The following is a 113,679-nucleotide window of genomic DNA, read 5'->3' as shown; positions in this document are numbered from 1 at the left end:
CAACAGCATGGGGCATGAGGCGGGGGATGCCTACATCAGGCGGTTCGCCGTCTGCCTGCGCGCGTCCATGCCTGCGGAACAGTTCGTAGGGCGGGACGGCGGCGATGAATTTATTGCCGTTACGCATGGTCTGGATGAGGAGGCCATGCGGGAATGCCTCACCCATGTGCGGGAGGCGATGACAGAGGAGTCAAAGGGATATCCGGATATGCCGCTCAGCTATGCGGTCGGGTATGCACTTGCCAGTGATTTTCCGGGCAGCACGATGCGGGAGCTTTTCAGTTTTGCCGATAAAAATATGTATATCAACAAAAACCATGTAAAGCGCGAGGAAGCGGCAGCGGAAAAACGGCTGGATTTCCACCTGCTCAAGCTTTTAAACCGGTACGGGAGAAACTTTTCGGATTGTCTCTACTGCGACGCGCACATGGATACCTACCGGGCACTCCGTGCCAGTGCTGATTTCTTTCTGGCGTCAGACGGAAGCTATTCCGGTGCGGCGGAGCAGATAGTAGCGGAACGGGTGGCTCGTGCTGACCGCGCCAACATCCGCCAGAGCCTGCAGGTTTCAGAGCTTTCCGGGAAGCTGCAGGCGGAGGGAGATCTACTCGAATTGCAGTATGATACCAACGGTCAGGGACTCTACAGCCGCCTGACGCTGATCCCGGTAGATTGGGATGAGGAAGGAAAGCTGCATCATTTCCTGCTGGCATTTGAGACGATCCGGAAAAGTTCAGAAGGGCGGGCAGATGCGAAGGAACAGCTGACGCTTTATTATGAACAGCTCAAACAGTCGATTCTGGAAAATGACAGCTATGTGGATGCACTCCTGGATCTGTCGGATATGATATATACAGTTAATTTGACAAAGGATATTCTGGAGAAGAGTGTTGTCTTGAATGGAAAAGACGAGGAATGCCGGGAGCTATTTATGGACTATCCGCTGCCGTGTTCTTACCGTGATTATTGCAGTGAATATATGAAGATGGTCACCCAGGAGACCTTGGGAAGCTATCGCATAGCAGATGATCCGGCTAAGCTGTTGAAGCGGTTTGAGGCAGGGGAGAAACATATTTCCGTGGAATACTGTATCCAGGAGGAAGATGGCACGATCTGCTGGGTACAGAAAACAGTTCTGATGACGCAGACGATCGTGTTTGATACGGAGCTTTCTTGTGAGATGCCGGTGGTTCATGCGATCATTCTTCTGCAGGATACGTCGCAGATGCACGCGCGGGATGAACAGGAGCACGCGCGCCTGCAGGCGGCATTTGATGAAATGCGGACGGCAAACCGGGCGAAAACAGATTTCTTAAGCCGCATGAGTCACGATATCCGGACACCGCTCAATGGCATTATCGGGCTTTTGAAAATCGATGAGGCACATTTTGATGATAAGGAGATGCTGATGGAAAATCACCGGAAAATGCAGGTGGCGGCGGGGCATCTGCTGTCCCTCATCAATGATGTGCTGCAGATGAGCAAGCTGGAAGAAGGAAAGATCATTCTGGCACATGATTATATTTCATTGGCAGAGATGACGCACGATATCGTGAGCATCATCATCGAGCGCGCGGTAGATGCGGGCATTCAATGGGAGTATGATAAAAGAAAAGCGGAGATTCCGTATCCGTATATTTATGGCAGCCAGCTCCATCTGCGCCAGATTTTCCTGAATATTTATGGAAACTGCATCAAATACAATCATCCGGGCGGAAAAATCAGTACCAGGGTGGAGGCGCAGGATATACGGGACGGCTGGTGCGTCTATAGGTGGACGATCTCGGACACGGGAGTTGGCATGAGCCAGGAATTTCTGGACCACATCTTTGATCCGTTTGTACAGGAGAAAAATGATGCGCGCAGTGTTTATCAGGGAACTGGTCTTGGCATGACGATCGTCAAAGGGCTGATTGAACAGATGCACGGAACCATCGAAGTGACGAGTGAGGTCGGCATTGGAACGACGTTTGTGGTGGAAATTCCATTTGAGATTGCACCGCCGCCGGAGGAGCTTCCGGTTAAGGAAGCAGCGCCGTCAGGAGATATTCACGGTTTGAAGCTGCTTTTGGCGGAGGACAATGAGTTGAATGCAGACATCGCGGAGACACTTCTGACCGATGCGGGTGCCCATGTCACGATTGTGGAGAACGGGAAGAAGGCATTAGACTGCTTTGAGGCGGCACGTCCGGGGACGTTCGATGCGATTCTCATGGATGTGATGATGCCGGTGATGGATGGTCTGGCTGCGACACGCGCGATCCGGGCGATTCCGCGGGCGGATGCAAGGCAGATTCCGATTCTTGCCATGACGGCAAATGCCTTTGAAGAGGATGCCAGGCAGTGCCTGGCGGCTGGGATGAATGTGCATCTGGCAAAACCACTGCAGATGGATAAGGTGGTAGCGGCGCTCATGGAGTGCTGCGGCAAAAAGAGGGATCTATAAAGTTTGGAAAGGGCGAAAAGGAACGCAGGTGGTATGAAAGCAATCTCTATTTACACGATTACCCGAAATCAGAATACGGAATACCTTCAAAAGCTGGAACGACAGCTTTCGGGGCGGGATGTGTTTCTGAAAATACGGGAATGGGAGCTGGACAGCATGAAAGCGCTGGTTTCGGAGTTGGAGAGACATATACAGGCGGTGTACGCACTGCGTTTTTTCTATTCCTTTCAGATTCCGAGACTGGGAAAAGAGTTTGATCTGCTTCAGATCAAGGAAGAACAGATTTTAAATATTGAATTAAAGAGCGGACAGGTGTCGGATGAGGCGATCCGCAAGCAGCTCATACAGAACCGGTATTATCTGGCGGCGCTGGGAAAGCCGATTCGTTCGTACACTTATATTAGCAGTCAGAACCGCCTGGTGCGTCTGACGAATCATGACCGCATTGTGGAGGCGGACTGGGAACAGCTCTGCCGGGATTTGCAGCAGGAGAGTGCTGATTATCCAGGCGATATCGAAGACTTGTTTCAGGCGGAGCTGTACCTGATTTCGCCGCTTACAGAGCCGGGACGGTTCTTAAAGAAAGAATATTTCCTGACATACCAGCAGAGGGATATTGAACGCCAGATTTTAAAGAAAATCCGGGCAGACCGGACGGGATATTTCTGGTTTACCGGTCTTCCGGGGACGGGCAAAACGCTGCTTTTATATGATATTGCGATGAAACTCTCCGGGCGGCAGCGGGTGTGCATGATCCACTGCGGTGAAGCGGGAAAAGAGTGGAAGGTGCTGCATGAGCGGCTGCGGCGGGTGGAGTACCTGGCGGAGGATAGTGTTCAAACGGGAGCGGAAATCAGGTTTGAAGCATACAGCGCGATCTTAGTAGATGAGGCACACCTTCTGTCGCCCAATACATTGGAAATTTTGCTGGAGATCGGCAAAACGCGTCCGGTTATTTTTTCCAGTAACTGTGAGGATATGATTTCGCCGGAAGAATTGGATCTGGGTGCAATAAAGCTCTTGGGGGAGCAGCCGGGAATCCAGACATTCCACCTGACGAATCGGATCCGTGCGAATGCAGAACTTTCCTATTTTATACAAAATATGATGCACCTGCCGCACGGACGCGGAATGCGGCGCTATCCCCATGTCGCGGTGGTTTATGCCAACGATGAGTCAGAAGCAGCTAATTTGCTGAATGATTACATTCGTCAGGGATATGAGTGCCAGGAATCCGATTGGCAGGAAAAACCGGAAAAGCCATCCGATTCTGCCGTAGAAATACAATCTCGCCATACGCGAGAAGTCGATCGCATGGTGCATCGGCTGGATGGGCGCTATTATTATGATGAAATGGGATATCTGCGCTCGACAGAGCGCGATGTGAGACATCTTTTTTATCAGCTCAGCGAGGCAAAAGAAGAACTGGCGCTGGTGGTGATGGGAAATGAGAAGCTGTATGGAACGCTGCTGAACTTGTTTTAGGGTGTTTTGAAGGAAAGGTTTTATATAAAATGTTGGAATGTGCTCAAAAAGCATATTTCCAACATTTGTTGTCGTTCTTTATGCTAAGAACAAGAAAAAAGCCTCAGGCAGACACCTGAGGCCAGTTAAACTCGATTTAGGCTCTTTCAACTAAACCGGATCTTAAGCAAGAAGTACATACATACATCTTCTGAGCTCCGCCATTAGTTTTAACCTTAACAGACTTAACGTTAGCTTTCCACATTTTGTTAGATCTTCTATGTGAATGACTCACTGCATTACCAAAATGAGCAGCTTTCTCGCAGATTGCACACTTAGCCATCGTAGCACCTCCTTAACCGATCATTGGACTTCCTATTAAAATCCATAACAAAGGTATAATAGCAGAAAATAGGAAAATATGCAAGTGAAAAACCAAAAAAAATAAAAAAAGTTTTCGACAGATGTCTATTTTCTATTTCCTTTTTAATGTGGGTGGTGTATAATATACGCGTAAGCCATGAGTCATGCGGATAAAAAAGGCTGAAAAACGGTGTTGTGCTTGCACATAAGCCGTATTTCAGACATTTTTATCCATAGGGCGAAGCCCGTGAGCGAGATGGAGCGAAGCGGAATCGAGCTGCATGACGGGGTAGAGAGACGCATATATTTCATCCCACGCGCCGACACAGGAGCCGTCTCGGCTCCGCATGTCCAGCCCGTGAAGTACTCATCCCACGCGTCGACACAGGAGCCGTCCCGGCTCCGCATGTCCAGCCCGTGAAGTACTCATCCCACGCGCCGACACAGGAGCCGCCCCGGCTCCGCATGTCCAGCCCGTAAAAAATCATGGCATAAAATTCGAATCAAACAAAAACAAGTAAAGAAACGGAGGCTGTCAATATGAAAGGACGCATCGACAATAAAATGGGTTCGATCCAGATCGATCCGGAAGTAATTGCAATGTACGCCGGAACGACAGCAGTAGAATGCTTCGGTATCGTTGGCATGGCGGCTGTCAGTATGAAAGATGGTCTGGTAAGACTGCTTAAAAGAGAAAGCCTGACACACGGCATCAACGTAGCCATCAAGGACAATGCACTCAGCATCGATTTCCACGTAATCGTGGCATACGGGGTCAGCATCTCTACCGTTGCGGACAATCTGATCGAGAGTGTAAAATATAAAGTAGAAGAGTTTACTGGCATGAAGGTTGAGAAAATCAGCATTTATGTTGAAGGCGTAAGAGTGATAGATTAAGGAGGAACAAACCCTGTGGGCATGAATTATATAGATGCCGGGATGTTAAAGAATGCATTTCTGGCTGGAGCAAAGGGCCTGGAGGCCAACAAGGAATGGATCAATGAGCTGAACGTATTTCCTGTTCCAGATGGAGATACCGGTACGAACATGACGATGACGATTCTGTCAGCCGCCAAAGAAGTGGCAGCCGTTGAAAATCCGACGATGGAGGCGTTAGCAAGAGCGATTTCCTCCGGTTCCTTGCGCGGCGCACGAGGCAATTCCGGCGTTATCCTTTCACAGCTCTTCCGCGGATTTACGAAAGAGATTAAGACGGTAGATGTCATTACGACGAGTGTTCTCTCAGACGCATTTAACCGTGCGACGGAGACAGCTTATAAGGCAGTTATGAAGCCGAAGGAAGGTACGATTCTGACTGTTGCCAAGGGAATGGCGGATAAAGCGGCAGAACTGGCACCGCAGACCGAGGATGTACTTGAATTTTCAGAGAAAGTATTGGAGTACGGCGAATATGTTTTAAGCCAGACACCGGAGATGCTTCCGGTTCTGAAAGAGGCAGGTGTAGTGGATTCTGGCGGACAGGGTCTGATTCAGGTTATCAAGGGCTGTATTGAGGGCTTAAAAGGGAAAGTCGTGGATATCGACGCGGCAGTTACTCCGTCTGTATCGGGAAATGGAGTGGCAAAAACAGCAACAGGTGCCGGAAGCACGCAGGCAGCGGATATCCGTTTTGGTTATTGTACGGAATTTATTATCAATGCAGAAAAACCGGCGGATGAGACGACAGAGCAGGAACTGAAAGATTATCTGAGCACGATCGGCGACTCCCTGGTAGTTGTGGCAGATGATGATATTGTCAAGATTCACGTTCATACAAACGATCCAGGTCTGGCGATTCAGAAAGCACTGACCTACGGTTCCCTGTCCCGCATCAAGATTGACAATATGCGCGAGGAACATCAGGAGAAACTGATCAAAGATTCCGAACGTCTGGCGGCACAGCAGAAGGCAGAAGAGGAAGCCAAAGAGAAGAAGGAAGAACCACGCAAGAAATATGGATTTATCGCCGTATCGGTCGGAGAAGGTCTTTCTGAGATTTTCAAAGGCATCGGCGCTGACTATATCATCGAGGGCGGACAAACGATGAATCCGAGTACGGAGGATATGCTGGAAGCAATCGAAAAAGTCCATGCCGAGACAGTTTACATTCTGCCGAACAATAAAAATATTATTCTGGCGGCAGAGCAGGCAAAGAGCCTGTCAGAAGATACCAAGGTATATGTAGTTCCGTCCAAGACGGTTCCGCAGGGTATCACGGCGCTGATTAATTTTGCTCCGGATCTGACGGCGGAAGAAAATATGGAACAGATGACCGAGGAGATGAGCCACGTTAAGACCGGTCAGATTACCTACGCAGTCCGCAATACATCGATCGATGGTATGGAGATCGCAGAGGGCGATATCATGGGGATCGGCGACAGCGGCATGCTGGCAGTTGGCAAGAATATCGAGGAGACCGCGATGGAGTCACTTCGTAAGATGGTAGATGATGAGTCTGAGCTTGTGACGATCTATTATGGTGAGGATGTCACGGAAGAGGACGCAGAGGCATTCTGTGAGAAAGCCCGCAAAGAATTTACATCCTGCGAATTTGAATGCCAGAATGGCGGGCAGCCGATTTACTATTATATGATTTCGGTAGAGTAGATTTAGGTCGTTTAAAGTGATTGAAATGCGTTAAATGAATCTGCACTATTGGCTGAGAAAATGCAGATAACGAGAAAATGAATTTTCTATGTGATGGCGCAGATAAAACATTTGACGTATAAAACAAAATAATTCATAAGTATGAAATGAGGCAGGTCAGGGGAGAGATCCCTGCGTCCTGCCTCTCTTTCATTCCAATGTATTCCCGGATTTTTTGTCCGGTAACTGTCCGCGTGGCTGATTTTCCGGAGAATATTCTGAAAAGCAGGAGGAGATAAATGGAACAGCAGAATATAACCGCTGTCAAGGGCATCGGTGAAAAGACGGCAAAGCTATTTCAAAAAATAGGCGTGGAAACGGTGGAAGAACTGCTCCATTATTATCCGCGTGCTTATGATGAGTTTAAGGAACCGCAGCCGATCGCGGAACTGAAGGAAGATACGATCGCGGCAGTCGGCGGAATCCTGGCAAAAACGGCGGATGTGGTGCGGTATGGAGCGCGCCTGCAGGTTACGACGGCTGGATTGCGGGACAGCGGAGGCACACTGGCGCTGGCATGGTACAATATGCCCTATCTGCGCGGGACGCTCAAGGCGGGGGAACGCTTTATTTTCCGTGGCCGTGTGGTAAAAAAAAGGGGAAGACTTACGATGGAGCAGCCGGAGATCTACCGCCCGGAACAGTATGCGAAAGTCGTGTCGTCTATGCAGCCGGTTTACGGACAGACGAAGGGACTTGGCAATAAGACGATCGCAAAGGCAGTCACGGAAGCCCTCACGATGCACCAGATGGAACGGGAATATCTGCCGACTGGTCTGCGGGAAAAGTACGGATTGGCGGAAATCAACTATGCGCTGGAGCACATCCATTTTCCGGCAAACCGGGAAGAACTGATGTTTTCCCGGAAACGTCTTGTGTTTGATGAATTTTTCATGTTCCTGATGTCAGTGCGCCTGCTCAAAGACAAAAAAGAAGATAAAAAGAGCGCATATCCATTTACGATTTCTGGGGAAATGGCGTCGGTGGAAGAGCGCCTCCCATATGCTCTGACCGGGGCACAGAAAAAGGTAATCCGGGAGGTGTACGCCGATTTGTCCGGCGGGCATATCATGACCCGATTGATTCAGGGCGACGTTGGTTCGGGTAAGACGATTGTGGCGATTCTGGCGTTGCTGCAGGCGGCGGAAAATGGATATCAGGGGGCGCTGATGGTGCCGACGGAGGTACTGGCGCGCCAGCATTACGAGTCGATGATCGAATTGTTTGCGTCGCTGGGAATCACATATCGTCCGGTGCTTCTGACCGGTTCGATGACAGCGAAGGAAAAACGGCTTGCCAGAGAGTCGATTGAAAATCATGAGGCAGATATTGTGATTGGAACCCACGCGCTGATTCAGGAAAAAGTGGTGTACGACAATCTGGCATTGGTAATCACGGATGAACAGCACCGTTTTGGAGTGGCGCAGCGGGAAATGCTGAGCAAAAAAGGCGGCGAGCCGCATGTGCTTGTCATGAGTGCGACGCCGATCCCGCGGACGCTGGCGATTATTTTATATGGGGATCTTGATATTTCCATCATCGATGAACTTCCGGCAAACCGGCAGCCGATCAAGAACTGTGTCGTGAACCGTGAATTTCGCCCGAATGCCTACCGTTTCATCGAAAATGAAGTCCGCGCCGGCCGTCAGGCATACGTCATCTGCCCGATGGTCGAGCCGAGCGAGATGCTGGAGGCAGAGAACGTCATCGATTATACCGAAGAGCTACGCCGCGCCCTGTCCCCGTCGATCCGGGTGGAATATCTGCACGGAAAGATGAAGGGAAAAGAAAAAAATGCGATCATGGAAGCATTTGCGGCAAATGAGATTCATGTGCTGGTATCCACCACGGTCATCGAGGTCGGAATCAATGTCCCGAATGCCACCGTTATGATGATCGAAAATGCCGAGCGTTTCGGTCTGGCGCAGCTCCATCAGCTCCGCGGGCGCGTCGGTCGAGGAAAAGATCAGTCCTACTGCATCATGGTCAACGCCTCCGGCGAGGAAGACGCCGGAAAGCGGCTGGATATTCTCAATAAGTCAAATGACGGCTTCTACATCGCCTCCGAAGACTTAAAACTGCGCGGTCCCGGCGACCTATTTGGCGTCCGCCAGAGCGGTGATCTCGAATTCCATTTAGCAGATATATTTGCAGATGCAGATATATTGAAGGCAGTTTCGGATGAAGTGAAGAAATTAATGGATAAAGATCCGCTGTTGGAGGCGGAGGAGAATCAGGAACTGAAACGGAAGATGAATGGGTATTTGGAGAGAGGTTGGGAGAAGGTGAATTTGTGATGGGGATGGATTGAATTGCAAATCGCGGTTTGAGTAGATTAATTAGAAAAAGCTCCTGCATACACAGAATGAACATTCATCTGTGTATGCAGGAGTTTTTTGAAATTTCCAGCCGTTTATCAGCCGTCAATTCTCATTACATCTGTCCCTCGTTATACCGCTTAATCAGCTTCTGGATCTTCGCAGTCGGTGTCAGTGCGTTCTCCAGAGATACGTTATGGTTCAGGGAGTTGATGATTGCAGCGATAAACTTGCTCATATCAGCTTCTACATACCAGTCACGTTTAAGAAGTTCCGGCGTGTGGTAGTTTAAGTTGGTGGTTACGACGCAGTCGAGGTAACCTTTTGCGAAAAATTCGTCGAATTTCTCAAGCCCGTTGGTGAACAGACCGAAGGTAGCGCATACAACGACGCGTTTTGCCTTGCGCTCTTTGAGGGCGCGGCAGGTGTCCAGCATGCTCTCGCCGGAGGAGATCATGTCATCAATGATGAGAACGGTCTTTCCTTCAACGGAAGAACCTAAGAACTCATGGGCAACGATCGGGTTACGTCCATTGACAACACGGGAGTAATCGCGGCGTTTGTAGAACATACCCATGTCAACACCCAGGTTGTTTGCCAGATATACGGCGCGGGACATAGCGCCCTCGTCCGGGCTGATAACCATCAGGTTGTCCTTGTCGATCTTTAAGGTTTTGTCATGGTTCAGTAATGCCTTGATAAACTGGTAGGTCGGCATGAAATTATCAAAACCGCTTAACGGAATGGAGTTCTGTACACGCGGGTCATGTGCATCGAAGGTAATGATGTTGCTTACGCCCATCTGAATCAGTTCTTCGAGCATCATCGCGCAGTCAAGGGATTCACGACCGCTGCGCTTGTGCTGGCGTCCTTCATATAAGAACGGCATGATAACATTGACACGATGTGCGGTAGCAATGGATGCGCCGATGATACGTTTTAAATCCTGATAATGGTCGTCCGGGGACATATGATTGGTAAATCCGCTCATTTTGTAGGTCAGGCTGTAGTTGGTTACATCGACCATGGCGTAAATATCGGTACCACGGACAGACTCATTGACGATGCCTTTTGCTTCACCGCTTCCGAAACGCGGGCACGCGCAGTCAAGCATGTAGGAATCAGCATCATAGCCGCGGTACTGTAAATTTTCCTGACGTTTTTTCAGGACTTCAATATCGTTGCGGCGGAAATTGATAATGTGGGAGTTGACTTTCTCAGCCAGATCCCGGCAGCTCTCCAGTGCGGCAATTTTAAGCGGCGCAACCGGAAGCGTGTCATTAAACACGTAGTCATTCGACATGATTATACCTCCAAACAGTGTAGGTCCTTCGATGCATGCGGGCAGAGCGTACAAGTTTGTCTGCCATTTGCAGGACATAATACAACTATTTTATACCATTTTACGATAAGAAACGTCAATAGCAAATGAGAAAATTACAAAAAAAATCAAATATTTGGCTTGCTTTCATTTTTTATTTCATAGGACGCATTTTCTTGTGAAACAAAAAATCCGCATCTGCGAATCAGAAGCACAACTTTACAAAAAAGCTGATTACTGTTAATATAATACTGGATTCTTAGGGTTTAAAAATATTTGAAATGAGGATTTTATAAATGAAAAAAGGTCATCTGATAAAATCGGTCGATCCGGGCTCGATTGCGGAGGAAATGGAGCTGGAGCCGGGGGACGTCCTTCTGACGATCGATGGAGATGAGATAGAGGATATTTTTGATTATGAATATAAGATAAACAGTGAGGAGATTACGCTGCTGGTCCGCAAGAAGAACGGCGAGGAGTGGGAACTGGATATCGTAAATGAGTATCAGGATCTGGGGATTACCTTTGAAAATGGTCTGATGAGCGATTATCGTTCCTGCAGGAATAAGTGCATCTTCTGTTTCATCGACCAGATGCCGCCGGGCATGCGTGAGACACTGTATTTTAAGGACGATGATTCCAGACTTTCGTTCCTGCAGGGCAACTATATCACGCTGACGAATATGAAGGATAAGGATATTGAGCGGATTATCCGGTTTAAGCTGGCGCCGATCAATATTTCAGTGCAGACGACAAATCCGGAGCTGCGCTGCAAGATGCTTCATAACCGCTTTGCCGGTGAGGCGCTTCAGAAAATCGACCGCCTGTATGAGGCGGATATCCCGATGAATGGTCAGATCGTTTTATGCCGGGGCGTCAATGACGGGGCGGAGTTAGACCGTTCGATCCGTGATCTGACGAAATACATTCCGGCGATGCAGAGTGTTTCGGTCGTGCCGGTCGGTCTCTCGAAGTACCGCGATGGTCTGTATCCGCTTGAGCCGTTTACACCGGAGCAGTTGGGCGATACCATTGATTTGATAGAGAAATGGCAGAAGAAGATCTATGCGGAACACGGTATTCACTTCATTCACGCCAGCGATGAGTTTTACATGGGCGCCGGGCGCCCGCTTCCGGAAGCGGATCGCTATGATGGCTATATCCAGCTGGAAAATGGGGTCGGCATGATTCGCCTGATGGAGGAGGAGATAGCCGAGGCGCTGGAGCAGCTGCATCCGGGAGAGGCTGGCGAGGTGTGCCCGGAGGAGATTTCGATTGCAACGGGACGGCTGGCTGCCCCGTATATTGAGCAGTATGTAGAGCGCGTGTGCCACCAGTTCCCGGGGAAAAAGGTACATGTATATGCGATCCGCAATGACTTCTTTGGTGAGCGGATCACGGTGGCGGGGCTGATCACGGCAAAGGATCTGATTGCACAGTTAAAGGAACAGCCGCTTGGCAGCCGCCTGCTGCTTCCAAGCGCCATGTTCCGAAGCGGCGAGGAGACATTTCTGGATGATCTGACCCGCACGGATGTACAAAATGCTTTACAAGTTCCGGTGGATATTGTAAAATCAAGCGGACGTGATTTTGTGGAAGCAATTCTGGCTCCTGTGAAGGAGGAAAGCTCCAGGCATGGCGAGTATGAGCCGGATCCGGAGGAATTTGCCGCTCAGATGGATGATAACTGGCAGGAAGAAGATCTGGATGGCGTACAGGTGTACGCATATGAGCCGGAAGACCTGGATTAGGATGCCCCGGACGAAGTCGTTTGTTTTGAAGAGGAAGACTTAGATCGGGAGAATGAGAAAGAAACGTGATGGCTGGAAATACAGTGGAAAACGTGCTTTCGGACACACAGAAAGAAAGCGTCTGGATGTGAAATGCATCACAATGAATGAAACAAGTAACTGGACAATAAAAATAGCAGCTGTGGATTTACAAACCAGTTGCGGAGCATGAAAATAAATGGAGGCATAAATATGAAAAAGAAACCGGTGGTGGCGGTCGTTGGACGTCCAAACGTGGGAAAATCCACCCTTTTCAACGTCCTTGCGGGCGATATGATTTCGATTGTAAAAGATACTCCAGGTGTAACGCGTGACCGTATTTACGCGGACTGTACCTGGTTAGACCATTCTTTTACTCTGATCGATACTGGCGGTATCGAGCCGGATACGAAGGATATTATCCTGTCCCAGATGCGTGAGCAGGCGGAGATCGCGATCGCGACGGCGGATGTGATCCTGTTTATCGTAGATGTGCGTCAGGGCATGACCGATTCGGATTCCAAGGTGGCGGATATGCTGCGTAAATCGAGAAAACCGGTTGTTCTGGCGGTCAATAAAGTAGACAATCCGGCGAAATTTGGCAATGACGTCTATGAGTTTTACAACCTCGGTATCGGTGATCCGGTAGCGATCTCGGCAGCCTCCCGTCTGGGACTGGGCGATCTGCTGGATGAAGTCGTGGCACATTTCCCGGAGGGAAGCGGTGACGAGGAAGAGGATGACCGTCCGAGAGTGGCGATTGTCGGAAAACCAAACGTAGGTAAATCTTCTATTATAAATAAGCTTCTGGGCGAGAACCGCGTCATCGTATCGGATATCGCCGGTACGACCCGCGATGCAGTCGATACAGAGATTGTCCGCAACGGTACCGAGTATGTCTTTATCGATACGGCAGGTCTGCGCCGCAAGAGCAAGATCAAGGAGGAGCTGGAGCGCTACAGCATCATCCGTACCGTAACGGCGGTTGAGAGAGCGGATGTGGTTCTGATGGTCATCGACGCGAAAGAGGGAGTAACCGAGCAGGATGCAAAGATTGCCGGTATCGCACATGAGCGTGGAAAAGGTATTATCATCGTGGTAAATAAATGGGATGCGATCGATAAGACCGATAAGACTATTTATGAGTACACCAATAAGATTAAGACCGTTCTGTCCTTTATTCCGTATGCGGAGTTCGTGTTCGTATCCGCACTGACCGGACAGCGTATGAATAAGCTGTTTGAGATGATCGACATGGTGCGCGAAAATCAGACACTGCGTATTGCAACTGGCGTTCTCAATGAGATCCTGGCAGAGGCAGTGGCACTGCAGCAGCCGCCGTCTGACAAGGGCAAGCGTTTAAAGCTCTACTATATGACACAGGTAGCGGTCAAACCACCGACATTCGTTGTGTTTGTCAATGATAAGGAACTGATGCATTTCTCATATACACGGTATCTCGAGAACAAGATCCGTGACGCATTCGGATTCAAGGGAACTTCCTTAAAATTCCTGATCCGCGAGAGAAAGGGGAAGGATCAATAATGGAACGTCTCATCTGTATTGTGATTGGCTATATCTTTGGTCTGATCCAGTCCGGCTATCTGTATGGAAAGGCAAATCATATGGATATCCGCCAGTACGGCAGCGGAAATGCCGGTTCTACGAACGTCCTGCGTGTGATGGGAAAGAAAGCGGGCGCGATCGTATTTTTAGGGGACTTTTTCAAGGCGGTGTTTGCAATGGCAGTCTGCCGTCTGCTGTTTAAGGGAAATGCGGACGTGGATCTTCTTGCATTGTATGCGGGTCTGGGAGTCACACTCGGTCACAATTTCCCGTTTTACCTGAAATTCAAGGGCGGCAAGGGAATTGCCTGCATGGCGGGCATCATGACAGCGATGGATCTGCGGATTACGCTGACCTGTTTCGTGATTTTCTCCGTGACGGTGTTCCTGACCCGCTATGTATCGCTTGGTTCGATTCTTGTGTCGATCACCTTTTTTGCAGAGCTTGTGATCTTTGAGAGCATGGGTTCCTACCGGGTAAGCACGCCGAACCGCATCCAGTTTTATGCACTGGGCGCGATTCTGATGTGTATGGCGATCTGGCGCCATCGGAGCAATATTGGGCGTCTGTTGTCCGGCACAGAAAACAAACTGGGCGCGAAGAAATCATGAGAGAAGTTTAACAACACTTTACATAGTTGCCATAAGGTAATTGTTCACAGGTAGGCACTTTTGGAACCGAAAGTGCCGTAAGAAAACGTGGTGGCAGCAGGAATTTGCCGTATTTAAATGCGAAGCCACGGCAAATTCCGTTATTGGGCACGTATGCGTGAACCGTAACGTCATAAGTAGTGGGAATGTATAAAAATTTCCAAATAACATTGACCTGTAGAGAGAAGAAGAGAGAAAAGCAGGTCGGGAGGTATCAGGATGGCAGCAGTAGGAATTATCGGAGCCGGAACCTGGGGCACAGCCCTGGCGGTGCTTCTGAACAATAATGGGCAGGATGTGACAATCTGGTCCGCATTTGATACAGAGATCCAGGAAATGAGCCGCACCAGACGGCACAAAAATCTGCCGGAGGTTGTACTTCCGGATCCGATCCAGATGACAGCTGATCTGCGCACCGCGATGGCGGAGAAGGATATGCTGATTATGGCGGTTCCGTCCGTCTATGTCCGCAGTACGGCGGCGAAGATGAAGGAATACCTGCGTTACGGTCAGATTGTCGTGGATGTGGCGAAGGGAATCGAGGAGCAGAGTCTTATGACGATGTCACAGGTCATCGAGGAGGAACTTCCACTGGCGGAGGTAGCCGTCCTTTCCGGACCGAGCCATGCCGAGGAGGTGAGCCGGGGATTGCCGACCACCTGTGTGGCAGCGGCGCACCGCAAAAAGACTGCTGAGTTCATGCAGAGTGTGTTTATGAGCCCGGTGTTCCGTGTTTACACCAGCCCGGATATGCTGGGCGTCGAGATTGGTGCGGCTCTTAAAAATGTCATTGCGCTGGCAGCCGGTACAGCGGATGGGCTGGGATGCGGCGATAACACGAAGGCGGCGCTGATCACCCGCGGAATTGCGGAGATTGCCCGTTTGGGTATTGCAATGGGCGGAAAACAGCAGACCTTCTACGGATTATCCGGCATCGGTGATTTGATCGTAACCTGTGCGAGCATGCACAGCCGCAACCGCCGGGCGGGTATCCTGATTGGAAAGGGATACACGATGGATGAGGCGATGAAGGAAGTGCAGATGGTTGTCGAGGGCGTTTATTCTGCGAAAGCCGGTCTTCTGCTGGCACAGAAATACGGCTGCGATATGCCGATCGTTTCCCAGGTCAATCAGGTGCTGTTTGACGGAAAATCTCCGAAAGAGGCGCTGGCGGATCTGATGATGCGCGATCCGCGGATCGAATCGAGCGATCTTCCGTGGGAAGGATAATTCAGACGGCAGCCGTTTTTCTGAATTTGAGTGATAGAATTCGGAAAAATAGCAATGAGATCTACTATGTTTTTCTGGAAAATGCAGGTGTCTGTGTCAGGCGGACAAAACTTGTAAAAAGTGTTTACTATAACCCGTAAGAATATCTAATATAACTACAAGATCTGGAAAAGAGAGAATTTAGCGCAAAAAGTTGAAAATCTGCTAAATTCCCTCTTTTTTAGGTGGTTTTTGTATTGACAATTAGAGGGGTAAAATTTATAATTGCCTCATTCAAATAGTTGTTGTATTCCATTGCAGCATAGAATTGGAGGAGAATATTATGAAAAAAAGAGTAGTTAGTCTTGGGCTTGCAGCCATGATGGCGATGTCTATGACCGCTTGCGGCGGTTCTGGAAATGCGGGCACTTCTGAATCAGCAGCAGAAGATGCACAGGGCGCAGAGGGAGCTGACGGCGAAGTATTTAAAATCGGCGGCATCGGACCGATCACCGGCGCGGCTGGCGCTTACGGCGAGGCTGTAAAGAATGGTACTGAGCTGGCAATCAATGAGATCAACGAGGCTGGCGGTATCAATGGTTACCAGGTAGCGTTCAACTTCCAGGATGATGAGAATGATCCGGAGAAGGCGATCAACGCATACAATACCTTAAAAGACTGGAACATGCAGATGCTTCTTGGTACTGTTACTTCCAAGCCGTGTATCGCAGTTGTAGCAGAGACAGCAGCAGATAACCTGTTCCAGCTGACTCCGTCCGGATCTGCTGTTGAGAGTATTTCCGGCGACAACGCATTCCGCGTATGCTATTCTGACCCGGATCAGGGACGTGCATCCGCTCAGTACATCGGCGAGCACAAACTGGCAACCAAGATCGCTATCATCTACGACAGCTCCAGCGAATACTCCGATGGTATCCGCGAGTCCTTCGTAGCAGAGGCTCCGAATCAGGGTCTGGAGGTAGTAGCCAGCGAGGCATTTACATCTGATAACAATACCGATTTCTCCGTACAGCTTGATAAAGCAAAAGAGTCCGGCGCTGATCTGGTATTCCTGCCGATCTACTATCAGGAGGCATCTGTTATCCTGAAACAGGCAAACGATAAAGATTTCCACCCGCAGTTCTTCGGCTGTGATGGTATGGACGGTATCCTGAGCGTTGATGGCTTTGATAAGTCCTTAGCAGAAGGTCTGATGCTTCTGACTCCGTTCTCCGTAGACGAGGAGTCCAGCCAGGACTTCGTAACTGCTTATCGTGATGCTTACGGCATCGACCCGCTTCAGTTCGCAGCAGATGCTTACGACGGCGTATATGCAATTAAGGCAGCTGCAGAGAAGGCAGAGATCACACCGGATATGAGCACTTCCGATATCTGCGATGCACTGAAAACAGCTATGACTGAGATCCAGATCGATGGTCTGACCGGTACAGAGATGCACTGGACGGCAGAAGGCGAGCCGCAGAAAGCGCCGAAAGCTGTAGAGATCAAAGACGGCAAATATGAGATGATGCAGTAATTAAAAATTTAAAAACTTCAGAACCGTTGCGGCTATATGTATGTAGCTCTGATGGGACTGTTACTGGATGTCCGGCGGCACAGATGGCTGCCGGGCATTTAGTAACAGCTTTCTTTTTAAAACGGTTCACTGCACATGCTTGCCTGCGACGACGACTGGGTGTTTGCTTTCTGCGGACTGCGAGACGGTCATGTTTGTTCTGCTAAATTCGGTCACAGGTAAACATGTGCAGCGAAATGCGTGTACAGGGAAATGCGAAAACGTAGAAACAAAGAGGTAGGTGTATACATATGAGTTTTCTTTCTTATTTAATCAATGGCATCAGTCTGGGAAGTGTCTATGCGATCATTGCACTGGGCTACACCATGGTTTATGGCATCGCGCGTATGCTGAACTTCGCACACGGCGATATCATCATGGTAGGCGGTTTCACAGTGTTTACGATTGTCACAACGATGGGCGGTTCTCCGGTTGTGGGTATTCTGGCTTCGGTGGTTGTGTGTACAGTGCTGGGCGTTACCATCGAGCGAGTTGCATACAGACCGTTGCGTGACGCGTCCCCGCTGGCAGTTCTGATCACCGCGATCGGTGTCAGTTATCTGCTCCAGAACGTGGCGCTTCTGATTTTTGGTTCCAATGCGAGACAGTTTACATCAGTTATTACTGTACCGGCATTAAAGCTGGCTGGTGGCAAGCTTTCGATCTCCAGTGTCACGATCGTGACGATTTTAAGCTGTATCGTGATTATGGCTGCCCTGATGGCATTTATCAATAAGACGAAAATGGGACAGGCGATGCTGGCGGTTTCTGAGGATCGCGGTGCGGCAACCTTGATGGGTATCAATGTAAACCGCACGATCTCCGTAACCTTTGCGATTGGTTCCGCTCTGGCGGCAGTAGCAGGCGTGCTGCTCTGCTCGGCGTACCCGTCCCTGTCTCCGTACACCGGTTCCATGCCGGGTATCAAGGCATTCGTGGCAGCGGTATTTGGCGGTATCGGTTCGATCCCGGGCGCATTTATCGGCGGTATCCTGCTTGGTATCATTGAAAACCTTGCCAAGGCGTATATTTCCTCCCAGCTTTCTGACGCGATCGTATTCTCTGTCCTGATTATCGTGCTTCTGGTCCGCCCGACCGGTATTCTCGGCAAGAAGATGACGGAGAAAGTATAATAGAGAAAATTATACGATGGTTCATGACGGGGACTTTTGAAACGGAAAGTGCCGTGTGAAAACAAGATGGTGCATGAACTGCAATAAGCAAGAGAAAGTGCAGGTGTTTAAAATGAATGCATATAAAAATAAAATTCGGATTCAGAATGCGATCACATATGCGATTGTAATCGGCTGTTACATTCTGATTCAGATTATGATGGCAGGCGGCCATGTAAACAGTCTTTTAAAGGGTATTCTGGTTCCACTTTGTACCTATACGATTTTGGCGGTTTCCTTAAACCTCACGGTTGGTATCCTCGGTGAGCTGAGTCTGGGTCATGCCGGATTCATGTGTGCGGGTGCGTTTTCAGGTGCATTTTTTAATCATGCCATGAAAAATCTGATCGCAAGCAACCAGGTACGCTTCATTCTGGCGCTCTTTGTCGGTGCGGCGGTAGCAGCGGTATTTGGTATCCTCATCGGTATTCCGGTTCTGCGTCTGAAAGGAGACTATCTGGCGATTGTAACGCTGGCATTCGGTGAGATCGTTAAAAATATTATCAATGTTCTGTACGTCGGCATCGACGGAAACGGAATCCACGTTTCCATGAAAGATGTAGCTTCCTTAAAGCTGGCAGCGGACGGTCAGGTGATCATCAAGGGTGCACAGGGTATCACAGGTACACCGAAGACGGCGACCTTTACGATCGGCATTATCCTGGTACTCCTGACCCTGTTTATTGTATTGAATATCATCAATTCCCGGACAGGCCGTGCGATCATGGCGATCCGCGACAACCGTATTGCGGCAGAGTCTGTGGGTATCAATATCACGAAATACAAACTGATGGCATTTACCATCTCTGCTTCCTTAGCCGGTGTGGCAGGCGTTCTGTACGCACACAACCTGGCGACGCTGGCAGCGACCCCGAAAAGCTTCGGTTATAATATGTCCATTATGATCCTTGTATTTGTGGTTCTGGGCGGCATCGGAAATATCCGTGGTTCCATGATCGCGGCGGTTATCTTAACCCTGCTTCCGGAGATGCTTCGAAGCCTCAATAATTACCGTATGCTGATTTACGCGGTCGTCCTGATTGCAATGATGCTTTTGACCTCCAGCCCGAAGGCGATCGAGGTCCGCGAGCGCATCTTTTCATCATTCCGGAAAAAGAAGACAGAAGGGGAGGCGTAAATCATGGCAATGCTGGATGTAAAAAATTTAAGTATTTCTTTTGGCGGTCTGAAAGCGGTCGATGATTTCAGCATCACGATAGAAAAAGGACAGCTCTACGGTCTGATCGGACCGAACGGCGCTGGTAAAACGACTATTTTCAACCTTTTGACGGGCGTGTACAAGCCGGATGGCGGACGGATTCTGCTGGATGGAAAGGACATTACCGGTCACAAGGCAATCCAGATCAATCAGGCAGGCATCGCGAGAACCTTCCAGAATATCCGTCTGTTCAAGGAGCTGAGCGTGCTTGACAATGTAAAGGTTGGTCTTCACAACCATCATAAATATTCTACGCTGAGCGGCATTCTGCGTCTTCCGTCCTATTACAAGGTTGAGAAAGAGATGGATGAGCGCGCAATGGAGCTTTTGAAGGTGTTTGACCTCGACAAAGAGTTTGATTATAAGGCATCGAACCTCCCATACGGCAAGCAGAGAAAGCTGGAGATCGCCAGAGCGCTGGCGACCGAGCCGAAGCTTCTGCTTCTTGACGAGCCGGCAGCCGGCATGAACCCGAATGAGACGGCAGAGCTGATGAAGACGATCCGTTTCGTGCGCGATCATTTTGATATGACCGTACTTCTCATTGAGCATGATATGAAGCTGGTCTCCGGTATCTGCGAGCGCCTGACGGTCTTAAACTTCGGTCATATGCTGGCAGAGGGACCGACCAGCGAAGTACTCAGCAATCCAGAAGTTATCAAAGCATATCTGGGAGAATAGGGGGAAGTTTCGTATGTCAATGCTGGAAGTAAAAGATTTACAGGTATATTATGGTGTGATACAGGCACTCAAGGGAATTTCCTTTGAGGTAGAACAGGGCGATGTGGTAGCGCTGATCGGTGCCAACGGAGCCGGAAAGACGACGACGCTTCACACGATCACGGGTCTGCTGCCGTCCAAGGCAGGCAATATCACATTTGAGGGAACGGATATTACCCATGTACCGGGCTATAAGCTGGTATCAATGGGAATCGCCCACGTGCCGGAGGGGCGCCGTGTGTTCGCTTCCCTGACGGTTCTTCAGAACCTGAAAATGGGTGCGTATACAAGAAATGACAAGAAGGAAATTGAAGATACGATCGAAATGATTTACAAGCGTTTCCCGCGTCTGAAAGAGCGCAAGAACCAGCTTGCCGGAACTTTGTCCGGCGGCGAGCAGCAGATGCTTGCGATGGGACGCGCCCTCATGAGTCACCCGCGCCTGATCGTTCTCGACGAGCCGTCGATGGGTCTGTCCCCACTCTATGTTAATGAGATTTTCGATATTATCCAGGAAATCAACAAGGACGGCGTGACTGTTCTTCTGGTCGAGCAGAATGCGAAAAAAGCGCTCTCCATTTCCAACAAAGCATATGTGCTTGAGACGGGCAATATCGTTCTGAGCGGTGATGCGAAAGAACTGATGAATAATGAGAGAGTGAAGAAGGCTTATCTGAGCGAATAAAAATGTTCTGTGAGCCGGAGCTTTCCAAATGGGAATATTCATAACCCCCTTATGGTCTGAATACATTGTATCAGCAGACCAAGGGGGTATTTTTATGGATCATTTTAATGTATACAGCGATATCCAGGCGCGAACCGGCGGCGAGATCTATATTGGGGTGGTTGGTCCGGTTCGGACAGGGAAATCGACCTTTATTAAGCGCTTTATGGAACTTCTCGTCCTTCCGGGGCTGGAAGATGTCCATGCCCGCGAGCGCGCCCGGGATGAACTTCCCCAGTCTTCGGCGGGGAAAACGATCATGACAACGGAACCGAAATTTATCCCTAAAGAGGCGGCAAAGCTCTCGCTTGGGGACGGTGTGGAGGTGCGGGTTCGCCTGATCGACTGCGTCGGTTTCATGGTGGAGGGCGCTGCCGGTCATATTGAAAACGAGAAAGAACGCATGGTGCGGACGCCGTGGTATGAGGAGGAGATCCCATTTACAGCGGCAGCCGAGCTGGGAACGCGCAAGGTCATCACGGATCATTCGACGATCGGGCTTGTGGTTACGGCGGACGGCAGTTTCGGGGAGTTGAAACGGGAGAATTATGTTCCGGCGGAAGAGAAGACCGTGCAGGAACTGAAAAAACTGGGAAAGCCGTTTCTGGTGCTTTTAAACTCGCAGAAACCGTATTCGGAGGAGACGCGGGCGCTGGCAGCCCGGATGACCGAAAAATATGAGGTGCAGGTGCTCCCAGTCAACTGTGAGCAGCTGCGTGCCGAGGATATCCGGGAGATTCTGGGGCAGGTGCTTCTGGAATTCCCGGTCACGGAGATTGATTTTTCGATTCCGAAATGGCTGGAGATTCTGCCAAACAGTCATTGGCTTAAATCGGAGGTCATACAGGCAGTCCGGGGGATGATGGATCGGACGGTACATATGCGCGATGTGGCGTTGGCGCTGCCGGAGGAAACCGGGGAAGCGATCCGTCGGATCCGGATTGTATCAATGAAAATGGATGATGGCAGCGTTCAGGCGGTGGTCGAGCTGGACGACGGGCATTATTATCAGATCCTCAGCGAGTATGTGGGAATGCCGATCGAGGGCGAGTACCAGCTGATGCAGACCTTGAAGCGGTTGGCGTCGATGCAGAGCGAGTATGAAAAGGCATCCGTGGCGCTCACGCAGGCACGCAAGAAGGGCTATGGGGTTGTCACGCCGGAACGCGGGGAGATCGTTCTCGATGAGCCGCAGGTGGTGCGCCACGGCAATAAATATGGAGTCAAAATGAAAGCGCAGGCGCCGTCCATCAATCTCATCAAGGCGCAGATTGAGACTGAGATCGCGCCGATTGTGGGAAATGAACAGCAGGCAGAGGATTTGATCCGATACATCCGGGAGAATGCTGGAAAAGGTGAGGAAGGCATCTGGGAAACCAATATTTTTGGAAAATCAATCGCCCAGATCGTCGATGACGGGATTCAGGCGAAGATCTCCCAGCTCACTGAGGACTGCCAGGTGAAGCTGCAGGATACGCTGCAGAAAATCATCAATGACAGCAATGGGGGGATGATCTGTATTATTATATAATAGAATAGGTCTGGCTCTTGTTGGGAAAATGGTGCGTTGTCTGGAATGGGAATGTGGGACAGATAAGGTGATTTTATGAAAATTTTATCGAAACTTTATCGGGGAAATTGCAAAATTGTCAGAAATCAGTTATAATGAAGCTAATAGCAAAAACACTTTCCGCAAGGGGTATGCGGAAACATAAACGACAGAACAGGGGGCTGATTTTATGAGGCTTACATTTATCGGTGCGGATCATGAGGTTACAGGCAGCTGTCATTTCCTGGAGGCAAGCGGACTGAATATTCTGATTGACTGCGGTATGGAACAGGGGATCAACAAGTATGAAAATGCAGAACTTCCGATTCCGTATTCGGATGTGGACTATGTGCTGGTGACGCACGCCCATATTGATCATGTGGGATTGCTTCCGCTTATCTATGCGAGGGGATTCCGCGGACAGATTATGGCGACGCGCGCGACCTGCGATCTGTGTGATATCATGCTGAAAGACTGCGCCCATATCCAAGAGTCAGAAGCGGAGTGGAAAAACCGGAAGGCCATGCGTGCCGGAAAACCGGAGGTGACGCCGATTTACACGATGAACGATGCGGAAGGGGTACTGCATCACTTTGTCCCCTGCAATTACAATGAGATTATCCGTCTGAATGACAATCTGGAGATTCGGTTTGTCGATGTGGGGCATCTGCTTGGTTCGGCTTCGATCGAGATCTGGATGAAGGAAGACGATTGTTCCAAGAAGATTGTATTTTCAGGTGATATCGGTAACAAAAACAAGCCGCTCATCCGCAGCCCGCAGTACATCCGTCAGGCGGATTATGTTGTCATGGAGAGCACTTACGGCGGTAGGTTCCACAAGAATACAGGCGATCACGTGGAAGAATTTGCCCGCGTGATTCAGGAGACGCTGGATAAGGGCGGCAATGTCGTGATCCCGGCATTTGCGGTCGGCAGAACGCAGGAAGTGTTGAATTACATCCGTATTATCAAGGAGAAGAACCTTGTAACCGGGCACGGCGTATTTCCGGTTTACTTAGATAGCCCGATGGCGGTGGAAGCGACCGGCGTGTTCAAGGACAATATGATGGATTGCTACAATGAAGAGACGAAGGAGCTGGTAAAAAAGGGCATCAATCCGATTTCTTTCCCGGGTCTGCATCTCTCGATCACCAGCAGCGATTCCGTTGCAATCAACTTCAACGAGGAACCGAAGGTTATCATCTCGGCAGCCGGCATGTGTGATGCGGGCCGTATCCGCCATCATCTGAAACACAACCTCTGGAGACCGGAGTGTACGATTTTGTTTGCTGGCTATCAGGCAGTCGGCACACTGGGACGCAGCATTATTGAGGGACGCGAGGAAGTGAAGCTGTTCGGTGAGTCGATCGAGGTCAAAGCACGGATCGAGAAGATCGAGGGCATCAGCGGTCATGCGGACGAGACTGGGCTTTTGGAGTGGGTTGGCAGTTTTATGGAAAAACCGTCCCAGGTCTTCGTGGTACACGGCGATGACACAGTGTGCGATGCATTTGCAGAGACGGTCAAGGAGACTTACGGCATCAATGCGATGGCTCCGTTCTCCGGCAGTTCCTACGACCTGAAAGAGGGATGCTTCGTGACTGTTACGAAGGGTATTCCGATTCAGAAACCGGCAGTGAACGAAGCAACGAAGAAAGCGGCTGGTGTATTTGCCCGCCTGCTGGCAGCCTGCGACCGCCTGCGCCGTGTTGTTATGCATAACGAGGGCGGGGCGAACAAAGATTTGGCACGTTTTGCCGACCAGATCAACTCGCTCTGCGATAAGTGGGACCGCTAAGCTTCAATAATAGACATAAAGGAGATTTCTGACTTGAAAGTAACTATATACACAGACGGCGCCGCCCGCGGCAATCCAGATGGTCCGGGCGGATTTGGAACCGTCATTCACTATGTAGATCCGGCAGGAAAACTGCACACGAAAGAGATTTCCGGCGGCTACAAACGAACTACGAACAACCGTATGGAGCTGATGGCAGCTATCGCCGGTCTCGAGGCGCTCAACCGCCCCTGCGAGATCGAACTCTATTCAGATTCCCAATATCTCGTCAACGCTTTTAACCAGCACTGGATCGAGGGTTGGATCAAAAAGGGCTGGAAACGCGGCAAAAATGAGGAGGTTAAGAATGTAGATCTATGGAAGCGCCTGCTCGCTGCCAAGGAACCCCATCAGATTTCGTTTTTCTGGGTGAAGGGGCATAATGGGCATCCGGAGAATGAGAGATGTGACTTTTTGGCTACTTCGGCGGCGGATGGGGACGAGCTGATGGTGGATCCGGGGGTATAGCTCGTTACTGCTCACACATGTGTGCCCAGTAACAGGATTTTGCCGATGCTTCGCATTCCAAATCGGCAAAATCTGCATCCGGAACTGTATTGTACGGAATTTTCAGTTCAGAAAATTCCTACCTGTGAGCAGTTACTATAACAACCCTTACGATATGTTTACATCTTTCGATCATCTATTTTCAAACCGTCTTAAATGTGCTATTTTAAAATTATCAAGTGAACAGGAATAGCAAAGGCGGTTGAGAGTAATTTGAAAAATAAAGGAATGATCGCTGCCCTCGGTCTGATTCTGGTGCTGGGGATTGTGACGACGGCGGCAACGCGGCGTTATATCCGGGAGCAGGCGGGAAGTGAGAGAAGCCTGACGGTCGGACCGGAGGCGATGTATGAGGCGGAACCATTTGCGGCGGAAGCAGCGGAAAATGGTCTGGCGGAGGATGCGCCGGAGCCATCTTCTAAAAAAATGGCGCATGCGGAAAGCGTGGGGACAGAAGATAGAGCCTGTATGCAGGCGGAAGGAGATGTTTCTGTCCAGTCTTTAGGTGAACAAAAGGAAAAACGTGCAGATAATCGGGCGGCTGCTAAGGCGGCAGAGAAGCAGAGCGCGGGCGATGAGTCGGATCATTCTGTGAATACAGGGGCGGTTGTGTCCCCGGTTGAAAATGGAATTGTATCTCCTGCGCGAGGCGCGTCCTCCGGGACAAGTGCAGGCTCGGACCGGACAGCGGAAGATTACCGGAACCGGCTGGGCGAGATCGAGAATACGATTCAAAACCTGGAAAATTCGGGAAGTGCGAATACGACCGACGCGATGCGGGAGGCGGTCGCGTATGAGTACCGGCTCTGGGATGCCGAATTAAATCAGATTTATCAGGCAATCATGGCGGTGCTTCCAGACGAGGAGACAGACACGCTGCGTGGTCGGGAACGCAGATGGATCCGGGAACGTGATACGGCGGCGAAACAGGCGGCGGAGCGCTACAAGGGCGGCACGATGGAAAATGTCGAGTACACGGCGTCGCTGGCAAATTCGACGCGGGATCGGGCGTATGAGCTTTTGGATTTGTATGAATCGTATCTTCCGGCAGAGTAGTGAAAAAAATTAGAAAATGGGACTTTTGCGGCATATAGAATTGTGGTAAGGGTCCCATTTTTGCACACTTTTTGTACTGAAAATGTCAAGAAAAGTATGTAAAAAATTGATGAAATAGCAAAATGCACAAATGCAAGTTTTTATACGGATGATATGTGGTTTGCGTTTGTGCATTATTGCTAAATTGGGAGATTTTGTCCAGACGTTTGGACATTTTTGGAATGGCTGGAGATATTTTCGGGCATGGCAAACAGACGCACCGAAGATACGTGCGCCTAAAATGTCCAAACGTTTGGACATTTTTTTATGCCTGCTCTTTTTGTAGCATTTCACGCGCTGACAAACCGCCGAAGATAGCGCGGGGATAATCGTTCATCCAATCTTGGATGCGCTCTACATCCTTTTCGCTATATTCGGCTATGTCAGCACCTTTTGGAATATGCCGCCGGATCATCTTGTTTAAATTCTCATTACTGCCGCGCTCAAAACTACAATACGGGTGACAATAGTAGGCAACCGTGCGGCGGGCATCTGGACTACTCACAGAACGTTCTACACCTGCCATGTCCAGAAATTCAACACCATTATCCATTGTAATGGTTTTAAACGTCTGCCGGAAGCTTTCAGTCCCATAGGTGGATTCTAGGCGATCCAGAACCCGTATCACACTACGTTGAGACTTGTCCGGGATTTTGAAGATATATTCAAACCGGGTTTTCCGTTCTGTCAGCACCAGCAAGCAATCCTTGTTGCCGCCTTGACAGCCTACTACGGTATCCATCTCCCAATGTCCGTAATGCCTGCGCTTCATGATACTTTTAGCACGTTCTTCTATACTTCGTCCTTTTAGGTTGTTTCTGGCAACCGTGGAAATCTTACGCAAGTTTCGCTTCTTCCGGTTGCATTTCACAGGCAGATGCTTATTTGTAATATTTAAAAACAATCCCTTGTCTACATAGCTATATAAGGTATTCAAGCAGACGTTTGTCTTAAATTTTAGTTTATGCGTCTTAATATGCAAAAGGATCGCTTCCAGCGAATAGCGCTTTTCCAGCACCATCTGCTCTATAAAGCGAATGAAAATTAAATCATTTCCGATTTTCAGTTCGCGCCCCTTTTCTAATTTATTCCTGTCGGCGATTGCCTGCCCGGTATCGGCACAGTATTTGCTGTAGGTTCGCAGTTCGGAATCCAGCATTTCAACCGTTCCGCGTTTAATTTCCCGGTAAATCGTCTGATAATGACGCCCCAGCAGAACAGCGATTTCCTTAATGCTCTTTTTCTCGTTTCTGTATGCTTCGATTGCATACCGTTCTCGCTCAGTTAAATCTTTTCTTTTTCCCATACTCATACACCTTTCTTCCATATATCACACACTACGCCAAAAGCAGATGGCGTATCAAGAGTAAATTGCACGTTCCGCTCTTGACACGCCATCCACTTTTGGCGTGGTGCAGTCAGAATCCCACCTCAAGGTCGGTCACTAAAGCCCCGGAAGAAGTCCGCTTTTAGCTTTTAGCCTATAAACCATGTAAACACGATTTACAGACTAAAACGCTAATTCGGAACTTCTTTACCAACCAGACCAAGGAAAGATGCATTCTGCATCACTTATTCATGTTTTTTTCGTATCATTCGGCAAAGTGTTTCGATACATTCACGGTATTACTAGGCAAGCAACTTCTTCTTTGTTTCTAATGTCTATAGCTACCATTCTAGTTCAGTCTTTCTATTCTATGTATTCTCATTTTCTGTTTCTTCTTTGATATTCCTGTATTGACTCTATCAATGATGAATCATTACCAGATACCAGATATACTTCATATCCATTTATCCGGTACATTCCATTCATGTATATCGGTACAAGGAAAATTATTTCTTGATAGAGCAACACAGGCAATACAAAGAGAAAACAGGACATTAGTAATTGCGAAGAGGAAGCTGAACCGTAAGATAGAATATAGCATAGAAACTGTAAAAGTATCTATCTAAGTAAATCGTTTAGAAGAAACTTACACTTTGCTGAATGTAAAAAAGCATAAAGTTTGATTGTTCAAAGCAAAAGGGATATGCAAAAAAAATTAAAATGTCCAGACGTTTGGACATTTTTATTTATGCCGTGTAAGCGATGTCCGCCCCTACGGGGACGTACTAGGGTCAAAAGCAAGCGGGTCGCAACCACTCTGTATTTCCAGTATCTTTACAATTCCTCTTGCCACTTCTAAATATCTGTCCACATTTTCGCGTATCCCTTTCCGGCTTTCCTTTATTTGTTGTCATGCCTTGTTACTAGGGCATCATAGCAGACTGTTCGCTACAGAAAAGGGGTAAACTGTACTCCAAAAATATTTTTTGAATTTTTATATAAAGAGTTAAAAAGGAAGTAAGGTTATGTGAATAAAAATTAAAAAAATATTTTCTCCGCCCCTTTTCTTCCGTTCACAGCCTGCTAAAAACAGATGCCGTAACAAAGCACATTGACAACTAAATAAAGAAAATCCAGAAAGGGGTTCTGAAATGTTCCGAAACAGATACTTAGAAGAACAAAGAGAAACTTGCAGAAATACCGGAAGTACAGATTGGTTCAAACTTCAATCAATGAAGTACGAAACAATCCGTGAAACGGAAGAATCCGTCTACAAAGATGAAATCTTTGCAGACGTTGACGAAAAAATCTTCTGGTATTAGAAAAAATCCCTCCGGAAAACCCGGAGGGGATAAAGAAAGGATCTTCGCTATGAAAAAGAACAAAATCATTTTGAAAAAATTTAGAATTGATTACCTTGAAAATCTTGCTAGTGTTATTGAAAATACATTACAAAGTTATCAAGAAACCCTCGACAGGGAAAGAGAATATTTTAATACAGCCGTTGATGAAAATGACGAATACGATATTCAATACCATTCGGAACAAATCAAAAATTATGAAGCAAGAATCTCAGAGGGCGAAAACTGTTAGAAGAACTGGAAAAAATGGTGTAGGGCGAAAGCCTTACGCCTTTTTTAAATTATGAACTAACCTAAAGGAGGAATAGTTATGTACGACTACTATGAAGCAGTAAAAGAAGATGTACTCACATACATCAAAGAGGAAGTAGACATGAACGGCATGGATCTTGATGAGCTGAAAGAACGGCTCTACGAAGAGCTGATAAACGAAGATAGCATTACTGGAAATGCATCCGGATCGTACACATTCTGTCGAAGCAAAGCACAGAAATACGTTGAGGAAAATAAAGACCTCGTCCGGGAAATGTGTGATGAATTTGAAGACCATCAGAGGATAGCAAACCAGTGGCTCACAGATGATTATGAACTCATAGACGTATGTCTACGATGCTACGTTTTAGTAAACGCCATTGAAATGGCAGTAGAAGAACTGGAAACTGCGGCTGAATAAGCCGCTTTTCTCCTTTCTGGATATTTCAAGAAAGGATGGTAAATCATGAAATTATACAAAACAGAGGACGGTAAAAAGTTATATCCCGTATGTAAGTGGGAAGATAATCAGCATAAATTATATAATACACATGACCGTATCATGAATGCAATATATAATGCGCGCGAAAATGGAGAACCAGAGCCATACGAACAATTAGAACGCATTGAAAAAGCTATGGATGCATTTGAGAAATATGTAATAAATGGTATCGTATATGCCACTTATCAAGATGGTTTAATCATCAAAGATTATATATTTGCTTATGATTTAAGGCATAAATAAAAGAAAGTCCGGGGAGCAATCCTCGGACTTATTTTTTTGTCCAAACGTTTGGACATTTTTCAGAACTGGAAGAACTTAATAGTATTATACGGCGTATCAATCGTTTTCATGCTCTGGACTTCCCCGAAACTGTTAAGCAAAGTTTCTAAGTCTGACTTTGCGATCATCATGGTGGTGTGTGTGCCGGAATCTAAGTTTCTAGTACACCAGTATCTCTTTTTATTCTTAATACCTTTAAACATATCTTTCGTTATATATTTTGATATGTAATGAGATACCCGGACAGAACTTTGTACCTGCGTAGCGGTTGTAAATCCATATGGAAAACCAGCAATATTGTAAATTGGCAGACCGCCCTTTGTGGTGTGTCGAGAATACTTCATTTTCCAGAGTGACATATCCATGTTACTAAAAACACCGTGCAGATGGTAACGCCCCGATTTATGCCGTTCTGGAACAATCAAATACTTTGTTCGACAGGATGAATGATCGCCCATATAACGTAAGAAATCAGACATACATTTTACTACTTCATCATAGTTAAATGAATCAACCAGTTTTGGATCGAAAGTAAATGTAAGAAACCATTCCCAAATATTATCCCGCGCATAACTATAAATTTTATTTTTTGTGCGGTTAAATGAAACAAAAAACGAATGAAGCGCGTTTTCTTTTTTGCTTTTTTCTGATTTATTTATTCCAAAAGCCATAAAGGAATAAACTTCGAATAGTTCGTTATCACGTTCCACGATAAAAGAATCTTTTTCTTTTTCACGACCAGTAATAACGTTAGAATAATAAACTACCTCTGTAGATTCTAAATATTGTGAAATTTTAACATTGTACATTTTTTAACTCCTTTCATTTTGTCCAAACGTTTGGACAAAATAGAATTTTGAGAAAAAATTTGCATTTTTTCTCGGTTAAGTGTTGCCATAGTCAAGTAGGCAACACCCAGCCGGAAATTGATAGAGTAACAGCTTTACAATAACTTCTGCATTTGCTATAATGAATATAAGATATTCAAAGGAGAAGCAATCCTATGCAAAAGAGATTGAAAAGTTTGGATGAGGGTAAAGCGCCCCAAATAGTGAACAAAACATCACTGGATAAAGCAATTCGAAGAAATGCCTTAAAATCTAAAACATATACTCACAATAAAAAAATTATGCGAGATATGAAAAATCAAAATTCACAAAAAGCAGAACAAACCAATGGACTTAAAAAGTGTTTTGGTTTTTTCAGAATGATATTGAAATTTTTATTCGGTATAGCAATTATAATAATTGCCGTTATACTGTTGGTGGCAATATCAAATATAAATTAAGAAAAGAACCGTTCGACATAATCTTATATTCATAATATCTTTTCTGATTTTGTCCAAACGTTTGGACAAAATATAAAACCTTATTTAATAGTTCCCAAAAAAACAAAAGAATAAGAAAGGAATACCAATATGGATGTATTAACTCCCTTTTTCAAAGCAAGATTTATTAGCAACCTAATCACATTCTTTATTATCTGGAATTATGCCGAGTCACAATTAAAAAAATATTATGCACAAGAGCACCAACTTGATGAAAAACAAGTGGTTGATAATATAAAAAATGATAGGCGCTTCGACTGGGGAACAGGACAAGAAGATAATTGGAGACATACTTGGAATTCTGCAAACCCAATCGAGCGCAAAAAAATCACAAAAAGAAATATCATGCTAAAATGCTTTTTATTATATTTCTTTGGAGGGACAATTCTTGAAGTATTGACGAATGTATTTTTATCATAATGGTTATTTAAAAAGTTGAGATAAAAAAGACATAAGTCCGGCAGAAGTTTTTCCTTGCGATGTAATATTATTCTTCATTTCCTTAAATACCTTAACTAATAAAAGCGTTAATTTATATATAGTAAATAAACATCCAGTTACAACCATAATATAAGTCATATAAAAAACTGGATCGCCCATTAAATAACGATATGTCCCAACGCATTGTAAAACAGGAAGATCGCTTGCTACACCTGATTGTGCAGAATTTCCAAGCTGAACAACATAAGTATTTATTTCAACTAAGGTATCATAAAAATTTGTCAGTGCTGAAACAATATTGCTGATAAACGTAAAAATAAAATTAAAAAAATTGGAAACCGATGTTAATATAGAGCCACTGAAGAAACCGTCTATAGATGGTGGTGTTAGTGGCTCTACATTTATTGAAAGAAAATAAATCATTATATCATCCTTTCTTAAATGTGTATCTTATCAATCTTTTTACGAATTACTGCAATAACAGATAAAAAGATTACAAAGTAAGCACATGATAACAACAAATTATAAAGTGAAAGATTATCTCCCAACAATGGCAAATTCACTTCTTTTAAATAATTAATTCCACGAAGTATATTTTCGTTAAGAAGCCCATCAAACGCTGGAATATTAAAAACTAATACAATGAATCGTAGACAGTTAATAAATAATATTAACAGCATAACAATGATAAATAACACTATCATGAACAAATTCAAGAAGTTAGTAAATCCAGAATCGTTTTCTGTTTCGTTATTATCATTTTGTGTTTTATTTCCGTCAATAATGTCCTTGAATCTATCCGGAAGAGAATCAATAGCGGATTCTATCGATTTTAAAGGATGAATTAATGCATCTGGAAAAGAAGCCAAAGCCGCTTCAATGGAACTAAGAACAGATGGAAATGAAAATCCATTTGTTAAACCGAAAACACCTTGCAAAATATTAGGCAATGAGGTTGACAAAACACCCGGCATCAAATCAGCAATCGCATTCGGAAGAGAACCGACAAGAGAAGAGATACCTGTCAGAAAATCAGAAGAGATAAATCCATGTACTAATTTATCTGGTAAAAGCTCAATCAACCTACTAATATTGTTAATTGGTTCAGACAGAGATTCTGTAATAGAATCTGGTAAAGCCGTAATAGATTTAATTATCTTATTAAGTAATTCAGTAAGTTTACTTGAATCAATCCCGGAACTTGACGAACCACCCGGATTAGGACTTGGGTTCGGTTGAATTGTTGAAGCAGAAACAACTTCAATAGTAGGCGAAATAGCAGTACCATTATTAAAATCAAGGGCACTAGATATTAGACCCGCACCGAATAAAAAAACACCAAATGCTTCAGCAAGTTTTTTACTGATTTTATATTTATTTTTGTCTTTGTTATTATCATCTGGACTGCCATTATTTCCACCTTGGATAACAACAAATTTTGCTAAAATATCTTGTGATTGTTCTTCTTTCCTTGCGCTAGTGCCATCAACATAATTTCCATAATATTCACTAATAAAGGAATCTATCTGGCTTTGAGCAACACTTGTTCCGGCATAAGTCGCAATCGCTGATAAAAGGTAACTTAAATGCGAATATGCTTGCACCGTAGATAAAGAAGAACCTATTTTGTCGATTTTCCAATATGGAGCAATATTGGAAATTACCTCGGATTCATTATTAGAGGCATAAATTGATGATAATAATTTATCGGATGCCTCTGCGGTACTTGGAACTGTCATTGAATCAGAAACAGTATAATTTTTAGAAAAGTTTTCCTGTAAGCCGATCCATGTTTTTTTAACTTGAATTTTTTCTGTTGGAGACGTTACTCCATCAACAGTATACAAACCACCTATTGTGTCATATAAAAGATAAGACTTCAAAGCTTCTTGGTTTGCAAAAACAAGACCGAGATTTAAAGCTACAGATGCAGGAAACATTCGTTCAGATGGAAAATTTTCTGTCCATTCATAATACCCGTTTTCGCCATCCTCGTCATAATTAAACCTATTATAATAATATTTTATGCAATTACTTGTACTAAGAGCTACATGGAACTCGTTATTATTGTCTAAAATACCTTGTACCATTGCGAAATCATTATTATAACTAGTACCTTGATATTTCATATAAGCTGTTTTTTTATATGAACTAACAGGATAGTAACCGATAATATCAGCTTGTGTTTGATATAGTAATTTGCCATCACGATCATATGCTTTCCATGTGGCAGATTTTATATAACGATCTTTCATGCTAGCTGGAAACCAAGCATAGGTTGTATCTGTCATGTAAGAAGATTCAAACGTAGCTTCGTTTCCTTTCCATGTGGCAGAACCAAGACATTCTCCTACCATACTGGAAAGAACTTTCATTCCTACATATGTAGCGCCAGCCTTTGTAGCAAGACAGTCTTGCCATGTTTTCATTTTTGTTTCGTTGTTTCCGTATTTACGGCGAATCCAAGGTTCAAGAGTATTTGAAGCAAATTTTTTAATTGTCTTAATTCCAGCATAAACACCATAAGCCGCCATACACGTACCAATAACAATGTATGCGGCATCATCAATACCGACTATGTAAGTAGATATTTCTGGATCGCTCATTGTAGTTAAAGGGTAATCTTCAAATGTCCATTCAATATCAGAATAATCTGGTTGTTCTGGTTCAAATTCTATATTTTCTAAATTTAATTGGTCTGCAAGTTGTCTCCTTGATTCCTGTAGTTCTTCGTTTTCGGAATCGTAGACCCGATTTTCATTTTCATCAAAATAGAATGGTTCTCCCGTGTATGTATCTGGATCAAAGTTTTCTGGGGAATCATCGTCCACAACGGGTTTACTAATGTTGAATGATTCATTTGTAGTAGGACTTGCAAGAGCAGTAAGAGGATTTTCTACGAATACAACAAAAGCAAGCATGAAAGAGAGTATCTGCTTGCTGTTTCGCCTTAGAAGTTTAAATATATTATCCATAGCATTTTTCCTTTCGTTTAAAAATTAATAATGCCGTGTAAGCGTTGTCCGCCCCAAAGGGGACGTACGGGGGTCAATAGTTTGCGTGTTGAAACCGAAATGTATGGATGAAAGATAAAATGTCCAGATGTTTGTACATTTTGTTTAAATATCTGGATTTATTTCTGAAACACTGGCGCTTTTCTTTGCTGAAGCTAAAGAAAAGCGCCCATCTGTTCCCAAAAGAAAATGAAATCATAGATTTACAATCAATCCATAATTATCCCGGTAAAAATTTGATAACTTGTTGCGCCAGTCTTTCATTCCCCAGTCAAAATCAAGCGGTATGAACTGCGTATCATAATATACGTTCTCAAACAGCTTGGCATTGATGGGGACAGAATGAATAGAACTGGACATATCAGCTAAATTTATCAGCTTGTAATAAATGTTTCTATCGTTTTTAGATACAACCACTACAGTTTGTGTTTGATTTCGCAAGCGATTATATACCATTTCTGCCTCAATGGTAGTGTACACAAAAAGGCAATTCTGCTTACCGATTGTGTTGATAAAGATAGAAATTTCCTTTAGCTTCTTATAGTCCTGTGCATCCAAACCATTATATATCTCATCAATGAAAAGAATTTTCGGACTTAAATCAAGCGGAAAATCTTCTAATGAATTGATATAGTGAAAATCATCCCGCGGACTGTAAATATTAGTATAAACGGGAATATCATACGCTTCATGAATCGCTTTTACCAGTTTATAGGCGAACAGTGTTTTTCCAGAACGCTGTGCCCCAAGGCATCCAATGATTGTACCAGGCATTAATTACCACCGCCGTTCTCGTTAAGCGTATTAACCTTGATACCCCGGACAAGTTCGTTCTGCGTGTAAGCGGAAAGCAGAGCTTTAAGGTTCTGACTGCTAAAGAAATTGATATTCTTATTGTTTTGTAACTGTTTGTCAATATCCTCAAAGACCTTACGCCATTCCGAAAGATTGTACTTTTCGATGAAGTACATGAGCTGGAACTTGAGATGCATCTGCGTAGAATCCATGTAGGGGATAATACCGTAAATGGATTTAATCGGATCGCCCGTGTCAACCGGGGCAGAAAAACCGCTCATGAGTGACTGGAAATCAACCTGCATTTTTTACCCTCCAATCCGTACAAACATGATAAATGTCAGAATGATATTAGCAATCATAAGATTTCGGGGAACTACGTCTTTTTTGAAGAAGTTGCCGAACATGATGCTGGAAAGTTTGCGCTTGTCCTGCACGAAATCCAGATTGGCGGCAGATAGAACCACTACACTATCTGCACCTACCTGTTTAAACTCATCTTCTTCAAGCATCCCATTCATAGAACGGTTTAACATGGGTAACGTTTTTGCCGTGTAAACACGGGTATCTGTGATAGCAATATACATTTTTCTTTCTTCCTTTCTTACTATAAATTTGTCCAGACGTTTGGACATTTTTATTCATGGGCACAAAGATCGGCAACGTGGAGCATCTGTAATATTACATAAAGTCCAAGCATAATACCGAACACCTCGTTATAACAGGGATAGCTTATCATTTTCGCACCCCCCTACCATTATTGATTGACTTATAGACGCGTATTAGTCCAGAGACAATAAAGCCGCCTATATTTACAAAGGCACATATAATAATGAAATAAGTGAAATATTGTAATGTCTCCATAAGCATTACTCCCTTTTTAAAGTATGGAAGAGGATAAGAAGAGCACAACAAGCAGTAATGATGGCACACGTTAAAATGTTATCCAGACGATTTACTATAGTTGCTTCGTATGGCGGCAAATCGGATGCACTAGCAATCGTGTATACGCTTATTTCCTCGTCCTCTTCATCATCGAATGGATCGTAGGAATCATAGACTTTTACGCGGGTTTTACCTGTGTGTGTAACCTCTGAACTGTTCTCTTCGGTATCAGTTTTGTTATTTCCTGTTTCTGCCGCTTCGCTGTCGGTATCTGTTATGCCGCTGGTTTCGATATCTACGCTATCAGCTTCAGTTTCGGCTCTGCTATCTAATTCTTTCTTGATAGCATCAATTATTTCATCAACAGCAGAAACCGTATCAGACGAATCAGAGGTATCTGGTTTTTCAGAAGTCTCCGGCTTTTCGGAAACAGAATCTTCTGTATCGCGTTCAGAAACTTCCTTTTCATCCGCTTCACTACGTTCCGGCGGCGATGAGTCTTTCTGGCTATCGGAAGAATTTTCTTCTCGCACTTCGTTATCTTCATTCATGCATTACACCTCACTTTCTTCTACATCTGCGACTGCATCACGGACTAATACCAGCTCATTCCTTGCAAACTGCCACATTTCAACGTTATTTTTCTGTGACTCATTCTGTGAGCCAATCTTGATAAGTGCATCTAAATCGCTAATTCGTGTTTCGATAATTTTTAAGGTTTTCTCTTTATTCATGGTTCATTTTCTCCTTTCAAAATGGTTGTTTCCACAATTCAATGCCGCGTTCTTTGCATACAGATTCAAGAAGATCGCTTTTTTCTCTTAAAAACTTTTCATAATCTTCTCTATCACGAATGTCTGATATATCATAACCAAGATCATACATTCGTTCTGTCTGACTGCCTAAAGAATCAAGAACCGCATCGCAATACTCTTTTTCTAATTCTTCGTCAGTAAGCGTACACGCCCATTTGATAATGCTGTTGCGTTCTTTTCTTTTCATGTACATCTTCCTTTCTTTCAAAATGTCCAAACGTTTGGACATTTTTAGAGGGAATACCCGGATTCGAACCGGGGACGTATTCACGGCGCATTGAGGGTTTACGCCGCCGCTTTTCCAGTTAAGCTATACTCCCATATTTTTATATTTTCTATTTATCTATAATTGATGGTGCTATCTATACGGTAACAGGCAAACGTGTGGTAAATGGCTTGCCGTAGTGAGAGAATGAGCAACTAAGGCGGATAGCACAAAAGCGCTACCGCCTATAGCGCATTCTGGGGCGCGACCGTCCGCGTCAAGGGTAAAGGCACGCCCGGAATAGAACCGCCCTTGACACGCGGTCTGCGCCGTCATGCGGCTAAATAATAACCGCAAGGGAAGAAAATCCCCGGCGGCAGGAAACGCAAGCGAAATAAGTTAATGCTACGTTAATGAGTCGCAAGCCGGGAATGAATAAGGGGGCGGGGGAATAAATCCCTCGCCCCCGGAAGAGTGCCTATCCCATCGGGTAAGCAAACCGCATCAGCGGAACGCCGCTTTTAAGGAATTGATAATAAGGAAACCAATTCCTAAGCCTGCTGTAATGTAAACAACTGGCATCAGAGCTTCGATAATAATGTTAGCGAAGGTAAACATCTGGTTAATATCGAAGTTGATCGCGATACCAGAGCCAGAACCAGAAGCACCTGGTTCACCGGCAAAAGCCGGAACAGCACAAGTGGTAGACATAGCAACAGCCATCAGACCTGTTTTTGTTTTCATGCCAAGGTTAGCAACCTTGCCACGTACTTTTGTCAACATTTCACTCATAGTTTGTCCTTTCCGTCCTCAAAGGGACTAATTTTATTATTTCAACCGCATCCCAGAACAGGGAATCACAGACTTGCCGGGAGCGGGAGAAACCAAGTTAATGGTTTTTATCTCTGATTTTCTTCGACAGGTCGATACAACAATAGATGAAAGAAAACAGAATCATCAAAAGTAATACAACGCTCATTTTCACTTTTCTCCTTTCGTTTTGTCCAAACGTTTGGACAAGGGTTTATCATTGATTTGACAAAACAGCGCATAACAGCAAAAGCTGAACACACTGTATTCAATGAGTGAAACACCAAGAATTAAGATAATCAATGTAGATTTCATCGTCCATCCTTTCTTGGGGTTGCCCCGGCGGGAAAATGTACCAAAACCGCCGGGGGAAAATGTATGTCAAACGCGGTTAAGCGCTATGACCTATTTGTTTACAGGTGCTACTCCCGGTTTATTGAGAAGCTGTTTCACTCCTACGATACGGAAATCAGAACGATCGCCATATTCTGTGAACGTACACAGGAACAGTGCTACATCGCCGCGGTGAACGCCTGCATAGACTTCCTGCGGGCATCTGATAGTGGCAATGTCTACGCCATCATTCTGAGCCACATTCAGACGATAAGATTTCATTATCTGACCCTCGTTATTCTTCCAATCACGCGGCTCTGGTTTTCCTACTACTTCTAATTTTGCTTCGATATTTAACATGATATTTTTCTCCTTTTCTTATGTGCCCCCGGAACGCCGGGGCGGTAATAGCTAATTACTTAGGTTATATATGGTAACTGTACATTTTAAACGGATTTAAAGTTACATTGCAGACTCGTCCGGGTAAACAATGTTAATTTCAATCTTGTATGCCTTGCCATCTGCGGCGCGACGCTCATCGTTCAGAAACGGTTCACATACCTTTCGAATCGCATCGGTAACAACTGATTCCCAAGTTGCCCCGGTAGCCATGTTAAGACGCATAACAGGGATGTTCATGTCCCGGACATTCTTCTTTTCTTTCTTTTCGTTTTTGTCAGCATCCTCGTTTTCTTCAACCTCTTCGGACTCATCCAAAGAATTAGCTTCGGATGTTTTAGAAGCGGATAACTTCTTAATGTCTTTAATAGTTGCGTTCGGATCGACTTGGGCGATCGCTTCATCATTCAGTTTGAGCATTGCAACCAACTGGGAACTTGAAAACTTCGCATACTCTTTACTAAGCAATTTCGTAGGTTGTCCGGCATCATCTTTGACGGAATATTTCAAACATACGTTAATGAAGTTGTACGCCGAACTGCGACTGAATCCGTACTGCGTCTGCACAAAGTCCTCAAAAGTCTTGAAGTCCAATTCTTTATACAATTTCTTCTGGCGAATCAGAACCAACTCATAGCCGATTTTAACGAAATTTTTGGTAAGGTCTTTTACCAAAGTATCGAGAGTTTTAATTCGTTCTGAAAGTTCTTTCGAAAGCACATCCGGGGTGCTATCCTTTGATACTGGTGGATTCATAACATTCGGAGTGACGGAAGTTTTTGTATCTGTAGAAGCAGAAGCCGGACTATTTGTAGCTTCGGTTTCTTTCTTCTGTAATTCATTTGTATTCATATATACACGCCCTTTCTTGTTTGTCCAAACGTTTGGACATTTTGAGTTATACGGACTCTTCGAAGAATTTCTTTGCAAGTGCTTCGAAGTCGATTGATTCAAGCATTACTTTGTAAACATCCACATAAAGGGGATTTACCGATCCCGGCATGAAGCTAACAGCGATATAGTTCTTTAAGAGGTAAGCACCGCTTTTTAAGAACTCGTCTACACTGTGTCCAGTTTGTAAAGCAAGAGCGGCACTTTCACGGCTGAAAAGTTCACGCGCAACCATATTGAGGTTGAAATCATTGTTCAGATAGTACCAGAGGATTCTGGTTAATGAATCTTCCAGTGTTTCCTTTTTTACTGCAATCATAGCCATTTTCCTTTCTGTAAAATGTCCAAACGTTTGGACATTTTGCACAACCCATATAAAAAAATTAGTAGCATCAAGAACGCTCGTTCTTTATACTACTAATTATAAAACTTACAGCACACTTTTTGTACCGATAAACCTCTTGCGAAATGTAAATTCCTATGATAGGATATAAAGAATGAGGAAAATTTTACTTAAATAGAAGTAACTATAGGAGGAAGCAACGTGAAAAAATACGGTGTGAACGAACTTAGAAAGATGTTCTTAGACTTTTTTGAGAGCAAGGGACATCTGGCAATGAAGAGTTTCTCTCTGGTTCCGCATAATGATAACAGCCTTCTGCTTATCAACTCTGGTATGGCTCCGTTAAAGCCATATTTTACGGGTCAGGAGATTCCGCCGAGAACAAGAGTATGTACCTGTCAGAAATGTATTCGTACCGGCGATATCGAGAATATCGGTAAGACTGCCCGTCATGGTACCTTTTTTGAGATGCTTGGCAACTTCTCCTTCGGTGATTATTTCAAAGAGGAAGCGATTCACTGGTCCTGGGAATTTTTAACCGAGGTTGTCGGACTTGATCCGGATCGCCTCTATCCGTCTGTGTTCGAGAGCGATGACGAGGCATTTGATATCTGGAACAAAGAGATGGGTATTCCGGCAGAGCGTATTTTCCGCTTTGGCAGAGAGGATAACTTCTGGGAGCATGGCGCTGGTCCGTGCGGTCCGTGTTCTGAGATTTACTATGACCGCGGTGAGAAATACGGCTGCGGCAAACCGGGATGTACGGTAGGCTGTGAGTGTGACCGTTACATGGAGGTATGGAACAATGTATTCTCCCAGTTTAACAACGACGGTCACGGCAACTACACCGAGCTGGAGCACAAGAACATTGATACCGGAATGGGTCTGGAGCGTCTGGCAGTGATCGTACAGGATGTAGATTCCCTGTTTACGGTTGATACCAACAAAGCTCTGTTAGACCGTGTCTGCGAGCTGGCACATACCGAATATCAGAAAGATCATGAGACCGATATTTCTCTGCGTATTGTAGCGGATCATATCAAGTCCTGCACCTTCATGATTTCCGATGGCATTATGCCATCCAACGAGGGACGCGGATATGTTCTGCGCCGCCTTCTGCGCCGTGCAGCACGCCATGGCAAAAAACTTGGCATCGAGGGTGAGTTCTTAGCAGCTCTGTCCCGCACCGTTATCGACCTTTCCAAGGATGGTTATCCGGAACTGGAAGAGAAGAGCGCGATGATTTTCAAGGTTCTTTCGGAGGAAGAGGATAAGTTCAACAGGACCATTGATCAGGGTCTTGCGATCCTTGCTGATATGGAAGAAGATATGAACAAGAAGGGCGAAAAAGTGCTGTCCGGCGACAACGCATTCAAGCTCTACGATACCTATGGATTCCCGATCGACTTAACCCGTGAGATTCTCGAGGAGAAGAGCCTCGGTATCGATGAGGACGGCTTCAACGCAGCGATGAAACGCCAGAAAGAACAGGCGAGAGCGGCGAGAAAGACGACTAACTATATGGGCGCGGATGTTACGGTATACCAGTCCATCGATCCGGCTATTACAACTGAGTTTATCGGCTATGATCGTCTGACAGCGGAATCCGAGATTTCCGTTCTGACGACCGAGGATGAGATTGTAGAGGCACTGACTGACGGTCAGACTGGTACAATTATTACCAAGGAAACCCCGTTCTACGGAACCATGGGTGGCCAGGAGGGTGACTTCGGTCAGATTACCGCTCCGGACGGCTCTGTGTTTGAAGTAAAAGATACCATTCATTTACAGGGTGGCAAGATCGGTCATGTCGGTGTTGTAGTAAAGGGTATGTTCGAGGTGGGAGAAAAAGTAACCATGTCGGTTGACAAGGAAAACCGTGAACTGACTTCCCGCAACCATTCCGCAACCCATCTGCTTCATAAAGCGCTGCGTACCGTACTTGGTAGCCATGTAGAGCAGGCTGGTTCCCTGGTAACCCGTGACCGTCTGCGTTTCGACTTTACTCATTTCTCTGCGATGACTCCAGAGGAGATAGAGAAGGTTGAAAAGATTGTAAATGATGAGATTGCAGCATCCCTGCCGGTTGTAACCGATGTTATGTCCTTGGATGAGGCAAAGAAGACGGGCGCGATGGCACTGTTTGGCGAGAAGTACGGCGAGAAAGTCCGTGTTGTCAAGATGGGAGATTTCTCCACCGAGCTTTGCGGCGGTACACACGTATCCAACACAGGCACAATTGCATCCTTCAAGATTCTCTCTGAGGCTGGTATTGCAGCAGGCGTCCGCCGTATCGAGGCGCTGACCTCCACCGGTTTGATGAACCACTACAAAGAGGTAGAGAATGAGCTGCATGAGGCGGCGAAACTGGCAAAGACCACTCCGGCGGCACTGAGCAGCAAGATTGAGTCCATGTTAGAGGAGATCAAGACTCTGCACGCAGAGAACGAGAAGTTAAAAAGTAAGCTGGCGAACGACTCTCTGGGCGATGTTATGAACCAGGTACAGGATGTAAACGGCGTGAAGCTGCTGGCAGTTGAGGTTAAGGATGTAGACATGAACGGTCTGCGTAATCTGGGCGATCAGCTGAAAGAGAAGCTGGGCGACGGCGTTGTTCTGATTGCATCTACTCTGGATGGCAAGGTAAGCCTGATGGCTTCTGTAACTGACGGTGCGATGAAGAAGGGTGCACATGCTGGAAACTTAATCAAAGCAATCGCAGGTCTTGTCGGCGGCGGCGGCGGTGGCCGTCCGAACATGGCACAGGCTGGCGGAAAGAATCCGTCTGGTATTGCAGCAGCCCTTGAAAAAGCGGCAGAAGTAGTAGCAGAGCAAGTAAAATAAAAAAATCATAAAAAAATGTAAAATGTTGTTGACGTATCATTTTTTTATGATATAATCTTTTTAGTGCTAAAAAAATACCCATACAGTTGTATTAATATGCACTTATTACACAACTGGAGGGAGGTTAGGTGTGAGCTATGTCAAATGTAATCGTTAAAGATAACGAGAGTCTGGACAGCGCTTTACGCAGATTCAAAAGAAACTGTGCTAAGGCTGGTATCCAGCAGGAGATTCGGAAAAGAGAGCATTACGAGAAACCGAGCGTTCGTCGTAAAAAGAAATCCGAAGCTGCTAGAAAACGCAAATACAATTAAGTAACGCAAAAGTCCTGGTTTTCATATGAACCAGGACTTTTTTGTGCAATAGGAGAAAGAGAAGAAATGCGATGCGGCGGATGATGGAGTGAGGGGCATGAGAGAGAAGCAGGAAAATGAGAGACGGGGAAAGGGATTGAAACAATATATTGCGGATCGGCGCCTGGCAGCAGTCAGCCTTGTGCTGGGTGTTTTGATGGGGCTGATGATTCTTCTGGGAATCCGTTACAGCCGCAATGAGCTGATTTACCGGACGGCGGGTCAGTTTTTGGGACAGTTGGCGGGCTGGGTGGTGTGTATGACGGTGATGGTCTGGGCGATTTGTGTGGGACTGGATGCTTTGGGGCGTGGCTGGTTTAAGATACGGGATTTTCAGTTCGGAAAATTCCTGCCTGTGAACAGTTACCAGAAACGGACGCAAGCACGGAGGGGGAAAGACTGCGAAGACCAGGGAAGCAGCCGCGATGTGGAAAGCCAGGGATGGGAATCGAAACAGCGCGCAGCGAAAAATTTGGATTTGGGGACATGGCTGAAATGGATGTTTCTCTCCTGGTGCGTCTATCTTCCAGTTTTTCTGGCAGTTTATCCGGGCATTTATTCTTACGATGCGTCCGCGCAGCTTCTTCAGTTTTATGGAAAACTGCCGCTGACAACCCACCATCCATTAATTCACACGCTATATCTGGGACTCTGCATGAAGATTGCGGGGCGTCTGTTCCATACCTATCAGGCGGGGATGGCGCTGTATGCGCTGTCGCAGTCGTTTTTTATGAGTGCGGTCTTTTCACTGTGTCTGTGCCGGATGAAAGCGCGGCGGGCACCGCGATGGCTCTGCGTTGCTTCGTGGATGTTCTGGATTCTGAATCCGTATCTGACGGTCTTTTCCTTTGTCACGACGAAAGATGTGCTCTTTGGCGCATTTTTCTTGCTGTCATTTGATACAGCGTGTTGTCTAGTTGAGGATCCGGAGCATTTTTGGCGGGGAATGTGCCAGAAGAAAGAAGATTTGGATAAAGAAAGAGAGCTGGATAAAGAGAAAAATCTGAACGAAACAGGTTCTCAGAAAAAAGTGGGAAAGACGGGGGATTGGCTACTCTTTTTTGTGAGTGTGCTTTTTATGTGCCTGTTCCGGAATCAGGGAATCTATGTCTTCCTGTTTTTTGTCTTGGCAGCCTGCCTGTTTCTACGAAAAAAAGTGTATTGCAAAAACAGGTTTATTATGGCATCTCTGCTGGTGGCAGCTTTATGGTATGTTTTATCCGCTCCGATTCCAACGGCGTTCGGCGTGGGAAAGGGCGATGCGAGGGAGATGCTGTGCGTGCCGATGCAGCAGCTGGCGCGCATGTATCATGAAGTTCCGGAGAAATTGACGCCGGAGGAAAAGGAATATATCGAGACGCTGATTGACCCGCAGGCGCTCAGTGAGTATGTCCGTGTCAATGCGGATCCAGTGAAAAATGGATTCCATACAGAAGTGATGCAGGCAGATATAGGACGCTTCGTTCGTACCTGGGCGGAAATCGGGAAGCGCCATCCGGGTATTTATCTGGATTCATTTCTGATGGGGAACTGGGGGTACTGGTATATGGGAGACAGCCAGTACTGGATCAGCTATATTTTATACGATGGGGCATACCTGGAAGGTAATTTAAATATCCTGCATATCACGCGTAACAGCCATTTTCAGGCGCTTTCGGACTGGTTGAGGGAGGCAACGCTGACACCGGCATTCCAGTCGGTTCCGGTGCTGTCGGTGCTTCTCAATCAGGCATTTCCGTTCTGGCTGATGCTGTTTGCGGCAGGATTTGCAGTCTGGAAGCACCGGGCGTATGAGATCATTCCGCTGATGCTTCTGCTCGGCTGCTGGGGAACACTTCTGCTGGGACCGGTGGTTTCCCTGCGGTATGCATTGCCGTTGATTTACTGTGTGCCGCGGATGCTGGAAATGATAGTGGGGTTGACGGGAAAACGGTAAACGGCATAGTTTCTGCTTTCCTACATATATTAGATAATAACAATGAAATAGGCGGTAGGCGCTTGTTTGGCAGACAGAAAAAAGCGATCGTTTCGGCGCTCCATCTGCCGGAGGACGTCGTTCTCGGAGAGATGCTTCTGTATTTTACCGGCAGTCGGGCGGCTGTGGTGGAAAATTACAGGAGCATTCTCTTTTTTTCCGACGAAATGCTGCGGCTGACGGGAAAGAACACCCGGCTTACTATCAAGGGGAAGGGGCTTTCGATTGAGTATTATGACCGCGATAATCTGCGGGTCACGGGGCAGATTGTGTCTGTCGAATTTGGGGTGCTGTGAGGAATGAGTATGGCGAAGGTAAGACACCTTCTACATGGGATAGTGCGGCTTAACATGCGCGGCACCTCCCCGGAGAGATTCCTGAATCTCTGTACGCTGGCAGGTTTAAATGTCTGGCAGGTAAAAAAAGAGCAGGAAAATCTGCTGTTTTATATGGAAATCCGCGATTTTAAGCGGTGTGCGCCACTGGCAAGAAAAGCGGGAGTCCGTCTGCATATCGTTGAAAAGCGTGGGCTGCCGGTGTTTCTCTGGCGGAACCGGAAACGGAAAGGGTGGGCGGTCAGCTTCGTCCTTTTTTTTCTGTTATTATTGTTTCTGGCACAATTTGTCTGGGAGATCGACTGGAGTGGAAACCGGCGTTATACCGAAAGTGAGCTGAATCATTACCTCCAGACGCTGCAGATTGAAGAGGGAATTCCCAAGAAGCGGATTTCCTGTGCGAGGCTGGAGGAAGAACTGCGGGAGTCATTTGAAGATATCACCTGGGTGTCGGTGCGCCTGCATGGGACGCGCCTTTTCATCCGCCTGCGGGAGAGCGAGGTTCCGGTCCGTCAGGAAGTGGAGTCCGGCGAGGCGTGCGATCTGGCGGCGGCATCCGACGCGCGGATCACGTCGGTAGTCGTCCGGAGCGGAATCCCGCTTGTGCAGGCGGGAGATACGGTGGAAAAGGGGCAGCTTCTGGTGTCGGGAACGGTGCCGATCACAGATGATGGAGGCGAAGAAATTTCCTCTTACCGGGTGCGGGCGGATGCGGATATATATGGGATCCGGGAGCGGGTCGGGAGAAAGGAGCTTCCGCTCTGGAGGGAAATGCGGACGGAAACGGGAAAGAAACGATACGGAATTGCTTTGGAAGCAGGAACACACACATTTTACTGGAAAATTCCAGAATTTTATGATATGATAGAACATACATTCGATATGGCGGAGCAGTGGGGCTTTTTCAGACGAAGCAGGCGGATGAAACTTGCCTGGACGATCCGGACGGAGTACCGGAAATTGCGGCTCCCGCTTGATTTTTATCTGCCGCTTTCTGTCGGGTGGAGTGAGTACCGGGAGACGTCTGTCTGCGAAAAAAGGTATACAGAACCAGAGCTTGCGGCGCTGTCAGCGGCATTTCAAAAGGAGACGGAAGAAAAATTGATCGAAAAAGGTGTACATATTATGGCAAGTGATGGTAGAATACTAATAAATGGCGGAGTCTGCCATTTTGAGGTACGGCTTCAGACGGAGGAGCCGATTCAAGTTGTGACACAAGGAGAACAGCAAAGGAATGAGCATAATAGAGACAATGATTGATATTCCGATGGAACATGAGCGGAATGTATGCGGACAGTTTGACGCGTATCTGAAAAAGATTGAGCGGACGCTGCACGTGACGATGATCACACGCGACGGCGCGCTGAAAATCATCGGTCCGGAGCAGACGATCCGGCAGGCGAAGAGTGTGTTCAACAATCTGTTAGAGCTTTCCAAGCGCGGCAATACCGTTACCGAGCAGAATGTTGATTACGCCCTGTCGCTGTCCTTCACGGAGAAGGATGATCAGATTCTCGAGATCGATAAGGATATCATCTGCCGGACGATCACGGGCAAGCCGGTCAAACCGAAGACGATGGGACAGAAACAGTACGTGGACCTGATCCGCAAGAAGATGATTGTATTTGGCATCGGTCCGGCGGGTACCGGAAAAACGTATCTGGCGATGTCGATGGCGATACAGGCATTTAAGAGTGGCGAGGTAAGCCGGATCATCCTGACGCGTCCGGCGATCGAGGCGGGGGAGAAACTGGGTTTTCTGCCGGGCGATCTGCAGAGCAAGATCGATCCGTACCTGCGTCCGCTTTACGATGCGCTGTATCAGATTATGGGGGCAGAAAGTTACCTGCATAATTCTGAGAAGGGCTTGATTGAGGTGGCGCCGCTTGCGTACATGCGTGGTCGTACCCTGGATAATGCGTTCATCATTCTCGATGAGGCGCAGAATACGACCCCGGCACAGATGAAGATGTTCCTGACACGTATCGGCTTTGGTTCTAAGGTAATCGTGACGGGCGACCAGTCGCAAAAGGATCTGCCTGCCGGAGCTGCGTCCGGACTGGATACGGCGATTCATGTACTCAAGAAAATTGACGATATTGGTTTCTGCTATCTGACCAGCAGCGACGTAGTCCGCCATCCGCTGGTACAGAAGATCGTAGAGGCATACGATGCGTATGAGAAAAAAGATGCGGATGCGTCCCGCGGTTTCCGGAGAAATAGTTCCGGGACGCGTGACCGGAAAGATGGAGGAAGAAAGAACAGATGACAATCCAGATCGAATATGAAGCAGAGCGGGAGTGGGAGATAGATTACCGTCCGATCATCGAGGAGATCGTGGTTGCGGCGCTCGATTATGAAAAATGCCCGTATGAGGCGGAGGTCAATGTAGTCCTGACAAATGATGAGGAGATTCATCGTATTAATAAGGAATTCCGAGGAATCGACCGGGCAACCGACGTCCTCTCTTTTCCGATGGGGGATTATGATGTGCCGTCCGATTTTGAACGGTTGGAAGAGCAGTCAGAGGACTATTTTAACCCGGAGACGGGCGAACTTCTTCTGGGCGATATCGTGATCTCGATCGATAAGGTAGACGAGCAGGCGGAGAAATACGGTCATTCTAAGGAGCGCGAGCTGGCGTTCCTGGTGGCACACAGTATGCTGCACCTGTGCGGTTACGATCATATGGAAGATGACGAACGCCTTGTGATGGAGAAAAAACAGGAGGAAATCCTGGCTGGCAAAGGGTATACGCGCTAAAAGCAGGGAAAAGAACCGGAGGGAAAGGGGAGAGCCCATCTGGGAAATGAGGCATATGGGGATGTGATGGGGGAAGTACGGAATGAAAAAAAGCAGTTGGAAAATAAGGGCACTGGCACTGACTCTGATGGCAGTCTGCTGGCTGTCAGGCTGTTCGGCTCACAAAGAAATATCGGTAACGGCAGCAGAGACACAGGAGGAGACACGTGAGCTGTCCTTAAATACAGAGACGGAGGCCGAAACGCAGCCGGAAGCAGAGCCGGAGGGACGTTACGAAAAAGACGGGAAGATACAGAGTTATCTGACCGGGGAATGGACGGATGTCGCAAAGGCGAACCGCCGTCCGCTCGCAATCATGATGAGCAATGACAAGGCGGCGCTTCCGCAGTATGGCATCAACCATGCCGGAGTGGTCTATGAGGCACCGGTGGAAGGCAGCATGAACCGCTATATGGCACTGATAGAGGACTATGACGATCTGGACCGGATCGGTTCCGTCCGGAGCTGCCGCCCATACTATACTTTTTTTGCAAGGGAATTTGAGGCGGTCTATGCACATTATGGGCAGAATACGTTTGCACTTCCGTATCTGGAGCAGATGGAACATTTAGACGGAATCAAAGGTAATGGGGTATCTGCGTATTTCCGGACCAAGGATCGGAAGACCCCGCACAATGCCTATGCATCGGGACCAAAGCTGCGCCAGGCGATCGAGGCGAGCGGTTATGCGGATGCGTATCCGGAGAGCTATGAGGGGCATTATACTTTTGCGCCGGAGAGTGCGCCGGTGTGCTTTGAGGATGGTATCGCAGCGGTCAAAGTAGTGCCAGGTTATCAGTTAAGCAATCCCTGGTTTGAGTATCACCCGGAGGACGGGCTGTACTACCGGTATCAGTATGGCGGTCCGCATATGGGAGATGAAGGACAGATAGCGGTTAAAAATATTATTTTCCAATACTGTTTGTGGAAATATTATAAACCGACGGAATATCTGGATATTGATGTCCATACACCGGCGACGGGGTATTATTTTACAAATGGACACGGCATTCTGATTCGTTGGGAAAAAGACGGCGCTTACGGCGTCACAAAGTATTACGATATGGACGGTCAGGAAATCAAGCTGAATCCGGGCAAGACCTGGGTCTGCATCCTTCCGAATGACCGTATGGATAAGGCGGAATTCTATGGAGAACAGACGGAGTAGAAGAAAACCCGGAATGCGGGAAGAGACAGAAAGAGAGATAATCAGCCGGCAGCGCACGGCAGGACGTAGAGAAGAAGCAGCCGGAGGCAGCCGGGAAAGTGCGGGCAGAAGCCGTAACCGGTCAGGAAGCAGCCGGAAGCCGGAAGCGGTTCCGGTGAGGAAAGAAAATTTTGTCATTCAGGGTACGATCCTGGCAGTTGCCGGTATCATTGTGCGTCTGATCGGTATTCTGTACCGCGTTCCGATGACGAATATCATCGGCGATGAGGGCATGGGATATTATTCGACGGCATTCAACGTATATAATATCATGCTGATCCTTTCATCGTACAGTCTGCCTCTGGCGGTGTCGAAGATGGTAGCGGCCCGCCTTGCGAAAGGGCAGTACCGCAATATGAGCCGTGTTCTGCGGGCGGCGCTTGTCTATGCGACGGTCGTAGGTGGTCTGGCATGCTTTATTACCTGGAATTTTGCAGGCTTTTTTGCAACGACCTTGTTTAACACGCCGTTCTGCGTGTATGCACTCCGCACACTTGCGCCAACGATCTGGATCATGGCGTATCTGGGCGTGCTGCGCGGTTATTTCCAGGGACATGGAACGATGATTCCGACGGCGATCTCCCAGATCCTGGAGCAGGTGGTCAACGCGATTATCAGTGTGGTGGCCGCCAGCGTCCTTTTCAAGGTGGGACTGGATACAGCGAAAGTATATGGAAAAGATGGATATGCACAGGCATTTGGCGCGGCAGGCGGTACGATCGGCACAGGAAGCGGCGCGTTTGCAGCCCTGTTATTTGTGCTGGTATTGTTTTTACTCTACCGTCCGACGGCAAAACGGCGGATTGCCAAGGATCGGAGTGGTAGTGTGGATTCCTACCGTCAGATTTCGAGAATCTTCTTCTTTACCGTTATTCCGGTTATCGTAAGCTCGGGTGTTTACAATATTAACTCGGTTATTGACAACGGTATCATGGCGCACGGCATGGAGTCGCTGGGACGCGGCAAAGAGTTTTTAGCCCTCTGGGGTATCTACAACAATAAATATATGCTGCTGGTACACGTCCCGCTTGCGATGGCGAACTCACTGTCCTCGTCGCTGATTCCTTCGCTGTCCGGTGCAATAGCGCGTAAGGACCGAAAGGCGGCGATTGAGAAGACAGCCCTTGCGATCCGGTTTGCTATGCTGATTGCGATTCCGTCGGCGGTGGGGCTGACGGTACTTTCAGCGCCGGTCAATAACCTGTTATTCCGGGGCGGCAACAATGCGGAAGCGATCCGTATGATGATGATTGGCGCTTCAGCCGTTATCTTCCTGTCTCTTTCGACGGTTACCAATGCAATCTTACAGGGACTTAACCGGATGAATGTTCCGGTGCAAAACGCCCTGATTTCGTTAGCATTACACGTGATTGCGCTGTATATTATGCTGATGATCTTCAATATGGGTATCTACAGTATGGTATTTGCAAGTATTTTATTTGCGCTCTTTATGTGCATTTTAAATGCGATCGCGATCCACAACACACTCGGTTACCGCCAAGAGATGGTCAAGACCTTCCTGCTGCCGGCGATCAGCGCAGCATTTATGGGCGCGGCGGCATATGGCGTGTACCGTGGGGTTACGCTGGTGATCCACAGCAATGTGCTGGGAACGCTGCTGGCGGTGCTTGTGGCGGTCGCGGTATATGGCGTGCTTCTTATCAAGCTGCACTGTATCGAGGAAGATGAGATGTATTCGATGCCGATGGGACGGAAACTCACACGCATCTGCCGGAAGCTGCATCTGATGTAGGGTTAGAAATTTAGCTATGATTAAAATTTAGAAAAAAGTGAATAATAAGGATACACAACAGGAGGTATCCTTATTATGAGAAAATATCAGGGAATACTGTTTGCGGCGCTTTTTTGTTTTGCAATGCTTCTGCTTCTGGCGGCAGGGCTCTGGTGGTACCGTCCACGGCGGGCGGAACCGGTACCGGGGCGCGTGTATGAGTCAGAGCGGATGCCGGAGAATAATGCGGTTCTGAACCCGGAACCGGAAGTGGCGGAGAAACAATCCGGCTATTGTCTGACGGCGGAGGATGGGATGCTGCTTATCTTTGACGGAACAAGCGGCGAAGTCTGTTTCCAGACCCATATGCCGCTCTCAGAATTTTCCGTGGAAGAACAGGAAAAACTGCTGGAAGGAGTCTGGTTCGACACAATGACGGATGTGTTTCACTATCTGGAGTCTTTCAGCAGTTAGATGTGATTATAATACAGTCAAAAAACAAAGAAGAAAGTCCGCGTATGAACGGTACGAAGCAAACGGTCAGGAAGGGAAATAGGGATGAGTCAGAATAAAGTAATCATAGTGGGAGCGGGAGCAGCCGGAATGACGGCTGCCATTTTTGCTGCCAGGGAGGGCGCACAGGTGGTTCTGCTGGAACATAAAGACCGGGTCGGCAAGAAGATCCTGTCTACCGGCAATGGACGCTGTAACCTTTCAAACCGTTTGCAGGAGCCGTTCTGCTACCGCAGTGGTCAGCCGGATTTTCCATGGAAGGCGCTTGGGACGTTTACGCTTCCGATGACACTGGAATATTTTGAGGATCTCGGCGTTTTGACGCGGGAACGGGACGGATATCTGTATCCATATTCCGGGCAGGCAAGCGCTGTTTTAGATGCACTCCGTCTGGGACTTGCGCGGGAGTCGGTTCAGGTGGTGACGGAATGTGATGTTTTCTCGATCACGCTGCGCGAAGATGCAAAACGTCGGTTTGAAGTGAAAACGTCCCAGGGGAGCTTTTCAGGCGAGGCGCTGATTCTGGCGTGCGGCAGCAAGGCGGCACCGGGTACAGGTTCGGATGGAAGCGGATATAAGCTGGCGAAACGGCTGGGACACCATATCATCAAGCCGCTTCCGGCACTGGTTCAGCTTCGTTGCCCGGAAAAGTTCTTTAAACAGCTCGCCGGAGTACGCGCGGATGCCTCTGTGATACTCTACAGCGATGGCAGAAAGCTGGCGGAGGACAAGGGCGAGGTGCAGCTTACGGATTATGGTATTTCGGGGATTCCGGTTTTCCAGGTCAGCCGCTTTGCGGCGCGCTCGCTCGATGAGGGACGGGATGTACGGGCGGTACTCAATTTTTATCCGGAATGCCCGGAAACGGAGACACGTCGGATATTAAAAGAGCGGAGTGAGCGCCTGAAAGAACGGCAGGTGGAGGACTTTTTTTCCGGCTGGATACATAAAAAACTGGCAGCTCTGTTTTTAAAACAGGCAGGAATCCGGCCAGATCGGACGGTTGGCAGCCTGACAGAGGCACAGATTCAGACGCTGGGGGATCTGCTCTGCCGGTTTGAGGTCAGCGTGAACGGTACAAATTCCTTTGAACAGGCACAGATCTGCTGCGGCGGCGTCGATGTGCGCGAGGTTGACGCACAGACGATGGAATCGAAGAAGGTAAAAGGGTTATATTTTGCCGGGGAGATTCTGGATGTCGATGGCATCTGCGGCGGTTATAATCTCCAGTGGGCGTGGAGCAGCGGTGCAGCAGCTGGAAAATGTGCTGGAAGGGAGTCAGATAAATGATACGAGTAAATCAGGTAAAACTGCCGATCAGCCACAGTGAGGCGGATCTTCGCAAGAAAACTGCCAAAATGATGGGAGTATCGGCAGATCAGATACAGTCGGTGGAGCTGGTGCGCCAGTCTCTGGATGCGCGCAAAAAGCCAGATCTGTACTATTTATATGCATTAGATGTTGCGGTGGCAGGGAAAGAGGCGGCGATTGTCAAACGTGCGCGCAGTGTAAATGTGCAGATCCGAAAGGAAGAGGCGTACCGCCTGCCCGATCCGGGAATAGAGCCGCTTCGGGAACGACCGGTAATCGTGGGCTTTGGTCCGGCAGGTATGTTTTGTGGTCTGATGTTGGCGCGTGCCGGATATCGCCCGCTTATTCTGGAACGGGGGCTGGATGCGGACAGCCGTGCAAAGGCGGTTGCACGCTATTGGACAGATGGAACGCTGGATCCGGAGTGCAATGTGCAGTTCGGCGAGGGCGGTGCCGGTACGTTTTCAGATGGAAAGCTGAATACGCTGGTCAAGGATCCGTCTGGGCGGAATAAGGAAGTGCTGAAAATCTTGGCGCAGGCGGGCGCGGATCCGGCGATTACCTATGTGAACAAGCCGCACGTTGGAACGGATGTTCTGCGGACGGTGGTAAAGAATATTCGAAGTGAGATAGAGAGTCTGGGCGGTGAGGTACGGTTTGGCTGCCGTCTGGAGGACTTTGAGACACAGAATGGTCATTTGTGTTCCATCCGCGTCAGTGCCCGTAAAGGCACGTCGGAGGCAGGACGGACGGTGGAGGAGATTCCGGCATCGGCACTGGTGTTGGCGATCGGGCATAGCGCCCGCGATACGTTTGCGATGCTGGCAGAGAAACCGCTCGACATGCAGGCAAAGGCATTTGCGGTGGGACTGCGGATCCAGCACCCACAGACGCAGATCAACTTAAGCCAGTACGGACGGGAAGAAGCCGGGAATCTGGGGGCTGCCAGCTATAAGCTGACGGCACAGACCTCCGGAGGCAGGGGCGTGTATTCTTTCTGTATGTGTCCGGGCGGCTTTGTTGTGGATGCATCCTCAGAGCCGGGACGGCTGGCAATCAACGGCATGAGCAACCATGATCGTGCCGGTGCAAACGCAAACAGCGCTCTGATTGTGACCGTTACACCGGAGGATTTTCCACAGCCGGGCACACTTGGCGGCGTGACGTTCCAGCGTCAGCTGGAGGAAGCGGCATACCGCTGCGGCGGCGGAAAAATCCCGGTACAGCTTTATGGAGATTTCCGGGAAAACCGGATTTCAACGGGATTTGGAGCAGTGACACCACAGTTTGAAGGGCAGTTTGCATTTGGAAATCTGCGGGAAGTGCTGCCGGAAGCGCTTTCGGCAGCGATGTTAGAGGGAATGGAACATTTTGGACATGTGATTCATGGCTTTGACCGCGAGGATGCGGTTTTTGCCGGAGTAGAGAGCCGGACCTCCTCGCCGCTGCGGATTCCGCGTGACCACGCGACGATGGAGAGCAGCACGATCGCGGGCATCTACCCATGCGGCGAAGGCGCTGGATATGCGGGCGGCATTACCTCGGCGGCGATGGATGGGATGAAGACGGCAGAGGCAATTATCGCGAAGTATGCTATCCCAAAAATTAAATTGTGAGAGAGAATGGTTCAGCGGCTTTAGGCTTTATAGTAAGGATGTCTGCCTGTAGCTGCGAAGAAACAAGCATTATAAGAGGAGAAATGATAGATGAAACAGGAAAGAATTGACCGTATTAATACGTTATATCATAAGAGCCAGGCAGTTGGATTGACCGAAGAAGAGAAAAAAGAGCAGGCAGCGCTTCGGAAGGAGTACATTGAGTCAATCCGTGGAAATATGCGAGGACAGTTAAATTCGATACTGATTAAAGAGAAAGACGGTTCTATTACGGATCTGGGTAAGAAATACGGCGGCGTTACGGATACGAAGAATTAATTGAAGGGTAGAAGAGATGGTTATTCATTCATCTGGATCGCAGATATCAAAACAGGAGGTTCGCGCATATGTCCTTCAAAAACGCGGGACTCTGCTGCCAGAAGAAAAACAACGATGGGATGAGGCATTGTTAGAACGTCTCCACCCCTTCTTTCCATCAGCCGGGACGGCAGTGTATGCCTATACGAGTGTGCGCGGTGAGGCAAGTACGGAATATTTGATTGACGAGCTGTTAAAACGCGGCTGCCGGGTGGCGCTGCCGCGGGTGTTTGGGCGTGAGATGCGTTTTTTCTATGTCACAGATCGGTGTCAGCTTGTGACAGGGGCATATGGCATCCCGGAACCGGCGGACGGATGTCAGGAGGCAGATGCGCCGAAAGCGCTGGTGATCACGCCTGGCGTAGGGTTTTCCAAGGATGGAAACCGCATCGGTTATGGGGCGGGGTATTATGACCGCTTTTTTGCGGCAGAACCGGACCATATGGCGGTGGGGATCTGCTATGGATTCCAGTTGTTTCCGGCATTTGAAACCGAAAAGCACGATAAAAAAATGGCATATATTGTGACACCGGAGCAGACAATTAAAGTTTTGTAATGTCTGGCGCACTCGCGCGAAGCAGAAACATATCGCAAGCGACCACGCTCGGCGCGAGAATTTGCCAAGGCACATTCTTTTTCAAAGCCGAAAAGGCATACAGGAACAGAGCAGCCGTGTGGTAAACTCTGTTTTTGCTTCCAGATACATGAACCGGAATATTTTGTAAGAAACTGGAAAGGATTCTGGCAGGAATGGGACTTGCGAAAATGAGCGCCATATAGTAATATTATCTAATGTATGAAATATTAGGATTATTAGGATAATGAAAGAATAGTAAGGAGCAATACAATTTATGGATTTACATACAAACGATTCGTCCGAATCCGCAGCAGGCGTGTTTGTGTCTGACAAATGTCAGATTCCGGTGGGCGGTATACCGCAGCAGGAACCGGATCGCCAGCAGTATTATATGGCACTCTGCCGCCAGAAGGTACAGGAGATTTCGGACAAACTGGGGCGTCCGCTGACCTGCTTTATCTCGACGTTCGGGTGTCCGACTGTTTAAGAAAACAAGACGTTGCAATCTATTTGAAAATGCAAGGCTTTCCAGGAAAGGAGAAAATTGAAATGAGCAAAGAAAACGGCTATGTTTTACATCTCGATGTTTCAAAATTCTTTTCGGACTGGGACGCAATATCAGAACCACGGAAAGAAAATTTTCGTCGAGCCTTGAAAGCTATGGACGAATACCGATCGACCGCGGACACACTGGAAGTATTGACTGGTTCCGATCGTCTGGTTAAGATTATCGAATCAGAATCGGGCGATTATGCAGTACGCAAAGAACGAATGGAAAAATTGATTGACGCCATAAGATCGGGCGCTGATTTTTCACGTTGCGAAACACTGGAAGCCATAACCGCGACCGCCACAACTCCGGTTAGCTTTGTTCAAGCGACGTTTGACAACTTCGCAAGATGGGAAAAGGAACAGATCGCGAAGGCGTACAAAGTTAGGCCTTCCGAAGTGAATTTGAAAAGGACTATTCCAGGAACAGCGGTTCAACGGGCAGAGATCCCGAAAATGAATCTGAAAATAGATTTCGCGGTCTATGTACGCATGGAAGACAGAACCCAGGGGACGCTTGCGGTTATAAAGGAATATTAGGGGGGCGTCAATAAAATGATTTATGTTGTAACCGATGGCGAATATTCCGATTATCACATCGAAGGCGTGTTCCTGGATAAAGAAAAAGCGTATAAATACGCCGAACTTAATGACTGTATAGTCGAAGAATACGAACCGATGGACGACGCGGAAATCATTGTCGGCCGGAAAATAACGGTCGATTACCGGACGAAAGAAAGCGGTACAATGAAAATCAGCGTCAAGAAATGCGAAATCAAGTCATATTATAACCCGTCAACACAATTTCAACGCTACCCTGACGGCGTCACGTCTCTATATATGACGCGATACATCCAGGACGATAGCCTTTCGGACGGACAGATCCGGGACAAATACGAAAAGGCCGCCCGTGATATAATGGACTATTGCAAGGAACGCCTGTCTTCCGGGTATAGCGCCCACCAGATCACGGAATTTCTGAAATCAAAATATGAACGGGGAAAGATTGAATGAACCGAAGCCGCCAGAAATGGCGGCTTTTCACTTTATAGTGTAAAAAGTAAAGAAAATGTATAATAAATACTTGACATATTACACTATAAAGTGTATAATGTAATCAGAAGTTAAGGAAAGGCGGAAATAAAAAATGACAGTAGCAGAGAAAAGAGCAAAGAAAGCATACAAGGAAGACTTAATCAAACAGGGTATTGATAAAGAGTTAGCCGAAATCATGGCGAAGACCTTCATCGAATACCAGATTGTCAGACCGGTTGTAAACGGTAACTGTTAAAAAAGAAGGGGCGAAAGCCCCTTCCTATCAATCTTTCCCGTTTGGCCCGTGTTCGCAAGCGATCAACTGTTCACCGCAGATCGGACACCGTTCAATTCCACATTTCCAATGGTGCCAGCGGCCGGCCTGGGCGGAACATTCAGGACACACAGCACCGGTGACGCCGTGGAACTTGTCGCCTGGATCCCCGACCTTGATCCGGCGGTACGGCTTGCCGGCGAAATCGAAGGTTCTTGTCCGACATCCGCACGTCGAACCGATACGGCCGCCGCACTTCTGGCAGACCGGAAGATCCGCCGGGGTTGAATATGTGAATTCATGGACAAGACCGTTCACGAACCGGATTGACCGGACACGGCCTTCCAGAATTTCGATCCGGTCGATTACCTGATCGACAAAATCCTTCAGGATTTCGTTGTCCAGGTCAAGGGCCATCTGGATATAATCAACGTGTTTCTTCGAAACGATCCTTTGAGCGACCAGGAACGCCGACGCCTTCCTGATGAATTCCAGGTCGGCCAGATCGTCCTTGTCGCCCGTGGCCTGGCTGACCTCGATCTGTTTTTCATATCCGGCGATCTTATTCACAAGATCCCTTTTCTTCTTTGCGAATTCTTCTTTCGTCATGGAATCGGGATCGTAAAGATAAAGATCCGTCAACCGGTCAATCGCGGTCTTACACTTGTCAAGTTCGCGTTTCAGAATGGAAAGTTGTTCGGCCGCCGTGTAATCGTCGTCGCCGTCTGAAAGGTTAATGTCCGGCAGATACGCACCTTTTCCGACTTCCTGGAAGGCCAGGGCGTCGAACGTCCGGCGAAGGCTTTCTTTGCTGACCTTCATATTTTCGAATTCTGGCCCTTTCAATAGTTCCTTTTCCAACTGTTCCAGGGTTTTAATGTTCTTAAAATTCTTCTGGATCCGCGCCAGGTTCGCCGCATAGTTAAAGATAAACGGGCCGATATAGCTTTCATTTACGGTCTTCGAGTTGTCACAATCCATCATTCGCGATCGCTGGGCGCAACGGTACATTGACGGCCGCCAGCCGTTCGCCCTGGCTCTATCCTTCGACGCGATCATATTCGCGCCGCACTTGCCGCACACCAGCCGGCCGGAAAAGGTGTGAACGTACTTCCTGGCCCGAAGTTCGGATGTGTCGCGGCTGGTTCCGTTTTCATCCATTATCGCGTTGCAACGGTCGAACTGTTCCTTTGTGATAATGGCCGGGTGGTTATTTTCCCGGACGATCCATTCGCTTTCCGGCTTCAATGGGCCGCGGCCTGACTCACGCAAATTATACCTATATGTCCCGATATAGAATGGGCTTCGGATAATATCACGGATCAGCTTCGAAGTCCACTGGCCGCCACGCTTCGACGCGATCTGATTGTGGTTCAGATACCGGGCGATTTTTGTCGTGGAACGAACCCGTTCGTATTCGTCGAAAATAAACTGAACGATCTTTGTTTCTTCTGGATCTGGTTCCGGGAATTTGATTTCCGGGTTCCAGCGATAGCCAACCGGCATACGCGCGCCATTCCACAAGCCCTGTTCCGCGCGATCCAGCATGATTCCGGTTACACGTTCGGAAGTCATGTTCCGTTCAAGTTCGGCGAAAATCAGAATAATTTTCAACATAGCTTCGCCGATGGCGGTCGAAGTGTCGAATTGTTCGTTCATCGAAATAAAAGTGACCTTATGGTCTTTTAATTCCTGATACATCGCCGCGAAGTCCAGAAGATTTCTGGACACGCGATCTACCTTCCAGACGATCAGGTGGGAGAATTCCCCGTCCCTGACACGCGACATCATTTCTTGAAAATGCGGCCGATCGGTATTCTTCGCCGAATATCCGTCGTCTTCGAAAATCACAAAATCTTCAATTCCTAAAAATTTACAGTATTCCTTTAATTTTTTACGCTGAAAAGGAAGACTGTCTTTATCAACCTGATACCTGGTCGAGACGCGGACATACAGAGCCGCTTTCTTTTTCGACCAGAATTTCAGGATCTTTTTCTTATTTCTGACATAAGCCATGAAAAGCCCCTTTCTCCAGGAACCGAAAAAGGGTATAAAAAAGAAAGCCGATTGCATTTTCTGGCCTTCTTTGCTATAATATAGGGTGCTTATTTCCAATATCAGAAGACCTTTTTCGGTTGCCTGGTATTAAAGCCGGTCAGTGATTGCAGTCGTTGACCGGCTGTTTTTATTTTATTATAAAACTACTGAATCAGCCCTTTAATTAAGGCCAGCTTGTAAATGTGCTTACAAGGTAAATGATCGGCCTTGAACGTGCCACACTGACACATTCCCAGACCGCACCAGACTTCTTCCTGGTCGTCCGGCGCCTTCATCCTGGCGAAACATTTCTTTTCACTTTCAAAGTGAACGGAAATATCTTCTTCTTTTGCCTGGCGAAGTTTTTCTTTCTGGCCCGGTCGCTGGTGGACTTCATCGGCCCACCGGTGAAACGGCGCTTCGTCGCGTTCCTTTCTCTTTTGGCGTTTCAAGTATATGCGGATCTTCCAGGCCCACACGGCAAGGAAGACAACCACACCGCCGACTATTACTTTCAAAATCATAATTCCCTTTCTGCTATTTATTACCAGTATCTTATATAACTCACAAAAATTATAATAAACAAGCCCGGCCTTTCTGGAAAAGGGGTGGTGCTTATGACAATTAAATACATAGATTACAACGACCGGCGTATATATGCGATCTGCTATCCGGCATTTAAGACGGTGTATTATAATTCAAATTTCACTGGAAGAACGAAAATATATTTGTTGATCTGGTAGTATAGCTTTATAAGCAGAAGGCCGGGCGCTTTTAGCGCCTAGCCCGTTTCCTTATTCCGATCTGGCTCTCTGGCCGGGAATTCCTTTTCCAGTTCTTCGGGCGTTTTTGGAGCGTTCACAAACGCCTGGATCAAAGAATCTTCTGAAAATCCAGCGGCGAAGTTTTCCGGGAGTGCCGCCGCGCTTGGATCGACATCACTTTCCAGGATGGCCTTCGAAATATCAAGGAAAAATTCAATCAATTCATTTCTTTTTTCTGGTTTCAGATTTACGAACTTTTCGATCGCTATATAAGAAGCGTTCGACAAATTATATTCGCTTGCCAACTGATCCAACACGTCGGACGGAGCCGGTTTAAACATTTCACCCTTGCCGTATCGAAGCCAGTCTTCGCTTACGTTGAATTCTCTTATCATTAGAGAAATGACGGAATCAACAGGATTGCTTCTTCCTAATTCATATTGCGCGATGGTGTTCCCTTTAACACCGATTCTTTCGCCGAATCTTTGTTGTGTCAGATCTAATTCTTTTCTTATTTTTTTTATTCTGTCACCAATATTCAACTTTTTCACCTCGCTTTCTGACCTGATTATATATCCAAAATTTTGTAAAGTCAATCTTAAAATATCATAAATACAAAAAACTTCATATATACAAAAAATAAAGGTTGACAAACTTGTATTTATGAAGTATCATGTTCATAGATACAAAAAACACAGCACACACAGAAAGGAAGTGATTTCATGGGTAAGACCAAAAAAGAGTCCTTAACTTCCGAACAGATCACAGACGCTAGACGTTTATGTGAAGTAATCAAAGGCGTTCCTGGTGGTAAACGCCCACTGTTCGAAATCGTCATGCTGGCGTATATGAACGGTATGGAAGCCGGCGCCGCTTATGCGAATGACTTAGCCAAAACTGCAATGGCGGTCAGATAAAGACCGCCAGCACTTCGACATATAGCCAGGAAGCCGACTGCAATCGGCGGCAGATGTTGGAAATAAGCGAAAGGGAAAATTGAATATGGATAACTTTAGAATCTATGACACAATGTTCCGGTTCAATAACGAAACCGAACGACCTTCTGGCGTATGGCGACGGAACCAGAAATTCGTCCACGACGCGTACTTTTGGAAAATTCTTAATATGCTGAAAGACGAAGGCTTCGACGTACATCACGACGAAAGCGTTTCAAAGATAATTCGAAGAAATTACATCGAAGGGATCAGAAGGGATTTGAAATTCAAGGCCCAGCGGTTCCCGGCCGGCTTCGAAATTGTTTTTTACCAGGACATTGTTCACGAAAACCCACACGGTGGTTTTTACGATTTTGACAAGCGGCAAAAAATGCCGTACCTGATCGGGCTTCAATATGAAAAATACATGAACCTGATTGTTAAGAAAATAAAAAGCCTTGTGGAAGTCGAAGACGGATCCAGCATAAAGACAAAGACCGCGGAAGAATGGATAAAAGCACGATACGTTGAATCGTGTCACTATCCACAAACCGACATGAATTTCGATCTTCACGCGTTGGACGGGCAAGGCCACGAAGGTCAGTACGGCCTAGATCGCGATAGAAAGGAAATTCGCAACGGCGACATTAAATACTTCCGTTACTGGCGTGACGGCCGGATATATCGCGGCCGGGTATATTACGATCTCAACATGAACTGGATTGTCATTTTGAACAAAAAGAACACACACGTTATTTCTTGCTGGGAACTGTTCGACCTTACGCCGGAAGACAATCTTCACCGAATGAAGGATCCGACACGATCAGAAGGTTATAAAAAGTATATGGCCCACCTGGAAAAACTGAAAGCTGAAAAGACAAAGGAACTTGTGATTGAGTTAAAACGCCGCGGCTATGCGGTGAAGATAGAAAGGAAATAAGCAAATGACAAGAGAAAAATTCCGGTTCGCCGGACAGACCGTGAAGGTCAGAAACGAGATCCCAAAGTTCGGCGGCGCCGACTTTACAATCGAAGACTACTGGCAGAATGTGACCGGCGGCCTTTCCTGGATGGATAGCAACGGCAACCCGGCCGCGATGATGTACGCGATCCGTACCGGTTCCCAGGGCTTTAACGTCCCGATCGACAACGAAGTCGTTTATGGAAAGATCGGTTCGCTTGGCTATCTGTTCCATGTGTCCGAACTGATTCTTCCGAAGGAAGGAGAATAAGCACATGGCACAGGAAAAGGAAATCAAGAATTTTGTTTTCAACTACACAGACGGCACAAGCGAAACCGTCGAAAAGGGTTTCTTTTGCAAGATCAAAGACGAACCAAACGGCGAAGCGACATTAAGTTTCGAAATGGTCGGCGTATCTGGAAAAGACCTGACACAAATTGTTCTGGGTTGCGTCGAGTTGGGCGCGCGCCTGGGAATGTTCGACAAAAAAGAAAGCGAGGAAATAAGCGAATGAGTAACACAAAGGAAAGCGTTGTTTTGAAGTATGACGACATGGGGATTCCATCCATCATGTTAAAGGTTGAGAACACGGCGAAGACGCCGGAAGAAGCCGACAGAATGTTCTTCGTGCGTGGTGTTGAGTATGACGCCATATATCTTAGCCGCTTCGTGAATTGCGTCCAGAACGGCCGCGCGTATTCGTTGCCGCTGATGGATCCGAAGGTATCTATCAACATGGACGACGCGATCGCGGCTTGTAGAAAGAAGGGCGCCGGCTGGCACTTAATGACCGCCATCGAATGGAACTGGTTAAGAAAGCACACGAACCCGGATGTCCACGGAAACACCTGGAAAGGCCACTATCACAATGACGAAACCGAAGTCGGAATCAAAGTCCCGAACACCTGGCGGACACTGACCGGATCCGGCCCGGCTTCCTGGTTCCATAACGGGAACAAAGAAACGGGCGTCGCTGATGTGGTCGGCCTGGTTTGGAAAATGATCGCCGGTATGCGCTTAAAGAATGGCGTCTTACAGTATATGCCAGACAATGACGCGGCACACCCGGAAGCCGACCTTTCCGAAAGAAGCCAGGAATTCAAGGAAGTTCACATTGACGATCTTCCGTTCCCAGATCCGGTAAAGATTGGCCCAGGCGAAGACGGCTTGATGATTACAACGTCCGGCGAAGTGGAAGGCTGGGACGCGGTGAGACGTCGCGACGTGGTTGTAGATCTTCCAGCGGACAAGATCCCGGAGATCTTAAAGGATTTAGGGATCATCACCGAAGGCATGGACAAAGACGACGCCTGGTTCGCGGCTGACGCAGACCTGGACGAAGCGGTGTGTTACGTCTCTGGCGGTTACCCCAACACTTCGAACGCTGGCCCTTCCGCGTTGAACTTGTACAACCCACGTTCGAGCGTCTGGGCGGACATCGGCTTCTTCTCCGCTTGTTTAGGGGAACCTGTTATCCGGTAACTGAAATCTGTATTCCGCGCGATAGCGCGTTAATTGGCCCGTAAGGGCCGGAAAGGTGGAACCATGTATAAACCAACGATCAACACATCATACAAAGGTGTATGCAGACTATACGAAACGTGCGGCCGTTCTGATTACTGTTTACGCGCCGCCGAAGACATTCTTTTTATTCACGGCTTCGACATCACAAAAACGCCTGGATATGAAGATCTTACACCCGATCAGAAAGACCTGTTCGCCGCCCATTGCGTAAAGTACATGAACAGTGTCGGAATGAACACAAAGATCACTATGTACCCGAAAACGGTTCATTTCGTCCGCGAATATCAGTATTGTTCTTTCCCGGAATGGGACGAAGAAATTCAGAAAAACATTCGCTGGCAGATCGGCCGCGAATGGATCATCTTAAAAGCCAACGGCCGGACAAGGAAGTTCAAAAAGTACCTGGACGACGACAGAACCGAAGCCGACATCGACAAGACGGTCACGAAGGAATTTGAATATCTTCGCGTTGACTGGCGGCAGAATGGAACGAATGTCTGGTTCCACGTTACGGCCCCGGATGAATACTATTAAGGCGGTGAGAGTATGAAGAAAACAAACGAAGGCCAGAACGGCCAGGTTGAGAACTTAAAAAGCATTTTAGAGGGTTTCGGAATCAAAACGTCGAAGGAACTTGACGCCGCACTTTCGGAAACCCTGGACGCCCTTACAATCGGCATTATGACAGACCGCGCGATCGGGGCGAGAAATTCAGCATAAAGCAAAGGCGCAACGTCAAAGATTGGAACCCTGACACGTTGCGCCCGATGTTGGCCGCGTTTTGGACACAGCCTTTAATAATTATAGGGGAAACGTGAAGAAATGTCAATCGTTAGAAATACAAGGGAAGCCCCGTATTACATAGACGGAATCACAAAAGCAACGGATCCATTCTGGAAAGTCTATTGCACTTGTGGTTTCACGTTCCTTTCGTGCATTTCAAACGGCAAGTGTCCGAAATGTGGGCGCGTGGAAGGTAAACGAATGTTAGGCGATAGAACTTTCGAAGAAGTCGTCGCGGAACGCGGACAGCCGCGGCCGCTGGAAGATTAAATCAGAATAAATCAGAGTTTATCAGAGTAAATCCGACTTTATCAGAGTTTATCAGAGTTTATCAGAGTTTATCAGAGTAAATCAGAGAAAAAGGCGGTGAAACTTTGAACAGACTAGGCTTTATCGTTTTGTCGATCCTTTCCCAGAATGGGGCGACGAACAAATTATCTTCGATGTCGGTTCAGGAGATTTCCGACACGGAAGAATTCGGTTATAAGCCGAACACAATCTTCAAAAAAATCAAGGAATTCGAAGACGCCGGATATATCGGCCGCGGCTTGAAAGAAGGCCGGGCGGACACGTTCTTCATCACGGACACCGGACGGGAATTCCTGGAAGGGGCGAAGCATGAAACGAAGTGACGCCAGAACAGAAACGAGAACCGGACGGAAAATGTCCGATAATACCACGAAGGGAGAATCAGAACATGAAAAATAAAATTGCTTTTGTAGCGGTCGGCCAGGCCGGCGGCAACATTGGACAGCTTTTCGAAGATCGGGGGTTTAATGTCCTTTACATCAACACGTCCCAGGAAGACCTTGACACCCTGGAACACGCAAAATATAAATACCACATTCCGGGCGGCGAAGGTTGCAATAAGAACCGCCGGAAGGCGAAACAGCTTGTGATTGACGACTTCGACCGTATCGCGGCAGAGATCGAAACCAAAATCAAGGCGGATCTGACGTTCGTTATCTTCGCCAGCGGCGGCGGAACCGGTTCGGGAGCCGGCCCGATGTTGATTGACCTTTTAATCGACGAAGGCCGCGCCATCGGAGCGATCACGATTGTTCCGGGACAGAATGAAAGCGTGAAGGCACATATCAATTCTTACGACTGTTTTTCGGAGTTGACAGAAATCGCCGGAACGGCCGCTTGCTTCATCCTGGACAACGACCGGGCGGAAAAATTGTCAATCAATACTTCCTTCGTGGACGACTTCTGTTCGTTCCTGGAAGTGCCGGAGAAGCATAAGAGCGTGAAGGGCAATATTGACAAGGCCGAAATCATAGAGACACTAAGCGCCCACGGAATGGCCCTTGTGACGTCCAGAAAGGCCCAAAACAGCGCCGAAACAATTAAGACTATACAAGATAACCCTTACGCCCCTATCGAGGGCGACAGAGCCGTTAAATACATCACAGCGTCATTGTCGGACGGTGTAACCATGCCGGAACTGGAAAAAGCGATCGGAACCCCGATCGACACCTTCCAGACCTTCAATGACGAAGGAATCACAATTTGTTGTATTTCGGGGCTGACTTATCCACAATCACGTCTGGATATTGTGTATAAAAAAGTGGATGAAAACAAAGAGGTGATCGAAAAGAACCTGACAGCAACCAGAGAAACCCGGATGAAGAAATCAATTAACTTCCTGGACGATCTGGAACCGCCGAAGAAGGCGGCGGAAGCCCCGAAACCGAAATCAAAACGGGACATTATGAGCAAGTATTTATAAAGGCGGTGTTTTTATGGCGGAAATTAACTGGATCAAACTTCGTGTAGATATGTTTGACGACGACAAAATCAAAATCATTCAATCCATGCCGGAAGGCGACGCGATCCTGGTCGTGTGGATCCGTATTCTTGCACTTGCCGGTAAATGCAACGCGAAGGGCCTTGTCTTGATTGAAGACGAATTCCCATATTCTGACGAAATGCTGGCGACTATTTTTAATAAGCCGCTGGCAACCGTCCGCCTGGCCCTTACGACCTTCGAGAAGTTCCACATGATCGAGAGAACCGAAAAAGGGATTTACATAACCAACTTCGAAGCGAACCAGAACAGCGAAGGCATGGAGAGAATCAGAGAACAAAACCGGATCAGACAGCAGAGACAGCGCGAAAAGAAACGCGCCCTTCTGGGAATGTCACAGCCGGAAGAAAAGCCAGAACCCCAGGAAGAACCGGCGGTTTTGCCAAAAGAAGAAACTGAAATCGTGACCGACGGCGTGACGCGTCACGTTACATCACGCGTGACAAACCGTGAAATCACGGAACAGAATAAGAATAAGAATATAGATATATATAATATATCTTCTAACGAAGATATAGTCGAAACTTCGGAAAAAAAATCCGAAGTTCCTGACCGCGAACCGGAAAAACCGAAGAAAACGGATCGGTTATCTTATGACCTGATCGTGGAAGACTTTCGAAATACCTGTCCAGCCCTTCCGGGAATCCACGGATTGAATGATACCAGGAAGGCGAAGATCCGTTCCCTGGTGAAAGAACTGGACAAACTGAAAATCTTTCCGGGGCTGGAACCCGAAAAGAAATTACACATCATTTTCCAGGCGGCACAGAACAGTGACTTTCTTTCCGGCAGAAACGGAAAATGGAACGGTTGTTCCTTCGACTGGCTGATAAATAAAACAAACGCCTTGAAGACGCTTGAAGGCACATATCAAAACAAAGGGGGATCCGCAAATGGAAGAATCAATCCAGGAGACAATGAACAAAATGTTTCCCGACCTGATGGCACGACGAGCGCGGCGCTTGAACGGTTCCGAAGAAACGCCGGACGATCAGACACCGAAATATAATTGCCCGATTTGCCATGATAGCGGCTGGGAAATGGTGACAGGCCCGGACGGGTACGAATTTTGTCGCCGGTGCAAATGCGGAATCTTCGAACGCCAGGCAATCGAAAGAAAGCTGTCCTTCGCCACTATCCCGAAGGAATTTGAAGGCCACACGGTCGAGAATTTCAAAACCGACTGTTATAGCACGAAGGAGAATCGCGAACTGGCCCAGATGGCGAAGGTTATCGCTTCCCGGTACGTGGAACAGTTCGACGAGATCCGGGAAACCGGCAAAGGCTTATATTTTTATTCACAGACAAAGGGATCCGGTAAAACCAGGCTGGCCGTGTCTATTGCAAACGACCTGATCCAGAAAAAGATCATCGCGGCAAAGTTCGCGACCACAATTCAAATTCTGGATCAGATAAAAGCAACCTGGGGCGGCGAATGGAAGAACGAAGAAACCGAACAGAAATTGATCCAGGAAATCGTTTCGGTTCCCGTCCTGGTGATCGACGACATCGGCGTCGAAGCCGTGAAACCCTGGATCAATGAGCGTTTTTATAATATCTTAAACGGACGCATGATCGAAAAGCGCGTGACAATTTTTACAAGTAATTGCCGCATGGAAGAATTGAATTTCGACGACAGAATCATAAACCGAATTATCAAAATGGCGTTGCCGGTGCAGTTCCCGGACGAATCAATCAGAACCGCAATCGCCAGGAAGGAGAACGACGACCTTCTGGATCGTCTTCTGGGGGCGTGATTATAGCGGTTGACTTCGACGGCGTGTTATCCAGTGCCGGAAAGTGGCCGGAAGTCGGGGAACCGAACGAAGCCCTGATGAACTGGCTTTCAGATCTTCGGACTGGCGGCCACAAGGTTATTTTGTGGACGTGCCGCGTCGGGGAAGCGCTGGAAAGCGCGGTCGCCCAGTGCCGGGAACACGGGCTTGAATTCGACGCCGTGAACGATAATATACCAGAAATCGTTGAAATGTACGGCGTGAACAGCCGGAAAATAACGGCTGATTACTACATCGACGACAAAGCGGTCGTCGTTAAATTCGAGAAAGGGAAAGAACATGAATGAAGCAGATAACAAGATCATTGACAAGATCGAAAAGCTGATCGCCTTATCCAGTTCAGACAATGAGAACGAAGCGAAGGCCGCCATGTTAAAAGCACAAGAGTTAATGGCAAAATATGAAATCGAAATGAGCCAGATCAACCCGGACAAGGCGAAGGAACGTCCGGTCGTGTCCTACACGTCACCGTCGTTCCGCGACGACTGGGTGGTTGATCTTGGGAGCCTGATTGCCGGAAATTTCAGGTGTCGGGCGGTTATTTCGTCAAGACGCGGATCCGGCGGAGCGTTCCGGCTTAAATTTTATGGGTTCGACGAAGACGCGCAGATCAGCATTAACATTTTCAATTACGCCGTGAAAGTAATCCGCCGGAGAATGGCGACGCTTCGGGCGATTTATGCAGAAGCCGGCCGGGAGTTTGGCCGGAATGAAAAAATGAACTACGTCGAAGGCTTTAACGCCGGACTTCACCAGAATTTCGAAGACCAGAAGAAACAAAGCGAAACCTTCGCCCTGGCTTGCCTGGTTCCGGCAGAAGTAAACGCGTTCATTGATGAAATCCCAGGAATGGAAGAATACCAGAACCGGGAATTTGAAAGAAGCCGCGAACACGATCTTCTTCGCCAGTATGGCTATATCGACGGGAAGAATTTTCAGAACGCCGGGGACAAGGAACGCCTGGCAGAATAGAAACGGGAAGGTGGTTGAATGAATTTTGTGGAATGTAAAGAAAAGTATTTTATCATTGTGGAAGGCGAGGAAAGAGCGATTATCCGGGGAACAGAAAAAGACGCCGAAAGAAAGCGAAAAAAACTTGCAAAGTACAGCAAGGGAAAGAAAATTTTTATCTTCAAAGCCGTTGAAAGAAACTAACCCGGAAGCGGAGATCTACGAAGCTATTAACCGGATTGAATTTCAGTTCGGCAAGGAAACCCACACGGTCGGCGAAGCGAACCTGTTATTCGCCTACGAAGTCGGCCTTGACCTGTTCACGGTCTACGTGATAGCCCTTTCGGAGCATTACGGCGCGATCGTCTTCTATTTGCCGGAAGACCTGACAAGGGAAATCGCGCGGCACTTGCCGCCGGATGAAACATTCCAACGCTACATAGCGAATCTGATCGAACGCCAGGCTGGCCTTCGAAACATTAACACAGTTTTGAAGGGCTTCGGCATGGGTTGCGAAGCGGCCGCGGAAGCATTGCTTGAATTATCCGCCGCGGTCGGAAAGGTCATGGACAAACCGATCGACTATCGGGAAATGCCGAATAATTGGCTGAAAATGCACCACAAACCAATGAGACGAAAAGGAAAGGGGAGAAAGAACAAATGAACAAATGGCTGGGATCTGGCAGACTTACGGACAATCCGGTTCTGAAATATGACAGCGATCGCGCCGTATTTGCCACATTTACGATTATGTGTGTCCGGGACGGTAAAATCCCGGACGGCGGCCAGGCGGTCGATTTTATCGACTGCAAGTGTACCGGACATAACGCGGAATTCGCGAAAAACTTTTTAAGAAAAGACAAGAAGGTCGAGATTGTCGGCCGTTTGGAATCCGGGCATTATACGGAGCCTGGCGGAAGAAAAATCTATACAAAGACCGTCCGCGTCTATGAAATTAACTTCGCCGAAACGAAGGCAGAGGAAGAAACACGAAGACAGACCAGGGAAAACGAACAGGTTCCACCGCCGGCGCCGGAAAATAGTTCGTTTATGGACATCCCGGAAGGGGACGGGGAATTCCCGTTCCGTTAATGGACGACCTGAAATACAACGGTTCCGGTTATCGTGACGTTACGGCGGAACGCGCGATCCGAAAAACAGATAAACAGCCGCAGGAAGTGACCGATCTTGTGGAGATATTCAAGAAAATTGCAGATTTACAAGGCTATGAGATCCACGGCCGGATCGGCTTCAAGAATAAGCACACCGGCATAATTTACAAATAGCCAGGAAGGAAAAAGGATGATGGTAAAAACAACTTGTGTTTGCGACCGGTGCGGAAAGACATTCGACGAAGTGAATTCAAAGACAGTCAAAATCGTTTCGGCCAGAGCAGAGAGAAAGAAGGAAAGCCAGGAGCCAAAGAAAGCCGGCCTGTTTTGTGGCCTTTTCGACTTTTTGAACAGATACACGGTAAAAGATTTTTGCCCGGAGTGTATCGAAGAAATTAAGGGATTTATCCAGAAAGGAGCGTTCGAGAGTGAAAACAGTCCTGATAAGCATTAAGGAAAAGTGGTGGAAGAAAATTCTTTCCAACGAAAAAGAACTGGAAATTCGCAAGAACAGACCGAAGGGGATAGAATATCCCTTCCGGGTGGTCTGCTATGTGACCGGCCGCGGAATCATGGGCGCGTTTACTTGTGACTATATCAAGAAAACCAACGATTACAAGGAACTTTCGGAATGTTCCGGCCTGGAACCTGGCAAATTATTCGAATACGCAAACGGGGCCAACGGAAAAACCGATACTTGTCTTTATGGCTGGCACGTCCAGGAAGGAACGCCGGTTGAATTCGACCAGGCGTTCAAGATTGACACGGCCGGAATTACCAGACCGCCGCAAAGCTGGTGTTATATTCAGGAATACACGGCGAACCTGGTCGCGTATAGCTTCGATGGCGAGACTTACGGAGCCACCTACAACAACACGAAAGAAGCCTTGAAGGACGCGATCGCGGAATTTGAGGAATTCAAGAAATGTCCACCGAAAAGAGGGATTCCGAATAAGATCTTCGTCGGCCAGTGTGAATTTTACCGTCCGTCGCTTTCAAATTCTGGTTACGACGTGATCGAAGCGGTTCAGTGCCAGGCCCAGGACGAGGGCGGCGAGTGGGCTGACGATTACCTGGACGACGCCACAAGGGAACAGATCGAAGAACTGGAAAGCGGCCTTGAAGCTGTCTTCCAGGAGTGGATCCAGAAATATAATTTTTACCCGAATTTTTATACGATCCCGGCCGCGGATGTTTACACTTACGACGGCGAACAGCTTATCCAGGAAGGGGACGCGAAATGAAAGCCCTGGTTATAATGGCCGCCGCCGTGGTATTCCTGGCGTTTATCTTCGCACTGGCCGCGGCCGCGTCGTGCAAAAGCGACGATGAAAAGAAGGACGAAGATCGGGAACAAGAAGAATGGATCTTGAAGACCAGAAAGGAAAAGAAATGGAAAATCAACAGGAAAGAATAAATAAATTTATGTCCCTTATGACCGAAGCCAGCCAGGCGACCGGGATCACCTACGCGGTGGAACAGGGACAGGCGCTTGTCGTTTTTGACCTGGTAAAAAATGAACCGGTTGAACTGGAAATCGTTGTCGGAACCGAAGCAGTCCGCGAGAACGGACAGACATCGTTTACAACCTTCGACCGGTCGAATGTCGAGTAAAAAGAAAATCGGTCTGATTGATGTTGACGGACATAATTTCCCGAATATCCCATTGATGAAAATATCGGCATACCACAAGGCACGCGGCGACGATGTTTCGTGGTATCAGCCGTTATTTTCGGGACACATGGATCGGGTGTATATGTCAAAAGTATTCAGCTTTACACCGGATTATGAATATTATATCGACACCGACGAAGTAATAAAAGGCGGATCCGGTTATTGTATTTCTTTGAAGGACGGAAAAGAAGAATTCGACAAAATGAAGGACATTCCGCTTCCGCCGGAAATAGAACATATTTATCCAGATTATGGCCTTTACGGAATAACCGACACGGCTTACGGATTTCTTACAAGAGGATGTCCGCGCGGTTGCGACTTTTGCCATGTGGCCGCGAAAGAAGGAAAATGTTCGGTCAAGGTTGCTGATCTATCCGAATTCTGGCATGGACAGAAAAATATAATGCTATGCGATCCGAATATTTTAGCTTGTCGGGATTGGAAAGAATTATTGCAACAGCTAATAGACAGCAAAGCAAGGATAAATATAAATCAGGGCCTAGATATTCGATTGATGACCGAAGAAAAGGCGGAAATGATCGGAAAACTTCGCGTCGAAAGCGTTCATTTTGCCTGGGATAAATACCAGGACAAAGAAGCAATCCTTCCGAAGTTCCGGCAGTTCAAGGAAATAACCGGATGGGGAGCCAGGAAAACAAGTGTGTACGTCCTGACGAATTTTGATACTACCTTCGAACAAGATCTTGAAAGAATTTATACACTTCGCGATCTGGGTTACGATCCTTACGTTATGATTTACGACAAGGAACACACGAAAGGGAGTGATCCGGTTCGACTTCTCCAAAGGTATGTGAATAATAGACGGATATTCCGAACAATCAGCCGATTTGAAGACTATGATCCGAAAAAAGGATAATTAAGGAGTGGAAAACAAAGAAAAGAAACCTAAAAACGAAACGGAACCTTCGGGGATCCTGGATGATTACGAATGTGACGGTCAAATGTCAATTTATGACTTCCCCGAATGGTTTCCTGATAGCATGAACACGAAAGGAAAGAATGAATGAACACAAATGTTATGTTTTCCAGCAAAACGGACGCATGGGCCACACCGAAGACGTTCTTTGCTGAACTTGACAAGGAATTTCATTTCGACCTGGATCCGTGTGCTGATGAATTCAACCATAAGTGCGAAAAATATTATACCATCGCCGACAATGGCCTTTTGAAAGAATGGGGGGGGCATAGGGTATTTTGCAATCCCCCGTATGGCCGGGAAATAGGAAAATGGGTGGAAAAAGCCTTTCGCACGAATGAGGATCACGGAAACCTTGTCGTTATGTTATTACCAGCGCGAACCGATACAAAATGGTTCCACGATTACATATACCACAAAGCGGAAATTCGCTTCATACGTGGTCGCCTGAAATTCGGCGATAGTAAAAACAGCGCCCCTTTTCCGTCAATGGTCGTCGTTTACGGCCAGAAAGGAAACTAGAGCATGGGAAAGAAAAATAAACGCCCGGAATATGTCATAATTTGCCGGGAATTCAATCGGGCCGCGGCCAGGATTGATATAACAGTCATAGACAAAGGCGTCACCGATCACCTGATGGACAGCCTTATAAAACTTCATTTACGCGATCCACACAAGCGTTATTTTCTGACCTTGAAAAAGGATTTTCAGATTTACGGCGCGGTTTGGAAGAAGCAGATCGAAACGATGGACATTAAGAACAATAAAAGAATTGTTGAACTGGGGGTTGACCTGGAATGATCCACGAAAAGCAGATAATAATATTTTTTATATGCGTTATCGCCGGCGCGGTGGCGTCGGCGGCCACACACGCGATCAAAGGCTGGATCAGCCAAAAGGAGTATATGAAAATACAAAGAAAAAGGGCGTTTCGGCAATTTTTAGAACACGAAAAAAGAAAGGCAGTACATGAAGCAATGAAAAAATGTGAAATGGGCGGATGCGTGCCGCCGGTAGAACCAGACAGACTTGTGATGTTACCACCGTGGCCGGCAGGAATGTTGCGGCCTTGCCTGATTGATCCAGAAGGCAACCAGACGAAGGCGTGGTTCCATCGTTGGACTGAGCGAAGCGAAATTATTCCGCCTAGTCCTATGATTGGCGGACATTCTGGCGGCGTGTTAAAATATGCGCTTGCACTTGTGGAATTTGAGGACGGCCACGTTCGCGAAGTTGCCCCGGAACGGGTAAAATTTACAGATACGGAAATTCGGGATTGCTATTTTCCTGGAAAAATGAGAAAGCGAGGGAAAGAACATGGCGAGGAAGAAAAAGAACCAGGAAAACGCGAATAAAACCGAAGATTTCAAGCCGACACCGCTAAACGATAACGATCCAGAACTTGAAGCGGCCTATTTGAATTCTTATCCGGTGGAAGCGAAGGACATTCCGAAAGGCGCGAAGCTGATCGGCGTTATCGAAGCCCTGGCCTTCCCGGTGGAGATCTACCAGGACACCGACGGGAATTATATTTCATGTGTACAAGAAAGGTGAGGAAATGAGCAAAGAAGAAGCGGTTCAATTACTGACCGCGGCCGGATATAAAGCGAAAGTCGAAAATTCGGTCGTGATTGCCAGGGTTGAGAATTTCACGAAGAAAGAATTTGAAAAAGTCCGAAAAATCCTGAAAGACGCCGGTTATAATAGCAGTTTCGGGATCAAGGAATCGAAAGGGGAAGAAAAGAATGTCCGGGACGAAGAATCCGCCGAAATTTAAAGCCGGCGACACGATAAAATGTCGGGACGCGGACGACGCGATCAGGATGTCCGAAGAACTTCTGAAAGCTGGGATCTATACCGATTTTCTTTATTACAAAGACGGAAAACGGGGCTTGTGGCTGGAAGTGGTGAAAGATTATGAAAACGGTTGATTTGACAAAAAGTTTGTTGTAAAATAAAAGGACGGAACGCCGTTCCCGACTTCTCCGCCCACAAAATCTTTAATAATCATAGCACGAAGCGGCCGTGATTGCAAGGGGAAGTCTAATGGCGAAACCGTCTAATAACAACGAAAGGAACCTTTTTAGAGACATTGACCTTCAAATTATGTTGTGTAATGAGAGAATCAAAAATCACAGAAGGTCGATCGACAAGATCAAAAAAATGTGTGGGTGGAATGGCCCTTCTGGCGTTGGTGGAATTGACTATTCGAAAGAGTCTTCGCCCAGCACTCACATTTCTTTTCTGGAAGGGCTGGAACTGATCCAGCGCGACGAAGCGAATATCCAAACACTGACAGAGGAACGGAAGGAACTTCGCCGGAGTAAAAAGCGCGTGCAAAAGATTTATTCGAGTCTGACCGGATACGAAGAAAAAATCTATTACAACCGCGTGATTTTGAAAGAAACACAGCAAAGAACCGCCGAAAAAATCGGTCTGTCCGTCCGCCAGGAACAGCGGATCGAAGGGGACATGAAAGACCGTGGCTTGATCTGAAAATGAAAATTTTTTGAAACGAAAATTTTTCAAAAATTTGAACCGGTTTTTGAAAGACCGAAAGTTCGAAAAACCCAGTAAATACACGGGGAAGTGTAAAAATACAATGTCGTATTTCATGTCGTGTTTTATGTCGTAAAAATGTCGTAAAAGATGTCGTGGAAATGTCGTGTTCCCGTGTGCTATAATGTGTATGTTGATAAGTGGATCAATAAGACCTTCGAAAAGGCGTCGCAGAAATGCGGCGCTTTTTTCATGCCTGAAAAAGAAAGGGGGCGTAAACGATGAACACGGTCGAACCGATCCGGGACATGGATCTTGTTATGGATCTGGCCGACTATCTGAAATCGAACAACGAAAGAGATTACGTCCTTTTTATGTTCGGAATTTATACGGGCCTTCGAATTTCTGACATCCTAAAATTTCGCGTGCGCGATGTAAAAGGGAAAGACGCGGTTTATATTCGAGAGAAGAAAACCGGGAAGGAAAAGCGCTTCCCGATAAACTCAGAGTTACGGCCAGTTATCGACGAATATATTTCCGGGAAACGTGACTTTGAATATCTGTTCCGTTCTCCGAACTATCAGAACAAAGCAATCACACGCCAGCAAGCCTATAACATATTATCGGCGGCCGGCCGGAAGTTTGGCCTGGACAGCATAGGAACGCACACCTTACGGAAGACGTTCGGCTATCATATGTACCAGCAGACACACGACGCCGTGACACTGAAAGAGATCTTCAATCATGCAGACATAAGCGTCACACTTCGGTACATCGGGATCAACCAGGACAACAAAGACAAACTGATTAAGGGCCTGACCTTCAAGCATGGCCGCAAATAAAAGAACACCCAGACACGCCTTGAAGACGCGCGAAGAATGGGAAGTTCTTTTTCTTTTTGCCCCGTACTTGACACAACGGGCGCGTGACAAGTGACGGTGTAGCCTTTTGTTCGCACTATAATGAAAGCGGACGTCCGCCGACCATTTGACACAATAGTAAGATATGACAAGAGAGGGGAGCGACCGACGGGGCGACCGGACATGACAGTTTTTTGAGAAAAAATCCCGAAAAATTTTTAGGTTCTTCCGCCGGACAAAATTTTGTTGCGGGTCTACGAGGCCCAAAATCTTCCCAGATACAGAAAAAAAATAACGAAAGTTGCCGTTTCCGTTTCAGGCGGCAGAAAGGGGGCCGGGTATGGCAAAACAGGAAACAGAATCAGCGAAAGTCACGGATATAGACAGCCTGACCGTATCGGCGGCCGTCCTGGGGAATATTTTCGGAGTCACCGACCGAAGAATCCGCCAAATGGCAGAAGAAGGAATCATCGTCCGGGCGGCGAAGGGCCGTTATAACCTGGTCGATTCCTTGAAGAACTATATTCTTTCGCTGAAACTGGCCGTTGACAGCAACGACAGCGACGATCCAGACGGTGAACTGAACTTCGAAGAAGAAAAAGCCCTTCACGAAAGAGTCAAACGGCATATTTCAGAAATGAAATTGCAGACCATGAAGGGAGAACTTCACAAGGCGGACGACGTTCGCCATGTTATGACCGATATGTTATCGTCCTTCAAAACAAGAATGATGAACATTCCGGCCAAAGTCGCCCCAGTCCTGGAAGACCGCGACGCCGGTTACATCAAGGAACGTCTGACGTCGGAAGTCACGGAAGCGCTGAACGAATTAAAAGACTACAATCCGGCTGATTTTTATAGTGACGAATACGTGGAAGGTGAAGACGATGAACAAATCTGACCTTCAAATCGACTTTAAAACGGTGAAACTGTTCCGCGAGATCGCCCAGATTGTGGCGCCGCCACCGATCCTGACAGTTAGCCAGTGGGCCGACCGGTACAGAAAACTTTCGGCAGAGTCCGCCGCGGAACCCGGACAGTGGAACACAGACCGCGCCCCATATCAGCGCGAAATTCTGGACGCGGTAAACGATCCGGCGTGTGAAGAAGTGGTTATCATGTCTTCGGCCCAGGTCGGAAAAACAGAATTGATTTTGAACACGATCGGTTATTATGTTGACTACGATCCGGCACCGATCCTGGTTGTTCAACCTACCCTTGACATGGCGCAAGCCTTTTCGAAGGACAGACTGGCCCCGATGATCCGCGACACGCCGGCATTAACGGACAAAGTGAAGGATTCAAAATCCAGGGATTCCGGGAACACAATTCTTCACAAGAAATTTCCGGGCGGTCATATCACAATGGCCGGCGCGAATTCCCCGGCGTCCCTGGCGTCCCGTCCGATCCGAATTGTCCTGATGGACGAGACGGACAGATACCCGGCCAGCGCCGGCGGTGAAGGAAATCCGATCAAATTAGCGGAAAAACGAACAAATACCTTCTGGAACCGAAAGAAAATCAAGGTTTCGACACCTACAATCAAGGGCGAAAGCCAGATTGAAAAGGAATTTCTTTCCGGTTCACAGGAAGAATGGTGCGTTCCTTGCCCGTGTTGCGGCCGGTTCCAACCTTACGAATGGGGGCGGATCCATTTTTCCGACGCAACAATGGAATGTTCATTTTGTGGTGAACACATTTCCGAAATGGACTGGAAACAGCAGACCGGAAAATATATCGCAAAATTCCCGGATCGTCGCCGGAAAAGGTCGTTTCACTTAAACGAATTAGCGTCGCCCTGGAAACACTGGGAAGAAATTATTCGGGACTTCCAGGAAGCAAACAAAGAATTGAAGGAAAACGGCGACATAAACAAAATGAAGACCTTTATCAATACCAGCCTGGGCGAAACCTGGGAAGAACGCGGCAAGAGCGCCGACGACGATTCCCTTCTTTCACGCCGGGAACGCTACGAAGCAGAAATCCCGGACGGCGTTCTTCTTCTGACAGCCGGCGTCGATGTCCAGGACGACCGTTTCGAAGTGGAGATCACCGGATGGGGCCGCGGCTATGAGTCATGGGGGATCCGGTATGAAAAGATCTTCGGCGACCTGGAAAAAGACGAAACCTGGGATCGCCTGGAAGAATACCTTGACCGGGAATTGTACTTCGCAAGCGGAACGTCCCTTCTTCTGGCGTGTACTTGCATTGATACCGGCGGCCATTTCACAACACAGTGTTATAAATGGCTGAAAAAGATGGAACGCAAGGGCAAGCGCATTTATGGAATTAAAGGAATGGGCGGCCCTGGAATACCGCTGATCCACAAGGTATCGACAAACAACCAGTATAAAGTGAAGGTCTTTATCCTGGGCGTTGACAGTGGAAAAGAAATCCTTATGACGAGATTAAACACGGTTGACGAAGGGCCGGGCTATTGCCATTTTCCGATTAACGCTGATCGCGGCTATAACGAAACCTATATCAAGGGAATTAACAGCGAACAGCGCGTCGTTCACATCAAGGACGGCCGCCCGGTCATTAAGTGGGTGAAGAAATCGGGAACCAGAAACGAACCGCTGGATCTTCGCAACTATTCCACCGCGGCCGCAGAAATCCTTCGTCCGAACTGGGACGTTCTGGAAGGAAAAATCAAGGCCGGTATAAACTACATGAAAAAACAGCCAAAAAAGAAGGTTGCAAAAAAAACAGGCGTCGCAAGCCGCGGCGTCCAGTTATAAGGGGGTTGATAAGATGGCGTTAAGTAGAGTGAAACAGGAACGCCTGGAAAGACTGAAAAAGCGCTTAAATCTGTACTATGAAGCAGAAGAAGCCGTTTTATTAAACCAGGAATACGTGATCGGAACAAAAAGCCTGAAACGTGCGGACTTATCCACGATCCGGGCAACGATCAAAGACATAGAAAAACAGGTTGAACAGTTGGAAGCCGGCGGAAGGAATTTCGCCGGTCGTTTTATTCCACGGGATATTTGAGAAAGGCGGTGCAAAATTGAATATTTTCGACAAAGCGGTCGAGATTGTCAACCCGTCCGCGGCACTCCGCCGGACACAAGACCGGTTCAAATTGCAAATGATCCGTTCCTTTCAAAATTCCGGGTATGACGAGTCGGGCGCTTCCAGAAATAAAAATTCTATGCGTGGATGGCTAGCAAACAGCAAGACACCACAGGAAGACATCGACAAGAACCTTCCAACCTTGCGGCAGAGATCCCGAAGCCTTTATATGTCCGCGCCCCTGGCGGTGTCGGCCATTAAGACAAACCGAACAAACATCGTCGGCCAGGGCTTACAGTTGAAAAGCACGATCGACGGCGACTATCTGGGAATGAGCCGCCAGGAAAAAGAGCGCTGGCAGAAGGACGCGGAACGCGAATTCGCCTTGTGGGCGGACTCAAAGTTTTGCGATTCTACCAGGGTAAACAATTTTTACGAGATCCAACAGGTCGCGTGTATGTCCTGGCTGATGAATGGCGACGCTTGCGTCCTTTTAGAGTACGACAAGCCCTATAAATTTTACCCGTATGGCCTACGAATTCACCTGATCGAAGCGGATCGCATAAGCACGCCGCACCAGACCGGAAACAGCGTGTATTTGCACGCCACGGATCCGAACACCCACAACCGGATTTACAACGGCGTGGAAGTGGACGATTCCGGGAAAATCGTCGCCTATCACATTTGTAGCACCTACCCGAACAGCACACTTCGGGCGGAAAAGAAATGGACAAGGGTAAAAGCCTTCGGAGATAAGACAGGATCCCCGAACGTGCTTATGATTTACGAGACGGAACGCGCGGAACAGTACCGCGGCGTCCCGTATCTGGCGCCGGTTATCGAAGCGTTGAAGCAGTTGACGCGGTACAGTGAAGCCGAAATGATGGCGGCCGTTATCAATGGATTTTTTACCGTCTTCATTACGTCAGAGAACGGAACGTCAGACATCGGGTTCGGCGGCGTTGTGGATGACGAAGACAGTGTTTCCAGTGATCCGACAAGCTATGAGCTAGGCCCTGGCATGGTGAACGTCTTAAATCCGGGCGAAAAGGTCGAGATTGCGGACGCGAAACGACCATCAACGAATTTCGACGCCTTCGTGACAGCCCTTGCGAAGTATGTCGGGGCCGCGCTTGAAATTCCGGTTGAACTTCTGACGAAATCCTTTACTTCCAGCTATTCCGCTTCCAGGGCGGCACTTCTGGAAGCCTGGAAGGCGTTTCGAATGAAAAGAACCTGGTTAGCGGCTGATTTATGCCAGCCGATTTATGAAATATTCCTGACGGAAGCAATCGCAACCGGACGCCTGAAAGCGCCCGGTTTTTTCCTGGATCCGATGATTAAAAAAGCCTATTGCGGCGCACAGTGGAACGGGCCTAGCCAGGGAATGATTGATCCGGTGAAAGAAGTCACGGCGGCAGAAAAACGAATCAAAGTCGGACTTTCAACCAGGCAGAAGGAAACCGTCGAACTGACCGGCGGCGACTTCGAAGCAAATATCGCGCAACTTGCAAGGGAAGGCGAAATGATGAAGGAAGCCGGCCTTGTATCGGTTCAGAGCGCGGAAACAATCACAGAAAAGGAGAAAAAGGAAGATGGAGAAGAAGACTAAACCGGCGCGGTTTATCAACGCCGTTCCGGCTACAGCTTCCCAGACGAATAACAAATTCTGGAATTTCGTTGATTCCGGCGGTGACAGTGCGGAATTACAGTTATTCGGGACAATTTCGTCCGAAGAAGACTGGTGGAGTGACGATTGCGTCACATACCGGAATTTTATCAATGAATTAAAGAGTCTGGGCGACAAGAAGAATATTAACGTCCTGATCCAGTCGGGCGGCGGTGATGTATTCGCGGCAAATGCCATTTATACCGCCCTAATTCAGAACAAAGCAACAATCACGGCGACCGTGATCGGCCTTTGCGCCAGCGCGGCGACAATTATCCTTCAGGCCGCCAGCACACGCCGAATCGCAAAGAACGGCGTCCTGATGGCCCACAATCCCAGCGTAACACTTTACGGATCTTATACATCCGCGCAGTTGGCAAAGCTGGCAGAAGTTACGGACAAGGTAAAAGAAAGCATTATGTCCGTATATCGCGACCGCCTGGGAAAGACGGACGATGAAATCAAAGAATTGATGAACAATGAAAGCTGGTACGTCGGCCAGGAAGCGATCGACAATGGTTTTTGCGATGAACTGATCGAAGACAGTTTTCAGAATTCCTACACGGACAAGAATGTCCTGACAGCGAACGGGATCGGATATAATTTCAAGAATTTTGTAAACACATTCGCACCCGATGAAGTTCGGAAGAAGGTTCAGAATCTTTCTAAAACGCCGCAGAAAGAAACCGGAACTTTTTCAAATACACCAACAACACAGAAAGGAAATAGTGAAATGGGAATGACACCAGCAACGGCGGCGCCGGCTATCCAGGACGCCGCACAGTTAAGAACCGCTTATCCCGATTTTGTAAATCAGATCGTGGAAGAAGCAATCAAGGCAGAACGTGACAGACTCAAAGACATTGATTCTATCGCGAACGGTATTCCGAACGACGTTTTGATGAAAGCGAAGTACGAAGAACCACTTTCCGCCGCAGATCTGGCCCTTGCACAGTTACGCGCAAACAACCAGGCCGGGCAGAAAACATTAAACAACCTTACCGACGACCTGGCAAACTCCGGCGCTGGAAGCGTTGGAACCGTTCCGAATGTTGGAAACGACGGCGGAAGCCAGCAGAAGGCCGAACAGAGAGAAGCCAAAGTCGGCGGTTTAGTCAACGCCTTAAAGGGCGACAAGAGAAGGGGGAAATAATATGCAGTTATTCAACAAAAACGAAGGCACATTCACACCGGACGCGCTGATCGTTTCCCCTGATTTCCCGATCCTGACAGGGGGAATCGGCCTGAAACGCGGCCAGGGAGTATTGAAACGTGGAACCGTAATCGTGAAGGGAACTGACAAGAACGGCTATATCGCCGGAACAACGGTTTCTTCCGTGACAATGAAGGCGTTCGGTATTCTTACCGACGACACGGACACCGGATCCGCCGCCGAAGGCGACAATATTCCGGCAGTATGCTATATTACCGGCCATTTCAACCGCGGCGCCGTTGCGGTTAAGGCTGACGCAACTATCGACACTTACGAGGACGAGTTGAAAGGAATCGGGATCCACCTTGCAAACGTCCAGAAATACGAATAAGGGGGGTAAGAAGACAATGCCTGATTATACAACCCGTGAAATGATGGACGCGATCGACCAGACGCCGCCCGTCCGCACATTTTTACAGAAAACCTTTTTCCCTGGCGAGGAAACCCACGTCACCGAAAAGGTAGAATTTGACGTGAGAAAAGGAAAACGCGTCATGGCGCCGCTGGTAAGCCCTAGAGTCGGCGGAAAAGTAATCACACGCCAGGGCTTCCACACTAACAGTTTCACCACACCGAAGATCGCACCGGAAAGACCGTTGACTGTCGATGATGTTTCCAACCGCGCAATCGGTGAGAATGTTTACAGCCAGAGGACACCGGAAGAACGCGAGGACGAACTTCTTTCTAAGGACATGACAGACCTTGAAGAAGCAATCGCAAGAAGAAAAGAGTGGATGTGTCGCCAGATCCTCTATGAAGGAAAAATCGACGTGGTGGACGAGGAAGAAGGCGTTGACGTTCAGGTCGATTTCGGATTTTCGAACATTACCGTTCTGGGATCCGATCAGGACTGGGCGCTTGCGACCGTCAATCCGCTTCCTACCCTTCGCCAGATCCGAAAGAAAATCATTAAGGCAACCGGCAAGGCCCCGGACATTGCGATCTTTTCTTCTGACGTGATCGAGAAGTTCACAACGAACCCGTTCGTCGAAAAAGCTATGAATATGCTGAATATGAAGAACATCGTGATCGAACCGCGTGTCGTGGATCCGGCCCTTACTTTTTACGGCCGTATCGCAGAACTTGACCTTGATATTTATACCTACGACGAGTGGTTTTTGAATGACGAGGGCGAGGATGAAGCAATGATCCCGGACGGAACCGTCCTGATGGGCCATTCCGACGGCGAAGGCCAGATCGAGTATGGAGCAGTTACCCAGATGGAAGACAAAAAGTTCCAGACTTACGAAGGGCGCCTTGTTCCGAAGCAGTACGCCGACGAGAAAAACGAGGTCAAAATGCTTCGCCTGACTTCCAGACCGCTTCCGCGTCCGTTCGATGTGGAGTCCTGGGCGGTTATCTATGTAAACAGATCTTAATGAAGGGAGTGTCAACAGATGGCATACAGAACAAAAGTTGAAGTCCAGACAAATGGCAAGGTTTATGCGCCTGGATCCATTCTTCCGACCAATATGTCAAAAATCGACATGGATTTTCTGAAAAAAAGAAAATTCATCGAGTTAGTGGAGATCGACGAGCGCGTGGCCGCCGCCGATGAAATCGAGGAAGACGACGAGGACAGGGCCGACGGCGATATGTTCGACGAACTGGCCCCTGGCGGCTATAAAAGCGCCGATGAAGTAAGGAAGATTCGCACAAAGAAGGAACTTTACACTTACGCGCTTTCAATCGGCCTTGACCTGGGGAACGATTACGAGGAAAGAAAAGTGGGCGATCTGGCCGATGAAGTAATCAATTTCCAGGAAGAAAAAGAAGCCGACGCCGACGCGGAGTAAGGGCCGAAGCCATGAAGTCGTTTAAAGAACAGCTTGAAAAAGACCTTGACAGTGTTTTCTTCAACATGGATGAATTCGCAGAAACCCACATGATCGACGGGAAAGAAGTTCCTATTGTCCTGGATAATGATCGCATTATCGAGTTGAGCATGGGAAAAACCGTTGAGACACGCGGAATCTTCACGGACGACATTCTGTTTTTCGTGCAGAAAAAAGACCTGGATTATGAGCCGGTCGCCGGCCAGCACATGGAATTTGACGGCGAAATGTACCCGATTTCTGATGTAAAAGAGGATTTCGGCGGCTATACCATTATTTTAACGGGGAACCAGGATTGATCGTTCAGAAAATCGAAGTCACAGGAATTGAAGACGTCGAAAAGCGTCTGGGAAATCTGAAATCGAAGGCGCCGCTGGTCGTTGCCAGGGCGATCAACCGCGCGACCACCAACGTCAAAAAGAACATGGCGAAAGAAACTTCGGGGAAGTATTTCGTTTCCAGTGGCGACGTGAAGAAAACAATCACAGTCAGCAAAGCGACAAAATCCAGCCTGAAAGCCGCGGTTATTTCGAACGGAACCGGGATCGCCCTTTCAAAATTCAAGGTAAGTCCCGGAACACCCGTCCGGTACCGCGGAAAAAACAGATCCCCAAAGGTCTACAAGGCCGGAGTTGAGAAAGCCGGCGGCGTGAAGCCATTAGACGGCGATCCGAAGTCGTTTATCGCGATTATGAAATCCGGCCACAAGGGCGTTTTCACACGTACCAGCGGCCGAAGCCTTCCGATCAAGCAGTTATACGGCCCGTCTGTTCCGCAGATGATAAAAAATGAAAAAATTATGAAGGCTATTAACGACGACGCGAACGAAACGCTTCAAAAGCGAATTGACGCGGAAATCGCGAACCTGTTACGGAAGGGGTAAGAAATGCAGACAGACATTTTTTTGCAGAAAGCCCTTGTCGATGAAGTGAAGGACATTCTGAAAGGCTACACCACATTAAACAACGGGGAACCCGTGAAATTCAATGTATATCCGCAGAATTTACCGGCAAAGAAAGGAAGAAATGACGAAGATCATTTTCCTTATGTGCTAGTGTGCCTTGATGAAGAAGTGATTCAGGATGAAAACGACGACAATATCTGTTCGATTTATTTCCTGGTCGGCCTGAACGACAAAAACGAGAACCGGCAAGGCCATTTTGACGTTGCGAACGTTTTGAATTTGATTTCAGAACGATTTTTGGAGAAACGGTTGATTGCAGATCGTTTCAGAATTCAATTTCCGGTTTCGAAAAAGTTCCAGGAAGACGACACCTGGCCGAAGTTCTTCGGCGGCATGACGACTTTGTGGACGGTAAACAAACCGATGATAGAGGAGACAGAATATGACTAATAAAAAAGTTATGTACATGGGGCCTACTTTGCGCGGAGTGGCAAGAAACGGATCCGTTTTCGAAAACGGACTTCCGGCGAACCTGTCCAAACTGGCAGAGAAAAAGCCTATTATTAAAAACCTGATTGTTCCGCTGGCTGAAACAGTGGAAACAAAGAAAGCAATCGACACGGAAGGAACGGCCGAAGCTGTAGCGTATGACAAGATCGCCGCCATTTCCAGAAGTGAGATTGAAAATATCCTGAAAGGAGAGTAAAAGCAATGTCTAATTACAAACATGGTATTAGAACCAGCCGTCAGGCGACCGCGATTTCGATTCCGGTCACTTCTGACGGCTGTATTCAGTGTGTAATCGGAACCGCGCCGGTAAACCTGGCCGTCGATCCTTACGACACAGTAAATAAGCCGTTCGCGTGCTTAAAAAAAGAAGACGCAGTAACCGCCCTTGGCTATTGTAGCGACTTCGAGAACTACACACTTTGTCAGAGTATTTACGCGACATTCAACATTTTTGCAGTTGCACCGCTGATCCTGATTAACGTCCTGGATCCGAAGAAACACGTTAAGGCGTCCGTTTCAAAAACCTACACGGTTGAAGGGGGGAAGATTGTAATTGATGAAGAAGGAATCCTTCTGGATCAGTTAAATATCGCAAATGAAGGCGGAATAACGACCTACAAGGCCGATGAAGATTATGTCGCTTCTTTCACTTCTGACGGAACCGTGACGGTTTCCATTGTGAAGACCGGCGCGGCAAAATCAGAAAAGAGCCTGAAAGCGTCCTTTGTTCAGTTAGATCCTTCCGCGGTGACTTATGAAGACGTGATCGGCTCCATTGACGCGGTCACGAAGAAGAAAACCGGCCTGGAACTGGTAAACATGGTTTATCCGAAATACGGATATGTACCTTCTTTACTTCTGGCCCCTGGCTGGTCGCACGTTCCGGCCGTTGCATTGGCCCTGGACGCGAAAGCGTCTTCTATTTCCAGCCTTTTCACCGGAAAAGTGGTGATGGACGTCGATTCCGCAGAGGGAAAGGCGGATTCCATTGACAAGGTGAAGGAATTCAAGGACAACAACGCCATTTCCAGCCGCGGCGAAATTGTTATGTGGCCGATGGTAAAGGTTGGCGACTATAAACTGTACTATTCAGCCATGATGGCGGCAAATTTACAGTATTTAGCCGCAAATAATAACGGTATTCCGTCCCGTTCCCCATCCAACAAGGACGCGAAGATCACCGGTTTATGCCTGGCGGACGGTTCCGAAGTCCTTCCTGATCTGGACGAAGCAAACGATTATTGTAACGCTTGCGGAGTCGTTACCGCTATCAATATGAACGGCTGGAAGAACTGGGGCAATAATACCGCGGTTTATCCGTCTTCCACGGATCCGATTGACCGATGGATTAACATTGTAACAATTTTCGACTACATTGAAAACAATTTCAAACTTACATTCTTCCAGGATGTGGACGACCTGACGAATTACCGTCTGATCGACGAGGTTGTTTCCGGCTTTAATATGCAGTTGAACGGTTTACAAGGTTCCGACGACATCGCCGGCGGCGAAATCACTTTTGACCACGACGAAAACCCGATTGCAAATATCCTGAATGGCTCTATCAAATTTCACACGAAGATCGGCGGATATACACCGGCCGAAGACATTCACAATGTCTTTGAATTTGATCCTACCATTACACAGAACGCACTTGAAGGGGGTGGCGAATAATGGGCTATAAGATTCCGACAGTCTTAAACAATTTCAACAGTTACGGAGCCGGCCACAAGTACGTCGGAGTTTCCAACGAAGTAACGCTTCCGAACTTCGAATCTATGACGGAAACCATCGACGGGGCCGGAATCGCCGGCGAAATCGAAGAAGCGATCGAAGGCGCTTTCGGTTCCTTGGAAACTGAAACAACTTTCGGCAATATCAGCCGCGAATATTTCGATTTCATCACCCAGACCGGCCAGATTACTTACCGCGGATCTATGCAGGTATTAAATACCGCAACCCAGACAAACGACTTTGAAAGCCTTGTCGTAACGACAAAGGGAAAAGTCAAGGCGTTTGACCTGGGATCCTTAAAAAAAGGCGGCAAGGGCGAACCGAAAGTCACCCGTGAAGTTACTTACTGCAAGATCGCGATCGCTGGAACTACCGTCCTGGAACTTGATAAATACAATATGATCTGGAAGCTGAACGGCGTTGACCGTTTGCAGAAAGTAAGAAGCCAGATCTAGGAAAGAGAGGAAATAAGCAATGACAGAGAACAAAGAGCAGAAAAGAGAAGACATGATCGGCGGCGATGAAATCGCAGTCGTTCCGGCAAACGAGGAAATCGCCGACACCCTTCTTCCGAAGAAGGAAGAAGAAGACGAGCTGATCGTCAAATTCAGAAAGCCCTACAAATTCGAGGACGACACGTTCACAGAATTAGATCTTCACGGGCTGGAAGATCTGACCGGACGTACATTGACGGCCATCGAAAAGGCTTTCAACAAGACCGGTGTATCTAGCTTCGTACCTGAAAGCACAACCACATACGCGAAGATCGTCGCTACCAAAGTGACCGGGCTTCCGGCGGAGTTTTTCGAAGATCTTCCGGCCGCAGAGATCCAGAAGATTAAAAACGCCGTTGTGGGTTTTTTATACAAAGACGAGTAAGGCACGATTCCGGGGCCGACATTCAAAAAACGGCCGTCCATCTTGCGATGGCAACAAACACCGGAATAGATTTTTTCACAGATCTTCCGCTTGACGAGTATATCGACATAGCAAAGGAAGTGAGCGAAATTGGCAAAGAAAACAAGCTACGAACTGGCGCTTGAAATCGGTGGGAAAATCCAAAGTTCACTCACGAAATCGGTTAGTGGAGTTAATAACAAATTAGATTCAATCGGAAAAGCCGCAAAAACGGCCGCGAAGATAGCAACAGCCGCCTTCGCGGCCGTAAAAATTGGCGATTTTGTCAAAGACGCGGTGGACACATATTCGGAATTTAACCAGGCAATGGCCGAAACGGCCGGTATTGCCGGAGCGACCGAAGATGAATATAAACAGCTTCAAGCGGCGGCCCAGGAGATGGGAAAACGCACGACTAAGACAGCCACGGAAGCCGCCCAGGCATTAGGTTATATGAGTTTGGCCGGCTGGAACGTGAATGATTCTATTTCGGCGCTGGAACCGGTTCTTCGCTTGTCGGAAGCTACTTCGATGGATCTGGCCACCTGTTCAGACTTGGTAACTGACTCAATGAGTGCGTTGGGCCTGGGCGTTGACGATCTGACAAATTACTTGAACGTCGCTGTCCAGGCGAATAACAAATCGAACACAACCGCGCAAGCCTTAATGGAAGCGATGATCGGTTGTGGTGGCGCCGCAAAATCGGCCGGTATGGACTACAAGCAGACCGCCGCGGCCCTGGGTATCCTTGCGAACAATGGTATCAAGGGAGCGGAAGCCGGAACGGCTTTGAACTCTATGCTGGTTCGAATGACAACGAAAGACGTCGCGCAGAAAGCATTTAAGGAACTGGGCGTTTCTATTTACGATAGTTCCGGCGCAATGCGGAATATGCAAGATATTCTTGTGGAATTAAACGGCGCGATGTCTGGATTGTCCCAGGAACAGAAAAACAACTACATGGCGGCAATCGCCGGCACGAACTATTATACCCAGTTCGGCTATTTGTTGGAAGGCGTCGCAGAAGGCGCAGACGGGGCCGCGTCCACCTGGACACAGCTAACGGAAGCCTTCGATAATTCCGACGGCGCCCTGGACGCAATGGCCGACACCATGACGGACACGTTACCGGGCGCAATGGCGATTTTTGGTTCGGCGGTCGATGACGCTAAAATTCGATTGTGCGAGGTATTTGCGCCACTTGCAAAGGACGCAATCAAAGGGGTTGCTGATGTGATCCCGTCGATTACTGACCGCGCGGTCGGCGTTGCACAGTCATTTTATAACACAGTCGTTCCGGCGGCGGAGAATTTCGCGAAGAAAGCAATCGCGGCCTTTAACCAGGCGAAGCCAGCTTTTGACGAAATTCGCACGAAAGCCACGGACGCATTTATTTTTTTACGTGATACGGGAATCACGGCCTTCGAGAATATCAAGGCGAAAATTGAAGAAAACAAGCCAGCGATCGACAAAGTGATCGCGGTCGCCCTGGATCTGAAAGACAAATTGTTCCAGGCATGGGAGATAGTGAAACCGGCCATTTCCCAAATTGCAACGGTCGCAATCCCGGCCGTTATCGGGGCCATGATGAAAGTTATCGGGGCCGCGGCGACAGTTTATCAGAAATTAGATGAATGGGGACTTCTTATCCCGATTATTACCGGAATCGCCGGAGCAGTTGCGGCGGTGAAGATGGTTGAATTCGCAAAGGACACTATGAACACAGTAAAAGCCGTCAAGGCCCTTGTGGTAGTGTTTGGCGCGGAAAAGAAAGCTATGATCGTGAACCTTGCGTTGAAAGCAAAGGACAGGCTGGAAACGGCCTATCTCTACGCATTGTACGCAAAGGACGCAGTTGTTAAGGGAATCAGCACAGCGGCCACATGGGCGCAGACGGCGGCCTTGACAGCCTGGAACGCGATTTGTGCGGTCGGAACGGCCGTTACTTCGGCGCTGGGCGTGGCTTTCGCATTTCTAACAAGTCCGATTGGACTTGTATGTGTGGCAATCGCGGCGGTTATTGCGATCGGCGTGTTGCTATATAAAAACTGGGACACCGTGAAAGAAAAGGCGTCACAGTTGGGCGACTGGATCGTCGGCGTATTTAATAACCTGAAAGAAAAGGCTTCGGCCGCAATTCAGGAATTCGCGGACAAATTCCCGGTTGCTTTTGCGTTCCTTTCGTCTGTATTCGAAAGCTGGAAACAGACGATCACAAATATCTTTTCGGGCGTGAAACAGGTCTTCCAGGGTGTCGTTCAGTTTATTAGCGGCGTCTTCACGGGTGACTGGTCGAAAGCCCTTGATGGACTGAAAAATATCTTTTCGGGTGCATTTCGCGCCCTGTCTTCGCTGACACTTGCGCCCCTGAACGCGCTGAAAGGCGTTGTCGTGGGTGCTTTTAATGCGATTGACACAGCGACAGGCGGAAAGCTATCTGTAATCAAAAATAAGGTTTCAGACGCGTTTTCGTCCATCAAAAAAACAGCCGGATCCATCATGCAAGCGGCGAAAGATACGATTTCTGAAAAGTTATCGAATATCAAGTCCGCGTATGAGGAACACGGCGGCGGAATTAAGGGAATCGCCGCGGCGGCAATCGAGGGCGTAAAAGGCTACTATACGGCCGGATATACCTTCATAGATAAATTAACAGGCGGAAAATTGACCGCGATCAAGGAGAAATTCTCCAAAATCTGGTCGCAGATTTCCGAAAAGGTAAGTGAAGCCTGGACAACGATAAAAAACATCGTGAAAGTCGGGGTTATGCTGATCGGCGAAATCATTTCGGCCGCTTTTCAGATTATCACGCTTCCGTTCCAGTTTATCTGGCAGAACTGCAAGGACACGATCCTTTCAGCCTGGGAGTTTATCAAAACAACCGTTTCGGACGGAATTCAGAAGGTCAAAGACACGATTTCGTCTTTCCTTTCTCCGATCGTAAACGCGGTTTCGGGCGCCTGGTCGTCCGTAAAATCAGCCACGGGTTCGGCCTGGTCGGCGGTGAAATCAGCCACAAGTTCAGCCTGGACGGCGGCAACCGGTTATATTTCCGAAAAAATTAACGGCGCGAAACAGGTTGTTTCGTCCGTGACTTCGACGATCAAATCAACCGCTTCGGCGGCCTGGTCGTCCGTAAAATCAGCCACAAGTTCGGCCTGGACGGCGGTATCGTCGGCAACAAACACGGCCTGGACGGCGGCAAGCGGCTATATTTCGAACAAGATCAACACCGCGAAAGCGACCGTTTCTTCGGTCGCTTCATCCATTCGATCAACCGCTTCGGCGGCCTGGTCGGCGGTATCATCCGCGACAAATTCAGCCTGGACAACGACGACGGGTTATATCTCAAACAAGATTAACGCCGCGAAAGCGACCGTTTCTTCGGTTACTTCGTCCATCCGGTCAACCGCTTCGGCGGCCTGGTCGGCGGTGTCGTCTGCTACAAGTTCGGCGTTTGAAAATGTCCGGGCAACTATGAGCAACAAAATAAACACAGCGAAGGCGAATGTGTCGTCGGCATTATCGGGAATCCGTTCGGCCTTTTCTTCCGGCTTATCAGCCGCGAAGAACACGGTCACAAGCATTTTTGGGAATATCGTGTCGGCGATCAGTGGAAAGATGGAATCAGCGAAAAACGCCGTATCAAACGCGATCGGCGCATTAAAAAGCAAATTCAACTTTTCCTGGAGCCTTCCAAAGCTGAAACTTCCGCACGTTTCTATTTCGGGCGGTTTTTCAATCAATCCGCCTTCTGTTCCCCATTTCGGGATCAGTTGGTATAAAAACGGTGGTATTTTAAACAAACCGACCATCTTCGGGGCAAGTGGAAACAACCTTTTGGGCGGCGGAGAAGCCGGCAAAGAAGCGGTTCTTCCGCTGGCTGAATTATGGTCGAATATGAAATCCATCGTCGCCGGAGTCGTCCAGGGCAACCAGAATGACGGCGCGGCTTCTGTTTTCGACAGAATGAAACAGCTTGTCGGAATTCAGAGCAACGGCCAGCCGGCGGAATCAGTCACGAAACAGCTTTACAACAACGTGACAACTAGCAACACAACCAACAGAACGAAGGAAGATAATTCTTCAACGGATAGTTCGAAATTTGTCTATTCGCCTTCGGTTGTGATCCAGGGCAACGCAAGCAAGGAAGATGTGAACGAAGCCCTTGAAATGTCACAGCAGAAGTTTAATGAAATGATGGACAGATGGAAGAAGGGGAAGGAAAGGACTTCATTCGCATAAAGAAGGGGCCATGATATGGACGAAAAAAGATACTACACAACCGTTTCTGGCGATATGTGGGACTCTATCGCCTACGCTTTTTATGGCGACGTGAAATACATCGGCTTACTGATGGACAGCAATCCCCACCTTCTGGACATTTCCGTGTTTTCCGATGGCACTCCGGTTTATATCCCGGAGTTGCCGGAAGAAAGCGACGAAGACCTTCCAGAATGGAGAGTGTAAGCCATGCAAGCGCGACAGTCTTACGTTTCCGTGAAATACAACGGAAAGGACATCACAAAGAAAATAACCGATTATACAGAAGGCTTCGAGTATGTGGACAACGCGAGTGGTACGGCCGACACTGTTTCCTTGAAATTAAACAACCGAAGCGGCGTCTGGTGGGGCGGCTGGATCCCTATTCAGGGCGACTATGTGGAAGCTACCATCAAGACAACGAACTGGAACAAAGAAGGCGACAATCGAAGCCTGAATTGTGGTTATTTTCTGATTGACGACCTGGGATATTCCGGGCCGCCGCAAATTGCCACGATCGGGGGCATAGCGACACCGATCAACACGGATTTCAACGTCACGAAGAAATCGAAGACCTGGAAGAAAACATCGGTCAAAGGAATTCTTTCGAGCATTGCCGCAACGGCAAAGATCGGCTTGTATTTCTCAGGCCAGGACTATTCGATCGACGAAATGGAGCAATCCGACCAGACGGACGTTGAATTCGCTTTCAGCCTTTGCGCGTCTTATAACCTGGCTATGAAATTATATAACCGGAAAATGGTTGTATTCGATCAGACAGACTATGAAAAGAAGGCGGCCAGTCTTTCACTTGATCGGTCAAAATGTTCTTCCTGGTCGGCCACTAAGAGCATGACGCGACTATATGACGGCGTTCAGATCTGCTATACAGATTCTAAGAAAAACAAGACGCTGAAATATAAATTTATGATGAGGAACGGATCAAGGATCCTGAAACTGAATGAAACCGCGGAAAGCCTTCAAGACGCGGAAATCAAGGCGAAGGCGAAACTGTTAGAGCATAACAGGAAATGCCAGTCTATTAACGTGAAAACAAGGGGCGATGTGAAGTATATCGCTTGTAAAAATATAAAAATGTCCGGCTTCGGCAAGCTGGACGGGAAATATTACATTGACACCGTGACACACACAAAGGACGCCAGCGGCGGTTATACCGTAAGCCTTGATATGCACCTATGCGTGATTGTAAACGGCGTCACAGTTGCGACCGTGGAGTCCGGGAACACCACAAAGAAAGCCGCCAGCAGTTCCACGAAGGCGAAGACCTATACCATTGTAAGCGGCGATACCTTGTGGAGAATTTCAACAAAATTCCTGGGATCCGGTGCTAAGTATATGCAGATTTATAACACAAATAAATCGACCATCGAATCGGCCGCAAAATCACACGGAAAATCATCGTCAAGCAACGGTCACTGGATCTGGCCGGGAACAGTCCTGACGATTCCAGGATAAAAAGGGGGACACATGAGCGATATTATAAGAGTTGGCTATATTTCGGCGATTAACTACACGGACGGGACGGCCCAGGTCGTCTATAAAGACCGTGACAATGCCGTTTCGCCTTATATGCCGTTTTTCTCAAATGAATTTGATCCGCCACCGGTTGAAACCCTTGTATATGTGGTACACCTGGAAAACGGCGGAACGCGCGGCGTGATTCTTCCGCCGCCGTATGCAGAAGGAAACCGGCCGCCGGAAGGCGTCGCCGGGATCTGGCGAAAAGATTTCGGGGACGGAAGTTATATCCGGTACGACAAGAAGGCGAAACGCCTTGATGTGGTATCGGATAGCGTGAACGTCGAAGGATTGAATGTTTCCGGGAATCTGGCGGTCGGCGGCAATGCAACCGTAACTGGAAGGATCAGCGCCGGGAGCATTTCGGCAAAATCAATCAGCACGACCGGAAACGTCCATGTGGGCGGCAACCTGACCGTTTCCGGCAGTTATCCGACATAGGAAGGACGGTGGTGTAAATGATCGGATATTTCGGGGACATTATCTTCGAAACCAGCGACAAGAAAATCTGCAATTTCAATGATTTCAAACAGGCCGCTTCCGCGAACTATTCCGAACACAGCCGTTACCGGAAGAAATCGGAACGGGAATTCATCGGCCCGGACAACGAAGGCGTGTCGTTCACAATGAAGATCCGCGCCGGTCACGGTGTACGGCCCCGTATTATGAAGGACAAACTGATAAAGTATTGTGAAAGTGGAAAAGTTTGTCCGCTAGTAATTGGCGGCCACAAGATCGGCGGCGGAAAGTGGACGGTTGATTCCATCGACGCAAACTTTAAGGAAGTGTGGAACCGCGGCGAACTTGTTTCTGTCGAAATCGCCGTAACGGCCACGGAATACTATTAGGGGGGGGCGCGAACGATGATTGAAATTGACGGCGTACAAATTGTAATGAATAGCGAAGTGGAACTTTCCCTTCGTCAAGAAATCATGGAAAAGGTGTCTTTTATTTTATCCGTTTTGAAAGGCACTATTCCGATGAACCGGGAAGTCGGGATTGATCCTGATGTTATATCGGCGCCGGCCTACCAGGCCCAGAACCTTTATACCATTTCAGCGATCGAAGTTGTCGAAGAATTCGAAGACCGCGTCTCGGTCGATGAAGTCCGGTTCGAAGCAAATGGAAACGGAAATTTAATTCCGAAGGTGGTGCTTGTATATAATGGCTGATGAAATCCAGAAACTATATGATCTTCCCGACGTATCGTTCATAGACGACATTACATTCGATCAGATCTTGAATGAAAATATTACAAACTGGCAAAATGAATATGAACAGGAAACCGGGAAGAAAAAGATCCTTCGCCCAGGCGATAAAGAATACATTCAGTTAAAGATTGAAGCCGGCCAGTGGTTCCAGATGTATAAACAGCTTGACTTTGCGGCAAAACAGAACCTTTTGAAGTATTCAACCGGCGATTTTCTGAAACATTTAGGATCCATGAAAAAGACCTTTATCAACGAACCGAAGGCGGCAGTCACAACGGTTCGTTTTATTTTGTCCGAAATCCGCCGTGAAGTGGTTTATATCCCGGCCGGAACCAGAGTCACCGCCGGGGACGGAATTTATTTCGCAACCGACGACTTCGCAGAGGTCACGGCCGGCGCGGATCATATCGACGTCGATTGTACGTGTGAAACGGTCGGAACGGTCGGAAATGATTATATTGTCGGCCAGATTGAAACTCTGGTCGATCCGGTTCCTTATGTGGCCGAAGTTACAAATATAACAAAGTCGGAAGGCGGAGCCGGAGAAGAAACAGAAGAAAACTTCCGTGAACGAATTTTCCTGGCGCCGTCGTCCTATTCCACAGCCGGCCCGTCTGACGCTTACGAATACTGGGTGAAACAGTACAATTCGGCGGCGATCGAGGATGTGAAGATCTACGAGCCGGAAGACGCGGTTGTTGACATCCGAATTCTTCTGAATGGCGGAGAATTGCCAACACAGACATTTTGCAATGGCTGTCTGGCATATTTGAAAAACAACCCGATTATTCCACTTACAGATAAAGACCAGATCGCGCCGCCTGACGTTGTGAAATACGATATTAAGGCGACTTATTATATTGGCCGAAGTGACATTAACAATCTGGCGGCCATTAAGAGCGCTATCGAAGCCGCAAAAGATACATATATCGAGTGGCAAAAAACAAAGATCGGCCGGGACATTAACCCGGACACCCTGACAGAATTTGTCAGAGCCGCCGGCGGAAAGCGCGTCGTTATCGAATCCCCGGCGTTCCAGGTCGTCCCGGAAACATCCGTCGCCCAGGAAAGAACGATCGAATTCGTTTACGGGGGCGTTGAAAATGATTAGTCTTCACGATTACCGGACAGAAGACGCGCTTCCGGCAGAAATGAAGACACCTGAACGCCTGGCTTCGTGCCGGGTGTTTGATATTCAGAAAAAGAAATTCATGGAACGGTTGCGCCGGGTGTATATCTGGGCGGATCTGGATAAGGTCGAAGACGACAAGCTGGACTTCCTGGCAGTTGAAAGCCGTGTTCTGTTTTATAACACGTCGCTTTCGCCGGAAATCAAAAGAAGTCTGATCCGAAATTCGATTTACTGGTACATGAAGCTAGGAACCAGCCAGGCCATGACAGAAATGATCGACACCGTGTTTGGCGACAATAACACGTCGGTCGAAGAATGGTACACATACGCCGGAGCGCCTTTCCATTTCCGAATTGCAGTCGGAACGGAAGTGACGCAGACTTCCATAAAAGAATTTCTGAATTATTTGAATAAAGTTAAAAATGCGCGTTCCCGTTTCGATTACATGGCTTTTCAGAACGGGATCACGCTTAAATTTTTCGATAAATCAGAGTACCAGACGTTTTTCTATACCTTTTGTGGTGATTTCGAGTGTGGCACATATCCGGCGGCCGCGGTTGGATTTATCCCGACCGAAGTTCAGCTTTCACTTGAAGCAGAGGGAGAAGAAGCGTTCGCAGAGTACACGCCAGCCGGAACCACGCCGGACATTTCAACCGGCTTGCATTTATCCGAAGTTACAGTCGATCTTGAAAGCGCCACCGACGGACAGACAATCGTTTATCCGACGGACAGCGACCAGGAAACCGGTTCTTATCCAGATCCGGCGACTGGTCTTGCGCTGGCGGAAAGCGGCGTTTCCGTCGCGCCTGAAAGTGAAGGACTTAACTTATATTATGACAGCACCGCGGAGAAATACGCCGCGGACGAAGAATGAAAGGAGATCGAAACAGCATGACAGAAGGAAATTATATTCCTTTAACGGACGAAGCAATCGACGACGTGAAGGAATATTTGAAAAAGGTTGTCGCTTACGCGGAATACCGTTCCGGGAATACCTGGACAAAAATTCCGATCGACCATGTGGAAACTTTATCCGATGGCCGGATCGCGATCTATGTTATGTTCGATCATAACGCCCCGGATTCTATTACAGGAATTCGCTTCTATCATCGCGGCGGCTTCTTATGGGCCGGCGGTAACGAAAGCCTGAACAAAGAGGAATTCGACGAAGGCGTCATGTATCGTTATACGATCAAAATTGTACAGTCTTCGGGGAATGAGTAGAAAGGAGCGATAAAAGATGTATATTCCGGTTTTTTGGAAAGACCGAATTGTCCAGTACCCTAGACGGGTTTCCGTCGTGGATCTGGGAAACGGTGTGAAAGAATGGACGCCGGCCCCTGGTGAGATCCACCAGAAAGGCACACAGCAGAGCGCGACCAACTTCGGAAACGAAGACATGGGGATCCTGGAAGGAAACCTGATCGCGGCCACGAACGCCATTCACCTTCGACTTATCCAGGAATCAGTTGACGATCTTCGCGGCCAGATATTAACGGCGACACTCACAAATTCGCTGAAATATCCGGCGACCAATTCCGCGAAGACGATCACCCTTCCGAAGATTGTCAATAAGACCGATTACAAGGTCGATATTGAGGTCACGGAAGCGGACGGCCCGGTCGAGTATGCAGAAGTATTCGACAAGGCCCTGAACGCCTTTAAGGTGCGTTACTATGGTAGCGCCAAAAATGTAACATTAAAACTTCATGTGATCGGGGGACTGTACTAATGCCAGCAAATGTAATTATTAAATCAGACGAAAGACGCGCCCAGGAATCCGCGATGTTACGCGCCTTCGGTGGCGGCCACGAAGGCAATTCAGCCGCCCAGAATCGCGAATACGCGGAAGAAATCAACGCGCGAATGAATGATGTAAAAAGAGAGGTGGGAATGAGACGATGAAAATTATCGAAGCAAACGAAGGCCAGAAGATTTCCTATTCCACAACGAAAACCTGGCTGAACGTCGGCGATCAGATCATGCTGAATCTGAAAAAATACGAAGCCGACAACGACGTCCATATTGATATTACTTCGGATATGGCCGGCAACCTGGAAACCGGTGTCGGTCTTCTTTATGTGGCACAGGTGGACATTCCGGCCAGAGCCTACACAGAAGAAGAAATCCCGAACCCGGACTATTCCGAAGAAACAGAAAACAGCCAGAAAACAATTATCAAGCGCGATCCGGTTCCGTTCTCTATGGACAACGTGACCTTGACACTGTTCGCGCTGAAAGAAGGTGTAATCTATGAATAATTACCAGTTTGACAGCCTGAAATTCGCCACGGAAGGATTGACTGGCGGCGGTTGCACTATTATTTCGGACGTCAAGGGCCTTCCGTCCTTTATGATCCCGTTTAATAAGCGCACAAACGCCCAGTTATTCGACGGTGGAAGCGAAAAGACACATTCGGCCTTTGTGGTTGACGATGTGGAATACAAGCGCTTCTTTTTCAGCAAATTTATTAACTGTATTGTGGACGGTCTGGCCTATTCCTGGCCGCTGGTGGATCCGAAAGCGTCCATCAATTACGACGCGTCACACGCGGCTTGTAATGCGAAGGGAACGGGCTGGCATTTAGCGTCAATCCCGGAACGTGCGGTCATTAACCATTTGATCTATAAATCCGGTTTTATTCCGCGCGGCAACACCCAGTACGGAAAACACCACACATACACCTATGAGGTGGGCGAGACAACCGCAACCGAAAGCGACGGATCGGGCGGAACAAGAACAACCAGAACCGCGACCGGATCCGGCCCGGCGACCTGGTTCCATGACGGAACGCGAAACGGTATCGCCGACTACGTGGGTGACGTCTGGAAATGGATGTCCGGCCTTAGAATTTACAAAGGCGAAATCCAGATCTTCGTCGGCAACCTGGCCGCAAAACAGGTTTCACACCTTGCCGCGTCCACATATTGGAAGGCCATTCTTCCGAATGGTAGCCTGGTAGAGCCTGGAACACCTGGCACCTTGAAATATACAAAAGATTTCAAGATCGCAACCGATACCGGCGCGGCCGGCAGTACCTACACGGCAAACTTCGGAAATCTTGTGGCCGGAACCGGCGTGACAACGATCCCGGAGATCTTGAAGGAATTATTCCTTGCACCGGTAAGCGGCGTCACACATACCGGCGCTTTTTGGATCAACAACGAAGACGAACGCTTGCCGATTGTCTCTGGCGGTTACAACGGCACTTCGAGCGCTGGCCCTTCCGCGTTGTACTTGTACGGCCCGCGTTCGCACGTCGGGACGACCATCGGCTTCTTCTCCGCTTTTATGGAGTTGGAATCTGCAATCTGATAGCCGTGTTCTGTTTGGGGCTACGATAGTAGCCCCTATATTTTTGAGACACAAGAAAGGATTGCAACAATGGGAAATATGCGAAGATACGGGGCGCCCGGAAATCCCGAAACCGACGAAGGACGGGAACAACGAAGCGGCCTGATAATTCTTCAAAGGTCAAAAGACCTTATGAAATATCTGTACACTTCTTTTGTGAAATATCCCAGAAGTGAAAAGCTGAGGTTTGTGGCGGACTATAAAAAGTGTCTGTTTCAATTCCTGATTCTTATAATCACGGCACAAAAGAAGTATTTCAAGAAAACGACACTTCAAGACGCGGACGTTCAGCTTGAATTATTGCGAATGTTCAATGATTTGTCGTATGACATGAAATTTGTAGACGAAAAGCGTTACATACTGGTTTCAGAAAAGTTATGTGAAATCGGGCGGCTACTCGGCGGCTGGATCCGATCACAAAAGGAAACCAGCACAACCGCCGGAAAATAATTTCCGGCAGAGGGAACAGGTCAAAAACGCTTGCCGATTGTCTCTGGCAGTTACAACAACACTTCGAACGCTGGCCCTTCCGCGTTGAACTTGAACAACCCACGTTCGAACGTCAGGACGAACATCGGCTTCTTCTCCGCTTATCCTTTTAGCCAGACGGGAAAGTTTACGGACTTTTCACAGTGCAAGAAAGGGAAAAGGGATCTGTTTCAGTTCCGGCCATAGCGCCGGAGAAATTAAATTTGCTGATAATGCGGTTAGTACCTGGCGAAAGCCAGTGAAGGGCGTAACGATCAGCGCCGCGCCCACGCCGAAAGCAAGGGCGCACAATTCCAACGAAAGGAATTAACCACAATGAAGACTTTCGACATTACGCACGAAGAAATCATCGACCCGTCGAACCTACTTGAAGCGGATCGCAACGCTTCCCAGGGCAAGCACAACCGCGACGAAAACTTGAAATTCTCCGCGCATAGGGAAGAAGAAATCATTGATCTCACGAATCGACTAACATACTACCCGAAAGACGGGATCCCAGGGAATCCACTTGAATCGTCCTATCGTGTCGGTAAGTACCGCATGAAACAGATTTATGAGCCGAAACCCCGAATTATCATGGCTTTACAGTACCGGGATCGTGTCGTTCAATGGGCGTATTACCAGAAACTAAACCCTTTATTCGACCGGCAGTATATAACGCATAGTTACGGTTGCCGGAAGGGTAAGGGAACCGTCAAGGCAAGAAAACAGTTACAGATCTGGCTTCGGAAGGTCAACCGGAGTCCGAAACACTGGTACGTCTTAAAACTTGACATTGCAAAATACTTTTACCGCGTCGATCACGAAATCCTTATGAAGATCTTGAAAAAGCACATCAAGGACGAACTGATTCTTCGCGACCTGGATAAACTGATAAATTGCGAACATACCGCCTTCGGCCTTCCTTCCGGCGTCCAGCCGGAGTTGTGCAAACAAGAAGACTGGTTATACAATCGCGGTATGCCGATCGGAAACCTGACAAGTCAAATGTTCGCGAACATTTACTTGAACGAATTGGATCAGTTTTGTAAACACGTTCTTCATATCGAAAAATATATTCGGTTTGTAGACGACGTGATCGCACTTTTTGACAGTAAGGAAAAGGCGTTCGCGGCAAGGGATGAAATCGAAAGATTTCTGAATGAGGAATTGCACCTTGAATTAAATAACAAGACATCAATCCGACCGGCTTATCTTCCGGTAACATTTGTCGGCGCCCTTATTACGCCGCTGACAATCCGTGTTCGAAAATCGACACGACAAAGAATGTATCGCCGGATCCGGTTCATTCAGAAAATGTTTGAAATGGGCCGGCTTACATGGGAGAAAGTCAACAACACCATGCAAAGTTATTTCGGTCTGATAAGCCACTTCACGGCCGGAAACCTTCTCCGAAAGATTATCGACGAATTTTCTTTCCGGGTTCCAGATAACAATTCATAGTCTGGCATTTTACCAGGTTATTTTTTGTCTAATAATCAGGAAAGGGGGTTCACGGTATGGAAGCAGAATTTGAAAGAGAAGTTCTTGATCGACTTATCAAGATCGAAGGAAAACTTGACGGTTACAACAACGCCAAAATCAAGACCTATGAAAACGAAAAAGAAATTCTTCGAATCAAAGGCGATCTTGAAGACGTCCAGAAGACCGTCGCAGATCTCACCGAATCGAATAAATGGCTTTTCCGAACTGTTGTGGCGGCTATTATCGTCGCGGCCATCGGGCTTTTAACAACCATTGTTCGAACCGGCTTCGGATTATAACTGAAAACTATTTTTACACCAGAAGGGAGAAAACAACATGAACATTGAATTTATCATTGAAAACGCTTCAAAAATCATCCTGATTGTGGCCGCAATCTGTACATTGATTTCGGTTATCACAGAGTTTACAAAGGGGATCGGCTTCCTGGACAAGATCCCGACAAAGTTCCAGGTTCTTATTCTGTCCCTTGTAATTTGCGTGATCGGCTTCTTTGCTTACCTGTCTTACGCGTCAATCGCGTTCGTGTGGTATTACCTGGTAGCCGTCATTTTCGCGGCGTTCATCGTGGCGATCGTGTGTTGTAAGGGCTGGGACTATTTGTTCGAGATCTGGGCCAGATTTTACAGAAAGAAGGACTAATCAATGTCGGAAAAAGATTTTGTTATCAAAATCGCGCCGTATGCCATGAAAGACGCGGAAGCAAGCGGAATACTTGCTTCCGTAACAATGGCACAGGCAATTTTAGAAAGCGGTTACGGCTCTACTGACCTGGCCGTGAACGCAAACAACATTTTCGGAATGAAGTGTTCTTTAAGTGGGAACACCTGGAAAAGCGTCTGGGACGGCACTTCGAAATATACGAAGACCACAAAAGAACAGAAGAAGAACGGCGAAGAATATTCCGTCGTTGCCGATTTCCGCGCATACCCGGACATTCAGGCCAGCATAAACGATCATTCGCTTTACTTGCTGGGCGCCATGAAAGGAGCCGTAAAACGGTATGAAGGACTTTCAGGCGAAACAGATTACAGAAAGGCGATCCAGATCATCAAAAACGGCGGCTACGCCACCGACGTAACATACGTCGAAAAGATCTGTTCCATCATTGAACGATGGGAACTTCACAAGTACGATGTAAAGGAGAGTGAAGACAAAATGAGTATTGAAATTAAAGAATATCTTCTGACAAACAGCCCTTGTTATAAGAGTGGCCACAGAATCACACCGGCCGGCGGTATGCTTCACAGTATCGGTTGTCCACAGCCGGATCCGAAGGTTATCGCGAACAACTTTTCCGTTTCAACGGGCGCGTGCGTTCATGCGGTCGTTGGAAAAGCCGCGGTCGTTTTACAGCTTTTACCGTGGAACTTCCGCGCCTGGCATTGCGGATCCGGTTCGAACGGAAGCGGAAACAATTCACTTATCAGCATTGAAATGACAGAACCGGCGACTATTAAGTACACGGGCGGTTCTTCCTGGATTGAAACAGGCGACGGAAGTAACACGAAGGCCCATGTCCTGGCAACCTACGCGAACGCCGTCCAGTTCTTCGCGTATATCTGCAAGAAGTACGGTTTCAACCCGGAAAACAGCAATGTTTTAATGAGCCACCGCGAGGGCCACGCGAAGGGAATCGCGTCGAACCATGGCGATCCCGAACATATCTGGAACAAGTACGGCCTGACAATGGATCAGTTCCGAAAGGACGTCAAAAAGGCAATGTCCGGCCAGACCGTCACAACCGTTCCTTCCGCGCCGGTAGACAATACCAGCGACGACAAGAGCAACCAGAAGATTAACGCCATGAACGGAATCGTTACGGTTATTTATAAGGGCGAAGACGGCCTGAATATTCGAAAGGCGCCTAGCTACACGGCCGCCGTCGATCAGATTGTACACGAAGGCGTGTTTACCGTCGTCGGAATCTCCGCCGATGAAAAGTGGTATAAGCTGAAAAGCGGCCTGTTCATTACCACGATCCCGGATTATGTTTCCTTCAAGGCCACCCAGGAACAGAAGGAAAGCACCGCCGGAACCGGATATTTCCGCGTTCGTAAGTCCTGGGACAAGGCCAACACCCAGATTGGCGCCTTCAAGCAGAAGGAAAACGCAATCGAACTTTGTAAACAGAATAGCGGTTACAAAGTCTTCGACAATTCAGGAAAAGAAATTTATCCTTGCGTTGCCGCCGCGAATGAATCCTTCGTGTTCCGCGTGAAGATTCCTGATTTGCGGATCAGAAAAGGCCCTGGCACAACTTACGACTACCACAAAAAGAACGGCCAGGCGGTACACACTGGCGTTGGATCCTTTACTATCGTGAAGACGAAGGAAGGCCCAGGCGCGAAGTTGTGGGGCCTGTTGAAGTCCTACGCGACGAACGAAGACGGCTGGATCGCTCTTGACGATGAATTCGGTTCACGGGTGTAATACACTTTAGAATTTTGAATTTATAACAAATATTTACAACTTACACTTTACAGTTTATAAAATGTGTGATACAATGGGCGCAAGGGAAGGGGGTATAAGGGGGAAACAAAATCCCCGACCAATTCCCAGGCAGAACAGGCGGCGCGGAAATGCCCGTCTGAACGCGCCAGCCGCCCAGATTTGCGTTTTAATGCCGTAAGTGGACAAATACACAATAAGCCCCGGAAAAACCATTTCCGGGGCTTTTATGCGTTCGTGGGATATATTCTGATATTCTCTGACAAACTCTGATTTATTCTGATTTATTCTGTTCTTTCTTTTTCAGGGCGGCGTCGTTCACAATTTCAATGAATTGCGATTCTGGGATTCCGGTCGCTTCTGTAAATACGTCGATATACCGACAATATTCAGCGTGCCAGTGTTCGAAGCCTTCCTTACTACCAGACAGGAACGCTTCTTCCATCTTCTCATACGCGCCCACCGTCTTTTTGACGGCGGCGTCAAATGCTTCTTTCCATTCCATGATTCTTCCTTTCCGAGCGACCATGCCGGCCGCCCTGTTCCTATTATGCCGATATTTCAGAAGCTACTTGTCTATAATGTTTCTGAATTGCGGTCGATGTCTTCACGGTCTGGCTTTCTTCGCCATAGTCCCAGGCTTCACGCTGGATCTGATCGGTGAGGTCTTCGGCCATCTGGTTAAAGTAGGCGGCAACTTCTGAACGGTCGATTTCGGTTCTGATTTCGATTGTCGCGTGTTCTTTATTCCAGGTTCGCGCTTCGGCGGCCTTGAATCGGTCACTGATGAAAATTCCGATCGGCCAGAAACAAAGGTTGTGCTTCGCCTGGCTGATTTTGCCGCGCTTTGAAATCTTGCGAAGGCTATGATCGGAGCCGCACCAGTCAGGATCCCCGGCGGAGTGTTCCACGAAGTAAAACCCGTTGTCGTTCTTGAAGAAGGCGTCCTTGATTTCCACAACCATTCCTGTTTTGATTTCCATTCCGTTTTTATCTAACATTTTGATTACCTCTTTTCTTTATCTTATGTTTACATTATACACTATAAAGTGTAATATGTCAAGAATAAATGTAAAGAAAATGATTAAAAACAGAAAGAAATATTTTCTATAATACACGAAAAAGTGTAAAATAAAAGGACCTTCCGGCCCTTTATAATTCGGTGACATACTCCATACCGTCGAAACTGACGAAGCCGCCGGCGTCCAGGATGGATTGAAGCGCCTTCTTTCCGCCACATGGAATATAAGGAACCAGGATCCCGAACTGGTCGCGGTCGTGACTGAAAGCAATCCAACCTTTACCGGCTTCATAGAGCGCCCAACCGGTAACGACTCTAGCAATCTTGTTTGTTCCGAATTTTGTATTTTTAAGTCTTTTGATTTCCATATCTACCACCATTTTAACCTTTCTACTGGATGTTTATTTCCTTTGCTTTATGATATTATAATACACTATATAGTGTAAAATGTCAAGTATAAATGTAAAGAAAAAGATTAAAAGATAAAGAAATATTTTCAACTTGACATTCTAAAGTGTATAAAGTAAAATAACATACACAACAGAAAGGGGTTGATCGAATGGATATGAACACGGCGGAAAAGATCCGCTTCCTGGCCGGCCGGCGAAATATGACGATGGGCGACCTGGCAGAAGGAACAAACCAGACGCGACAGAATTTTTCCAACAAAATGACGCGGTGCAATTTTAAAGAATCCGAACTTGCGGAGATCGCCGGCGTCCTGGGTTGTGAATTGAAAATTGTATTTGTAGACAAACAAACAGGCGATGAAATTTAACGAAAATGTAAGACATGAAAGGAAAAGTTTATGTATAATAAAATAGATTTGCGCGAAGTTCCGACTGAAAGGCTGAAAGAAATTAGTCTGGATCTGGTAGACATCGACGCCAAGGCGCCAGAATTCGAACCGAACAGACAGTTCTATTTCATGGCAAAAGCCAGGGACTACGTGAAGCGGAAGTCCGCCGAATTAGGACGTCCCATGACCTTTTTTACTCAAACATTCGGGTGTCAGATGAATGCACACGATTCAGAAAAGCTTCTCGGTATTCTGCTGGAAGCAGGATTTGTGGAAGGAACCAGTGAGGAATCGGATTTCGTCCTCTACAATACATGTACAGTCCGTGAAAATGCGAACCTGCGCGTGTATGGACGTTTAGGGTATCTTCACAGTCTCAAGAAAAAGAATCCGCACATGATGATCGCACTCTGCGGCTGCATGATGCAGGAGCCGGAGGTTGTAGAGAAATTAAAGAAGAGCTACCGCTTTGTGGACTTGATTTTCGGCACACACAATGTATATAAACTGGCAGAGCTGCTGGAACAGCGCTTTGAGACGGGGAAGATGGTCATCGATATCTGGAAAGGAACTGATAAGATCGTTGAGGATCTGCCGTCGGAGCGCAAATATACATTTAAGTCTGGCGTTAATATCATGTTTGGCTGCAACAATTTCTGCAGCTATTGCATCGTCCCGTATGTGCGCGGACGCGAGCGCAGCCGTGCGCCGGAGGACATCATCCGTGAGATTGAAGAGCTGGTTAAGAACGGCGTCGTGGAGATCATGCTGTTAGGGCAGAATGTCAATTCCTACGGAAAGAACCTGGAATCTCCAATTACCTTTGCAGAACTTCTGCGCCGGGTAGAGCGGATTGAGGGGCTTAAACGGATCCGTTTCATGACCTCCCATCCGAAGGATCTGTCGGATGAGCTGATCGAAGTGATGGCATCTTCCAAGAAGATCTGCCGCCATCTGCATCTGCCGCTTCAGTCGGGCAGCAGCGAGATCCTAAAGAAGATGAACCGCCATTACACGAAGGAGCAGTATCTGGAACTGACAGAGCGCATCCGCAAGGCGGTACCGGATATTTCCCTGACGACGGATATCATCGTTGGATTTCCGGGAGAGACGGAGGAAGATTTCGAGGAGACACTGGAGGTTGTGCGGAAAGTCCGCTACGACAGTGCATTTACCTTTATTTATTCGAAGCGCACCGGAACTCCGGCGGCAGCGATGGAAAATCAGGTTCCAGAAGAAGTTGTCAAAGAACGTTTCGACCGTCTGCTCGCAGAGGTACAGGCGATTTCCGCACAGGTCTGTGGACGAGATGTCCATACGGTGCAGGAGGTTCTGGTGGAGGAACCGGACAGTCACGTGGAGGGACTGGTAACCGGACGTATGTCCAATAACACAATCGTTCATTTCCCAGGTGGAAAAGAGCTGATTGGTAAAATTGTTAAAGTATATCTGAAGGAATCCAAGGGATTTTACTATATGGGATCCCTGGTAGATTAAGGAGGATAAATTTATGAAAAAGCATTATAAAGGATTGACGGTTCTGCTGTCAGCCTTCATGCTGGCAGGAAGTGCTTCCGTCGCATATGCAGGACCGGCAGATGACATTGCAAACGGTACAGTCGGTATGCCAAACACCGGTTCGTCAACATCGGCAGAGCAGTTCAACCAGGGAACCGGGCAGCAGGATGAGAACACGGCACTTCATGTCGGCGTCAATTATCTGTATAATGCGGAAGGCGATATTTCTGCATTTGCGATGGATTTGAAAAACTTTGAGGGGATCGGCGGCGTGTCCTACCGTGCATATACCAACACAGGCGGTTATCTGTGGTGGTACCATGACGGCATCCAGACCGGTGTGGTTGGTTCTGGAAGCTGGGTAGAGGCGATCCAGATTCAGCTTTCCGGTCAGGCTGAGAAGATGTACGATGTTTACTATAGCGTTACATCCAGTGGTCAGGGCAAGATGGGATATGCGAAGAACGGCGAAGTGGCTGGTACCGTGGATATCGGCGAGAAGATCCTTTCGATTGAAGTCGTATTAGTTCCGAAGGGAAGCGCAGGTCCGCAGAGTGCAGCACCGCGCTACAAATCAGCTGCTTCCAGCAGACTGAGCGTAGCAGAAAATGCAACGGTTATGTTCAATGAGGACGGAAGCGTATATAACGGCTGGCTTTCCGATGACTTTGTACGTTATTATTTTGAAAATGGCTACGCAAAGACCGGCTGGCAGTATATCGATGGTTACAAGTTCTACTTTGACTCCTGCGGTCGTCTGGTTCAGGACGTAGACAGCCTGATTGGCAAGCAGTCCGATTATCTCCTGAAGGTAAATAAGACACTGAACTGCCTGACGGTTTATGCAAAAGACGGCAATAACGGATATATTATTCCAGTGAAAGCGATGCTGACCTCCGTCGGTGATGATACACCGATTGGAACTTTCAAGACACCGGAGAAATATCGCTGGAGACTGATGGTAAATGATACTTACACCCAGTATGCAACCCGTATCACACAGGGATTCCTGTTCCATTCGATTACATACGCAACCCCGAATGAGAATAACCTTCTGACCGTCGGCTATAATGGTCTGGGTGTCTCCCGTTCTTTAGGCTGTGTACGCCTGAACTGTAGAAACTCCAAGTGGGTATATGATAACTGCCATCTGGGAACGACTGTACAGGTATACGAGGATGCCAATGTAGCATCTCCATTTGATAAGCCGGAGCTGGTACCGATCTCCGATCAGCAGACCTGGGATCCGACGGATCCGAAATTCAACTAAAATAAAACGACAGCGGTCTGTCTGGTCTGGCATACAGATGAGTGAAGTGCCGGAAAACGGGCAGATCGCGATGAAGAGAGGTAAATTGTGGCACTTTCACCAATGATGACTCATTATCTGGAGACGAAAAAACAGTATCCGGATTGTATTCTGTTTTATCGTCTTGGCGATTTCTATGAGATGTTTTTTGAGGATGCCCAGACTGTTTCGAAAGAACTGGAACTTACCCTGACTGGAAAAGACTGCGGACTGGAGGAACGCGCGCCTATGTGCGGCGTTCCTTATCATGCCGTAGAGGGTTATTTGAGCCGTCTCGTCCAGAAAGGATATAAGGTCGCCATCGCAGAGCAGATGGAGGATCCGAAACAGGCAAAGGGACTTGTGAAGCGGGAGGTAATCCGGGTGGTGACGCCGGGAACCCTGACAAATTCACAGGTTCTGGAGGAATCAAAAAACAATTACCTGATGGGAATTGTATACATAGACGGTGTATTCGGCGTTTCGACGGTTGATGTCAGCACGGGCGACTATCTTGTGACGGAGGTTCGCAACGAGCGCAGTCTGTTAGATGAAATTTATAAATTTTCGCCGTCGGAGCTTATCTGCAACGAGGCTTTTTACATGTCAGGAATCGATTTAGAGGACTTGAAAGTACGGTTAAACGCCGTGATCTCAGCACTTGAAAATCGGTTCTTTTCTGATGATTCCTGCCGGAGAATCCTGCGGGAACATTTTCATGTAGAGCACCTGGAAGCGTTGGGACTGGCAGACTATGAGACGGGCGCGATCGCGGCGGGTGCTGTCCTGCAGTATCTGTATGAGACGCAGAAAAATACACTGGAACACCTGACGCGCCTGACTGTCTATACGACTGGACAGTTTATGATGCTGGATACGTCCACGCGCCGGAACCTGGAGCTTACTGAGACGCTCCGGGAAAAGCAGAAGCGGGGCACACTTCTCTGGGTGCTTGATAAGACGAAAACGGCGATGGGCGCCCGTATGCTGCGGACACTTGTGGAGCAGCCGCTCATCAGCCGGGAGGAGATCCTGCGCCGCCAGAATGCGATCGAAGAGCTGAACATGAACTATATCAGCCGCGAGGAGCTGTGCGAATATCTGAATCCGATCTACGATCTCGAACGTCTGATCGGACGCATCAGTTACCGGACGGCAAATCCGCGCGATCTCATCGCGTTTGGCAATTCACTGGCGATGCTTCCGTATATCAAACAGATTTTGAAGGAGTTTTCAGGCGAGCTGCTTAAAAACCTGGAAGCTGCTCTGGATCCGCTGGCAGATTTGAAGGAACTGATTGACAAGGCGATCGTGGAAGAGCCGCCGATCACGGTGCGCGAGGGCGGCATCATCAAGGAAGGCTACCATGAGGAGGCAGACCGTCTGCGTCATGCAAAGACGGAAGGAAAAGACTGGCTGGCACAGTTAGAGCAGAGCGAGCGCGAAAAGACAGGCATCAAAAACCTGAAAGTCAAGTTCAATAAGGTATTTGGCTACTATTTTGAGGTAACTAATTCCTTTAAGGATCTGGTGCCGGATTATTTCATCCGTAAACAGACCCTGACAAACGCAGAGCGCTATACGACCGACCGGCTGAAAGAGCTGGAAGATATCATTCTCGGCGCCGAGGACAAGCTGGTTTCTCTGGAATATGATCTGTTCTGCCAGGTGCGCGACCAGATCGCGGGCGAGGTAAACCGGATTCAGAGTACCGCCCGTGCGATCGCGATGACGGATGTGCTGGCGTCTCTGTCGGTGGTGGCGACGCGTTACAATTACGTGAAACCTCATATCAACGAAAAGGGCATCATCCGCATCAAAAACGGACGTCATCCGGTCGTAGAGCGCATGATGGGCGGCGAGATGTTTGTCGCCAATGACACATATTTAGACAACGGAAAGAACCGGATTTCGATCATTACCGGTCCGAACATGGCTGGTAAGTCGACTTATATGCGTCAGACGGCGCTGATCACGCTGATGGCGCAGATCGGAAGCTTCGTCCCGGCGGATGAGGCGGATATCGGTCTCTGCGACCGTATTTTTACCCGTGTGGGCGCCTCGGATGATCTGGCATCTGGTCAGAGTACCTTCATGGTGGAGATGACCGAGGTTGCGAATATCCTGCGGAATGCGACGAAAAACAGCCTTCTGATTCTCGATGAGATCGGGCGCGGTACGAGTACCTTCGACGGTCTTTCGATCGCCTGGGCGGTTGTGGAGTATATTAGTAATACGAAGATTCTGGGTGCTAAGACGCTGTTTGCGACACATTACCATGAACTGACAGAGCTGGAAGGAACCTTAAGCGGCGTCAACAACTACTGTATTGCGGTCAAGGAACAGGGCGACGATATCGTCTTCCTGCGTAAAATCGTGAAGGGTGGCGCCGATAAGAGCTACGGCATCCAGGTGGCGAAGCTTGCAGGCGTTCCGGCTCCGGTCATCGATCGGGCAAAAGAACTGGTGGAAGAGTTGAGCGATGCCGACATTACAGCGCGTGCGAAGGAGATTGCAGAAAATGGTCCGGGAACCCAGACGCGCAAAAAGGTGGCAAAACCGGACGAGGTAGATCTGCAGCAGATGTCGATCTTTGACACGGTCAATGAGGACGATATCATCAAGGAGATCATGGAACTGGAAGTAAACCGGATGTCTCCGCTGGATGCGCTCAATACATTAGATAAGCTGCAGGCGAAGCTGAAAAACCGGTGGATGCACCAGTAAAAAAGAGTTTAGGAAGGATGTGGAGGAGATAGATGGCTGCGATTCAGGTCTTGGATTCCAATACAATCAATCAGATTGCAGCCGGCGAGGTCATTGAACGGCCGGCGTCGGTTGTCAAGGAGCTTTTGGAGAATGCGATCGATTCGAAGGCGACGGCGATCACGGTGGAGATTCAGGGCGGCGGTCTGCAGACGATCCGGGTGACGGATAACGGAAGCGGCATTGTGCGCGAGGAGATCCCACTGGCATTTAAGCGCCATGCGACCAGCAAGATCCGGACGGCGTCGGATTTGTTTCAGGTGGCATCGTTAGGGTTCCGCGGCGAGGCGCTGGCGTCGATCGCGTCGGTGGCGAAGGTGGAACTGATCACGAAAACAAACGATTCGATCAGCGGTTCCCGTTACCGCATCGAGGGCGGCGAGGAACTGGGACTGGAGGAGGTCGGTGCGCCGGAAGGTACGACCTTTATCGCCAGAGATCTGTTCTACAATACACCGGTACGCCGGAAGTTTTTAAAGACGCCGGCGACAGAAGGGTCCCATGTGGCAGATTTAGTCGAAAAGATTGCCCTGTCGCATCCGGAAATCTCCATCCGTTTCATCAATAACAACCAGAGCCGTCTCCATACCTCTGGAAATCATAATTTAAAAGATATAATTTATGCGGTCTTTGGACGCGAGATCACGGCAAACCTGATTGAGGTGGATGCCGGAGCGGATCCGATCCGGGTAGGCGGCTTCATCGGTAAGCCACTGATCGCGCGCGGCAACCGCACGTATGAAAATTATTTCATCAACGGACGCTATATCAAGAGCAGTATCATCGGAAAGGCGATCGAGGACGCATATAAACCGTTCATGATGCAGCACAAGTATCCATTTACGATGCTGCAATTTACGATCGATCCGTCGTATATTGACGTCAACGTCCATCCGGCGAAGATGGAGATCCGTTTCAGGGACGGCGAACAGATCTACCGGACGGTCTACCATACGATCGCGATGGCACTCGCTAACCGGGAACTGATTCCGGCGGTTTCGCTGGAGAATGAGAAGAATGCAGAGAAAGAGCTGAAGATTCCGGGGCTGGAAAAGGGAGTGCTGCCGGAGCTTCCAACCAGAAAGATGGAAAGCAACCAGGGCAGCCGTCCGTCCTTAAAACCAGTCCGTATCCGTGAGGAACATCCGGAACCGTTTGAGACGAAACGTCTGGGGGCGTCGCAGGCAGAAATGATGTCGGTCTCGGAAGATATGCCGGGATATGGGGCTGAAAACGGCAGCGGATCAAATGTGGCTGTGTCAGGAACGGGGCGGTTCGATGAAGTGTTTGGAAGAACCGACACAACCGGCAGAGTTGAAAATGTTTCAATTAATACAGAGTCAGATCTGCCAGAGCCGACCACGTCAGCGCCTTCCAGCGAATCCATCTCAGCTTCAGCGGGGCAAACTGCATCTCCTGCATCTGTTTCAACGGGATCGACCCAGTCCGCCCCATCTGAAAAGCCCCGTCAGATGGATCTGTTTGAAGATAAACTCCTGACCAAACCGGCGCGTGCGAACCACCGCCTGATCGGACAGCTGTTTGACACATACTGGCTGGTGGAGTATCATGATAATCTGTACATCATTGATCAGCATGCGGCGCATGAGAAAATCCTCTATGAGCGGACGATGGCATCCCTTCAAAAGAGGGAGTACACCTCCCAGATGATCGATCCGCCGATCATTTTGAGTCTCAACAGCAGTGAGCAGCTCAAATTAGAGCAGTATATGGAACATTTTACCTCGATCGGATTTGAGATTGAGCCGTTTGGCGGCAAGGAGTACGCGGTGCGTGCCGTTCCGGCGAACCTCTTTTCCGTCGCAAAACGCGAGCTTCTGATGGAGATGATCGACGATCTGGCGGAGGGCAATGGAAGCGGAACCCCGGATCTCATCAATGAGCGTGTGGCGACGATGTCGTGTAAGGCGGCGGTCAAGGGCAATCACACATTATCATTTGCCGAAGCGGACAAGCTGATCGATGAGCTTCTGGAACTCAAAAATCCGTATGCGTGCCCACATGGACGCCCAACGATCATATCGATGAGCAAATATGAGTTGGAGAAGAAATTCAAACGGATTGTATAACCCATTAAAAGGAGAGAAAGTCTTATGGGAAATCTGGAACAAGCGGCTGAAAAAAAGCCCCTGATTGTCCTGACCGGACCGACAGCAGTCGGAAAAACGGCGCTGTCCATTCAGCTTGCCAGGCGGATCGGCGGCGAGATCATCAGCGCGGATTCGATGCAGGTGTACCGCCACATGGATATCGGTACGGCAAAGATACGCCTGGAAGAGATGGACGGTGTGCCGCACCATCTGATCGA

The 113,679-nt window shown here is 47.9% G+C and carries 131 protein-coding genes and 1 tRNA gene (2 of these 132 cut by a window edge); 109 read left to right on the top strand and 23 right to left on the bottom strand.

The features are described 5' to 3' along the window. Both DXD12_RS03675 and DXD12_RS03670 read left to right on the top strand, forming a co-directional pair. On the top strand, positions 1–2,446 hold the 3' portion of the coding sequence (locus DXD12_RS03675; RefSeq protein ID WP_243105339.1) for an ATP-binding protein. The gene continues 734 nt to the left of window position 1, outside the view; only the last 2,446 of its 3,180 coding nucleotides appear in the window; the start codon falls outside the window, past its left edge; the stop codon is at positions 2,444–2,446. A 33-nt stretch (positions 2,447–2,479) separates the two neighbouring features. Next, positions 2,480–3,931: an AAA family ATPase gene (locus tag DXD12_RS03670; RefSeq protein ID WP_118637427.1), complete on the top strand. Its 1,452-nt coding sequence runs from the start codon at positions 2,480–2,482 to the stop codon at positions 3,929–3,931. Positions 3,932–4,067: 136 nt separating this feature from the next. On the opposite strand, the gene rpmB is transcribed toward DXD12_RS03670, so the two are convergent. Next, on the bottom strand, positions 4,068–4,253 hold the full coding sequence (gene rpmB, locus DXD12_RS03665) for a 50S ribosomal protein L28 (protein ID WP_003504147.1): 186 nt from the start codon (positions 4,251–4,253) through the stop codon (positions 4,068–4,070). A 560-nt stretch (positions 4,254–4,813) separates the two neighbouring features. Between rpmB and DXD12_RS03660 the strand changes: the two genes are divergently transcribed. The 3 genes from DXD12_RS03660 to recG all read left to right on the top strand — a co-directional run bounded on the left by DXD12_RS03660 (position 4,814) and on the right by recG (position 9,216). After that, positions 4,814–5,170, top strand: coding sequence for an Asp23/Gls24 family envelope stress response protein (locus DXD12_RS03660; RefSeq protein WP_022359718.1), 357 nt, complete (start codon positions 4,814–4,816; stop codon positions 5,168–5,170). Positions 5,171–5,185: 15 nt separating this feature from the next. Further along, positions 5,186–6,880: a DAK2 domain-containing protein gene (locus DXD12_RS03655; protein ID WP_118637425.1), complete on the top strand. Its 1,695-nt coding sequence runs from the start codon at positions 5,186–5,188 to the stop codon at positions 6,878–6,880. Positions 6,881–7,158: 278 nt separating this feature from the next. Continuing rightward, positions 7,159–9,216 (top strand): ATP-dependent DNA helicase RecG, encoded by a 2,058-nt coding sequence (gene recG, locus DXD12_RS03650; protein WP_118637423.1) that lies wholly within the window; start codon positions 7,159–7,161, stop codon positions 9,214–9,216. A gap of 136 nt (positions 9,217–9,352) precedes the next feature. On the opposite strand, the gene DXD12_RS03645 is transcribed toward recG, so the two are convergent. Then, entirely contained in the window at positions 9,353–10,540 is a 1,188-nt protein-coding gene (locus DXD12_RS03645; protein ID WP_022359714.1) for a ribose-phosphate pyrophosphokinase, read from the bottom strand. Positions 10,541–10,854: 314 nt separating this feature from the next. Between DXD12_RS03645 and DXD12_RS03640 the strand changes: the two genes are divergently transcribed. From DXD12_RS03640 to DXD12_RS03580, 14 genes are all read left to right on the top strand, one after another. Continuing rightward, a complete protein-coding gene (locus DXD12_RS03640; RefSeq protein ID WP_118637421.1) occupies positions 10,855–12,309 on the top strand; it encodes a DUF512 domain-containing protein in 1,455 nt (484 codons plus the stop codon). A 52-nt stretch (positions 12,310–12,361) separates the two neighbouring features. Beyond that, positions 12,362–12,520: a hypothetical protein gene (locus DXD12_RS15210; protein ID WP_182436568.1), complete on the top strand. Its 159-nt coding sequence runs from the start codon at positions 12,362–12,364 to the stop codon at positions 12,518–12,520. Positions 12,521–12,540: 20 nt separating this feature from the next. Beyond that, positions 12,541–13,872 (top strand): ribosome biogenesis GTPase Der, encoded by a 1,332-nt coding sequence (gene der / locus DXD12_RS03635; RefSeq protein WP_118481766.1) that lies wholly within the window; start codon positions 12,541–12,543, stop codon positions 13,870–13,872. Continuing rightward, positions 13,872–14,504, top strand: coding sequence for a glycerol-3-phosphate 1-O-acyltransferase PlsY (gene plsY, locus DXD12_RS03630; RefSeq protein ID WP_022359710.1), 633 nt, complete (start codon positions 13,872–13,874; stop codon positions 14,502–14,504). Before der ends, plsY begins: the two co-directional genes overlap by 1 nt. A gap of 258 nt (positions 14,505–14,762) precedes the next feature. After that, positions 14,763–15,773, top strand: coding sequence for an NAD(P)H-dependent glycerol-3-phosphate dehydrogenase (locus DXD12_RS03625; RefSeq protein ID WP_118637419.1), 1,011 nt, complete (start codon positions 14,763–14,765; stop codon positions 15,771–15,773). 322 nt (positions 15,774–16,095) lie between these two features. Beyond that, a complete protein-coding gene (locus tag DXD12_RS03620; protein WP_118637417.1) occupies positions 16,096–17,289 on the top strand; it encodes an ABC transporter substrate-binding protein in 1,194 nt (397 codons plus the stop codon). Positions 17,290–17,579: 290 nt separating this feature from the next. Then, positions 17,580–18,461, top strand: a complete 882-nt coding sequence (locus DXD12_RS03615) for a branched-chain amino acid ABC transporter permease (RefSeq protein ID WP_117795313.1) — start codon at positions 17,580–17,582, stop codon at positions 18,459–18,461. 112 nt (positions 18,462–18,573) lie between these two features. Next, positions 18,574–19,638 (top strand): branched-chain amino acid ABC transporter permease, encoded by a 1,065-nt coding sequence (locus DXD12_RS03610; RefSeq protein WP_118293682.1) that lies wholly within the window; start codon positions 18,574–18,576, stop codon positions 19,636–19,638. A 3-nt stretch (positions 19,639–19,641) separates the two neighbouring features. Continuing rightward, complete coding sequence (locus tag DXD12_RS03605) at positions 19,642–20,400, top strand: ABC transporter ATP-binding protein (RefSeq protein ID WP_022359705.1); 759 nt, start codon at positions 19,642–19,644, stop codon at positions 20,398–20,400. A 13-nt stretch (positions 20,401–20,413) separates the two neighbouring features. Continuing rightward, on the top strand, positions 20,414–21,124 hold the full coding sequence (locus tag DXD12_RS03600) for an ABC transporter ATP-binding protein (RefSeq protein WP_022359704.1): 711 nt from the start codon (positions 20,414–20,416) through the stop codon (positions 21,122–21,124). A 94-nt stretch (positions 21,125–21,218) separates the two neighbouring features. Continuing rightward, on the top strand, positions 21,219–22,694 hold the full coding sequence (spoIVA, locus tag DXD12_RS03595) for a stage IV sporulation protein A (protein WP_106999830.1): 1,476 nt from the start codon (positions 21,219–21,221) through the stop codon (positions 22,692–22,694). A gap of 208 nt (positions 22,695–22,902) precedes the next feature. Then, positions 22,903–24,510 (top strand): MBL fold metallo-hydrolase, encoded by a 1,608-nt coding sequence (locus tag DXD12_RS03590; protein ID WP_106999831.1) that lies wholly within the window; start codon positions 22,903–22,905, stop codon positions 24,508–24,510. A 33-nt stretch (positions 24,511–24,543) separates the two neighbouring features. Continuing rightward, positions 24,544–25,017, top strand: a complete 474-nt coding sequence (gene rnhA / locus DXD12_RS03585; RefSeq protein ID WP_022359619.1) for a ribonuclease HI — start codon at positions 24,544–24,546, stop codon at positions 25,015–25,017. A gap of 252 nt (positions 25,018–25,269) precedes the next feature. Further along, positions 25,270–26,112, top strand: a complete 843-nt coding sequence (locus DXD12_RS03580) for a lysozyme inhibitor LprI family protein (protein ID WP_118637415.1) — start codon at positions 25,270–25,272, stop codon at positions 26,110–26,112. A 304-nt stretch (positions 26,113–26,416) separates the two neighbouring features. Here DXD12_RS03580 and DXD12_RS03575 read toward each other — a convergent pair whose 3' ends face one another. Next, positions 26,417–27,457, bottom strand: a complete 1,041-nt coding sequence (locus tag DXD12_RS03575) for an IS30 family transposase (RefSeq protein ID WP_243105338.1) — start codon at positions 27,455–27,457, stop codon at positions 26,417–26,419. 1,308 nt (positions 27,458–28,765) lie between these two features. Between DXD12_RS03575 and DXD12_RS03570 the strand changes: the two genes are divergently transcribed. From DXD12_RS03570 to DXD12_RS03560, 3 genes are all read left to right on the top strand, one after another. Continuing rightward, entirely contained in the window at positions 28,766–29,071 is a 306-nt protein-coding gene (locus DXD12_RS03570; protein WP_147354006.1) for a hypothetical protein, read from the top strand. Between the two features lie 78 nt (positions 29,072–29,149). Beyond that, entirely contained in the window at positions 29,150–29,512 is a 363-nt protein-coding gene (locus DXD12_RS03565) for a hypothetical protein (protein WP_118637409.1), read from the top strand. Between the two features lie 45 nt (positions 29,513–29,557). Beyond that, entirely contained in the window at positions 29,558–29,836 is a 279-nt protein-coding gene (locus tag DXD12_RS03560) for a hypothetical protein (protein WP_243105337.1), read from the top strand. Between the two features lie 59 nt (positions 29,837–29,895). Here the strand turns inward: DXD12_RS03560 and DXD12_RS03555 are convergent, their stop codons facing one another. Beyond that, on the bottom strand, positions 29,896–30,684 hold the full coding sequence (locus tag DXD12_RS03555; RefSeq protein WP_118637405.1) for a hypothetical protein: 789 nt from the start codon (positions 30,682–30,684) through the stop codon (positions 29,896–29,898). A gap of 194 nt (positions 30,685–30,878) precedes the next feature. Here DXD12_RS03555 and DXD12_RS03550 point away from each other — a divergent pair, with 194 nt between their 5' ends. Both DXD12_RS03550 and DXD12_RS03545 read left to right on the top strand, forming a co-directional pair. Further along, positions 30,879–31,163: a hypothetical protein gene (locus tag DXD12_RS03550; RefSeq protein WP_118637403.1), complete on the top strand. Its 285-nt coding sequence runs from the start codon at positions 30,879–30,881 to the stop codon at positions 31,161–31,163. 129 nt (positions 31,164–31,292) lie between these two features. Further along, positions 31,293–31,622 carry a hypothetical protein gene (locus DXD12_RS03545; protein ID WP_118637401.1) on the top strand — a complete coding sequence of 110 codons (330 nt, stop codon included), beginning with the start codon at positions 31,293–31,295 and terminating at the stop codon, positions 31,620–31,622. Positions 31,623–31,625: 3 nt separating this feature from the next. Here the strand turns inward: DXD12_RS03545 and DXD12_RS03540 are convergent, their stop codons facing one another. The 13 genes from DXD12_RS03540 to DXD12_RS03480 form a co-directional block, all read right to left on the bottom strand. Next, a complete protein-coding gene (locus tag DXD12_RS03540; protein WP_118293442.1) occupies positions 31,626–32,066 on the bottom strand; it encodes a hypothetical protein in 441 nt (146 codons plus the stop codon). Between the two features lie 14 nt (positions 32,067–32,080). Beyond that, on the bottom strand, positions 32,081–34,618 hold the full coding sequence (locus tag DXD12_RS03535; RefSeq protein ID WP_118637399.1) for a hypothetical protein: 2,538 nt from the start codon (positions 34,616–34,618) through the stop codon (positions 32,081–32,083). A gap of 234 nt (positions 34,619–34,852) precedes the next feature. Continuing rightward, on the bottom strand, positions 34,853–35,431 hold the full coding sequence (locus DXD12_RS03530; RefSeq protein ID WP_118293444.1) for a hypothetical protein: 579 nt from the start codon (positions 35,429–35,431) through the stop codon (positions 34,853–34,855). After that, positions 35,431–35,757: a hypothetical protein gene (locus tag DXD12_RS03525; protein WP_118637397.1), complete on the bottom strand. Its 327-nt coding sequence runs from the start codon at positions 35,755–35,757 to the stop codon at positions 35,431–35,433. The genes DXD12_RS03530 and DXD12_RS03525 overlap by 1 nt, the downstream gene beginning before the upstream one ends. Positions 35,758–35,760: 3 nt before the next feature. After that, positions 35,761–36,039 carry a hypothetical protein gene (locus DXD12_RS03520; RefSeq protein WP_118293446.1) on the bottom strand — a complete coding sequence of 93 codons (279 nt, stop codon included), beginning with the start codon at positions 36,037–36,039 and terminating at the stop codon, positions 35,761–35,763. A 282-nt stretch (positions 36,040–36,321) separates the two neighbouring features. Further along, positions 36,322–36,888, bottom strand: a complete 567-nt coding sequence (locus DXD12_RS03515) for a hypothetical protein (RefSeq protein ID WP_118293447.1) — start codon at positions 36,886–36,888, stop codon at positions 36,322–36,324. A 3-nt stretch (positions 36,889–36,891) separates the two neighbouring features. Then, positions 36,892–37,071, bottom strand: coding sequence for a hypothetical protein (locus tag DXD12_RS03510; protein WP_118637395.1), 180 nt, complete (start codon positions 37,069–37,071; stop codon positions 36,892–36,894). A 16-nt stretch (positions 37,072–37,087) separates the two neighbouring features. Beyond that, entirely contained in the window at positions 37,088–37,339 is a 252-nt protein-coding gene (locus DXD12_RS03505; protein WP_118293449.1) for a hypothetical protein, read from the bottom strand. 48 nt (positions 37,340–37,387) lie between these two features. Then, a tRNA-Leu gene (locus DXD12_RS03500) sits at positions 37,388–37,472 on the bottom strand. Positions 37,473–37,861: 389 nt separating this feature from the next. Next, entirely contained in the window at positions 37,862–38,149 is a 288-nt protein-coding gene (locus DXD12_RS03495) for a hypothetical protein (RefSeq protein ID WP_118293450.1), read from the bottom strand. A 423-nt stretch (positions 38,150–38,572) separates the two neighbouring features. Then, on the bottom strand, positions 38,573–38,860 hold the full coding sequence (locus DXD12_RS03490; protein ID WP_118293451.1) for a hypothetical protein: 288 nt from the start codon (positions 38,858–38,860) through the stop codon (positions 38,573–38,575). A 102-nt stretch (positions 38,861–38,962) separates the two neighbouring features. Further along, positions 38,963–39,751 carry a hypothetical protein gene (locus DXD12_RS03485; protein ID WP_118637393.1) on the bottom strand — a complete coding sequence of 263 codons (789 nt, stop codon included), beginning with the start codon at positions 39,749–39,751 and terminating at the stop codon, positions 38,963–38,965. Positions 39,752–39,797: 46 nt separating this feature from the next. Continuing rightward, a complete protein-coding gene (locus tag DXD12_RS03480; protein WP_118637391.1) occupies positions 39,798–40,109 on the bottom strand; it encodes a hypothetical protein in 312 nt (103 codons plus the stop codon). 258 nt (positions 40,110–40,367) lie between these two features. Here DXD12_RS03480 and alaS point away from each other — a divergent pair, with 258 nt between their 5' ends. The 18 genes from alaS to DXD12_RS15205 all read left to right on the top strand — a co-directional run bounded on the left by alaS (position 40,368) and on the right by DXD12_RS15205 (position 57,595). Continuing rightward, positions 40,368–42,977, top strand: coding sequence for an alanine--tRNA ligase (gene alaS, locus DXD12_RS03475; protein WP_227589512.1), 2,610 nt, complete (start codon positions 40,368–40,370; stop codon positions 42,975–42,977). Positions 42,978–43,114: 137 nt separating this feature from the next. Continuing rightward, a complete protein-coding gene (gene rpsU / locus DXD12_RS03470; RefSeq protein ID WP_003504099.1) occupies positions 43,115–43,291 on the top strand; it encodes a 30S ribosomal protein S21 in 177 nt (58 codons plus the stop codon). Positions 43,292–43,388: 97 nt separating this feature from the next. Next, positions 43,389–45,266 (top strand): DUF6020 family protein, encoded by a 1,878-nt coding sequence (locus DXD12_RS03465; RefSeq protein WP_118637389.1) that lies wholly within the window; start codon positions 43,389–43,391, stop codon positions 45,264–45,266. 62 nt (positions 45,267–45,328) lie between these two features. Next, positions 45,329–45,601: a YabP/YqfC family sporulation protein gene (locus DXD12_RS03460; RefSeq protein ID WP_118293687.1), complete on the top strand. Its 273-nt coding sequence runs from the start codon at positions 45,329–45,331 to the stop codon at positions 45,599–45,601. Positions 45,602–45,610: 9 nt separating this feature from the next. Beyond that, positions 45,611–46,900: a sporulation protein YqfD gene (locus DXD12_RS03455; RefSeq protein WP_182457015.1), complete on the top strand. Its 1,290-nt coding sequence runs from the start codon at positions 45,611–45,613 to the stop codon at positions 46,898–46,900. Further along, positions 46,875–47,909: a PhoH family protein gene (locus DXD12_RS03450; RefSeq protein ID WP_243017788.1), complete on the top strand. Its 1,035-nt coding sequence runs from the start codon at positions 46,875–46,877 to the stop codon at positions 47,907–47,909. Before DXD12_RS03455 ends, DXD12_RS03450 begins: the two co-directional genes overlap by 26 nt. Further along, complete coding sequence (gene ybeY, locus DXD12_RS03445) at positions 47,906–48,403, top strand: rRNA maturation RNase YbeY (protein ID WP_022359625.1); 498 nt, start codon at positions 47,906–47,908, stop codon at positions 48,401–48,403. The genes DXD12_RS03450 and ybeY overlap by 4 nt, the downstream gene beginning before the upstream one ends. 82 nt (positions 48,404–48,485) lie before the next feature. Then, a complete protein-coding gene (locus tag DXD12_RS03440; RefSeq protein ID WP_118637385.1) occupies positions 48,486–49,610 on the top strand; it encodes a DUF3048 domain-containing protein in 1,125 nt (374 codons plus the stop codon). A 13-nt stretch (positions 49,611–49,623) separates the two neighbouring features. Beyond that, positions 49,624–51,402, top strand: coding sequence for a polysaccharide biosynthesis protein (locus DXD12_RS03435; RefSeq protein ID WP_118637383.1), 1,779 nt, complete (start codon positions 49,624–49,626; stop codon positions 51,400–51,402). A 75-nt stretch (positions 51,403–51,477) separates the two neighbouring features. Further along, positions 51,478–51,855 carry a hypothetical protein gene (locus DXD12_RS03430; RefSeq protein WP_106999838.1) on the top strand — a complete coding sequence of 126 codons (378 nt, stop codon included), beginning with the start codon at positions 51,478–51,480 and terminating at the stop codon, positions 51,853–51,855. Between the two features lie 84 nt (positions 51,856–51,939). Next, positions 51,940–53,184: an NAD(P)/FAD-dependent oxidoreductase gene (locus DXD12_RS03425; protein WP_118637381.1), complete on the top strand. Its 1,245-nt coding sequence runs from the start codon at positions 51,940–51,942 to the stop codon at positions 53,182–53,184. Beyond that, positions 53,181–54,821: an FAD-dependent protein gene (locus DXD12_RS03420; protein WP_118637379.1), complete on the top strand. Its 1,641-nt coding sequence runs from the start codon at positions 53,181–53,183 to the stop codon at positions 54,819–54,821. The genes DXD12_RS03425 and DXD12_RS03420 overlap by 4 nt, the downstream gene beginning before the upstream one ends. A 90-nt stretch (positions 54,822–54,911) precedes the next feature. Next, complete coding sequence (locus DXD12_RS03415; protein WP_022359502.1) at positions 54,912–55,139, top strand: DUF896 domain-containing protein; 228 nt, start codon at positions 54,912–54,914, stop codon at positions 55,137–55,139. 16 nt (positions 55,140–55,155) lie between these two features. Beyond that, positions 55,156–55,734: a 5-formyltetrahydrofolate cyclo-ligase gene (locus tag DXD12_RS03410; protein WP_118637377.1), complete on the top strand. Its 579-nt coding sequence runs from the start codon at positions 55,156–55,158 to the stop codon at positions 55,732–55,734. 295 nt (positions 55,735–56,029) lie between these two features. After that, positions 56,030–56,242 carry a hypothetical protein gene (locus DXD12_RS03405; protein WP_118637375.1) on the top strand — a complete coding sequence of 71 codons (213 nt, stop codon included), beginning with the start codon at positions 56,030–56,032 and terminating at the stop codon, positions 56,240–56,242. A gap of 62 nt (positions 56,243–56,304) precedes the next feature. Further along, on the top strand, positions 56,305–56,844 hold the full coding sequence (locus DXD12_RS03400) for a hypothetical protein (RefSeq protein WP_118637373.1): 540 nt from the start codon (positions 56,305–56,307) through the stop codon (positions 56,842–56,844). A 15-nt stretch (positions 56,845–56,859) separates the two neighbouring features. After that, on the top strand, positions 56,860–57,318 hold the full coding sequence (locus DXD12_RS03395; protein ID WP_117469491.1) for a hypothetical protein: 459 nt from the start codon (positions 56,860–56,862) through the stop codon (positions 57,316–57,318). Positions 57,319–57,451: 133 nt separating this feature from the next. Continuing rightward, positions 57,452–57,595: a hypothetical protein gene (locus DXD12_RS15205; RefSeq protein ID WP_182457014.1), complete on the top strand. Its 144-nt coding sequence runs from the start codon at positions 57,452–57,454 to the stop codon at positions 57,593–57,595. A gap of 27 nt (positions 57,596–57,622) precedes the next feature. Here the strand turns inward: DXD12_RS15205 and DXD12_RS03390 are convergent, their stop codons facing one another. From DXD12_RS03390 to DXD12_RS03380, 3 genes are all read right to left on the bottom strand, one after another. After that, positions 57,623–59,629 carry a recombinase family protein gene (locus DXD12_RS03390; RefSeq protein WP_182457013.1) on the bottom strand — a complete coding sequence of 669 codons (2,007 nt, stop codon included), beginning with the start codon at positions 59,627–59,629 and terminating at the stop codon, positions 57,623–57,625. 185 nt (positions 59,630–59,814) lie between these two features. Further along, positions 59,815–60,174, bottom strand: a complete 360-nt coding sequence (locus DXD12_RS03385; RefSeq protein WP_117469493.1) for an SWIM zinc finger family protein — start codon at positions 60,172–60,174, stop codon at positions 59,815–59,817. Between the two features lie 257 nt (positions 60,175–60,431). Next, a complete protein-coding gene (locus tag DXD12_RS03380) occupies positions 60,432–60,956 on the bottom strand; it encodes a helix-turn-helix transcriptional regulator (RefSeq protein ID WP_243105336.1) in 525 nt (174 codons plus the stop codon). Between the two features lie 180 nt (positions 60,957–61,136). Between DXD12_RS03380 and DXD12_RS03375 the strand changes: the two genes are divergently transcribed. The 61 genes from DXD12_RS03375 to DXD12_RS03085 all read left to right on the top strand — a co-directional run bounded on the left by DXD12_RS03375 (position 61,137) and on the right by DXD12_RS03085 (position 103,940). After that, positions 61,137–61,331 (top strand): hypothetical protein, encoded by a 195-nt coding sequence (locus tag DXD12_RS03375; RefSeq protein WP_118563254.1) that lies wholly within the window; start codon positions 61,137–61,139, stop codon positions 61,329–61,331. Positions 61,332–61,539: 208 nt separating this feature from the next. After that, a complete protein-coding gene (locus tag DXD12_RS03370; RefSeq protein WP_147354005.1) occupies positions 61,540–62,289 on the top strand; it encodes a hypothetical protein in 750 nt (249 codons plus the stop codon). A 4-nt stretch (positions 62,290–62,293) separates the two neighbouring features. Next, entirely contained in the window at positions 62,294–62,581 is a 288-nt protein-coding gene (locus DXD12_RS03365; protein WP_117469496.1) for a hypothetical protein, read from the top strand. Between the two features lie 4 nt (positions 62,582–62,585). Beyond that, a complete protein-coding gene (locus tag DXD12_RS03360) occupies positions 62,586–62,825 on the top strand; it encodes a hypothetical protein (RefSeq protein WP_118637367.1) in 240 nt (79 codons plus the stop codon). Further along, complete coding sequence (locus tag DXD12_RS03355) at positions 62,822–63,793, top strand: hypothetical protein (protein WP_118637365.1); 972 nt, start codon at positions 62,822–62,824, stop codon at positions 63,791–63,793. The genes DXD12_RS03360 and DXD12_RS03355 overlap by 4 nt, the downstream gene beginning before the upstream one ends. A gap of 63 nt (positions 63,794–63,856) precedes the next feature. Continuing rightward, positions 63,857–64,369, top strand: a complete 513-nt coding sequence (locus tag DXD12_RS03350) for a hypothetical protein (RefSeq protein ID WP_118637363.1) — start codon at positions 63,857–63,859, stop codon at positions 64,367–64,369. 12 nt (positions 64,370–64,381) lie between these two features. Further along, on the top strand, positions 64,382–64,555 hold the full coding sequence (locus DXD12_RS15200) for a hypothetical protein (protein ID WP_182457012.1): 174 nt from the start codon (positions 64,382–64,384) through the stop codon (positions 64,553–64,555). A 437-nt stretch (positions 64,556–64,992) separates the two neighbouring features. Continuing rightward, complete coding sequence (locus DXD12_RS03345; RefSeq protein WP_117469500.1) at positions 64,993–65,250, top strand: hypothetical protein; 258 nt, start codon at positions 64,993–64,995, stop codon at positions 65,248–65,250. 65 nt (positions 65,251–65,315) lie between these two features. Then, entirely contained in the window at positions 65,316–66,350 is a 1,035-nt protein-coding gene (locus DXD12_RS03340) for a hypothetical protein (protein ID WP_118637361.1), read from the top strand. Positions 66,351–66,363: 13 nt separating this feature from the next. Beyond that, the gene (locus DXD12_RS03335) at positions 66,364–67,437 is read left to right on the top strand and encodes a phage replisome organizer N-terminal domain-containing protein (protein ID WP_118637359.1); all 1,074 of its coding nucleotides are present in this window, start codon (positions 66,364–66,366) and stop codon (positions 67,435–67,437) included. Further along, complete coding sequence (locus DXD12_RS03330; RefSeq protein WP_114002380.1) at positions 67,322–68,185, top strand: ATP-binding protein; 864 nt, start codon at positions 67,322–67,324, stop codon at positions 68,183–68,185. Before DXD12_RS03335 ends, DXD12_RS03330 begins: the two co-directional genes overlap by 116 nt. Next, positions 68,182–68,511: a hypothetical protein gene (locus tag DXD12_RS03325; protein WP_114002379.1), complete on the top strand. Its 330-nt coding sequence runs from the start codon at positions 68,182–68,184 to the stop codon at positions 68,509–68,511. Before DXD12_RS03330 ends, DXD12_RS03325 begins: the two co-directional genes overlap by 4 nt. Further along, positions 68,504–69,196 (top strand): DUF2786 domain-containing protein, encoded by a 693-nt coding sequence (locus DXD12_RS03320; RefSeq protein WP_118637357.1) that lies wholly within the window; start codon positions 68,504–68,506, stop codon positions 69,194–69,196. Before DXD12_RS03325 ends, DXD12_RS03320 begins: the two co-directional genes overlap by 8 nt. Positions 69,197–69,221: 25 nt before the next feature. Continuing rightward, positions 69,222–69,839 carry a hypothetical protein gene (locus DXD12_RS03315; RefSeq protein WP_147238633.1) on the top strand — a complete coding sequence of 206 codons (618 nt, stop codon included), beginning with the start codon at positions 69,222–69,224 and terminating at the stop codon, positions 69,837–69,839. Beyond that, on the top strand, positions 69,836–70,267 hold the full coding sequence (locus tag DXD12_RS03310; RefSeq protein ID WP_117469505.1) for a single-stranded DNA-binding protein: 432 nt from the start codon (positions 69,836–69,838) through the stop codon (positions 70,265–70,267). Before DXD12_RS03315 ends, DXD12_RS03310 begins: the two co-directional genes overlap by 4 nt. Then, positions 70,267–70,461, top strand: a complete 195-nt coding sequence (locus DXD12_RS03305; protein WP_022118886.1) for a hypothetical protein — start codon at positions 70,267–70,269, stop codon at positions 70,459–70,461. The genes DXD12_RS03310 and DXD12_RS03305 overlap by 1 nt, the downstream gene beginning before the upstream one ends. A 254-nt stretch (positions 70,462–70,715) precedes the next feature. Continuing rightward, entirely contained in the window at positions 70,716–71,531 is an 816-nt protein-coding gene (locus DXD12_RS03295; protein WP_118637355.1) for a hypothetical protein, read from the top strand. Beyond that, positions 71,528–71,704 carry a hypothetical protein gene (locus DXD12_RS15195; protein WP_158553023.1) on the top strand — a complete coding sequence of 59 codons (177 nt, stop codon included), beginning with the start codon at positions 71,528–71,530 and terminating at the stop codon, positions 71,702–71,704. Before DXD12_RS03295 ends, DXD12_RS15195 begins: the two co-directional genes overlap by 4 nt. Continuing rightward, positions 71,680–71,901 (top strand): hypothetical protein, encoded by a 222-nt coding sequence (locus tag DXD12_RS03290; RefSeq protein WP_114002373.1) that lies wholly within the window; start codon positions 71,680–71,682, stop codon positions 71,899–71,901. The genes DXD12_RS15195 and DXD12_RS03290 overlap by 25 nt, the downstream gene beginning before the upstream one ends. A gap of 142 nt (positions 71,902–72,043) precedes the next feature. After that, the gene (locus DXD12_RS03285) at positions 72,044–72,838 is read left to right on the top strand and encodes a radical SAM protein (RefSeq protein ID WP_347561357.1); all 795 of its coding nucleotides are present in this window, start codon (positions 72,044–72,046) and stop codon (positions 72,836–72,838) included. Positions 72,839–72,845: 7 nt separating this feature from the next. Continuing rightward, positions 72,846–72,989: a hypothetical protein gene (locus tag DXD12_RS15190; protein ID WP_182457010.1), complete on the top strand. Its 144-nt coding sequence runs from the start codon at positions 72,846–72,848 to the stop codon at positions 72,987–72,989. Further along, a complete protein-coding gene (locus DXD12_RS03280; protein ID WP_118637351.1) occupies positions 72,986–73,420 on the top strand; it encodes a phage N-6-adenine-methyltransferase in 435 nt (144 codons plus the stop codon). Before DXD12_RS15190 ends, DXD12_RS03280 begins: the two co-directional genes overlap by 4 nt. A gap of 3 nt (positions 73,421–73,423) precedes the next feature. Beyond that, positions 73,424–73,699 (top strand): hypothetical protein, encoded by a 276-nt coding sequence (locus tag DXD12_RS03275; protein ID WP_022118892.1) that lies wholly within the window; start codon positions 73,424–73,426, stop codon positions 73,697–73,699. Continuing rightward, positions 73,696–74,253, top strand: coding sequence for a hypothetical protein (locus DXD12_RS03270; RefSeq protein WP_118637349.1), 558 nt, complete (start codon positions 73,696–73,698; stop codon positions 74,251–74,253). The genes DXD12_RS03275 and DXD12_RS03270 overlap by 4 nt, the downstream gene beginning before the upstream one ends. Continuing rightward, positions 74,216–74,452 carry a hypothetical protein gene (locus DXD12_RS03265; protein ID WP_117787527.1) on the top strand — a complete coding sequence of 79 codons (237 nt, stop codon included), beginning with the start codon at positions 74,216–74,218 and terminating at the stop codon, positions 74,450–74,452. Before DXD12_RS03270 ends, DXD12_RS03265 begins: the two co-directional genes overlap by 38 nt. Before the next feature lie 4 nt (positions 74,453–74,456). Next, entirely contained in the window at positions 74,457–74,675 is a 219-nt protein-coding gene (locus DXD12_RS03260; RefSeq protein ID WP_118637347.1) for a hypothetical protein, read from the top strand. Beyond that, positions 74,644–74,829, top strand: coding sequence for a hypothetical protein (locus DXD12_RS03255; RefSeq protein WP_118561914.1), 186 nt, complete (start codon positions 74,644–74,646; stop codon positions 74,827–74,829). The genes DXD12_RS03260 and DXD12_RS03255 overlap by 32 nt, the downstream gene beginning before the upstream one ends. A 115-nt stretch (positions 74,830–74,944) precedes the next feature. Continuing rightward, positions 74,945–75,394 (top strand): hypothetical protein, encoded by a 450-nt coding sequence (locus DXD12_RS03250; protein ID WP_117469513.1) that lies wholly within the window; start codon positions 74,945–74,947, stop codon positions 75,392–75,394. A gap of 284 nt (positions 75,395–75,678) precedes the next feature. After that, positions 75,679–76,239 (top strand): site-specific integrase, encoded by a 561-nt coding sequence (locus DXD12_RS03245; protein WP_114002367.1) that lies wholly within the window; start codon positions 75,679–75,681, stop codon positions 76,237–76,239. Positions 76,240–76,597: 358 nt separating this feature from the next. Continuing rightward, positions 76,598–77,158, top strand: a complete 561-nt coding sequence (locus DXD12_RS03240) for a hypothetical protein (RefSeq protein WP_118637343.1) — start codon at positions 76,598–76,600, stop codon at positions 77,156–77,158. After that, a complete protein-coding gene (locus tag DXD12_RS03235; protein WP_118561910.1) occupies positions 77,145–78,998 on the top strand; it encodes a phage terminase large subunit family protein in 1,854 nt (617 codons plus the stop codon). Before DXD12_RS03240 ends, DXD12_RS03235 begins: the two co-directional genes overlap by 14 nt. A gap of 13 nt (positions 78,999–79,011) precedes the next feature. After that, complete coding sequence (locus DXD12_RS03230; RefSeq protein WP_114002364.1) at positions 79,012–79,251, top strand: DUF6148 family protein; 240 nt, start codon at positions 79,012–79,014, stop codon at positions 79,249–79,251. A gap of 16 nt (positions 79,252–79,267) precedes the next feature. After that, positions 79,268–80,884 carry a phage portal protein gene (locus DXD12_RS03225; RefSeq protein WP_118637341.1) on the top strand — a complete coding sequence of 539 codons (1,617 nt, stop codon included), beginning with the start codon at positions 79,268–79,270 and terminating at the stop codon, positions 80,882–80,884. Next, positions 80,868–82,094 carry a head maturation protease, ClpP-related gene (locus tag DXD12_RS03220; RefSeq protein ID WP_117787517.1) on the top strand — a complete coding sequence of 409 codons (1,227 nt, stop codon included), beginning with the start codon at positions 80,868–80,870 and terminating at the stop codon, positions 82,092–82,094. The genes DXD12_RS03225 and DXD12_RS03220 overlap by 17 nt, the downstream gene beginning before the upstream one ends. A 1-nt stretch (position 82,095) precedes the next feature. After that, a complete protein-coding gene (locus DXD12_RS03215) occupies positions 82,096–82,485 on the top strand; it encodes a head decoration protein (protein ID WP_117469518.1) in 390 nt (129 codons plus the stop codon). Between the two features lie 16 nt (positions 82,486–82,501). Further along, complete coding sequence (locus tag DXD12_RS03210; RefSeq protein WP_117469519.1) at positions 82,502–83,533, top strand: major capsid protein; 1,032 nt, start codon at positions 82,502–82,504, stop codon at positions 83,531–83,533. A gap of 18 nt (positions 83,534–83,551) precedes the next feature. After that, positions 83,552–83,950, top strand: coding sequence for a hypothetical protein (locus tag DXD12_RS03205; protein WP_117469520.1), 399 nt, complete (start codon positions 83,552–83,554; stop codon positions 83,948–83,950). An 11-nt stretch (positions 83,951–83,961) separates the two neighbouring features. Further along, positions 83,962–84,288 (top strand): hypothetical protein, encoded by a 327-nt coding sequence (locus tag DXD12_RS03200; RefSeq protein ID WP_117469521.1) that lies wholly within the window; start codon positions 83,962–83,964, stop codon positions 84,286–84,288. Continuing rightward, positions 84,285–84,872, top strand: a complete 588-nt coding sequence (locus DXD12_RS03195) for a phage tail protein (protein WP_117469522.1) — start codon at positions 84,285–84,287, stop codon at positions 84,870–84,872. Before DXD12_RS03200 ends, DXD12_RS03195 begins: the two co-directional genes overlap by 4 nt. A gap of 3 nt (positions 84,873–84,875) precedes the next feature. Further along, complete coding sequence (locus DXD12_RS03190) at positions 84,876–85,343, top strand: hypothetical protein (protein WP_118637339.1); 468 nt, start codon at positions 84,876–84,878, stop codon at positions 85,341–85,343. Then, on the top strand, positions 85,336–85,599 hold the full coding sequence (locus DXD12_RS03185; protein ID WP_022118240.1) for a hypothetical protein: 264 nt from the start codon (positions 85,336–85,338) through the stop codon (positions 85,597–85,599). The genes DXD12_RS03190 and DXD12_RS03185 overlap by 8 nt, the downstream gene beginning before the upstream one ends. Before the next feature lie 5 nt (positions 85,600–85,604). Beyond that, positions 85,605–87,077 carry a phage tail sheath family protein gene (locus DXD12_RS03180; protein ID WP_118637337.1) on the top strand — a complete coding sequence of 491 codons (1,473 nt, stop codon included), beginning with the start codon at positions 85,605–85,607 and terminating at the stop codon, positions 87,075–87,077. Then, entirely contained in the window at positions 87,077–87,592 is a 516-nt protein-coding gene (locus DXD12_RS03175; RefSeq protein WP_117469526.1) for a phage major tail tube protein, read from the top strand. The genes DXD12_RS03180 and DXD12_RS03175 overlap by 1 nt, the downstream gene beginning before the upstream one ends. 19 nt (positions 87,593–87,611) lie before the next feature. Then, complete coding sequence (locus DXD12_RS03170) at positions 87,612–88,016, top strand: phage tail assembly protein (protein ID WP_022118243.1); 405 nt, start codon at positions 87,612–87,614, stop codon at positions 88,014–88,016. 129 nt (positions 88,017–88,145) lie between these two features. Further along, positions 88,146–92,279 (top strand): phage tail tape measure protein, encoded by a 4,134-nt coding sequence (locus DXD12_RS03165; protein ID WP_118637335.1) that lies wholly within the window; start codon positions 88,146–88,148, stop codon positions 92,277–92,279. Positions 92,280–92,294: 15 nt separating this feature from the next. Next, positions 92,295–92,504 carry a tail protein X gene (locus DXD12_RS03160; protein WP_117469528.1) on the top strand — a complete coding sequence of 70 codons (210 nt, stop codon included), beginning with the start codon at positions 92,295–92,297 and terminating at the stop codon, positions 92,502–92,504. A 3-nt stretch (positions 92,505–92,507) separates the two neighbouring features. Continuing rightward, positions 92,508–93,773, top strand: a complete 1,266-nt coding sequence (locus tag DXD12_RS15545; RefSeq protein ID WP_242981986.1) for a LysM peptidoglycan-binding domain-containing protein — start codon at positions 92,508–92,510, stop codon at positions 93,771–93,773. A gap of 12 nt (positions 93,774–93,785) precedes the next feature. Then, positions 93,786–94,277 (top strand): hypothetical protein, encoded by a 492-nt coding sequence (locus tag DXD12_RS03150; protein ID WP_117469529.1) that lies wholly within the window; start codon positions 93,786–93,788, stop codon positions 94,275–94,277. 17 nt (positions 94,278–94,294) lie between these two features. Further along, on the top strand, positions 94,295–94,684 hold the full coding sequence (locus DXD12_RS03145; RefSeq protein WP_118637333.1) for a phage tail protein: 390 nt from the start codon (positions 94,295–94,297) through the stop codon (positions 94,682–94,684). A gap of 15 nt (positions 94,685–94,699) precedes the next feature. Next, complete coding sequence (locus DXD12_RS03140) at positions 94,700–95,008, top strand: hypothetical protein (RefSeq protein WP_022118182.1); 309 nt, start codon at positions 94,700–94,702, stop codon at positions 95,006–95,008. Then, positions 95,001–96,158, top strand: a complete 1,158-nt coding sequence (locus DXD12_RS03135; RefSeq protein WP_117787503.1) for a baseplate J/gp47 family protein — start codon at positions 95,001–95,003, stop codon at positions 96,156–96,158. Before DXD12_RS03140 ends, DXD12_RS03135 begins: the two co-directional genes overlap by 8 nt. Continuing rightward, positions 96,151–97,056 carry a phage tail protein gene (locus DXD12_RS03130; protein WP_118637331.1) on the top strand — a complete coding sequence of 302 codons (906 nt, stop codon included), beginning with the start codon at positions 96,151–96,153 and terminating at the stop codon, positions 97,054–97,056. Before DXD12_RS03135 ends, DXD12_RS03130 begins: the two co-directional genes overlap by 8 nt. Before the next feature lie 17 nt (positions 97,057–97,073). Beyond that, a complete protein-coding gene (locus DXD12_RS03125; protein WP_114002348.1) occupies positions 97,074–97,406 on the top strand; it encodes a hypothetical protein in 333 nt (110 codons plus the stop codon). A 16-nt stretch (positions 97,407–97,422) separates the two neighbouring features. After that, entirely contained in the window at positions 97,423–97,914 is a 492-nt protein-coding gene (locus DXD12_RS03120) for a hypothetical protein (RefSeq protein ID WP_117469533.1), read from the top strand. After that, positions 97,914–98,087: a hypothetical protein gene (locus DXD12_RS15185; protein WP_181824097.1), complete on the top strand. Its 174-nt coding sequence runs from the start codon at positions 97,914–97,916 to the stop codon at positions 98,085–98,087. Before DXD12_RS03120 ends, DXD12_RS15185 begins: the two co-directional genes overlap by 1 nt. Continuing rightward, positions 98,084–98,443, top strand: coding sequence for a hypothetical protein (locus tag DXD12_RS03115; RefSeq protein ID WP_114002346.1), 360 nt, complete (start codon positions 98,084–98,086; stop codon positions 98,441–98,443). The genes DXD12_RS15185 and DXD12_RS03115 overlap by 4 nt, the downstream gene beginning before the upstream one ends. After that, entirely contained in the window at positions 98,436–99,497 is a 1,062-nt protein-coding gene (locus tag DXD12_RS03110; protein WP_118637329.1) for a hypothetical protein, read from the top strand. Before DXD12_RS03115 ends, DXD12_RS03110 begins: the two co-directional genes overlap by 8 nt. Positions 99,498–100,340: 843 nt before the next feature. Then, entirely contained in the window at positions 100,341–101,468 is a 1,128-nt protein-coding gene (locus tag DXD12_RS03100) for a reverse transcriptase/maturase family protein (RefSeq protein ID WP_118515527.1), read from the top strand. A 56-nt stretch (positions 101,469–101,524) separates the two neighbouring features. Further along, positions 101,525–101,788, top strand: a complete 264-nt coding sequence (locus tag DXD12_RS03095) for a hemolysin XhlA family protein (RefSeq protein ID WP_118637325.1) — start codon at positions 101,525–101,527, stop codon at positions 101,786–101,788. A 37-nt stretch (positions 101,789–101,825) separates the two neighbouring features. Then, positions 101,826–102,149 (top strand): hypothetical protein, encoded by a 324-nt coding sequence (locus tag DXD12_RS03090; RefSeq protein WP_022119801.1) that lies wholly within the window; start codon positions 101,826–101,828, stop codon positions 102,147–102,149. A 3-nt stretch (positions 102,150–102,152) separates the two neighbouring features. Further along, positions 102,153–103,940, top strand: coding sequence for a glucosaminidase domain-containing protein (locus tag DXD12_RS03085; RefSeq protein ID WP_118637323.1), 1,788 nt, complete (start codon positions 102,153–102,155; stop codon positions 103,938–103,940). A 292-nt stretch (positions 103,941–104,232) separates the two neighbouring features. Here DXD12_RS03085 and DXD12_RS03080 read toward each other — a convergent pair whose 3' ends face one another. From DXD12_RS03080 to DXD12_RS03070, 3 genes are all read right to left on the bottom strand, one after another. After that, positions 104,233–104,463 carry a hypothetical protein gene (locus DXD12_RS03080; protein WP_118637321.1) on the bottom strand — a complete coding sequence of 77 codons (231 nt, stop codon included), beginning with the start codon at positions 104,461–104,463 and terminating at the stop codon, positions 104,233–104,235. A gap of 43 nt (positions 104,464–104,506) precedes the next feature. Further along, positions 104,507–104,959: a hypothetical protein gene (locus DXD12_RS03075; protein ID WP_118561890.1), complete on the bottom strand. Its 453-nt coding sequence runs from the start codon at positions 104,957–104,959 to the stop codon at positions 104,507–104,509. 151 nt (positions 104,960–105,110) lie between these two features. Further along, a complete protein-coding gene (locus DXD12_RS03070) occupies positions 105,111–105,347 on the bottom strand; it encodes a hypothetical protein (protein WP_118637536.1) in 237 nt (78 codons plus the stop codon). Between the two features lie 197 nt (positions 105,348–105,544). Here DXD12_RS03070 and DXD12_RS03065 point away from each other — a divergent pair, with 197 nt between their 5' ends. The 6 genes from DXD12_RS03065 to miaA form a co-directional block, all read left to right on the top strand. Then, positions 105,545–105,757, top strand: a complete 213-nt coding sequence (locus DXD12_RS03065) for a helix-turn-helix transcriptional regulator (protein ID WP_243105334.1) — start codon at positions 105,545–105,547, stop codon at positions 105,755–105,757. Between the two features lie 150 nt (positions 105,758–105,907). After that, positions 105,908–107,275, top strand: coding sequence for a tRNA (N6-isopentenyl adenosine(37)-C2)-methylthiotransferase MiaB (miaB, locus tag DXD12_RS03060; protein WP_347561362.1), 1,368 nt, complete (start codon positions 105,908–105,910; stop codon positions 107,273–107,275). A gap of 13 nt (positions 107,276–107,288) precedes the next feature. After that, a complete protein-coding gene (locus DXD12_RS03055; RefSeq protein ID WP_106999843.1) occupies positions 107,289–108,566 on the top strand; it encodes a L,D-transpeptidase family protein in 1,278 nt (425 codons plus the stop codon). Positions 108,567–108,668: 102 nt separating this feature from the next. Then, positions 108,669–111,311, top strand: a complete 2,643-nt coding sequence (gene mutS / locus DXD12_RS03050) for a DNA mismatch repair protein MutS (protein ID WP_106999844.1) — start codon at positions 108,669–108,671, stop codon at positions 111,309–111,311. Positions 111,312–111,343: 32 nt separating this feature from the next. Further along, positions 111,344–113,440 (top strand): DNA mismatch repair endonuclease MutL, encoded by a 2,097-nt coding sequence (gene mutL, locus DXD12_RS03045; protein WP_118628852.1) that lies wholly within the window; start codon positions 111,344–111,346, stop codon positions 113,438–113,440. Positions 113,441–113,464: 24 nt separating this feature from the next. Then, positions 113,465–113,679: the beginning of a tRNA (adenosine(37)-N6)-dimethylallyltransferase MiaA gene (gene miaA / locus DXD12_RS03040; protein ID WP_106999846.1), read on the top strand. It continues 769 nt past the right edge of the window; the window shows 215 of its 984 coding nt (coding positions 1–215); it begins with the start codon at positions 113,465–113,467; its stop codon lies beyond the right edge, outside the window.

The organism is Clostridium sp. TF11-13AC (assembly GCF_003481065.1).
Taxonomy (GTDB): Bacteria; Bacillota; Clostridia; order Lachnospirales; family Lachnospiraceae; genus Otoolea; species Otoolea fessa.
This window is presented reverse-complemented; position numbering and strand designations above follow the sequence as displayed.

Excerpts from the sequence above, each read along its gene's own strand:
- DXD12_RS03670 (WP_118637427.1), top strand. The coding sequence starts at position 2,480 with ATGAAAGCAATCTCTATTTACACGATTACCCGAAATCAGAATACGGAA.
- rpmB (WP_003504147.1), bottom strand. The coding sequence starts at position 4,253 with ATGGCTAAGTGTGCAATCTGCGAGAAAGCTGCTCATTTTGGTAATGCA.
- DXD12_RS03660 (WP_022359718.1), top strand. The coding sequence starts at position 4,814 with ATGAAAGGACGCATCGACAATAAAATGGGTTCGATCCAGATCGATCCG.
- recG (WP_118637423.1), top strand. The coding sequence starts at position 7,159 with ATGGAACAGCAGAATATAACCGCTGTCAAGGGCATCGGTGAAAAGACG.
- DXD12_RS03645 (WP_022359714.1), bottom strand. The coding sequence starts at position 10,540 with ATGTCGAATGACTACGTGTTTAATGACACGCTTCCGGTTGCGCCGCTT.
- DXD12_RS03640 (WP_118637421.1), top strand. The coding sequence starts at position 10,855 with ATGAAAAAAGGTCATCTGATAAAATCGGTCGATCCGGGCTCGATTGCG.
- DXD12_RS15210 (WP_182436568.1), top strand. The coding sequence starts at position 12,362 with ATGAGAAAGAAACGTGATGGCTGGAAATACAGTGGAAAACGTGCTTTC.
- der (WP_118481766.1), top strand. The coding sequence starts at position 12,541 with ATGAAAAAGAAACCGGTGGTGGCGGTCGTTGGACGTCCAAACGTGGGA.
- plsY (WP_022359710.1), top strand. The coding sequence starts at position 13,872 with ATGGAACGTCTCATCTGTATTGTGATTGGCTATATCTTTGGTCTGATC.
- DXD12_RS03625 (WP_118637419.1), top strand. The coding sequence starts at position 14,763 with ATGGCAGCAGTAGGAATTATCGGAGCCGGAACCTGGGGCACAGCCCTG.
- DXD12_RS03620 (WP_118637417.1), top strand. The coding sequence starts at position 16,096 with ATGAAAAAAAGAGTAGTTAGTCTTGGGCTTGCAGCCATGATGGCGATG.
- DXD12_RS03615 (WP_117795313.1), top strand. The coding sequence starts at position 17,580 with ATGAGTTTTCTTTCTTATTTAATCAATGGCATCAGTCTGGGAAGTGTC.
- DXD12_RS03610 (WP_118293682.1), top strand. The coding sequence starts at position 18,574 with ATGAATGCATATAAAAATAAAATTCGGATTCAGAATGCGATCACATAT.
- DXD12_RS03605 (WP_022359705.1), top strand. The coding sequence starts at position 19,642 with ATGGCAATGCTGGATGTAAAAAATTTAAGTATTTCTTTTGGCGGTCTG.
- DXD12_RS03600 (WP_022359704.1), top strand. The coding sequence starts at position 20,414 with ATGTCAATGCTGGAAGTAAAAGATTTACAGGTATATTATGGTGTGATA.
- spoIVA (WP_106999830.1), top strand. The coding sequence starts at position 21,219 with ATGGATCATTTTAATGTATACAGCGATATCCAGGCGCGAACCGGCGGC.
- DXD12_RS03590 (WP_106999831.1), top strand. The coding sequence starts at position 22,903 with ATGAGGCTTACATTTATCGGTGCGGATCATGAGGTTACAGGCAGCTGT.
- DXD12_RS03575 (WP_243105338.1), bottom strand. The coding sequence starts at position 27,457 with ATGGGAAAAAGAAAAGATTTAACTGAGCGAGAACGGTATGCAATCGAA.
- DXD12_RS03565 (WP_118637409.1), top strand. The coding sequence starts at position 29,150 with ATGTACGACTACTATGAAGCAGTAAAAGAAGATGTACTCACATACATC.
- DXD12_RS03560 (WP_243105337.1), top strand. The coding sequence starts at position 29,558 with ATGAAATTATACAAAACAGAGGACGGTAAAAAGTTATATCCCGTATGT.
- DXD12_RS03555 (WP_118637405.1), bottom strand. The coding sequence starts at position 30,684 with ATGTACAATGTTAAAATTTCACAATATTTAGAATCTACAGAGGTAGTT.
- DXD12_RS03550 (WP_118637403.1), top strand. The coding sequence starts at position 30,879 with ATGCAAAAGAGATTGAAAAGTTTGGATGAGGGTAAAGCGCCCCAAATA.
- DXD12_RS03545 (WP_118637401.1), top strand. The coding sequence starts at position 31,293 with ATGGATGTATTAACTCCCTTTTTCAAAGCAAGATTTATTAGCAACCTA.
- DXD12_RS03540 (WP_118293442.1), bottom strand. The coding sequence starts at position 32,066 with ATGATTTATTTTCTTTCAATAAATGTAGAGCCACTAACACCACCATCT.
- DXD12_RS03535 (WP_118637399.1), bottom strand. The coding sequence starts at position 34,618 with ATGGATAATATATTTAAACTTCTAAGGCGAAACAGCAAGCAGATACTC.
- DXD12_RS03530 (WP_118293444.1), bottom strand. The coding sequence starts at position 35,431 with ATGCCTGGTACAATCATTGGATGCCTTGGGGCACAGCGTTCTGGAAAA.
- DXD12_RS03525 (WP_118637397.1), bottom strand. The coding sequence starts at position 35,757 with ATGCAGGTTGATTTCCAGTCACTCATGAGCGGTTTTTCTGCCCCGGTT.
- DXD12_RS03520 (WP_118293446.1), bottom strand. The coding sequence starts at position 36,039 with ATGTATATTGCTATCACAGATACCCGTGTTTACACGGCAAAAACGTTA.
- DXD12_RS03515 (WP_118293447.1), bottom strand. The coding sequence starts at position 36,888 with ATGAATGAAGATAACGAAGTGCGAGAAGAAAATTCTTCCGATAGCCAG.
- DXD12_RS03510 (WP_118637395.1), bottom strand. The coding sequence starts at position 37,071 with ATGAATAAAGAGAAAACCTTAAAAATTATCGAAACACGAATTAGCGAT.
- DXD12_RS03505 (WP_118293449.1), bottom strand. The coding sequence starts at position 37,339 with ATGAAAAGAAAAGAACGCAACAGCATTATCAAATGGGCGTGTACGCTT.
- DXD12_RS03495 (WP_118293450.1), bottom strand. The coding sequence starts at position 38,149 with ATGAGTGAAATGTTGACAAAAGTACGTGGCAAGGTTGCTAACCTTGGC.
- DXD12_RS03490 (WP_118293451.1), bottom strand. The coding sequence starts at position 38,860 with ATGTTAAATATCGAAGCAAAATTAGAAGTAGTAGGAAAACCAGAGCCG.
- DXD12_RS03485 (WP_118637393.1), bottom strand. The coding sequence starts at position 39,751 with ATGAATACAAATGAATTACAGAAGAAAGAAACCGAAGCTACAAATAGT.
- DXD12_RS03480 (WP_118637391.1), bottom strand. The coding sequence starts at position 40,109 with ATGATTGCAGTAAAAAAGGAAACACTGGAAGATTCATTAACCAGAATC.
- alaS (WP_227589512.1), top strand. The coding sequence starts at position 40,368 with ATGTTCTTAGACTTTTTTGAGAGCAAGGGACATCTGGCAATGAAGAGT.
- rpsU (WP_003504099.1), top strand. The coding sequence starts at position 43,115 with ATGTCAAATGTAATCGTTAAAGATAACGAGAGTCTGGACAGCGCTTTA.
- DXD12_RS03465 (WP_118637389.1), top strand. The coding sequence starts at position 43,389 with ATGAGAGAGAAGCAGGAAAATGAGAGACGGGGAAAGGGATTGAAACAA.
- DXD12_RS03455 (WP_182457015.1), top strand. The coding sequence starts at position 45,611 with ATGGCGAAGGTAAGACACCTTCTACATGGGATAGTGCGGCTTAACATG.
- DXD12_RS03450 (WP_243017788.1), top strand. The coding sequence starts at position 46,875 with ATGAGCATAATAGAGACAATGATTGATATTCCGATGGAACATGAGCGG.
- ybeY (WP_022359625.1), top strand. The coding sequence starts at position 47,906 with ATGACAATCCAGATCGAATATGAAGCAGAGCGGGAGTGGGAGATAGAT.
- DXD12_RS03440 (WP_118637385.1), top strand. The coding sequence starts at position 48,486 with ATGAAAAAAAGCAGTTGGAAAATAAGGGCACTGGCACTGACTCTGATG.
- DXD12_RS03435 (WP_118637383.1), top strand. The coding sequence starts at position 49,624 with ATGCGGGAAGAGACAGAAAGAGAGATAATCAGCCGGCAGCGCACGGCA.
- DXD12_RS03430 (WP_106999838.1), top strand. The coding sequence starts at position 51,478 with ATGAGAAAATATCAGGGAATACTGTTTGCGGCGCTTTTTTGTTTTGCA.
- DXD12_RS03425 (WP_118637381.1), top strand. The coding sequence starts at position 51,940 with ATGAGTCAGAATAAAGTAATCATAGTGGGAGCGGGAGCAGCCGGAATG.
- DXD12_RS03420 (WP_118637379.1), top strand. The coding sequence starts at position 53,181 with ATGATACGAGTAAATCAGGTAAAACTGCCGATCAGCCACAGTGAGGCG.
- DXD12_RS03415 (WP_022359502.1), top strand. The coding sequence starts at position 54,912 with ATGAAACAGGAAAGAATTGACCGTATTAATACGTTATATCATAAGAGC.
- DXD12_RS03410 (WP_118637377.1), top strand. The coding sequence starts at position 55,156 with ATGGTTATTCATTCATCTGGATCGCAGATATCAAAACAGGAGGTTCGC.
- DXD12_RS03405 (WP_118637375.1), top strand. The coding sequence starts at position 56,030 with ATGGATTTACATACAAACGATTCGTCCGAATCCGCAGCAGGCGTGTTT.
- DXD12_RS03400 (WP_118637373.1), top strand. The coding sequence starts at position 56,305 with ATGAGCAAAGAAAACGGCTATGTTTTACATCTCGATGTTTCAAAATTC.
- DXD12_RS03395 (WP_117469491.1), top strand. The coding sequence starts at position 56,860 with ATGATTTATGTTGTAACCGATGGCGAATATTCCGATTATCACATCGAA.
- DXD12_RS15205 (WP_182457014.1), top strand. The coding sequence starts at position 57,452 with ATGACAGTAGCAGAGAAAAGAGCAAAGAAAGCATACAAGGAAGACTTA.
- DXD12_RS03390 (WP_182457013.1), bottom strand. The coding sequence starts at position 59,629 with ATGGCTTATGTCAGAAATAAGAAAAAGATCCTGAAATTCTGGTCGAAA.
- DXD12_RS03385 (WP_117469493.1), bottom strand. The coding sequence starts at position 60,174 with ATGATTTTGAAAGTAATAGTCGGCGGTGTGGTTGTCTTCCTTGCCGTG.
- DXD12_RS03375 (WP_118563254.1), top strand. The coding sequence starts at position 61,137 with ATGGGTAAGACCAAAAAAGAGTCCTTAACTTCCGAACAGATCACAGAC.
- DXD12_RS03370 (WP_147354005.1), top strand. The coding sequence starts at position 61,540 with ATGCTGAAAGACGAAGGCTTCGACGTACATCACGACGAAAGCGTTTCA.
- DXD12_RS03365 (WP_117469496.1), top strand. The coding sequence starts at position 62,294 with ATGACAAGAGAAAAATTCCGGTTCGCCGGACAGACCGTGAAGGTCAGA.
- DXD12_RS03360 (WP_118637367.1), top strand. The coding sequence starts at position 62,586 with ATGGCACAGGAAAAGGAAATCAAGAATTTTGTTTTCAACTACACAGAC.
- DXD12_RS03355 (WP_118637365.1), top strand. The coding sequence starts at position 62,822 with ATGAGTAACACAAAGGAAAGCGTTGTTTTGAAGTATGACGACATGGGG.
- DXD12_RS03350 (WP_118637363.1), top strand. The coding sequence starts at position 63,857 with ATGTATAAACCAACGATCAACACATCATACAAAGGTGTATGCAGACTA.
- DXD12_RS15200 (WP_182457012.1), top strand. The coding sequence starts at position 64,382 with ATGAAGAAAACAAACGAAGGCCAGAACGGCCAGGTTGAGAACTTAAAA.
- DXD12_RS03340 (WP_118637361.1), top strand. The coding sequence starts at position 65,316 with ATGAAAAATAAAATTGCTTTTGTAGCGGTCGGCCAGGCCGGCGGCAAC.
- DXD12_RS03335 (WP_118637359.1), top strand. The coding sequence starts at position 66,364 with ATGGCGGAAATTAACTGGATCAAACTTCGTGTAGATATGTTTGACGAC.
- DXD12_RS03330 (WP_114002380.1), top strand. The coding sequence starts at position 67,322 with ATGGAAGAATCAATCCAGGAGACAATGAACAAAATGTTTCCCGACCTG.
- DXD12_RS03320 (WP_118637357.1), top strand. The coding sequence starts at position 68,504 with ATGAATGAAGCAGATAACAAGATCATTGACAAGATCGAAAAGCTGATC.
- DXD12_RS03310 (WP_117469505.1), top strand. The coding sequence starts at position 69,836 with ATGAACAAATGGCTGGGATCTGGCAGACTTACGGACAATCCGGTTCTG.
- DXD12_RS03305 (WP_022118886.1), top strand. The coding sequence starts at position 70,267 with ATGGACGACCTGAAATACAACGGTTCCGGTTATCGTGACGTTACGGCG.
- DXD12_RS15195 (WP_158553023.1), top strand. The coding sequence starts at position 71,528 with ATGAAAGCCCTGGTTATAATGGCCGCCGCCGTGGTATTCCTGGCGTTT.
- DXD12_RS03290 (WP_114002373.1), top strand. The coding sequence starts at position 71,680 with ATGGAAAATCAACAGGAAAGAATAAATAAATTTATGTCCCTTATGACC.
- DXD12_RS03285 (WP_347561357.1), top strand. The coding sequence starts at position 72,044 with ATGTCAAAAGTATTCAGCTTTACACCGGATTATGAATATTATATCGAC.
- DXD12_RS03280 (WP_118637351.1), top strand. The coding sequence starts at position 72,986 with ATGAACACAAATGTTATGTTTTCCAGCAAAACGGACGCATGGGCCACA.
- DXD12_RS03275 (WP_022118892.1), top strand. The coding sequence starts at position 73,424 with ATGGGAAAGAAAAATAAACGCCCGGAATATGTCATAATTTGCCGGGAA.
- DXD12_RS03270 (WP_118637349.1), top strand. The coding sequence starts at position 73,696 with ATGATCCACGAAAAGCAGATAATAATATTTTTTATATGCGTTATCGCC.
- DXD12_RS03265 (WP_117787527.1), top strand. The coding sequence starts at position 74,216 with ATGGCGAGGAAGAAAAAGAACCAGGAAAACGCGAATAAAACCGAAGAT.
- DXD12_RS03260 (WP_118637347.1), top strand. The coding sequence starts at position 74,457 with ATGAGCAAAGAAGAAGCGGTTCAATTACTGACCGCGGCCGGATATAAA.
- DXD12_RS03255 (WP_118561914.1), top strand. The coding sequence starts at position 74,644 with ATGTCCGGGACGAAGAATCCGCCGAAATTTAAAGCCGGCGACACGATA.
- DXD12_RS03250 (WP_117469513.1), top strand. The coding sequence starts at position 74,945 with ATGGCGAAACCGTCTAATAACAACGAAAGGAACCTTTTTAGAGACATT.
- DXD12_RS03245 (WP_114002367.1), top strand. The coding sequence starts at position 75,679 with ATGAACACGGTCGAACCGATCCGGGACATGGATCTTGTTATGGATCTG.
- DXD12_RS03240 (WP_118637343.1), top strand. The coding sequence starts at position 76,598 with ATGGCAAAACAGGAAACAGAATCAGCGAAAGTCACGGATATAGACAGC.
- DXD12_RS03235 (WP_118561910.1), top strand. The coding sequence starts at position 77,145 with ATGAACAAATCTGACCTTCAAATCGACTTTAAAACGGTGAAACTGTTC.
- DXD12_RS03230 (WP_114002364.1), top strand. The coding sequence starts at position 79,012 with ATGGCGTTAAGTAGAGTGAAACAGGAACGCCTGGAAAGACTGAAAAAG.
- DXD12_RS03220 (WP_117787517.1), top strand. The coding sequence starts at position 80,868 with ATGGAGAAGAAGACTAAACCGGCGCGGTTTATCAACGCCGTTCCGGCT.
- DXD12_RS03215 (WP_117469518.1), top strand. The coding sequence starts at position 82,096 with ATGCAGTTATTCAACAAAAACGAAGGCACATTCACACCGGACGCGCTG.
- DXD12_RS03210 (WP_117469519.1), top strand. The coding sequence starts at position 82,502 with ATGCCTGATTATACAACCCGTGAAATGATGGACGCGATCGACCAGACG.
- DXD12_RS03205 (WP_117469520.1), top strand. The coding sequence starts at position 83,552 with ATGGCATACAGAACAAAAGTTGAAGTCCAGACAAATGGCAAGGTTTAT.
- DXD12_RS03200 (WP_117469521.1), top strand. The coding sequence starts at position 83,962 with ATGAAGTCGTTTAAAGAACAGCTTGAAAAAGACCTTGACAGTGTTTTC.
- DXD12_RS03190 (WP_118637339.1), top strand. The coding sequence starts at position 84,876 with ATGCAGACAGACATTTTTTTGCAGAAAGCCCTTGTCGATGAAGTGAAG.
- DXD12_RS03185 (WP_022118240.1), top strand. The coding sequence starts at position 85,336 with ATGACTAATAAAAAAGTTATGTACATGGGGCCTACTTTGCGCGGAGTG.
- DXD12_RS03180 (WP_118637337.1), top strand. The coding sequence starts at position 85,605 with ATGTCTAATTACAAACATGGTATTAGAACCAGCCGTCAGGCGACCGCG.
- DXD12_RS03175 (WP_117469526.1), top strand. The coding sequence starts at position 87,077 with ATGGGCTATAAGATTCCGACAGTCTTAAACAATTTCAACAGTTACGGA.
- DXD12_RS03170 (WP_022118243.1), top strand. The coding sequence starts at position 87,612 with ATGACAGAGAACAAAGAGCAGAAAAGAGAAGACATGATCGGCGGCGAT.
- DXD12_RS03160 (WP_117469528.1), top strand. The coding sequence starts at position 92,295 with ATGGACGAAAAAAGATACTACACAACCGTTTCTGGCGATATGTGGGAC.
- DXD12_RS15545 (WP_242981986.1), top strand. The coding sequence starts at position 92,508 with ATGCAAGCGCGACAGTCTTACGTTTCCGTGAAATACAACGGAAAGGAC.
- DXD12_RS03150 (WP_117469529.1), top strand. The coding sequence starts at position 93,786 with ATGAGCGATATTATAAGAGTTGGCTATATTTCGGCGATTAACTACACG.
- DXD12_RS03145 (WP_118637333.1), top strand. The coding sequence starts at position 94,295 with ATGATCGGATATTTCGGGGACATTATCTTCGAAACCAGCGACAAGAAA.
- DXD12_RS03140 (WP_022118182.1), top strand. The coding sequence starts at position 94,700 with ATGATTGAAATTGACGGCGTACAAATTGTAATGAATAGCGAAGTGGAA.
- DXD12_RS03135 (WP_117787503.1), top strand. The coding sequence starts at position 95,001 with ATGGCTGATGAAATCCAGAAACTATATGATCTTCCCGACGTATCGTTC.
- DXD12_RS03130 (WP_118637331.1), top strand. The coding sequence starts at position 96,151 with ATGATTAGTCTTCACGATTACCGGACAGAAGACGCGCTTCCGGCAGAA.
- DXD12_RS03125 (WP_114002348.1), top strand. The coding sequence starts at position 97,074 with ATGACAGAAGGAAATTATATTCCTTTAACGGACGAAGCAATCGACGAC.
- DXD12_RS03120 (WP_117469533.1), top strand. The coding sequence starts at position 97,423 with ATGTATATTCCGGTTTTTTGGAAAGACCGAATTGTCCAGTACCCTAGA.
- DXD12_RS15185 (WP_181824097.1), top strand. The coding sequence starts at position 97,914 with ATGCCAGCAAATGTAATTATTAAATCAGACGAAAGACGCGCCCAGGAA.
- DXD12_RS03115 (WP_114002346.1), top strand. The coding sequence starts at position 98,084 with ATGAAAATTATCGAAGCAAACGAAGGCCAGAAGATTTCCTATTCCACA.
- DXD12_RS03110 (WP_118637329.1), top strand. The coding sequence starts at position 98,436 with ATGAATAATTACCAGTTTGACAGCCTGAAATTCGCCACGGAAGGATTG.
- DXD12_RS03100 (WP_118515527.1), top strand. The coding sequence starts at position 100,341 with ATGAAGACTTTCGACATTACGCACGAAGAAATCATCGACCCGTCGAAC.
- DXD12_RS03095 (WP_118637325.1), top strand. The coding sequence starts at position 101,525 with ATGGAAGCAGAATTTGAAAGAGAAGTTCTTGATCGACTTATCAAGATC.
- DXD12_RS03090 (WP_022119801.1), top strand. The coding sequence starts at position 101,826 with ATGAACATTGAATTTATCATTGAAAACGCTTCAAAAATCATCCTGATT.
- DXD12_RS03085 (WP_118637323.1), top strand. The coding sequence starts at position 102,153 with ATGTCGGAAAAAGATTTTGTTATCAAAATCGCGCCGTATGCCATGAAA.
- DXD12_RS03080 (WP_118637321.1), bottom strand. The coding sequence starts at position 104,463 with ATGGAATGGAAAGAAGCATTTGACGCCGCCGTCAAAAAGACGGTGGGC.
- DXD12_RS03075 (WP_118561890.1), bottom strand. The coding sequence starts at position 104,959 with ATGTTAGATAAAAACGGAATGGAAATCAAAACAGGAATGGTTGTGGAA.
- DXD12_RS03070 (WP_118637536.1), bottom strand. The coding sequence starts at position 105,347 with ATGGAAATCAAAAGACTTAAAAATACAAAATTCGGAACAAACAAGATT.
- DXD12_RS03065 (WP_243105334.1), top strand. The coding sequence starts at position 105,545 with ATGAACACGGCGGAAAAGATCCGCTTCCTGGCCGGCCGGCGAAATATG.
- miaB (WP_347561362.1), top strand. The coding sequence starts at position 105,908 with ATGGCAAAAGCCAGGGACTACGTGAAGCGGAAGTCCGCCGAATTAGGA.
- DXD12_RS03055 (WP_106999843.1), top strand. The coding sequence starts at position 107,289 with ATGAAAAAGCATTATAAAGGATTGACGGTTCTGCTGTCAGCCTTCATG.
- mutS (WP_106999844.1), top strand. The coding sequence starts at position 108,669 with ATGATGACTCATTATCTGGAGACGAAAAAACAGTATCCGGATTGTATT.
- mutL (WP_118628852.1), top strand. The coding sequence starts at position 111,344 with ATGGCTGCGATTCAGGTCTTGGATTCCAATACAATCAATCAGATTGCA.